Genomic DNA, 115,343 nt, shown 5'->3' on the forward strand with positions numbered 1-115,343 from the left:
TAATTGTTTTTGATAGCGATTTCATCTTGTTTTTTATTAGAATTTTTTCAATAAATAAAAAAGACTCAAAACTATTTTGAGTCCTCTTCTTCTTTTTTTTCAGGCTCTGCCCAATTACGACGGAGACTAAAATGTTCTGGAACTAAATCATAGCCTGGTTGGCAAAAAGGGTGACAACGTAAAATCCGTGCTGTTCCCATCGCCAATCCTTTGGCTGGTCCATGTTTTTCTATTGCCTGAATCATGTAATTGGAACAGGTAGGATAATAGCGACAGGCTGGGGGCAAGGCTGGAGAAATCCAACGTTGATAGCCATGTACTGCTTTCACTAATACTTTTTTCATCTATTTCACTTTATTATTAAGAAAGAATCTATACTCATTCTCCTTAATTTTACTGACAGACTTAGTCAGTAATTTATTTTTTACTGACAGAAATGATTGGGACTTTGTCAGTAAAAGTTTTTATTTTAAAAGGCTCAGAATATCAGCAACCATCAATTCAGGGGTAAGGTGGTAGCGGTCATAAAGTTCAGCAACAGGAACAGAATCATTAAATTCACGTTTCGCTCCAAAATTTAAAACTTTCACATCATATTTCCCGAGGAATGAGGCTACTTTTTGACCAAATCCTCCGTCAAGAATTCCATCTTCGATAGTGGCAATCACTTGATGATTTTCAACTAAGTTTTCAAGGAAAGCTTGGTCCAAATCATTGATGAAAATTGGATTAACAAGTGTAGGATTAACTCCATTTTCAGCTAAAATCTTAGCGACTTTTTCACCATGTGAATAAAGTCCACCAAGAGCCAAAATGGCAACTTTTTCACCAGCTTTTGTCATTTGATATGAACTCGTCGAAAAATCTGTTAGAACTGTTGGACGTGATTCTAATCCATGTTCTGGCATTTGAATAACGACTGGTTCTTCATGTTGGTCAAGTGCCCAATCGAGAATTGAAATGAATTCTTCTTCAGATGTTGGAGCAAGATATTTGATATTTGGAATGTTTGAAATCCAAGTCATGGCTGATGAGCCTTGGTGCGTTTCATCTGAACCTGAAATAACCCCACCTTTAACAATGACAATCGCTGGTTCTTCATTAATTGCTAAATCATGCCAAAATTGGTCATAAGCTCGTTGCACAAAGGTAGAATTGTGGAAAATGATTGGACGAGCACCAGCTGCAGCCATTGCCCCACCAAATGTTATGGTAAATTGTTCGGCAATTCCAGCGTCAATATAACGGTCTGGATATTTAGCTGCAAATTGTTTCAAGCCAAAAATTCCAGGGATTGCTGCATTGATAGCTACAAGTGGCAAACCTTCTGAAACTTTTTTGTCCATGTAATCTAACATGATAGAGCTATAAGATTTGCCAGAATCAGTCACTTTCGATTGACCTGTTTCAAGATCAAAGGGCATATGCCAGTGGAAAGCTTCCTTATTTTCAAGGGCTGGTTGGTAACCACGACCTTTTTCAGTATGGATATGAAGAACGATTGGATGATCAATATCTTTTACTTCTTCAAATAAGTTGATAAGTGATTCAATATCATTTCCATTTTCTAAATATTTATAATCTAAACCAAATGTTTTAAAGAAGTTATTTTCAGCTTGACCATTTGTCGCCCGAAGTTCGGCTAGATTACGGTAAAGTCCCCCATGGTTTTCAGCAATTGACATTTGATTATCATTGAATAAAATGATCAGGTTTCCTTGGAAATCTCCAGCGTTATTGAGAGCTTCCATAGCAAGTCCACCTGAAATTGAACCATCGCCAATTACCGCAATAATATTTCCTTTATCCTTTGTCAAATCACGCGCTTTGGCATAACCTAAGGCATTAGCAATGGATGTTGAGGTATGTCCAACGGTGAAAAAGTCGTGCTCAGACTCTCTTTGACTGGTATAAGGAGTAATGTCATGGAAATGTCCATCAGTAAATCCATTTTTACGTCCAGTCAAAATTTTGTGTGGATAAGTTTGGTGGGAAACATCCCAAATAAACTTATCAACTGGTGAATCGAAAACTTTGTGAAGGGCAATCGTTAATTCAGTCACGCCCAAATTTGGACCAACGTGACCACCGACATTTGATACTTTGTGAAGGACTGCTGCTCGAATTTCTGAAGCTAATTCTTCTAATTCTTTATTTGAAATCTTTTTTAAATCTGCTGGGCTGTCTATTTTTTCTAAAACTGACATTTTTGATTTTTCTCCTTTATAGATTTACTTAGTTTTTACTGACAGTATTCGCCTTTAAAAAACTAGTAAATTGACTGACAAAATTGTCATAATTTGGATGATACTATTATCTTATCATAATTTGTCAGTAATTTTTTTCTCTCATATTTTACAACTTTTGGAAAATTTTTGCAGGATTTGAAATTGTGCTGTCCACACGAATCTTGACAATGAATTTTGTTCCTTTAGGTTTATTATCTTCAACTGTTATTTTCCCATTATAGGCTTCAACAATTTGTTTGGCCAAAGAAAGTCCCAAACCTAAGCCACCTTTTTGGCGAGTTCGTGCTTTATCTACTCGGAAAAATCGGTCAAAGATTTTTTTCTTATCTTCATCAGAAATTCCTTCACCATTATCAGCAACTGCAAAAGTTAGGAAGCCGCCATTTTTTATCACGTCCACCGAAATTTCACCTTCACTGTCAGTATATTTCAAGGCGTTATCAAATAATATCGTCAGCAACTGCTTAATGAGCGCTTGGTCCAAATTAACTGTGCCTTCTAATTTCAAGTTTCCTGAAAACTTTTTGCCTGCATTTTCGGTAAGCATTTCATAACTATTGAAAATATTTTCAAAGTAGGTTGCCGTTGTGGGCTCTGGTTCAATCTTTATTCCAGAATCACGTCTTGCCAAGTTCAACAGATTTGAGGTCAACAATCGCATATTACGAACTTCGGATAAACTTTCGGAGATATTTTCAGATTCGTCTATAATTGTTGCCGTTGGTTTTTGGAAAAGTAATTCTAGGCGATTTTGCAAGATTGCTAAAGGCGTTCTCAATTCATGTGACGCATTTTCAACAAACTCTTTTTGTTTTTCATAAGCCGCTAAAATTGGTTTTAAGGTCCAATTTGCAAGATATAAACTGATAATTACTGACAGAATCCAGAAAGTAATCATTGTGGTCACGATGACCCACATCGCCCGACTCATTGCATCTTGAATTTGATCCACATTTGAAAATATCTGCACGTAAACTGGCGTGACTGTCCCATCAGAATTTGTAATAATAAATTGCGAAGTGGTCAAATAACGATAATGCCAGTTATCACCATAGGGATTTTTTACTGAAACAGTCTGAATGGTATTAATTTGTTTTTCATTAAATTTCATAGCCTTTTGCAAACGACTCATCACAAAGTTGGTACTGATTCGTCCGTTTGATTCTGATGAGGGCATGAAACTCTTTCCTTCTGAGTCATAAAAAATAACACTATTATTTGGCCCATAAAATCCACTATCTTGTGAATCACTCGTACCAAATTGATTATTGGCAGCTTCTTCCAAAAACACTCGATTTTGAGCTAAATTATGTAAATTTTGGTCAGTCGCCCTGTACATTCCCAATTGCATGACTTGAATAATAATCACGGCTAGGGCGACAAAGATCACTGTAAAAGCTAGAAAAAAATGAAGGAAATTTTTCCCATCATTTTTTACGATAGCTGAAGATTTAACTTTTTTAATTATATTCTTCAAAGAGGTCTCATTTCTAGATAGATTTACTGACAGTTCTTTTAGCTAGCGATTTATTGACTCCTTTCAGCATTGGGGCCATCTCGTTAGCACTGACTTATTGGACAAGCTGAGTTCATATCTACGTTAAGCTTGTTTCTTGGCACAATAAACTGACCGAAGTCACAGTTTTAGTTTATAGATAAGTTTTTATAAATCCATAAGCTGTCAGTAAAATTTTATCTCAAGATATAGCCAACATTTCGCAAAGTTGAAAGATTATTGACAAATTCTGTATCTTTCAATTTTTTCCGGATTTTACTCATATAAACCTCAACAACCGTCACAGTTGTGTCACTATCATAACCCCAAATCCGGTCAAAAATCTGCTCTTTTGGCAAAATAACATTTTGGTTTTGCATTAAATAAACGACTAAATCAAACTCTTTACCAATTAAATCAACAGGTTGGTCATCAACTAAAGTTGATTTATTTGATAAATTCAAACGAATATTTCCATAAGACAAACCATTGGAATCTTCCAATTTCCCTGTCCGTTTTAAAAGTGCTTGAATTCGTGCTTTAAGTTCATCTAAATAGAAAGGTTTTGTTAAATAATCATCTGCCCCAATATCAAAACCATGCATTTTATCATCCAAAGATTCTTTGGCAGTCATAATTAAGACAGGTGTATCCACATTTTGTTCACGGAGTTCTTTTAAGACTTCAAAACCATTTTTTTCTGGAAGCATCAAATCAAGCAAAATCAAATCATAAATTCCCAATTCTGCTTCGTAGAGTCCTTCAACTCCATCATAAACTTGTTTCACTTGTGCAAAAGATTTTAAGAAATCGTAAACAGATTTAGAGAGTGATAAATCGTCCTCCACTAATAAAATTTTAATCATTGAATCCATCCCTTTTCACATTTTTTAAGGCAAATAATTTATAAATTATTTTTGGTTAAATTGGCTGAAAAGTCAATAAAACCGCGCCCATTCCTTTCTATTATTTTACACTATTATCATATTTTTGTCTTGTACTAGGCTTAACCCTATCTTAAACAAAACTAAAAAAGCTAGAACTCAAATTCTAGCTTTTGTTGATTCCCGAACAATTAATTCAAAAGGAATGATTGTTTTTTCTGGTAAGTTTTCTTTATTATCTCGTAAATCTAAAATTTTCTTGATGGCACTTGCCCCCAATTGTTCAATATGAATATCAAAGGTTGTGAGATAAGGGTGAATCATTGCCCCAAAAATGGAATTGTTGTAAGTAATGAGACTTACATCTTCTGGAACATTTAGTCCTTGACTTCGTAAACGCTCCACCACTTTTAAAGATAGGACATCATCCATAACCACTAATGCTGTTTCATTTCTTAGTGAAAAATTACTATCCATGAATAATAAATCGTGGCTGAGACCTAATCTTTCAGCTTCATCTTTAAAGCCTTGATAACGCTCTTCAAAAACTTCTGTTTCTTTCGTATCTGTTACAAATGAGATATTCTGATGATTTAATTGGGCTAAAAGTCGAACAGCTTCACGCCCAAGGAGCATATTATCATTATCCACATGTGTAATTTCATTTTTACCTTCTGTTGGCGTTCCTACTAGAACAAAAGGAACCTTATTTTCTAAAAGATAATCTCGAACTTCATCACTTTTTCCAGCATAAAGCACAATGAATCCATCAACCCGTTTTTCGGAAAATTGAAGTTCAACTTGCTTCTTTAATTCTCCGACCGAATGTCCCGTCGCGATAGCAATCGACACATCATAATCCCGAGCGGTTTCATTGATTGAGGTCAAAATTTTCATAAAGAAAGGTTGACTTGCTTTGTCGGCGACTGGGGGAAAGACAACTCCAATGGTATTTGTTTTTCCGGAAGCCAGAATCTGAGCCGCTGCATTACGACGATAACCCAATTCATGCATAGCTTTGCGAACTTTTACTTTCGTTTTATCCGAAATTTCTGAACTGTCTTTAATGACTCGACTTACCGTGGAAGCATTGACTCCAGCTTTTTTTGCAACATCTTTAATTGTAACTGCCATATTTTCACTTGAAACTAGCCGAAGCTAGCTCAACTCAGCGCTCCTTTCTCTATTCTTTTTTGAATCTTTCAAATTTTATTTTGCCAAATTTTAGACTAATTTTCAACTATTTTTTAGATTTTTGATAAAAAAGTCATCTAAAGCAATCAAATTACCTTGTTTTTGTAATATAAGAATCACTCAATTCTACAGTTTCACCATAAATCTTAAGACTTAAAGCTTGTCCACGCAATAATTCAATTTTTACTTCTTGACCGACTGAAATTTTCAATAAGCGTCCACGATAGTTAATGTGGAAGGCATATCCTGTCCATGCTTGTGGTAAAAATGGTGCAAAACTCAATTGAGCCTCCCAAGTTTTCATTTGAGCAAATCCATGAACAATCGCCAACCAGGAACCTGTCATTGAAGTGATATGAAGTCCATCTTCTGTATCATTGTTATAATTATCCAAATCAAGACGAGCTGTCCGTTCATACATTTCAACTGCCTTATCTTCCATGCCAAGCTCTGCCGCCAAAATCGCATGAATTGAAGGAGAAAGTGAACTTTCATGAACAGTCAAAGGTTCATAAAAATCAAAATTGCGTTGTTTTTCAGCCATTGAAAATTGATTGCCAAAGAAATAAATTCCTTGAAGAACATCTGCTTGTTTAATATATGGACTACGTAATACTTTATCCCAAGACCAGTTTTGGTTCAATGGAAGATTTTTAGGGTCAAGTTGGGCCACTGGCGTTAAATCTTTATCTAAATAACCATCATGTTGGACAAAAATTCCTAATTCTTTATCTTCTGGATAATACATTTTATCCACAATTTCGCCCCAATGAGCAACTTCTTCGCTTGAAATCAAATCCGTACGAGGATATTTTTCCAAACTTTCAGCAGTATAAGTCAAAACCCAAGCTGCCAATTTATTAGTGTACCAGTTATTATTGATATTATTTTCATATTCATTTGGTCCTGTGACTCCATGAATCATATATTTATCATTTCGTTGGCTATAATGCACACGGTCTGCCCAGAAACGAGCAATTTCAACTAGAACTTCTAAACCTTCTTGAGCTAGATAAGTTTCATCTCCTGTATAGTTAGTGTAGTTGTAAATCGCATATGCCATGGCTCCATTACGGTGGATTTCTTCAAAAGTAATTTCCCATTCGTTGTGACATTCGACACCTGTAAATGTAACCATTGGATACAAGGCACCTTTAAGGCCTTGTTGGCGGGCATTATGTTGTGCTTGTGGAAGTTGATTGTGACGATATTTCAAAAGATTTTTTGCTACTTTTTCATCAGAAAGTGCCAAGTATAAAGGAACAGCATAGGCTTCCGTATCCCAATAAGTTGCTCCACCGTATTTTTCTCCAGTAAATCCTTTAGGACCGATGTTTAAGCGTTCATCTTCGCCGTAATAGGTTGAGAAAAGTTGGAATAGATTAAATCGAATTCCTTGTTGAGCTTCTGCTGAACCATCAATTTGTACGTCTGCAATTTCCCAACGTTTAGCCCAAGCTTCTTCTTGTTCTTTATAAAACTCATTATAAGTTTTCTTTGAAATTTCAAGCGTTAAATTTGAGAGAACTTTTGTTAAATTTGACGGTTTAATATCGCGACTCGTGACAACTAAAACATTTTTGATAAAAGTAAGTGGGGCATTTTCTACTAATTTTGCTTCATAAACATCTAAAACTGAAGATTCTCTCGTTTCTTGCTTTACTCGAGCAAAATCACCTGCAAAGCTTTGTTTAGCTGCTACAGTAAATTGTTCAACGCCAAAAGGATTTGGGATAGTTTCAGTTACGATAAATGACCCTGTTGCTGTATTATCAAGATTCTTCACTGTCCAAAATTTTTCATCATAGTTAGAATCTTCATTACGAACATTTGCATCAATGACGGAGGCTGTCCGGATTTGATGTATTTCACCATCTAGACTTTCAAACATAAAAGCAAAAACTGCAAGTTCTTGTTGAGCAATTGAGAAAAAGCGTTCGGCAGTGACGCGCACCCCGTAAGCTACATAAGTATAAGTGAGTACACCTTTTTGCATATCAAGCGACAGATTAAAATCAGTCACGTGACTTGCTGCTAAATCCACTTCTTTGTCATCTATAAAAACTCTAACAGAAGCAAAATTCAATGCATTGATGGCTTTTCCAAAATACTCAGGGTAGCCATTTTTCCACCAACCTACACGCGTTTTGTCTGGAAACCAAACTCCTGCAATGTAAGTTCCTTGGTGACTATCCCCACTATAAGTTTCACTGAAATTTCCACGCATTCCCATGTAGCCGTTACCGATGGAAGTGAGTGATTCTTGCAACCGTCGGTCTTCTTTTTCAATCTGATTTGATGTGATTTTCCAAGGGTCAATGCCCATAATTCTTTTGATTTGTTTCATAATCTTTTTTTGTTCTCACCTTCTATTTTTTATAAACCCGATATTCCCAGGCTAACAGAACCATCTTTTCTTGAAATGGACTATTTGAGCTGCCCAGAACTTGTTGATAATTAATAGTTTCCCCATCAGCAAAATTGGCAATCTTTGAGAAATCCAAATGTGCTTTTTTATCAGCCAAATTGACAATAATTAAAAATTCATCTCGCTCGTAAACCAAAACTTGCGGGTGCCGTTTGAAATGAAAATGGATAGGGCCATCCGAGATTGCAGTTTCTTTATGCCGTAATTCAATTAAGTTTTTATAAAGTTCAATCAGTTCTTGGTTGGTTTGACGATTAATTTCAGAAAAGTTAGGATTTATTTCCATCCAAGGATGTCCCGTCGTAAATCCGGCATTTTCGGAATCATTCCACTGCAGAGGCGTCCGAGAATGTTCACGACTGTTTTTACTGACCTCTTCTAAAGCCTTTTTTTCTGATAATTTTGTCAATAATTGGTCATATTGTTTAATTATCTCATCAGACCTCAATTGCTTACTGTCAGTAAATGGGAAATTGCTCATGCCGAATTCCTGCCCTTGATAAATGAAAGGCGTCCCACGTAAAAGCATGTAAGATACCGCTAGTGCCTTGGCTGATTCTATTGAGCCATTGCCAAAAGTATCAATACTTCGCGGTTGGTCATGATTTTCGATATACAAAGCATTCCATCCTCGTGAAAGCAAATCTTCTTGCCAACGCATGATGACTTTTTTGTAGCCATAGGTATCTCCTTGACTCTGGTCATTGGCTTTTCTGACGTTATGCTCTAATTCAAAAATCATATTGATATAGCCAGATTCATCAGTCCAGTCTGGCGCTTCTGTGGATTGTACACCCGAAGCCTCACCAACTGTCAAAGCCCCATATTCATCAAATATCGCTTTTAACTCAGCCATGTAAGTTTCAATTCCAGCAACATTCATAAAAGGAATCCATGGACCATTACCCTTCCAAGATTTAATTTTATAAGACCAAGGCATCTTTTGAATATGAGAAATGGCGTCTAACCTAAATCCATCTATTCCCAAATCCAACCACCAACAAATCATTTTGTAAATTTCCTGACGAACTTTAGGATTTTTCCAGTTCAAATCAGGCTGCTCCTTGGCAAATACATGAAAATAGGCTTGTTTTGTTTTTTCATCATAAGCCCAAGTTGAGCCGCCAAAAAAGGAAATCCACTCATTTGGCATCTGATTAGGACTCGCATCTTCCCACAAATAGTAATCACGATAAGGATTATCTTTTGATTTTTGACTTTCTATGAACCAAGGATGCTGGTCTGAGGTGTGGTTAACCACCAAGTCCAACATTATTTTCAGGTCTAAATCATGCGCTTCTTTTAACAATGTTTGGAAATCATCAAGCGTTCCAAACATTTCATCAATGGCATAAAAATCAGAAATATCGTAGCCCCCATCAATTTGTGGACTCTTATAAATGGGATTAATCCAGAGAAAATCAACACCCAGTTCTCGCAAATAAGGTAATTTTTCAATTATTCCCTTAATATCTCCCAGCCCATCGCCATTGCTATCTTTGAAAGATTTTGGATAAATCTGATAACCGACCATCTTGTGAAAATCATTTGTTTTTGTTTTTTTCATAGTTTTACATTTTCATTTTTAAAGTCCCTAAACTGAACTTATTTATTTTTTCAAAATAACTGTACTGTAAGCTGGAATTGTCAATTTTCCATCAGTCAATGTCGCTTGGACTCCACCACCAGAAAGTTGGTCAGTAATTTTTTTGCCGACAACTCCTTTCGGGAGTTTCACTGTCATACTTTCTTTATCTGAAAAATTATTGACAATGGTCAAATCCTTTCCATAATTAATGACAGACAAGCTATCTTTACTGACAGAAATATTTTTCAGCCTGGCAGTCGCAATCTCAGGATATTTTGCTTTGACTCGCAAGATTTTTTTGTACCAATTAAGTAGCGAATTTGGATTGGCTTCTTGCTGAGCCACCGAACCTCCGTCAGTTGTGGCAGTTTCAGTCGCACCAGGAACCGCAACATTTGCCTTAGGCGAATTTGCTCCATCAGCCGACCATTGCATTGGCAAACGTTTGTTTTGGTCAATACCAGAACCTGTCAGCCCCAATTCTTCGCCGTAGTAAATAAATGGATTTCCCGGCATCAAAAGGTAAGTTTGAGCAGCCATTTTTTGCATGGCTAAAGAGCTTAAAAGCGTAGCTGACCGATCTGTGTCATGATTACTCAAAAAAGGAGCGTCAATGGCTTTCGGGTTGTCAGCATGAATTTCTTGGTCCCAAGCTTCGATTTGCTGACCAAATAAAGAACCCTCACCTAAGACTAAAGCCGAATTAATTGGACTTGAACTTGATTGCAAAGCATTTGGAAAGTCAAATAAAGAATCAATACCTGACTGATAAATATCATCAATTGCCGAAGCCGTTGAAAAAACTTCACCCACTAAATAAGCTTTTGGATTTTGCTTTTTGACCGTATCTGTCAGCCATTTGGTAAAGGCCGTCGTTTTTTTATCATCATTTGAGAAATAAAAACCGACAGCGTCCAAACGAAAACCAGAAACACCTTTGTCTAACCAAAATTTCGTAATTTTTACAATTTCTTTTTTGACCTCAGGATTGGCAAGATTGAGGTCTGGCATTGATTTATCAAACTCTGACTCATAGTATTTTCCATTGCTAGCTAGACTGTAACCCTCTTTTGCTGTGTCCGACCAATTATAATAAGCCATATATTTCTTGTCGCCAGCTAGTGCTTTTTGAAACCAGACATTGTCAGTTGCCGTGTGGTTAAATGGCATGTCCAAAATCACAGCAATTCCTCTTTTTTTAGCTTGAGCAATCAGATTTTCAAAATCAGTCATTGTGCCAAACTTAGGATTAATTTCTTCGTAATTGCTGACATCATAGCCATGATAGCTTGGACTAGCAAAGATTGGGGTCATCCAAAGTCCTTGCACTTTCAAATCTGTTGTAGAATTTTTATTCCCCGTATTGAGATAATCTAAATGTTGCGTGACCCCATTTAAATCACCTTCGCCATCATGATTTGAATCGGCAAATGAACTCGTAAATATTTCATAAAAATTACGATACAAACTCGTATCAACCTTTTGGCTGACAGCCGCTTTTTTTACTGATGAATCTTTTGAATTTGCTTTTTGACAAGCACTTAAAGCACACGTCGCCAGTAAAGTTACTGACAGAAGTAAAAGCTTATTTTTCATAATATTCGTTCTCTTTTTTTTCCCAGTAAAGTCGGTCAGAATCAGTAATTTCGCGGAGAATTCGTGCTGGATTACCTACTGCAATCACATTTGCTGGCAAATTTTTTGTCACTACCGTTCCCGAGCCCACAATTGTATTTTCGCCAATCGTAACGCCCGGATTAACAATCACTCCTGCACCGAGCCAAACTCGGTCGCCAATCGTTATTGCTTTTCCATATTCTAGTCCACGCTGTCGAACTCCGGCATCAATTGGATGAGAAGCCGTAATCAGACTGACACGAGGTCCAAACATCACATCATCGCCAATCGTAATCGGAGCAACATCCAGAAAGATACAGTCCATATTGGCATAAAAGCGTTGACCAATTCTTGTATTTTTCCCATAGTCGATGTAAAGCGGCGGATTTACAAATATCTCATCGCCAGTTTGACCAAAAAGTTCTTTTTCAAGTGCCACAATTTTTTCTATATCAAGCAGATTGAGTTGATTAATTTTTTGATTTAATGCTCGATTTTTATCAGGTTTATATTCTGGTTCAACTTTACTTGCTTTGTAGAGTTTGCCAGCAACCATTTTCTTAAATTCGCTCATTTTCACCTCACCCTTCTGGGCTTTAACTATTCAACTTCACAAGCAAATGCTTCCCAAGCTTTTAATTTAATTTGAGAAATTTCAGGCAGGAAATTTTCATTGTGAATCAATAAGTCACGACAGACAAATCCTGTTTTAAATTGATTTTCTTCATCAGATAAATTGGCAACGACCAAGTATTTTTTCCCCTGATAAGTCCGCAAATAAGTAAAAACATCATCCTCAGAATCAATCAACTTGAAGTCCCCATAAATAACCCAATCATGTTGTTTACGAAGTTCAATCAACTTTTGATAAGTATAAAAAATAGAATCAGGATCACTCATGGCTTGGTCAGCATTAATTTCTTCATGATTAGGATTGACAGCCAGCCAAGGTTTCCCATCAGTAAAACCTGCATTTTCTCCAGCCGTCCATTGCATCGGTGTTCTTGCATTATCACGGCCAACACGACGAATTGAATCCATGATTTCATTTTCAGAATGACCAGCAGCTAAGCGTTCAGCAAACATATTCCGTGACTCAATATCATTGACTTCTTCAATTGATTCAAAAGGATAATTCGTCATACCAAGTTCTTCACCTTGATAAATATAAGGCGTTCCTTTCATCAAATGCAATAAAATCGCAAAAGCTTTGGCTGATTTCAAACGATATTTTCCATCATTTCCCCAATTTGAGACAATCCGTGGTAAATCATGATTATTCCAAAAAAGTGAATTCCAACCTTTTTCTAAAGCTTGCCATTTGGCTAAAATTTCTTTAAGTTTTGAAACTGAAAATTCCTTTTTATCCCATTTTTCACCCTCATCAAGATAAGCATTTGTGATGTGTTCAAATTGGAAAACCATTGATAACTCTTGACGTTTAGGGTCAGAATAAAGTTCCGCAATCTCTGGTGTTGCTCCCCAAGTTTCACCCACAGTCAACAAATTTTTCTGACCAAAAGTTGCCTGATTCATTTCATGCAAATACTCATGTAATTTAGGCCCATTTCCTGTGATTTCTTGGTCAATTTCTTTCCCAATCAAATCAATCACATCCATGCGAAAACCGCCGATTCCCTTATCAATCCAGAAATTCATCATGTCATAAACTTCTTGATGAACCTGAGGATTTTCCCAGTTTAAATCTGGCTGACGCTTGCTAAAAAGATGAAGGAAATATTGACCTGTCTCCTCGTCAAATTCCCAAGCAGAACCAGAAAAGGTAGATTGCAAACCATTGGGTTCATCAGCCCAAATATAATAATCACGATAATCATTATCTTTTGATTTTCTAGCTTCCACAAACCACTTATGTTCATCGGAAGTATGATTAACTACCAAATCCATAACAATTTGAATGTTTCGCTTTTTAGCTTCCAAGAGCAATTCATCCATGTCCGCCATCGTTCCAAAAACATCAGCAATTGCTTGATAATCAGAAATATCATAACCATTATCATCCATTGGCGATTGATAAACTGGACTCAACCAAATGGCACCAATTCCAAGTTTTTCAAGATAATCTAATTTAGAGATAATTCCTTGCAAATCACCAACACCATCACCATTAGCATCCATAAAAGAACGAGGATAAATCTGATAAACGACTGTTTTTTGCCACCAATTTTTTTTCATATTTCACTACTCCATTAAGATGTGAGTCCGACTGTTCATATCCGTAGAAAATAAGGAAATCACGTAAAGAAACGAAGTTCCTTGGAGAGATTTATCTATTTTCCTAGGATATAGGAGGACGAACTCAATTAAATTTTACTGACAACTTTATCAGTTGATAACCGTCAGTAAAATACTCACTAAACCAACGATTCTGTCAGCAATTTTCACTGACAAAACTATCAGCAAAGCCGATAGTTTCTTTATTCACCGATTCAATGACTCCCCTCGGTTGCATTGAACTGACAGAACTCATTTTCTATTTATAGATTACAAAACCATATTGTAAAATATTATTTTGATCAACCAAATTAGAGAAAACCACTTCATCAGCCGAAAAATAAGCCGGTTTTTCACCAATATTGAAAATAGCTTTCAAAGTTCCACGTTCAAATTTCACAATGCCATTTTCTGAATCTACGATTTTCCATTCTACTTCTGAATCACTTAAAATTTCTTGATATTGCTTGCGCAACTCAATCAGATTTTTAAAGAATTCAAACATCTCTAAATCTTGATTTTTTTCATCCCAAGGCATACACTTGCGACACTCAGGATCCATTCCACCAGTCACTGCATACTCATCTCCATAATAAATACAAGGCACACCTGGTTGCATGAAGGTGAACGTTTCCACCAATTTCATCAGGTTTTTATTATTTTTAGCAACAGTCAAAATTCTTGGGGTATCATGAGAATCTAAAACATTAAACATCATTTGATTGACTTGCTTACGATATAATGTAAGTTGCGTATTAATATTAGAGACCATTTGTTCTAAAGAAATTTTCTTAGTAATCAAACCATCTTTAATCGCATCGGTATAGGCATAATTCATAACAGCAGAGAATTCGTCGCCAACTAACCAAGGTTGAGCAGAGTGCCAAACTTCCCCTAAAATATAAAAATCATCTTTTGCCGCGTCACAAGTTGTGCGGAATTTTTTCCAGAAAGTATGGTCTACTTCATCCGCCACATCCAAACGCCAAGCATCAATATCAAACTCAGAAATCCAATAATCAGCTACTTTTAAAAGATATGCTTCAACTTCAGGATTAGCAGTATTGAGTTTTGGCATGTGTGGAGTAAAGGCAAAAGTATCATAAGTTGCATTTTCCGCATTTTCAAAATCATCAGTTGGTGTGTAAGTTGCTGGCCAGCTATTAACATGGAACCAATCCGCAAATTTTGATTTTTCTTGATTTTTCAAAACATCTTGCCATTGAGCAGAAGTGTCACCAATATGGTTAAAGACTGCATCTAACATGACTTTAATACCACGCGCATGTGCTTCTTTCACCAAAGTTTTAAACAATTCCTTATCCCCAAATTGCTTGTCAATTTCCATATAATCTTCTGTATCATATTTATGATTAGAAAAAGCTTGGAAAATAGGGGTAAAGTAAATACCATTCACACCAAGTTCAGTCAAATGTTCCAGATGATCAATCACCCCTTGCAAATCTCCCCCATAAAAATCTTGACGGTCGGGAACATCTTGGGGATTCCAAGCTTTCGTTCCTTCAGGGTCATTGCTTGTATCGCCATTGGCAAAGCGTTCAGGGAAAATTTGATACCAAACTGTTTCTTTGACCCATTCAGGTGCTTTAAATCGGTCACTTTCATGGAAATATGGCAAACGAAAAGCTCCATATTTTTGAGTTACCAAGGCTTCATCATAATCAAACATTCCTTGGTCAGTATAAACTACTTTTTCTCCATCCAAACCAGTGATGACGAATAAGTAATCCACACGTTTTGTTGCAACAGTAATTTCGGCCTCAAAATAATCGCTAATATTAGTAGAAAGATACTTTTTCATCTCTACTTTTTGACTAGCCCAGTACTGTGTATCAGGCTTATCTTGGCCTTCCCACGAATAAGGGTCTCCATAAAATAATTCGACTTTTTCCACATCAGACTTTTGTGTTTGAAGACGAACATGCATCAGATTTTTTGCATAAAGATAAGCAAACTCTGATTCAGGACGATGATAAATTGCGGCTTTGTTCATAATAGAACCTCCAAATTTTTTTGATGGCTGTACTGTCTCAAACTATTCTCAATTAATCTCACGGACAGTGAAAAGTCAGTCCATTTATACTCACTTTTCGATAGTGTCATTTCCACCACATCTGGAGAAGATAAATCTCACATTAACCATATTTTATCATAACGCTTTCATTGACGCAACCGTTTGCGAATGTTTTTGCATTTTATTTTTTAAAGGGCTCTATTTACCCGTCTAAAGAATACGCTCAACAGTCGGTATAAACCAATTTTCAAGTAATCAAAATGTAATATTTTTTTCCTTGACAAAAAGCAAACGGTTGCGTAAAATGAGGAGTGTATAAAATAAACCGTTTTCATTAGGAGGAAACACAAAATGAAATCATGGAAAAAAGTTGCTCTTGGTGGAGCATCCGTACTCGCCCTCGCAACCCTCGCAGCTTGCGGTTCATCAGCAAGTTCTAACAAATCATCATCCTCTTCTAGCTCAGACAGCATTAAAGGAACAGTTCGTGTCTATGTAGATACACAACAAAAAGCAACATACACAGACGTTGCTAAAGGATTAACTTCAAAATATCCAGACCTTAAAGTTCAAATTATTGCCAATGCTTCTGGTTCAGCAAATGCTAAAACTGACATCGCAAAAGATCCATCTAAATATGCTGACGTCTTCGCTGTACCAAATGATCAACTTGGTGATATGGCAGATAAAGGATTTATCAGCCCAGTTGCAACTAAATTTGCTGACGAAATCAAAAATGATAACTCTAAAATTACTGTTGCTGGTGTAACTTATAAAGATAAAGTTTATGCTTTCCCTAAATCAACTGAAGCACAAGTTCTTTTCTATAACAAATCAAAATTATCAGCTGATGACGTAAAATCTTGGGATACAATGACATCAAAAGCTGTATTTGCAACTGACTTTACTAATGCCTATAACTTCTATCCTGTCTTCTTCTCTGCTGGAACACAACTCTTTGGTGCTTCTGGTGAAGATGTAACTGGTACAAACGTTGCTTCTGATAAAGGTGTGACTGCAATGAAATGGTTTGCTGACCAAAAAGCAAATAAAAATGTCATGCAAACTTCAAATGCTTTGAACCAACTTCAATCTGGAAAAGCTGATGCAATTATAGACGGACCTTGGGATACTGCAAATATCAAAAAGATTTTAGGCGATAATTTTGCAGTTGCTCCTTACCCTACAATTACACTCAACGGAGAACAAAAACAATTAGAAGCCTTCCAAGGAATCAAAGGTTTTGCAGTAAATTCAGCAACTAAAGACCAAGCTGCTTCTCAAACTGTTGCTCAATATTTGACGACTAAAGCAGCTCAATTGAAACTCTTCAATTCTCAAGGAGATGTTCCAACTAATCTTGATGCACAAAAAGACGACGCTGTTAAAAGTTCTGATGCCACTAAAGCTGTAATTACAATGGCAAAAGAAGGAAATTCTGTTGTAATGCCTAAACTTCCACAAATGGCAACTTTCTGGAACAATGCTGCTCCACTTATCAATGGTGCTTACACTGGTTCAATCAAAGCAACTGACTATCAAGCTCAATTACAAAAATTCCAAGATTCTATCTCAAAATAAGAGCTAATCTAATGGTTATATGTGAATAAGAGGTTGGGCTCCTTCAGCCTGACCTCTTAATTTATAAAAGGAAATATTATGACTAAAAAGAAAAAAAGAAAACAAACCGAAAGTAATGTTTCTCCTGAAGAAAAATCTATTAAACTACGTGAAGTTTTCCAAAAAGGTAATACCATTACAAAATTAACTTTCTTCGTGATGGGCCTGAATCAAATAAAAAACAAACAGTGGGTAAAAGGATTTACTTTCTTAATTCTTGAAATTGCATTTATTGGTTGGCTTCTTTTCTCTGGACTTAGTGCGTTTTCTCTTTTGAGCAGCTTAGGTCCAAATAAAACACTTAAAGAAACAACAGACGCCAATGGCTTTCCAGTTATTATTCAACCTGATCACTCTGTTTTGATTTTACTTTGGGGACTCATTGCTTGTCTTGTCGTTGTTCTCTTTATTTTACTTTACTGGTTCAACTATCGTTCAAACAAACATCTCTACTATTTAGAGCGGGAAGGCAAACATATTCCTACGAATAGAGAAGAACTTGCATCCCTACTTGATGAAAAACTCTATGCGACATTAATGGCTGTTCCTTTAATTGGAGTTCTAGCTTTCACTGTTTTGCCTACTGTTTACATGATTTCGATGGCTTTCACAAATTATGATCGTCTACATGCTACTGCTTTCTCATGGACCGGTTTTCAAGCCTTTGGTAATGTCTTAACCGGGGATTTAGCGGGAACATTCTTCCCCGTTCTTGGTTGGACATTAGTATGGGCAATTGTAGCAACAGCAACAACATTTCTCGGTGGTGTTTTACTTGCCTTACTCATTGAGTCAACTGGAATTAAATTTAAAGGATTCTGGAGAACAGTTTTTGTTATCGTCTTTGCCGTTCCACAATTTGTAACCCTATTAATGATGGCACAATTTTTGGACCAACAAGGAGCTTTTAATGGAATTTTGATGAATCTTCATCTAATTTCTAATCCAATCAACTTTATTGGTGCGGCTTCTGACCCAATGGTTGCAAGAATCACTGTTATATTTGTTAATATGTGGATTGGTATCCCTGTTTCAATGCTTGTATCTACAGCAATTATCCAAAACCTTCCCCAAGACCAAATCGAAGCTGCACGTATTGATGGAGCAAATAGTTTAAATATCTTCCGTTCTATCACTTTTCCTCAGATTCTCTTTGTTATGACTCCTGCATTGATTCAACAATTTATTGGTAACATCAATAACTTCAATGTTATTTATCTACTAACGCAAGGTTGGCCAATGAATCCAAACTACCAAGGAGCAGGTTCAACCGACCTTCTTGTTACTTGGCTCTACAACCTCGTCTTTGGTCAAACTCAACGTTACAACGCTGCCGCTGTTCTTGGTATCTTGATTTTCATTGTTAATGCATCTATTTCATTAGTAGCATACCGTCGTACCAATGCATTTAAGGAGGGCTAATTGAAATGAAATCTTATAAAACGCAACGCCGTATCTCGCTAACATTGAGATATATTCTACTCGCTCTCTTAGCTATTGTATGGATTTTCCCAATTATTTGGATTGTCTTAGCCAGTCTGACACAAAATAATACAGGTTTTGTCTCAACAATCATTCCAAAAACATTTACCTTTGAGAATTACATTCAACTTTTCCAAAATAAAAGTGGTAGTTTCCCATTCGTTTCATGGATTATTAACACCTTTATCGTAGCGGTTATCTCTGCTACACTTTCTACCTTTATTACGATTATCATGTCGTACACGCTATCTCGTTTACGTTTTGCTTTCCGTAAACCATTCTTGCAAATCGCCCTCGTTCTTGGAATGTTTCCAGGGTTCATGTCAATGATTGCTCTTTACTATATTTTAAAAGCAATGAACATGTTAAATCTCGGTGGTTTGATACTGGTTTATGTAGGTGGAGCTGGCTTAGGTTTCTATATTGCTAAAGGTTTCTTTGATACCATTCCACGTTCAATTGACGAGGCTGCAACAATTGATGGGGCAAACAAATGGCAAGTTTTCACGCACATCACCCTGCCACTTTCACGTCCAATCATTGTTTATACCGCTTTAATGGCATTCATTGCTCCATGGACAGACTTCATCTTTTCTGGAATCATTTTAGGAAATAACCAAGCTCATCCAGAAACCTTTACAATTGCCTATGGTTTGTATAGCATGGTTCACTCTCAAAAAGGAGCTGCCACAGCCTTCTTCACACAATTTATCGCAGGCTGTGTCATCATCGCCATCCCGATCACAATCCTATTTGTCATCATGCAAAAATTCTATGTCAATGGAATCACAGCTGGTGCGGATAAAGGATAAATATTGACCTCTTCATAGAATCTATAATTAAAAAAAAGCAGACTATTAATAGTCTGCTTTTTTTTCACCGTCGTAATTATGATTTGTATCAGTATTTCAAATATTATCTAACATCCGTTTTTGCTCTTCAAAAATTTCCGTTAATTTATCACTAAACTTTCCTTTAATTGCTTCTTTAAGTTCTGCTGAATTTTTAGAAATAGAATTTTTAGCTGTTTCTGATTCTAATTTTGCACTTTTTTGTCGCTTTTCTCGTTGTTTATAGCTACTGACAGTTCCTGTCTTTCCTAAAGTTTGAATTTGAATTTTTTGTAATTCTTTTTGTGCTTTTTTAATCAACTGATCTACAATATCCATTCTTACCTCTTTTCTTGTAACTGTCTAAATTGTCGGTTATACTCCAGTTCAGATTGTTCAATTTTATTTTGAACCGTTCTTTTTTCAGTTTCAAACGCTTCTGCCATTTCTTGTGAGAATTGATTCAATCGATAACGAGAAAAATCATAAGCTTCAGAAACGTCACCATCTACTTCTTGCAGCATACGATCAATTTCATTCGTTGCTTGCTCAATCAAAGTGTTAACTGACCGTTCTCCCCCTCTTAGTTCATCTTCCTGCTCTTCCAACTGCGCTCTTTGATAACGATAATCACTTAATAATTCTTCCTCAGTAAGCAAAATTTATTCCCCTTATCCTTTGAGTTGCTGAGCTAATTCACTATCTCGAGCAACTAATTCTGATATTTTACCTTTAATTTCACCCTCAATATTTTTAAATTTATCACTCATTTTTCTCACTTTATCAATTTTATTCTGATACTGCCCAGTCGGAAAACCAACAATATTCTCATGAGTAAATCCAACCATTTCAAGTGCTTCATGAATCTCCAAATTTTCAAGAAGATTTCCCATACTTCGAGCCTTATTTACCGTCTTATTCCACAATTTTTCTGATTCTTTAATTCCATCTTGATAGTTTTTCATGACATTACTCATTGCCAGCTCAAATTCAGAACTAGCCGTTGAAACAATGGCAAGAGCCTGTGCATCATTTAAATAAATTTTTTCACTAGATGAAAGACCACCTCCACTAGCTGTAAATCGTGTACGCAGGTCACTTAGCAACGACATTTGAACTTCAAACTGTTTCCCCATTCCTTCAATACTTTTTTCAACATCAACATTTTTAGGAAGTTTATAAACATGTCCCTTTTCATCAATAAGATTTCCCTTACTATCAAAATTCCACGAAGATAAATCATGACTACTTCCATCAATCCATACAATTGTCCCTAAATCATCCCCAACCATATTAGCATCTAAATATCTAACCGTATCATCATTAGTATGACGGAAGTTAACGAACATTTCGCGGTGCGATTCTATATAGTCTCGTTCTGCTTTAGTTAAATCTGCATATCTAAACCAGCCGTTAAAAACGGTTGTTGGAATATGAGCTTCAGCCCCAACTTTTAGCATATAGCCTCCTTGACTATAGCCTGTTAATTGAGTAACAGTATACTTTTCTTGAACTCGTTTCAAAAAAGCTTGAGCAGATGACAATTGGTCCGATTGAAAACCGACCCATTCATCAAAAGCACTCGCAAGATTTTTCCAGTCTTTAGGATTTGTCCCAGCAGACACAATAATCACCTGATTAGGGTCACCTTCAGGAAAGTCTTTTGTAATAGGGGCAACCGCCATTCCACGATAGCTACCTCCAAATAATGAATTATCGCAATCTGTGGCTACAACTTGATATTGATTAAATTTCCCATTTACTTTAGCAGTAACAACATTCTCTTCTCCTGGCTTTGGATTATGAGATACTACGGTTTTACCAGGATAATTAGGGTCGACATTATAAACTTTATTATTAAATTGAACCAATTCTTTATTTGTTGTCATATTAAATTTCCTCATCCTTTCCATCTGTAAACCATGTTATAATTAAATCTTTTGTTTCACCTAATTGCCCACCTTTGCCCAAAAAACCATCCAAAGTACTATCAATATTTTTATTTTTTTCTGGAAAATCAACTTCTATGCTAAATTCATCGTTCGCAGTCAGAATACTAGCAGAAACGCTAGTATATCCCGTCATCTCATTTTTATATATTGTATTTTTATCAAATTTAATTGATCGTATATCTGCAAATGTATTTTTCATTTGTTTAGCTAATATTCTTTCTTGCGCAATACTGTAATCTGAAGTTTGTAACTCTACTTTTTCTTTTTCAGCTTTCTCGTTCATATAATATTTTCCTCCTGTAATTCCTACTCCAACCAGACCGACAACTAATAATGCTAAAATTAGCATTTTTCGTTTTTTCATTTCATTTTCCCTTACTAAAAAATTGACCTTTAAGGTTATTTCTCTTTAGAAACCAAAGCTTTGAAGCATCTTGTGCGTCAAGTTCCACAATGGTATTCGCATAATTATTAAGTTGTTGATTAATGCTCTCCAGTAATTCTATAAAATTACGAACGTTTTCTTCCAATTGATTGTATTGTCCAAAATAAGCTTGAAAAGCTTGCCTTGCCCTTGCTCCACAACCGTACTATTCATTGAGTTAACACGTTGAATAGCTTATTAAATTTGCTCTCTAGACTGACTTGTTGTTTTAGTTCTTCGGGTGTTACATAAAAATGTAACATTTTGTTATTTTTCTTTCGTTTTCGTGCTTTTATTTTACTGCTTTTTTACAAAAACATCAAATCATGTCTTGCGGAACTCCTATATTTCTCATTTCTTTTTATACATTAAATGTGTATAAATAATGGTAACTATTTTTCTTCTTACATCTTATTTGTAGAATTAGGATAAGATTTTTTAACTTTTTTTCCATATGATCATCGTTTATCAAAAATAACAGGAAAAGCAGCGATATCATTCATAGAGTTAAAGAATTGATTAAAGTCCTTATAACTGATATCGAGTCGTTCAAATGATAATTTATTCTTTTCCACTATGTTCTTTTTATCTCCATCTGTACGTGACGAAATTTTGGGTTGTTCTAAAAATTCAACGACTACTTTATTAGTTCCATTCCCCCACCATAAGACATGAATATCTTTCACTTCTTTTAAGAAGATTTGATAACTAATAGTGTTATTAGTTAAAGGATAATAAATTAACTCATCATTCTCCACTTGCATAATGAATGGAGCCTTCTTTTTAGAATTTCTGCTTATTCTTTTAATCAAAAAAGAAACCAAAAGAGAAAAAATATATAAAATTGATATTGCCAGTGCCGTATAAGTCACCAATTTATTTTTCCCCATTTGATAAACTCCAAGACCTCCATAGCCCACGATAAAAATAAAAAGAATAAGGCTATTTATCTTTTTTATGCTACTTTTGTCTTTCTTTAATGTAAGTATATTTTCCACATTTTGTTCCATTTAAAAAACCTCTATTTTTCTTATATTTAAGTATGAAAATTTTATTAGTAATAGTACTCCAAAAATTAATTCACCAACCTCCTGAAGCTCCTCCTCCATCAGATGAACCGCCACCACCAGAGAATCCACCTCCATAATCACTACTATAGTTTGAATAAGCATGATAGGAATCTCCGCTATATTTTTTAGTCCCTTTAAAATTATTACTATAAAAATGACCCGTAGAAGCTGGAGCTAGTATTTGTGAAGAGCTTTGAGAAACAAACATTGTTAAATCCCGGATAAGATAAGAAGAATCTGAATAAATTCTATGATTATTATTTTGCAGTTTTAATAAGTACTTAGTTATTAGTTCTTCTGAATTTTTCTCTAAAACAGTGTTTCTGACACCTTCCAAGCAGTTCAAGTTAATTGAAATCCTAGTAAAATATGGAATCATATAGTCAAGGTCTAAAGTCGCTTGTTCATCATATCTAAAGGCCCAAGCAATCTCCTGTCTACTAAGCTTGCCTTCTATTTTCTTCAATGAGGGCAAAGAGATTTCATTTTTAGTAATAAAATCCATTACCTCATCGACACTATATTTAGGTTTAAAAGCAGTAACTTTATTAAAGATAATTATTGATAGGAAAACAAATCCTCCAATTATTAAAACAGGTATTGAAAACAATAAGAAAGCATCTCCTGCATCTCCATTTGATGTATAGTTAAAGCTACTTGAATAATACTCACCCGACTCTTCCACCAACATCGTGTCCCGATTCCAACTTAAGGTATTCTCCGCTAAGTTCAGTGTTCGATTTATCATTAAACAAACTGCCTCATCATAATCAAAAGCACTAAAGTCGTCATTAACATCGGATTTATAAACTTGCTCTTTGATATTCTCTTCATTTAAAAATGCATTTCCATTCCAACCTTTGCCTAATTGAGTACGATATTTATGATCATTTACCGCAATAACAAGTAGAATCCCTAAATTATTTTTCTTATCACCAATCCCTTTAGAATTAAAATAATTCTTAGAAAATTTTTCTATTGATTCTCCTTCCAAACTATCTATCGTAAGGACCGCATATTGCGGATTTGCCATTTCTCCATTTATTGTGGCATTTGTAAACTCATTTAATGATGAATTAATCTTATCTTTAGTTTCTATGGACAGAATATTTGCCTGGTCATCCACAAAGTTCTGACTATCAGCGCTCACTTTTATCATGCTTGTGCAAATCAGAACACAAACTATCGTAACAAAAAACAACAACTTTCTTTTCATAAATTACTCCAAAAATCATTTTATTTCAAATATTTTACCATAACATTATACCATAATTTAAAACGTAATCCTTTTTACTTATTAATTCTAAATTGACTTGCCTTAATGTTGCTTTTATCCAAATACCTGACCTACAATCTTGCTTATATTTATCCACTTATATGCTATAATAAAACCGTAATACAACCAAAATTGGAGTATATAGATTTATGAAAAAATTTTTTATTATCATCTTTGCTGTTTTTACTGTTGGAATTTTAAGCAGCTGTAAAAATTCAAGTAAAGATAGCGTTGATACTATCCCTAACGCTCAGCAGGCTATTCAAGGAGAATGGATTTCATATACTGAAAGTAAAATCACTCTTCCGAAAACGTCTAGTGCTGCCGACGCGCATAAACTGTTAGACTTAACCACGTCTACCAGTGAAAAAATCAAATTTGATAAGAACAAAGTCACACTGTCTACTAATGAATATGATTATAAACTAGGACGACAAATTATTATTGGTTCATACAGTTATGATTATAAGTTAGAACAAGGTCAGGACATATTAAAATTTGATACAACAAGTTCAGATATAAGTGGAAGCCTTTATTATCGAGTAGGAAGTAAACTTGAAAAAGAAAAGACCAAAGAAATTAAGAACAAAGAAGAAAAAGAGAAAAAATCAGTGACTCATTTAAATGACGTTTGGAACTCTAAAACAGACATCATTGAAAAATCACTCAAGGAAGCAATGATTGGAACATGGTCAGGGCACTTCAAATCAGTAGCAACTACTGGTCAAGGTGTGGCTTGGGCACCAGGAATGCAAACATTAACTTTTGATGGTGGAACTAATCTTTCATTTCACGCTTCTTCTGATTCGTTAACAAATTTTGATCAAAAAGTAATTCACAATGCCTATGCCTCTTATCAACCTAATGGAATATTAGGATTAGAACCTTCGGACCATATTCCAGAAAATCCTAAAAAACTTTTGAACATCATTAAAGACCTCACAGCTGAACAAATGTTTAAACGTATTAAATATATTGCCTTTTCTTATGATGTAACAACTGATACTGGCACAATTTCTCAAAGCTTTTCCCCTTCCGAACTTTCATATAAAAACGGAAAATTATCATTTGATAATGCCTTACTCATCACACAATGTGGTGATGAAGGGGTTCAAATTTCTGGAGCTGTTTCTAAAACGGAGTAAAAAAATTGAAAAATAAAATCATCGTAGTAGCTATACTAATAACAACTTTTCTCTCTCTTTCAGCATGTAGCAAACTAACGAAGTCAGAAAGTACACTAATAAAAGGTCAGTGGGAACTTTTACAAGAACCCACACAAGTGACAAGTAATCTCAAACTATTAGATTTTCCAGATAGCAGTACTTCTACCCTTAATTTTACTAAAGTAAAAGACTACAATTTCAATGAAAAAAAACACGAACTAAGTTATCTCAAACGCTATAAATATCAAGTTGCCTTCGATAATTCAGGAAATATCTTAACACTGAGCACTAAAAAACAAAAAATAACCTACTATCGGAAAGATTCAGTTCAATATAAAAAAGCAATAACTCCGATTAAAAATCGGATGGATTCGGTTAATGAGGTTTGGAAAACGCAAAACCAATCTTTTTTGAAAGAATATGAAGAAGCTATTGCTGGAAACTGGTCAAATGCCAAAGGAAATGCTCAAGTTAATTTAAACCATGATTCGCCAGACCCTGATGCAACCTTATCCATTTCTAACCCTAAATTCCTCTTCTTTGATGTTTCCTTCACTGGAGGAGCTCGCGATAAAACGATGTCTGTCAGCTTTAAAAATAAAAACATTTCTGATGCGATTATAAAACTATCATATTCCGACTTTGACACTCTTTTGGGTCATGGATGGAGTAGCTCTGAAAATCTAATCGCAACAAAAGAAAAATTAAAAGCCCTAACTTTCAGAGATTTATTCATGAAACTAGGAGAAGTGACCTTAACTTATAGTGTTCCCGAATCAAAATTAAGTCAAGATATTAATGTTTCTGCTTATAAAGCTACTGTTGCATCAAATCTCACTCGATTTGATGAATGCACTATCACAACAAGAGATCGCTCAACTGATAATGAATTCAAGGCTTATCTCACACCCGTAGAAACCACAAATTAATATGACTTCAACTCCATTTTACTTGAAATTACTTGTAGCTCTTTTTCTCATTGTGTTACCAATAATCTTTTTGCAAATTGAAAAAATAAGCTCCAAAAAATATAAGACCACTAAAAATATTTCTGAAGAAATTATTAAGATTAATGAGATTGAAAATCTTGTTTTAGCTGTCCTCGACTCCTGGAATCAAGCAAAGCTTTATCAAAATAGCCAATTTTACAGTAAAAATTTACTGAAAAAACATGATAAACATATCACTCGTAATGAGATGTATGGCAAGAAAGAATCCTTTTTTGATATTCATGTTGAAGGAATAAATAATTTACACCAATATAAGCATAAAATTACTGTAGAAGTATCACTTAAGGCAAAATACTCCCTCTCATATGATGAGAACGGGAGCCTATTATATCTTGTAACTTCAAGATCAATGCCTCGATTTAATCAAATGTTAAAACAACCTTTGCCTGAAAAACAACCGCTTCAAAAAGATGTACAAAAATGGGAACTTATTATTGAAGAAGGTCATTTAAAAGTGAATAAGTTTTCTTTAAATCTGAAATAATAAAGTTAATATATAAAAAAACAGAAAGGTGATATAAATGGACCAAAAAACCAAAATTATAAATTTTACCGCTCGTACTTTTCGTATTTTAGTAGCAATCGTTTTTGGCTATACTATCTATGATTTGTTTTTCAGAGATATATTAACTCGTAAAATTCATATTTTTATCTACATCGTCACTTGGCTAATATTGTCCTATCTTATTATCCCCAATGTCACAAAAATCATTACGAAAATCTACCTTCCAGAATACTTTATCGGTAGGTCACGAACCTCTGACGGTGTATTAGGAGACTCCGTCAATTTATTAATTGATGGCTCAAAAGAGGAAATCGAAGCCGCTTTTTTAGCAATGGGTTGGAAAAAATCAGATAAAATTACTTTGCGGTCTTCTCTCAAAATTATAAAATCAAGCTTATTGCATCAAAGTTATCCAACTGCCCCAATCAGCTCTCTCTTTTTATTTTCTAAAAAACAAGACCTTTCTTTTGAAAAAGAAATTGCCGGAAGTCCTAAACAAAGACATCATATTAGACTTTGGGAGACTCCCAAAGATTATTACCTTCCGGGCGGAGTAAAGTCCGATTGGGTCTGTGCCGCTTCTTTAGATATTGGAATTCGCTTTTCTTTATTTACAGGGCAAATCACCCATCGAATTGATGAAAATATAGATGGAGAAAGAAATCTCATCGCAAACCAGCTCATTGAACACAATCTAGTTGAAGAAAAAAAGATATACACTCATTTTACCAATCCTTATCGAAGCAGAAATGGTGGCGGAGATAAAATCTCTACGGATGGTTCTTTAGTTTATTTGAAACTTAAATAAACTTTATATGATACCATTGCTTAAATGTAAAAAAAAAGGAAGAATCTAATTTCGTATTCTTCTTTTTTATCCAATCTACAGCTCTTACAACGACTAAAGTACTTTGGAATTTATTAAAAATTCGCACAAAAATCTAAATTTCTTATTTTAAGAAACGTTTTAGTTGACTGACTGTAATCAATAAGCTACTCTAAAGGTAACAATAACAAGAAGGAGTTAGCCCATATGAATAAGAAATCCCTTATCTCGTCACTACTACTCGCCCTTGCTTTTCTATTTTTTAATGTACAAAAGGTTAGTGCAGCTATTGACTATAATCTATTTAATTATGAATATCCAGTAAGCGCCTACTATCCTAAAAGTTCTGATAAAGCCAATGTCATGGGAAGAATAATTAAAATAAACAATGTGAGAAATGATTATTCTATTTCCATTCCAATGGATTTCAATCAGAACTCAGAAGGAAAGCTCAACTATTTTGGGCTGACCACTTCTACAAATGCTTATTTTACTCATGACTCAGGGAATTCAATCACTAATGCAGGTTCAATTACTGGTCCTGACACTTTGGTTGGGCCTGGACTTCAAAATCCTGTCAAATTACCTATTCCTAACAAAACCTTGACTGTTGATGGACAAACTTACTTTTTTAATTATTATGTGGTTCAAGTGGTCACTGCAAAAGTGGTCAGTCCAATCAATGAGATTCCTGGAAATAATTATGCACTGCAACCTTTAGATACTTTACCAGCTAACGCTAATTTTGCTTGGGCTTATTATTCTGATAGCCCTGGTGCTGTCATCCATTATAAAACGGAAGATGGTACAGAATTATTAACCTCTCCAACTATTATTGGTGAATCTGGAGATTCTATTCCCTCAGAAGCAAGAGACTTCACAGGCTATACTTTAGTATCAATTCCAGAAGCAGATACTTTTAAAAAAGCTCAATTAACAAACTTAAATTATATTTATAAGAAAAGTCCAGTAGCTGGGGCTACAGTAACAGTTAAATATGTTGATACTAATGGGTTCCCTATTTCAGATCCTATCTCACTTTCAGGTAATATCGATCAAGAATATACAACCGAACAAAAAAATATTGCCGGATATACTTTTAAAGAGGTTCAAGGAAATAAAAATGGACAATTTACAACAGAGCCTCAGGCTGTTACTTATGTCTACACAAAAAATCCTATAGCAACTGGAACCGTAACTATCAAGTATGTGGACACCAACGGAAAATCAATTTCTGATGAAATAATAAAATCTGGAAATGTGGCCAGTCCTTTTAGCACCGAACAAAAAAATATTGCCGGATATACTTTTAAAGAAGTCCAAGGAAATATAAATGGACAATTTACGACAGAGCCTCAGACTGTTACTTATGTCTACTCAAAAAATCCTATAGCAACTGGAACTGTAACTATTAAGTATGTGGACACCAACGGAAAATCAATTTCTGACGAAATAATAAAATCTGGAAATATAGGTAATTCATATACTAGCGAACAAAAGAAAATTTCAGGATACAATTTCAAGGAAGTTCAAGGAATCACAGAAGGGCAATTTACAAATGACCCCCAAACTGTTATCTATATTTATACAAAAAATCCAACTCCTCAAGTAATTAAAACTTCTAAAATTCCATCTAAAACTTTAGCAGTAAAGACTCTACCAAAAGAAGCTTTACCTGAAACTGGCGATACATTCTCTCCTTTCGCTTTACTTACAGGGAGTCTCTTAATCCTTACTAGTGCTACACTTTATCTTTTAAAGACTAAAAAGCATGAGTAATTTAAAAAGAAGTTATTAATAACTTCTTTTTATTTTTGATTAAAATAATCTTTTATATTGACATATCGCTTTTTTTCGATATAATGGATTTATGGAAAATGTTGAAACTTTTAAAACTCTATCAAATGAATATCGCTTAAAGATTCTCACTCTACTTAAAGAACCCAAGGAACATTTTTCTAATGAAACTAAAATTGATGAAGTTGAAACCGGGGTTTGTGTTGGTGAAATTCAAAAGTTATTGAATTTAACTCAATCAACTACTTCTCATTATCTTTCCATGTTAGAAAAAGATAATTTATTGATTGCTACTAGGATTGGTAAATGGACTTACTATCGCCGAAATGAAGAGATGATTTCCGATTTTAAAAATTTTATTTTAAAGGAATTGTAGATAAGCTTCTAGTTTTCTTTTTAAAAGTTTATATCGATATTTCTCGATTTATAGTTTTAACTTTCTCATTTTCTAAATATAATAATAACAGGATAAAACTATGCCAAATCAACTTACTGATCATGTTACCTTGCGTCATGGGGCAACTTTAAATACTCGAATTGTAATGTCACCTATGCAAACTCATTCTGGTTTAAAAGGTGGTTTTGTTTCTGATGATACTATTCATTACTATTCTGCGCGCTCACAAGCGGCAGGCATGTTAATTACTGAATTCCATTATGTTAGTGAGAATGGTGGACCAGCTTATGTCCCAGGATATCCTGAACAATTAGGGGCTTACTCTGATGCTCATCTGGAAGGACTTCGTAAAACTGCACAAGCCTTAAAAAAAGATGGAAATAAGGCAATTCTTCAAATTCACCATGCGGGTCGTGCTGCTGTAGGACGTCATGTAAATGGATTAGATGTTGTCGCACCTAGTGCTATTGATTTTTCTTTCCTTGATTATCCTGTTCGCGAACTTACATTAGCCGAAATTGATGAAATTATTCTTGACTTTGGAAGAGCTACTAAACGAGCAATTGATGCTGGATTTGATGGTGTAGAAATTCACGGAGCAAATCATTATTTGCTTCAACAATTCTTCTCAAAACTTTCTAATCTTCGTACAGATAAGTGGGGTGGGACTCTTGATAAACGGATGGCCTTTCCCCTAGCTGTAGTCAAAGAAGTTAAAGCAATTGTTGATGAATATGCTCCTAAAGACTTTATTATTGGTTACCGTATTTCTCCTGAAGAACTTCACGGAAAAAACGTTGGTTATGACTACAAAGAAGCTTTGACCCTAATTTCCGAAGTCATTAAATATAAACTTGACTATATTCATCTTTCATTATGGGCTGGATATAATTCTAAGCCTGAAAATAGTGAAAAATCTTATGCCCAATTATTTAAAGAAATTTTAGATACTGAAACTAAATTACTAATTGTTGGGGGAATTTTTGAAGAAGATAAGGCCGCGGATGCGATTGAAAACTATGCTGACCTAATTGCCGTAGCTCGTGGAACCTTGCTTGATCCTAACTTTGCTAAAAAGATTACTTCAGGAAAAGGGGATACAATCATCCATAAGATTAGTCCTGAAACAGTGGAGTATTCTCAATTGACTCCTGGACTTCTAGAAGCTTTCAGCCGTGAAGATTCTCTTGGCCTACCTCCTTTACCTGGTGGTGAAACTATCCGTAATTTACATACAGGAAAGTATGATATTTAATTTTAAAAATTTTGTGGATAAGAAAAACATTCGAAAAGCCTAAAATCTACTCAAGTTTTTAAGATTAATATAGTCCTCACTATTATAAAAAAGTTACCAGAAATATTTCTAGTAACTTTTTTATTAACTTTATTTAGCTGTACTAAATTTATAAATTACCCTCTCAATCTGGTACAATGCGTGTTCCAGCACCTGTTTTTACAAAATTTTCAACATTTTCTAGTGAAGTAATTGTTGCGTGCTTTCCTGTATTTTCTACAAAGGCAACAGCAGCAGCAACTTTTGGTTTCATAGAACCAGCGGCAAAATATCCTTCTTCCAGATACTGACGCATTTCACTGACGGGAACAACCCCAAGTGCTTTTTGATTAGGTTTCCCGAAATTTAGAAAGACATCACCCACTGAGGTAAAAATAACTAATTCGTCAGCATCTACAAGCTCTGCCAATTTTGCCGCAGAAAAATCTTTATCGATTACTGCTTCAACTCCTTGATAGCCCTGATTACTTTCAATGACTGGAATCCCTCCACCACCAGATACAGTGACTAATGCCGCTGCTTCTAACAAGGGTTTAATCGCATTGGCTTCGACAATTTTAAGAGGCAAAGGTGATGGAACAACCCGACGATATCCCCGTCCAGAGTCCTCAATCATTTTCCAATCTGGATATTTTTCTTGAATCCCTTTGGCCTCATCTTTACTGTAAAAAGGTCCAATAGGTTTTGTCGGATTTTTGAAAGCTTCATCTTTAGGGTCGACGACCGTTCTTGTTACTACTGAAACAAATGGAACTTCGGACATTCCATTATTAGCAAGGGCTTGTGTAAAAGCCTGAGCCATCCAATAACCAATTTGTCCTTGAGTCATCGCAACTGCTGTATCGAGAGGCATAGCTGGATTTTTAGGAGAATCGTTTTCAAGTTGTTGCAAAAGTAAATTACCAACTTGTGGACCATTTCCGTGAGTGACGACCATTTCAACATCGTTGTCTTTTATTAAAGGCATTAATTGTTCGGCGGTTTTATTAAGTGCCTTAGCTTGCGCTTGTGCTGTAGGGTCACTGCTTAAAATAGCATTCCCTCCTAGAGCTACTACAATACGTTTTGCCATTTTATTTTATGTCCTCTCTATTACTATTTGGCTTTCGGTTGTTGTTGTGTAATACAGTGAATATTTCCACCGCCATAGACTACTTCAACTGTATTTACTCCAACAATTTCACGGTCTGGGAACATTTCTTGAACTTGTTTTAAAGCCAGAGCATCATTTTCATCACCATATTGAGGGACAATAACTCCTTTGTTAGTAATTAAAAAGTTCATATATGAAGCAATACAGATATCCCCATCCTCACGAGGCAAAGTTCCTTCAACTGTATCAATCTTAAATTCTTTTTTAATCGTGACATTATTTACTGGACAGGTCAATTTATGAACTTTAAGTTGACGACCTTTAGCGTCTGTCATTTGACTTAATCGTTTATAAGCATCTTGGGCTGCTTCATAAAATGGTGATTTTTTATCATCAGTATAAATACAAGCAACCTCACCAGGAGCTACAAAACAAGCAACATCATCCACGTGCCCATTTGTTTCGTCTGGGTCAATTCCATCACCTAACCAAAGTACTTTTTCAACATTCAAATGAGCTTTAAGTTTATTTTCAATGTCTTCTTTACTCATATGAGGGTTACGTCCTTCGGATAAAAGACACATTTCTGTAGTTAAAACAGTCCCTTCACCGTCAACATGGAATGAACCACCTTCGAGCACAAAATCATCGGTCCGATAGGAATCAACATGTTCTAACTCGCAAACCTTTTGGGCAACTAAATCATCTTGGTCCCAAGGAAAATAAAGTCCATCAACCAAACCACCCCAAGCATTAAAAGTCCAGTCATTAGCACGAAGTTCGCCCTTATCATTTATCACAAAGCTTGGCCCACAATCACGTACCCAAGAGTCGTTATTTGAAACTTCAAGCACGCGCACATGTTCAGGAAGTTGATAACGAGCATTTTGATATTGTGCCTGTGAAACGAGCATGGTAACGGGTGTAAATTTGCTGATGGCTTTTGCCACATTGGTAAAAGCAATTTGAACTGGTTTAGCTCCATCCCGCCAATTATCTGGACGTTCAGGCCAAATCATAAATATTTGATCTTGAGCTTCAAATTCACCGGGCATTCTAAATCCATCTTCTTTAGGTGTTGTACCAATAATACGTTTAGACATTTTTTCTCTCCTATTTTTGTATTTTTTTAACTTTAATAATCAGTTCTCCAATAATGATAAAGATAATCGCTCCAATTGTAATTGGCAATTGTTCTGTCAAGGAAGCTTTATCATATTGCAAAGGTACTGCTGTGAATATCAATGAAATAATAATGATAATCATTGGCAAAACCATATAGACTTTCAGCATACTAGAACTCCCACTCACTTTAAACGGACGTGGTTGATCAGGATCAATCTTGCGCAACTTATAGAATGCTGGAAAGACTGGAATATAGCTCAATAAAAATAGAACTAGATTCAATGAGAAGAAAGACCAGAATAAATCTTGATTTGGTAGCAAAGGTGCAATAACAACAATAAATGTCGCTACAATTCCGTTCATCAAAGCTGCTCCCCAAGAAATCCCATTAGAAGCACGTCGTTTTGAAAAGAATTTAGGCATATCCCCATTATCAGCAGCATAACTAGCGATATTATTGACCCCTTGTGACCAAGAAACCATATTCCCAACAAGAGTTAACAAGAACAGAAAGGCTATCAAACTAATAAACCAACCAGTTGGTGTTCCTAACATTACTTGAAAACTATCTACTAAACCGGAACTTGTTGAAAGTTTATCCGTTGGAATGGCAACTCCAATCCCAAAAGCAGAAAACATGTATATTGCTGCAATGACAATTCCACCAATAATGATTGATTGAGGAATTTGTTTTTTGGGATTTTCCATGCTGTCTGCAAATGTACAAATGACCTCAAAACCTAGTAAATTAAAGATGATAACTGAGATAAATGATAAACTATGCAAATCAAAACTTGGGAGTAATGATGCCAAAGTATAATGATTGGCTACTCCTTTGGTTAGGGCTGAATAAACTCCCAAACCTCCCAGTGCTAATGCTAAGAAAACCTTTATTACCGCACCACCATTAAGAATCCAGACACTATCACTTACTGGGTATAGACTAATCAAAACAATAACCCAGATGAAAATTAATTCAATTAACAGCGAGATACCAGTATTTAACTGAAAACCAAACATTGTGTGCAACAAATCGGGACAAAGTACCGCGAGTGATGCCATCCATAAGGGAAAATTTACCCAATAAAACCAAGAGGCCCGTGAACCCCAGCGATGTCCAAATGCTTTTGTAATCCAATCATAAAGACCACCTTCCCCAGTATATGTTGTCCCAAGTTCAGATGTAATTAAACCATAAGGTAAGAGAAAGGCAACGATGAGAATAATCCACCAAAAGAACTGTGAGTTACCAATGGCAGCAACGGGTGCTGCTGCCTCGGCAACAAAAACAACACAAATGACAGAAAGAATAGCACTAAATAGACTAAATTTTTTCTTTCCATTTTCCATAAATGATACACTTTCCTATTTTTCTAAGTAGGCTTCTAAATCGGACTTAGCTTTGGCTTGTGCTTTCAAATCATAAGGATTTTTTTCAGCATAGTCAGACATCAACCAAACAAGAAGAGCACGGATAGAGGTCAAACGATTTTCTGCTTCATCAAAACAAATTGAATCTGAACCATCGATAACCGCATCAACAACTTCTTCACCTCTGGATGCTGGTAAGCAATGCATGAATTTTGTATGAGCCCCTGCTTTCGCCATCATTTCTGGAGTGACTTGGTATTTAGGAAAGAAAATAGCTAAACGTTCTTCTTCTGATAATTCTGCATCATACAAACCATACCAAACATCTGTGTAAAGGAAATCTGCCCCAACAATTGATTCCTCGTCATCTGTGACTTCAAAAGTCCCTCCAGAAACTTCACAGTTTGCAGCTAGTTTTGCTTGATGTCCTTCATTTAGTTGGTAACCCTTTGGTCCAAAATGTACAAAATGCATTCCCATTTTAGTAGCGATTAGTCCTAACGAGAAGCAGACTTGAGTCGCATCTCCAACAAAAACAACTTTACAATCTTCCAATTTTTTACCTGCTGGTAAATGTTCAATCATTGTTGTCAAGTCACCAATTTCTTGTGTTGGGTGATTATAGTCAGACATCCCGTTAAGAACTGGAATTGTTGTGTGTTTTGCTAGGTTATTCACAGATTCATGACGGTCAACACGTGCCATTATGATATCGAGTAGACGAGAGAGAACTGTACTCGTATCTTCTATTGTTTCATGTCCACCAAGTTGAATTTGACCAGGAGCGAGATATTCTGCATGTCCTCCTAATTGAGTCATCGCTGTTTCAAATGAAACACGAGTACGAGTTGAGGTTTGTTGGAAAATCATTCCCAATGATTTGTTTTTCAAAAGTGGTGGATAGTAGCCATTTTTAATTGCTGCTTTAATTTTTAGACCGAGTGTCACAATATCAAGAATTTCTTCTTTAGTGTAGTCTTCTGTTGTGATGAAATCACGTTTGTTAGTTGTTACCATTTTGTTTATTCCTCCTGAATAAAATAGTTATTTGACTTCCCACTTGGGAACGATTTCAGTATAGCAAGGTTGATTTCTTAAAACAATCAACTCTAGGATTTAATCTTTTCAAAAAGCAAAAAAACCTTTGCTACCAAGGGGTTGAGTTAAAAGGTTTAGGAGGGTTTAGTGCTTTTTTAAACGCTTTCTTTTTATAAATAAAACTCCATTCAAAAAATGGAGTTTTTTAATTATTGACTAAGTTCTGATTTTTCATATGCTTCCCAGACTTCGCAAACTTCCGAACGTCGTTCGACTTGAAGCTTTATAAAAATATTATGAGTATGAGTTTTGACTGTTCCTAATGAAAGATATAACTGATTGGCTATTTCTTGATTGTGTTTACGTTGTAGGAGAAGTTGAAGAATTTCTCCTTCTCTTTGGGTAATTCCATATTTATCCATAAATCTATCGAAATAATATTGTTCTTCCTCATAAACGTCTGTCGAATCATGAACAGCACTTATTAGGTTTGCCTTATCTGCAAGTGGAACTTCTTCATTTTCAGTTTGATAATTAGATAAAAAATATTTGATAGCTATAATACACAAAGAGATATGGAAAAGATCTTCTGATACATTTCGGTTATGAATTTTAAGCATGTTGGTATGATAAATATCTCTAAAATAAATAATAAATGTATCTTCCACCACTATGGATAGTCCAAAGATGATGGCCATTATGCCAATCAGCCTCGTGTATTTCCCTAAAAAACTGCTTTGCTTAACCTGTCGATAGTGACTTAATAAATAAATGCCTAGATAAACTGTCAAGAGCTGACTTGGTAAATAATACAACCAAACTTTTAAAGCCGAGTTGCTCATGAATGGAACGGCTATTAACCATAGGGCAAAACCGATATAAAGTCCGTATTGGTAAGCTTTAACTTTTTCTTCAAATAAATCAGTCACTAATTTTAAGGCGATACCAAAAGTTGCCAGATAGTAAATCGTTTCAATAATTGGATTGACCATAAATTGTCGATTATAGTCATTTGCAAATATTTGAAAAGTTTCGGACATGGTCACAATTAAACCATTTAAAATAAGTAATAAAAAATAAAGACTTATCAGTAAATAATTCCTTTTGCGTTCTTTAAGATATAAACTGAGCGAAAGTGACATCACAAGTGTGTATAAAATTGTTAAAAAAGTAGTATAAATATAATTTAACATCATCGGATTAGACCTACTTATCATATTATCATACTCATATCATATCATAAAAATACAAATTTAGAATATTTTTTATAAACTATTAACTGACAATTAAAGAGGCAAAATAATCATTATTTTTCATAATCTAATGATTCTGGACTAAAAAATGTACAGAAATTATTTCTGCACATTTATATTTGTATAGTATATCTATATTATTTAAATTATTCGAGTTTTAAGAAGAATCCGCTTTTTTGCATTATTTTGATGAAATCAGGGACGCTGTCTGTTCGATTCCAATCACGTTGAAACTCACAAGCAATCTGAGCCAAACTTGTCATTTTTGCTCCTGCTTGTTCTACACGTCGCAGGGCCATTTCATGCGCTGTTTTGCTTGTTCCACCAACAGCATCTACAGGAACAAAGACTTCAAAGCCTTCTTTCAAAGCATCTAAGGTAGGAAAAGTTAGACAGGCCTCTGTCCAAAGCCCACATATAATAATGTTTTTTCGGCCAATTTTCTTAACTGCTTCGTTAACTTCCTTATCTTCCCAAGAATTAATTGAAGTTCGATCATAACTTACTACATCACTTAATAATTCTTTAAGTTGGGGGATTGTTTCTTTATTGCGACCAGTTGCTACATTAACTGTAGACAATACGATTGGGACATCAAAGGTTTTCATCAGCTCTGTTAAATTAGTAACATTTCTAATTAAGTCTTGTTTGTTCATTGAATTAATAGAATTAACCTGAGTTGGTTGGTAATCAATCAACAGAAACATACTGTTCTCCGGTGAAAGTAACTCATCTGTTTCTGGGTTTCTAGGTTCTAAACTTGTCATGTGAATCCTCCTTTATGCCTAAACTATATCATTATTTTTCTTTTAAAGCAACCCTCCTGTAATTAAATTTAAACTAAAAAGAATTCATATCTTTAAATTAAGATACATTGTAACCAATTAGTTACAACACAAGAATTTAATCCTCTTTTACTACCGGATTTGTCTATATTTACTTACTCCATATCTATTAGATTAGTCATAAAAAAAGTTACTGACAAGAAACTGTCAGTAACTTTTTATTATTGGCCAAGGAGTTCTTGAGCTTTCGCTTTGTATTTTGTCATATCAATTGAAAGTCCTAAACCTCCATACATGTCATAAGCGTTTTCCCAGTCATTATCTGCCGGGATAGTTGTTGAGTTAATTCCATTTTTCATATCAAACAAGGTTGTAATTCCCTTTGTTAAGAAGAAAGAATTAGGAATATTGGTCATTGTGACGGCTCTTGTCGTTCCAAGAGCACTTGATGCAGTGAATAAAGCAAGTGGATTTTTCATTTTAGACATTACTGTTTCTAAAACTTGTTGTTGACGCTTAACACGCCCATAATCTCCCTCATCATCATGACGGAAACGAGCATAGTTTAACAACATGCGACCATCCATCTTTTGAGTTCCCGGTTTAATCATCATAAATGTACCACCACCATCAGGATAACCCAATTCGGCAGCCTCTTCAGCAGTCAAGTCTTTATCACTTGAAGTTTTCCCTTCCGTTGCAGCAAGGTCATCGGGTACAGGTACAGCTGATAGCGTTTCACCATTTACCGTTGAGAATTTTGCATCAATTTTTAGGCCTGTCGGGAATAAAGAATCAATAATTGTCGCAAAGCTTGAGAAATCTACTACCGCGTAATATTGGCAATTAATACCAAAATTTTTCTTCAATGTCTCGCTCATCAGGTTTACACCTTGTTTGTTATATTGTTCTCCAATTGTGAAGGCAGAGTTAATTTTTGAATCTGGACTATCACTTGAACCTACATCAGGAATATTGACAAGGGTGTCACGCATAAAGCTGACAATTTGTATCTTATGGTCTTTACCATTAACATGTAAAACCATAATACTATCCGTATGAGCAACACCAGAAGATTGCCAGGGCCTTTGGTCAGCCCCAAGTAACAAAATATTTACTGAACCATCTGAGTTTTTCAAACTTGTAAATTTTTCTTGTTTTGCAGGACTTCCTTCATGCTTGACTCCACGTTGATAGCCGTACACAAAGAAACCAACCATAAGCACAATAATCAAAATAATAATTCCAAATATTGTTCTCAACCAATGTCGCTTCTTTTTCTTACCAGATTTCGCCTTTTTGGAACCTTTGTTGCCTGTAGAAATTTTATTTCTATTTTTTTCTGGGCTTGGGCTACTTTCTCGTGTATTTCTTCTATTAGTATTGTAGTTATTAGAGGGTGATTCCAAATCTCTTTGTTGAAAATTTTCTGATTCATAATCGGAATATTCTGGTTCTGTATATTCTTCAAATTCTTCAGATTCAGAATAATTTCCTTCTTTTTTCAGTTCATTGAGTAACTCATAGTACTCTTGACGCTCTCTAATTGTGAGATAATCGATATTATGTCTCAAATATTCTAAGCGTTTATACTTTTTTTCATTCATTGTCATATTATTATATCAAAGTTTGATAATTCCTGCAAAAACTTGCAAAGGATTTATAATACAGAAAAATATAAAAAAACTCATTTTACATGAGTTTTTTTGGCTTTTTCTTCAATAAATTGAACAATTTCTTTAATAGTTTTTCCTGTACTATCAAGCAAAATTGCATCCTCTGCTTGTTTTAATGGAGAAACTGCTCGTGTACTATCTTTACGATCACGTTCAGCAATTTCAACTTTTAATCGGTCAAGATCTGTCGGAATTCCTTTAGATAAATTTTCCTTATAACGTCGCTCAGCTCGTTCATCAACTGAAGCAACTAGGAATATTTTCAAATTTGCCTGAGGTAAAACAACGGTTCCGATATCACGACCATCCATAATGATTCCACCCTTTTGAGCAATTCGTTGTTGTTCAGCAACCATAAACTCACGAATTTCCATCATTGCTGAAATTTTAGAAACAGCATTCGTTACTTCGTTTGTTCGAATAACTTCAGTCACATTATCCAAACCAACCAGCACTTCTTGACCATTTTTCCCATTTACAAAAGAAATTGGATGATTTTCAATAAATTGGATGATTTTTGAAGCATCTTCTGTTTTTTCTTGCAAAGCAACCAAAGTAGCCACTCGATACATGGCTCCTGTGTCTAAATAAATGAGTCCAAGATTTCGAGCAATTATTTTTGCAACAGTTGATTTTCCACTTGACGCAGGACCGTCAATCGCAATTTGAATCTTTTTCATAGAACCTTTATCGTTACCTTATTTCTTATTTTCTCTTTTAGGCCAAATTTTACTGACAGAATTAAAAGAAAGATTTTCTTCTATAATATATGCTTATTTAACTTTCTGTCAGTGAAATTTTATTTCAATTTTAAAACTTGCCCAGCATGAATAGCTGACCCATCAGCATTATATCCGTCAGCAGTAATTCCATTTAGGCTGGCAATTGTCGCCCAAGGAATACCTGTCTTAGCCGCAATTGTACTTGGGTAATCCCCTGTTGCAATTGTATAGGTATCGGCAGCTTCTGAGCTACTGCTTGATGATGAAGCAGCCGTACTACTACTAGCTGGTGTACTAGCTTCTGTTGATGAAGAGGCCGGGACTTGACTTGATGCTTGTTCTGACTTAGATGCTGATGATTGATGAAAGCTTTTAGCAATACTAGCTGTATTTCTTACTTGATTATTCCATAAAATAAAACCAATAGCAAATCCAACAAGAATGAACATGAGGACAACAAGAAAAGTTAAAAAGCGTGTCGTCAAAGGACGTTTGCTTTCTTCTTTTCCTCTATCATGTCTTTTCATTTCAGTCGATTCTTCTTTCATCGCACGATAAATTTCATTATTCCAGGGTTCTTTTGTTGACACGACCTTTTCCTTTCAATTTTACTATTTTTTTATTATCATTTCTTATATGAAGATAAAAATAATTCCCGATAAATGTATCGCATGTGGTTTATGTAATCTCCATGCGCCAGAAACTTTTGACTACTATGATAATGGTATCGTAAAATTTTACGATACGGATGAAGTTCAAAAAGAACTTTCAGAAACTTCCTCACTTCTTCTCGCTGTCAAATCATGTCCTACCGGAGCCCTCAAAATTTCAAGGGATTAGTGTATTATTTTATCAACTACTATTCTACCATAAGTTTTTCGATTCCTGTCATTTTTCAAAAAGATTTATCTTACTTTGATAATCTTTTTTTATTTTGGACATAAAAAAACGCGGTTTAAAGCTATCTATACAAATTAATTATAAAGGGTTTCCATTCCTTAAAGAACAACTGTAATATTTTTATGAAAACATTTGCAAATATCGATTTGAAGTAGTATAATAACTAAGTAATAATTTTTATTATAATCTTATATAGGAGGTTACTCACATTGAGTATCGGAATTGTTATTGCGAGCCATGGTGAATTCGCTGCAGGCATCAAACAATCTGGTTCTATGATTTTCGGAGAGCAAGAAAAAGTACAAGTTGTTACTTTTATGCCTAGCGAAGGACCAACTGATTTGCATGCTAAAATTGAAGCTGCCATCGCAACATTTGATGCTGAAGATGAAGTACTTGTCCTTGCTGACTTATGGAGCGGTTCTCCATTTAACCAAGCAAGTGCAGTGATGGGTGAAAATCCAGAGCGCAAGATCGCTATCATCACAGGCCTCAACCTGCCTATGCTTATCCAAGCCTACACAGAACGCATGATGGACGCGTCTGCTGGAGTGGATAAAGTCGTAGCAAATATTATGAAAGAAGCCAAAGGCGGTATTAAAGTACTTCCTGAAGAACTTCAACCTGCTGAAGAAACTGCTGTTGCAGCTGCTCCGGCTGCTGTTCAAGGTGCAATCCCAGAAGGAACAGTCATCGGTGATGGTAAAATTAAAATTAACCTCGCTCGTATTGACTCACGTTTGCTTCACGGACAAGTTGCAACTGCTTGGACTCCAGACTCAAGAGCAAACCGCATCATCGTTGTTTCTGACACCGTTTCTAAAGATGAACTTCGTAAGAAACTCATCGAACAAGCGGCCCCAACTGGTGTAAAAGCTAACGTTATACCAATCAAGAAAATGATCGAAGTTGCTAAAGACCCCCGCTTTGGTGACACTAAAGCACTTCTTCTTTTCGAAACTCCACAAGATGCTCTTGCAACAATCGAAGGTGGTGTACCAATTGATACATTGAACGTTGGTTCTATGGCTCACTCAACTGGTAAAACAATGCTCAACAAAGTTCTTTCTATGGACAAAGATGACGTTGCTACTTTTGAAAAATTGCGTGACCTCGGAGTTAAATTCGACGTACGTAAAGTTCCGGCTGATTCTAAATCAGACCTCTTTGGTTTGATTAAAAAAGCTAACGTACAATAATCAGAATATGCTCGTCTGATATTCTGATTAATAAAATTGAATATTAGGCAGCTAATTAATTAAGGAGATATAAAAAACATGGAATACGGTGTTTTATCTGTAATCTTGGTCATTCTCGTTGCCTTCCTTGCTGGTCTTGAAGGTATCCTTGACCAATGGCAATTCCACCAACCAATTATCGCCTGCTCGCTCATCGGTATTGTTACTGGTCACGCATCTGCAGGGATTATCCTCGGTGGTTCGCTTCAATTGATCGCTCTTGGTTGGGCTAACGTTGGTGCCGCTGTCGCGCCCGATGCTGCCCTTGCCTCAATCGCCTCATCTATTTTGATGGTTCAATCAAACAACTTTGATTTGACTCACATCATGGGTACTATCGTTCCTGCTGCTATCTTGCTTGCAACTGCTGGTCTTGTATTGACTACTCTTGTACGTATGCTTTCAGTTGTGCTCGTTCACCAAGCTGACCGTGCTGCGGAAAATGGTTCTTACTCAGGTGTTGAAATGTGGCACTTCATCGCGCTTATCTGTCAAGGTTTGCGTATCGCTATCCCTGCTGGACTTCTTTTGGTTATCTCACCTGAAGCTATCCAAAACGCACTTGCTGCTATTCCTCCAGTTATCTCTGGTGGTCTTGCTGTCGGTGGTGGGATGGTTGTTGCCGTTGGTTATGCAATGGTTATCAACCTTATGGCTACTCGTGAAGTATGGCCTTTCTTCTTCCTTGGTTTCGCTCTCGCACCAATCTCTGAATTAACATTGATTGCAACTGGTGTCCTCGGTGTTGTTATCGCTATCGTTTACCTTAACCTTCAATCTTCTGGTGGTTCTGGAAATGGTACTGCATCATCATCAGGTGACCCAATTGGCGACATCTTGAACGACTACTAAGAAAGGAGGATCTAAAAAATGTCTGATAAAAAAGTAACTCTTGATAAGAAAATCCGTCGTAGCGTTATGTGGCGTTCAATGTTCCTCCAAGGTTCTTGGAACTACGAACGTATGCAAAATGGTGGTTGGGCTTACTCGCTCATTCCAGCATTGAAAAAACTCTACCCTTCTGGCGAAGAAGCTAAAGAAGCTTTGAAACGTCACTTGGAATTCTTTAATACTCACCCATACGTTGCCGCTCCTATCATCGGTGTAACTCTTGCCCTTGAAGAAGAACGTGCTAACGGTGCTGATATCGATGATGCCGCTATTCAAGGGGTAAAAGTTGGTATGATGGGTCCTCTTGCCGGTATCGGTGACCCAGTCTTCTGGTTTACAGTTCGCCCTATCGTTGGTGCTATCGCAGCTTCATTGGCTGTTGGTGGTTCAATCATCGCTCCACTCTTCTTCTTCATCGTGTGGAATGCAATCCGTATCGCTTTCTTGTGGTACACTCAAGAATTTGGTTATAAATCAGGTTCTGCAATCACTAAAGACCTTGGTGGAGGACTTCTCCAAACTGTTACTAAAGGTGCATCTATCCTTGGTATGTTCGTCCTTGGTGTATTGATTCAACGTTGGGTAACAATCAACTTCAACGGTGCTAACGCTGTTGTTTCAAAAATTCCTTTACAAAAAGGTGCTTACGTAGAATTCCCTAAAGGTTCTGTATCTGGTACACAACTTCATGAGATTCTTGGTCAAGTAGGTAACAAACTTTCTCTTGATCCTACAAAAGTAACTTATCTTCAAGATAACTTGAATCAATTGATTCCTGGTCTTGCTGGTTTGCTTATCACATTCCTTTGTATGTGGTTGCTTAAGAAAAAAGTTTCTCCAATCGTTATTATCTTTGGCCTCTTCATCGTGGGTATCCTCGGTCGTTGGGCTCAAATCATGTAATCAATGGATTAACAAAAACCAATCTTCGGATTGGTTTTTTTATTATAATTTATCACTTGAACTTTAGAATATTTAGAGCAAGTAAAGCGTTTTTATGGTATAATGGTTTTTAGATTATTAATCTATGAAATGGAGAGAATCTGTGGCTCAATCACTAAATACTAAAGCTGATTATTCAACAGAAGGAATTGTTTATTTGGGTTTTGCTGAATATGGTAAAATTCTAATTGGCGATGTTGCTTTTGAATTTTATAATGATCGCAATGTTGAAAAAAATATGACTTTTCCTTGGACTTCAGTTGCTCGTGTCGAGGGTGACGTCTCTAAAACACTCAAGGGTGAAGTTAAAGTCGGTCGTCAGTTTTCAATCGTTCTACAAAACGGTTCTAAAGTTCGTTTTTCTTCGAAAAACTCAGGAACAGTTTTAAAATGGATTCGTCATTATCTAGGAAACGAAAAAGTGGTTAAATCGCCAAGTTTCCTTGGAACTTTTAAAAATGCTTTTAAAAGAAAGAAAAAAAATAAAATCCCTGTTTGGGGATTTTTTTATTAGTTGGGACATGAGCAGTCACTTGTCGCGCAAGTGCAACTTCTTTCTCTTTTTCTTAGTCCAAATCTTTCAAGAACTTGCTGACGATAAGAAGGACGTCCAATGAATCGTGTCACTTTACTAAAAATAAAACAAGATAGGAGTGTCACAAAAAAGTTTGGAAGGGCCAGATAAGTTACAAGTGCTAATAACATCACAACAATATCAATCCCAAATAATGTCTTATCAATAGATATTTTCCATTTGTTTTCAAAAAGTCGAGCTAAGAGAATAGAGCCACCAAATGTCCCCTGTGATAAGACAACTAAGCCTGCTCCAATCCCTGAAAGAATTCCATCAATCACCCCTACAGCAATTAATGAGTCCATTTGAAAGCCTGTAATTCCAATAGCCTCATATATCATCATCCAACCGCTCATAGCTAATGCTCCTGGGATGGTCAGTAATAATTCTCTTTGTTCAAGTAATTTCCAACTGACAAGAAACAATGGAATATTGACCGCAAAAAAGGTCAAGGCTGGATTGAGACCAAAAACAAAATGAATAAAGACTGAAAATCCTGCAATTCCATTGCTTGCCATAGCATTAGGAACAACAAATAGTTGAATGGATAAAATATAAAGTCCTACACCAATGAGTAGTATGAATAAGTCTCTGAGAAATAGTCGATCAATTTTTACTCCGATTAAAGTCATCTTACCTCCTTTATTAGTTTTTTCTTATAATCTAATGATAACATTTTTATAATTAATCTATAAACCATATCCCTCTTTGGAATCAAAATTTATTATCTACTCCTTTGTAGATATGTTATAATACAAGTATCAATGGAAATGAGGGCGATTTTGGAAGCTAATAATTCAGAAATTTTTTTGGAGACAAAGGGAACGGCTTATTTAGGTGTCGTTGAAAATGGAAAAATTATTTTAGGAAATGCTGGAATTGAATTTCAATATAAAAATCCTCACCGTGGGAAAAATATTTTCTTTTCTTGGAAAAGTATAAAAAGTGCCGAAGTCGATGTTTCAATCAGCGGAAAACTTGGTCAGCAATTTTCTCTAATTTTGGACACTCAGGCAAAAGTTCGCTTTTCTTCTAAAGATTCTGGTCCCATTTTAAAGAGAGTGGCTGAATATGTGGGCAAGGAAAACATTGTCAGAGCCCCAAGTTTACTTGATCCTTTCCGTCGAGCTTTCAAAAGATAGAAAATGTTTAATCCAGCAGCAATCACTTTTAAAATTTTTGACAAAGTAATTCACAAAATGGTAAAATAATTTTAGAAAAGGGTCTTGTGAACTTTTTTAGAGAGCTTGCGTTTGGTGAAAGCAAGTAAAATTAAGCAACGACTTTCTACTTCTTTTAAATTTCTCATGAAAATGAGAACGTTCTGTTTACGTTACAAACATGAGAGTTCTATTTTTACTGACAGATTTTTCAGTAAATCAATAGATAATTTAGGTGGAACCGTGCGATTATCGCGCCCTAATTCATTTCGAATTTGGGCGCTTTTTTTCTACTGACAAAAGATTTTTTGCTTACTTGTAGCGTTTAAATTTTCGTCAGTAGATTGATTATAAAATTAACAAAAAATAAAGGAGAGCTTATGCTTGATATTAAAAAAATTCGTGCTGATTTTGATGGCGTTGCTGCAAAATTAGCTACTCGTGGTGTTGAAAAAGAAAAACTTGAAAAACTTCATGACTTAGACATTAAACGTCGTGAACTTATTGTAAAATCTGAGGCTTTGAAAGCTGAACGCAATAGTGTTTCTGATGAAATTTCTCAAGTAAAACGTGCTAAGGGTGATGCTAGCGCACAAATTGCAGCGATGCAAAAAGTTTCTGCTGAAATCAAAGCCATTGACGCTGAACTTGCTGAAATCGAAGAAAACTTGAATGAAATCATCATCATGTTGCCAAACCTTCCTCATGAAAGTACGCCAATTGGTGCTGATGAAGATGATAATGTTGAGGTTCGTCGTGTTGGTCAAACTCCAACTTTCAATTTTGAACCTAAAGCTCATTGGGATTTGGGTGAAGATTTAGGAATTTTGGACTGGGAACGTGGTGGTAAAGTCACTGGTTCACGTTTCCTTTTCTACAAAGGTGCTGGCGCAAGACTTGAACGTGCCCTTTATAACTTCATGCTTGATGAGCATGGTAAAGAAGGCTATACAGAAATGATTACCCCTTATATGGTTAATCAAGAGTCAATGTTTGGAACTGGTCAATATCCTAAATTTAAAGAAGACACTTTTGAATTGAAAGATGATCGTGGTTTTGTCTTAATTCCAACTGCTGAAGTTCCTTTGACTAACTACTACCGTGGTGAAATTTTGGACGGTAGCGAATTACCAATCAAATTTACAGCGATGAGCCCTTCTTTCCGTTCTGAAGCTGGTTCTGCTGGTCGCGATACTCGTGGTTTGATTCGTTTGCACCAATTCCACAAGGTTGAAATGGTTAAATTTGCAAAGCCTGACCAATCTTATGACGAACTTGAAAAAATGACAGCAAATGCTGAAAATATTCTGCAAAAATTGGGTCTTGCTTACCGTGTTGTAGCTTTATCAACTGGTGACATGGGATTCTCTGCTGCTAAAACTTATGATTTAGAAGTTTGGATTCCTGCACAAAATACTTACCGTGAAATTTCTTCATGTTCAAACTGTGAAGATTTCCAAGCCCGTCGTGCCCAAATTCGTTATCGTGACGAAGATGGTAAAGTTCAACTCCTTCACACTTTGAATGGTTCTGGACTTGCTGTTGGACGTACTGTGGCTGCTATTCTTGAAAATTATCAAAATGAAGATGGCTCAATCACTGTTCCTGAAATCCTTCGTCCTTATATGGGTGGACTTGAAGTAATTAAATAATAAAAAAATCTACTGACAGAAATTTTTATAACTTGTCAGTAGATTTTTTTATTGTTCTTACCGATAGAGACTCACTCAAATCTTTTTTATTATCATTGTCAATATCGTGAATTGATTCCATTCTTTTTCGCCCGACTATAAACATAAGTAAAAGTAACTGTCCCAATAATCATGTAAATAATCATTTGTAGAATAAGAAGCAGAAAAGTCGTTAAATTAAAAGGATTTTGGCTCACTTTCAGTCCGAGATTAATCGGTAAAATTTTCGTCAAAATGACCAAAATAATTGGCATCTTATCTAAAGAAATTAATGTTCCTGACGCAAATAGTAAGAGGTACTGGATAATTCCGACAAAAGAGGCGATTTTAGTAAACTTCAAGGTCAGTCCCGAGAATATCATGGAAAATCCAACGATTGCAAAAAAATTGATGACTAAAGCGGCTAAAGAAACCCAGCTCAACTTTATATGAATCTGATAGAAAAAACAGACAATAACCGTTGCAATCATTATTCTAATAAAATTAAGAATTCCCCAAACAATTGATTTAATCAACAAGATATGAATCAATCGGATTGGTTTTAGAATCAATTGTTCAAAAGTTCCCACTTGTTTTTCATAAGAAATTGATTCTGAAGCAACAGTCAAAACACCGCTGAGCAAAAACCAAAAAGCATAACCAATATAGCTTGAACTTGTAAAATGCTGTCCTAGAATCATAAATACAGATAAAAGAATAACCATCATCACTAAACTTGAGATGAAATCTGGATAAAAGGCCAAATTTTCTCTTAGTTCTCTTTTAAATTCAGCTTTAAACATTCCGTTCTCCTTTGTAATAATCAATTAAAATTTCTTCAATTGATCGGTCATGTTTTTCATAAGAAAGGATTTTTTCGCCTTGCTCTATCAAATTTTTTAATTTTTCTTCTGCCAACTTTTCGTCTGTAAGCTGATAGCTGTCAGTATTTGTTCTAATAAGATAATAAGCAAGAGAATTTTCTTGAATAAAAGATTCATATTCTCCTAAAAATGATACTTCTCCTTTGTTTAATAACAGAACTCTATCAGCAAGGACTTTGATGACATCGGTTTGATGTGTAGTTAGGATAATTGTTTTGTTATGTTCTTTTGACATTTTCTTGACCATGTCCAGTAAATCACGATTGGCTTTAAAATCTAATCCCAAAGTCGGCTCATCTAAAAACAAAATTTTTGCGTCATTAAGTAAACCACAAATAATAGAAAGTTTTTGTTTCATTCCTCTCGAAAAGTTGAAAACACGTTTATTAGCTGCATCCGCCAAATCAAATTGTTCTAAAAGTTGTAAGATTTCCTGTTTTTTGATTTTTCGTTTGTAAAGTGCAGCAAAATATTCGATATTTTCAAGGGCTGTTAGATAACCATAAGTATTTTCTGAATTTTCTAAGACAGCCGATGTCATTTCATAGAGTTTTTGACCGTAAGTGTCAATAGATTTCCCATAGTAGTCAATCTCTCCAGAATCTTGAACAAGAATGCGAAGCAACATCTTAATCAATGTCGTTTTTCCTGCGCCATTTTTTCCTAAGATAATAAAAACTTCTCCTTCATTGACAGAAAAAGAGATGTTTTTTATAATCGTATTATCTTCAAATGATTTTGAGAGATGAGTAACTTTTATAACTTCTTTCATGATTTCACCTCAAAAATTTCTTTTATTATCATTAAACTATCATTTTCAAAGCTACTTTTTGGACAGACAAAGTCGTCATGACTTCTTTTATAGTAGCAGCCTCCATCACAATTTGGGAGAAACTCGCAGCTATCACAAGTATCATAAGCATATTTTATGTTCTGAGCTTGGGAACGAATAATCTCAAACATTGCAGAACTGTAATCATTAACGTGAGCTTGTCTAAATTCATTCATGCCCACAGCTTCTATACAAGAAAAGAGAAAACCATCAGCACCTATAATATAACAATTCGTCTGTTTCATCATACAAGCTAAATTTATTTCTCGACCATAAGGTTTGAAATCATAACCTCTGTGGATGGCTTGTTTATGAGCTTGATACCAAAAAGAGTCATTATCTTCAATCGTTTTATCAAATTTCCCATTTGCTGTACTTATAACTTTACTAAAAAGCAATGGATATTTTATTTCTTTCTCTTCTAAAACATCTAATAGTTCTGTCACATGGTCTTTATTGTCATCATTCAAATTCGAATTTAATTTAATGTTAATTTCTGGAAATTTTTCTTGAATTCTTTTTAAATTTCTAATGATAGTTGAAAATGAACCTTTTCCACTTTCATAAACTCTATATTTATCATGGTCTTTTCGGGCGCCATCAAGAGTAATAAAATAATCATTCAATCCTAAGTGTAATAATTCCTCGATTTTTTTCATGTTCCCAAAGGTTCCATTAGACACTACACTAAAATAAAATGAATTATTTATTTTATTACAGGCTTGCATTATTCTAATCATTTTATCGGTATGCAATGTCGGTTCTCCGCCGATAAAATTCAAATAAATATACTCTGGGTTTTTATCAAGAACTATTTTTCTAATGAACTCTATAACATCTTTCTCCGTTTTATCGTTCATGACAACTTTTTCTGTTATCACATTTTGGTAGCAATAGCTACATTTTAAATTACAATCATAATTTAAATGCACAATAATATCTAAGTTAGCTGTTGAATAAGTAAACATATTTCTTACAGGAGTTAATAATTGAAGTTTTTCATCATAATCATCTGCAACTATAAAGTATTTCTGAATTAATTCTTTTTTTAAGTGAGTCGGTAAAGAATTTTCAGCAACTGCTTTGTAAAATACTTTCTTTGAGAGAGTGTCGAAAATAATATACTGTTTTGTAACTTGGTGGTACAACAAAAGCGATAAATCATTTAACTCTATCAAATTCACATATTTATTAACTTTCATCTATTTTTCTCCACTATATTTTATATAATCGAATAAAATCGAATATCAAATTGTTCCTCTGCATCATAATAAGCTTTAACCTTATTGTCCATTAGTGATTTCCAATTTCTCTCTTCAAGTTTATAATTCATAAAGCAATAATCTGGTAAAAATAAAACTGCACTAATACTTCTCAGTTCATTTTGACTTATTACCAAATTATTATTTAATTCTATCAACTTGTTATCTCTATTTATATAAATTAATTCTCCGACTTTTACCAAGATGATTTGTTCAGTTATTTTTGGGATTATTAGTTTATAATCTTGAGTATTATTAAGAGACAATACTAGCGAGAGAGTTTTAGGAAATAGAATAATATTATCAATAGCATCATCAAGTTCTTCACTCTTAATTGCCAAAAATAACCTATTCCCATAGAGTGAGGACAAAAATAGATATTTTAAATAAATTTTTTCATCTATTATTTCGTCTAATTTTATTCCATTAACATATAATTGATATTCCTCAGTTTTAAGAACAACTTTATGAGTTAATAAATTGATATATTCCTCTTCTTTTTCGTAGGCTAAAAGTGATAATTTTCCCATGTTATTTTCCTTAACTCGAAAACATGGGGTCATGATTAACGTGACCCCATTAAATCAGGCTACTTCTTCTGTACGTACAAGGCTATCTCCTGGAGTTGGAGTATCCCTATTATTTTGAGTTTTCGCACAACAAGTAACATTGAATTTGACAGTATCTATAAGTGATTCCTCAGCAGAACTGCTCTTGATAGAAAATATTTTTCCTTCCATAATCCTTTTACCTCTCAAAATTATTATATTTATCAATTAAAGATTATTATTTCAACTGACACCACCATTATAGCACTCTGAAAATTTTTTGGAAAAATTTTGGAATATATGCCAAAAGTGATTATTTTGCTGGAAAGCCTTGGATTATAACATCTTCTTAGTTTTTTATTTTCTTATATTATCGTCAGTTCTTACATAGTATCTTTAGTTACCGACTTTAAAAAAATATATTTATTTTTCTTTTGTCATATATTCCAAAAGTTAGTCGAACATAAAAAAATACTGACAGAATTTCTGTCATAGGATAGACGTTTGTACTTTAGTACATTACGAATATACTAGCAGTTCCATCAGTAACTTTCAAAATAGAATCCTAAATTAAAATCTTTAAATATTTTTGATGACAATACTGTCAGTAAATGCTATAATTAGTTCAATTTACTGACGGAGGGCTTTGATGAATGACTAAAATATTTCCTAAAAAATTACAAAAGGGCGATGAAATCCGCGTGATTTCACCTAGTTCTTCTTTGACTCGGACCGGAAAATTTGAAGATAAATTAAAAGCAAAAGTTCGTCTTGAAGCACTTGGTTATCAGGTTACTTTTGGTCAGCATATTTTAGAAAATGATTTGCTTGAATCAAGTTCGATTAATTCACGACTTGCCGATTTCCATGCAGCATTTTTAGACCCTAATGTCAGAGCCATTTTATGTACCCTTGGTGGCTTTAACTCTAATGAACTTCTCCCTTATATTGATTGGAACATTGTAAAAAATAATCCTAAAATTTTCTGTGGCTTTTCTGATATCACTGTTCTTCATCAAGCAATCTTCGCTAAAACTGGCTTAGTCACTTACTATGGCCCAGGTTACATCGCCTTTTTAATGGATGAATTGCAAGACTTTCAAACTAATTCTTGGCAAAATGCAGTAGCTGGTCAGTCAAGTTATTCTTTAAATGCCTGCGCTTTCTACACGAGTGATGCTTGGTACGACCCCACTCAAGCTCGTCATCTCCTGCCTGCTGCCTGGAAAATATATAACCATGGCAAAGCGTCAGGGGAGATTATTGGCGGAAATCTCAATACCCTGATGCTTGTGACAGGAACTAGTGCTCAGGTCAAATCCAATCAACCAATTGCTTTTTTAGAAAATGCTGAAGGTGAAGATTTTTATGATTGGGACCGAGAATTAGCTCATTTTTTACAAGTTTATCCTAAAATTTCTGCCTTAGTCATTGGTCGTTTTCCAAAGGAGGAGGGGATGACTGAAGAAATTTTACATTTTATTTTAGATAAATACCCTCATTTAAAAACAATTCCAGTTGTTTATGATGTCGATTTTGGACATACTCAACCGATTTTTACTTTTCCTCTGGGAGGGCAAGTGGAAATTTCAACCCAACCTTTAAAAATTGAAATTTTGGAAGGTTAGAACATCAAAAAGGAGAGGCACATGACTGAAATTTATTTTATTCGACATTCTCTTAGAGATAATGCAGCCTATGACGATATGGATGTTCCGCTGACTGCCGAGGGTGAAAAACGCGCACTTATCTTAGCTGATGCTTTTGCAAATGTATCAATCGAGCAAATTTTTTCCAGTCCATTTCAACGTTCTGTTCGTACCCTGAATCCTCTTGCTCACTCTAAAAATCTTGAAATTCAACTCATTTCTGATTTGAGAGAAAGAAATGTTGGCCATGAAATAGCTGATTTTTGGCCTTTTGCAAAGCGACAATGGAATGATTTTGATTATAAACTTGCTGACGGAGAATCCTTACGTGAAGTTCAAAATCGTAATATTTCAGCCCTTGAACAGATTTTAGCAACTTCTAAAAATCAAAAAGTTGCAATCGGAACTCATGGTACTTCTCTTTCTACCATTTTAAATTTTTATCAACCAGACTTTCAGTTTCAAGATTTTCAATCTTTAGCTGGCAAAATGCCCTATGTCATCAAAATGGACTTTGCTGAAAATAATTATCTGACCCACCAAGTCATTGAAATTGATTATGACAATAAAAAAAATTACTGATAGCAATTCCATCAGTAACTTTTTATTTTAAAGTTCAATAATATTTCCAGAATTCAAGTAAACAATCCACTCACAGAGATTGACCGCGTAACCGGTAATTCGTTCTAAGTAAACCAATGTCAACAGGTATTCTTTACCTGTTGTTACTGTTTCAGAGTTTTCTTTCATTCCGTCAAGAATTTTTTCTTGAATTTCGTGACTCATGCTTTTGATGACATATTGTTGTTCAGCAATTTCATGAGCACGTTTGTCATTTCCTTGAATATAAGCATTGAGCGAAGCATCAACGATAGATTTAACTTTTTCACCGAGTAAGCTGATATCTTCTTCAACCACATGAATTCGTTCTTCACCTTTAAGTGAAATGGTTGCCTTAGCGATAGATGCAACGTGGTCACCCATTCGCTCAAGGTCAGATGACGCTTTAAGGACTGTGATGATTGTTCGCAAATCGCTAGAAACAGGTTGTTGAAGTGCAATCATTTCTAATGATTGGTTTTCAAGACTTTTTTCTTGGTCATTAATGGCATGGTCGCCTTCAATAACTTGTTCAGCCAAATCTCGATCATGGCTAACAAAGGCACGAACGGCCTTATTCAATTGAGCAGAAACTTGCGTGCCCATTGAGTAAAATTGATTGTGAAGTTTATTAAGGTCTTCTTCAAATTGTGTACGCAACATAATTACCCCTCTTTATTTTTATAGTAATGTTATTATGAGACATTCATTAAATCGATGATATTCCGCTTTAATGAATGCTAATGTAATATCTAGGAAGAACGCCATAACTGAAAGCGACTGAAAAGGGAGCTTTCAGTTTGGAGATTAGAAAAGCATCGCTTTTCCCTTTCCTGTTTGACCGTTGACGCTTTAGCGTTTTACGGCCATTGATATTTTTAGCACCAAAGTGCTAGCAATGAAATTTATCCAAATTTACCAGAAATATAATCAGATGTTTCTTGTTTTTCTGGATTCAAGAAAATACTTTTTGTATCATTATACTCAATCAGATTCCCGTCTAACATAAAAGCGGTACGATCTGAAATACGTGATGCTTGTTGCATACTATGCGTCACGATAGCGATTGTATAATCTTTTTTAAGTTCAAGCATGGTTTCTTCGACACGAGCCGCTGAAATTGGGTCAAGGGCTGATGTTGGTTCATCCATTAAGATAATTTCTGGATTGACCGCAAGGACACGAGCGATACAAACCCGTTGTTGTTGTCCACCTGAAAGTCCAAGAGCTGAACTGTGCAAAATATCCTTCACTTCATCCCAAATATTTGCTGCTTTAAGTGAGTTTTCCACAACTTCATCAAGAAGTGCTTTATCTTTGACACCTTTTAAGCGCAGTCCATAAACCACATTTTCATAAATTGAAAATGGGAAGGGATTCGGTTGTTGGAAAACCATACCGATTTCTTTTCGTAAATCAACGGTATCAACTTTTGGACTATAAATATTTTTACCTTTGTAATCAATCGCTCCAGTGATAGTCACTGTTGGAATCAAATCATTCATACGATTGATTGAGCGCAATAGTGTTGATTTTCCACATCCAGACGGACCAATGAGCGCTGTAATTTCATTCTTGTAGAATGTCATATTTATCGTATTCAACGCTTTTTTCTTGCTGTAATAAAGCGACAAGTCGCTGACGGTTAAAACTGCTTCTTTTTCCATATCTTACCTTTTTATAAGTTACTGATAGAACTACCAGCACATTCGTAATGTACCAAAGTACAATTGACTGTCCTATGACAAAAAATTTTTGACTTTCTATCAGTATGTTTTACTGACAGAAAATATTTTAGCAACTTTGTAGCTTTGTCAGTAATTTTTATCAAATTTTGACAACAAAATTGAATAAATGTGTGATGTTTTTATTTCTTAACCAAAGTGACCAGAAACATAGTCCTCTGTTGATTGTAAACTAGGCTGAGTGAAAATAGTGCTTGTCTTATCATACTCAATCAAATCTCCAGAGTAGAAAAATGCTGTATTATCAGAAGCTCGAGAAGCTTGAGCCATATTGTGAGTCACGATAATGATCGTATAATTTTCTTTAAGTTCCATCATTGTTTCTTCAATTTGCATGGTTGAAATTGGGTCAAGGGCAGAAGCCGGTTCATCCATCAAGATAATTTCTGGTTTTACTGACAAGGCACGTGCAATACACAAACGCTGCGCTTGTCCACCAGACATAGCCAAAGCCGATTGATTAAGATTATCTTTGACTTGCTCCCACAAAGCAGCTTGCTTCAGTGAGGTTTCAACAATCTCGTCCAATTTTTTCTTATCTCTCACCCCATCACGGCGATGAATGAAGGCAATATTTTCATAAATTGATTTAGGAAATGGATTAGGTCTTTGAAAAACCATCCCAATTTGCTTACGAACTTCAAAGACATTTACTTTGTTGTCGTTAATATTGACCCCTTCATAATTGATTTCACCAGTTACGCGCGCTCCATCAATCGTATCATTCATTCGATTTAATGCACGCAGATAAGTCGATTTACCAGAACCAGAAGGGCCAATAAGTGCAGTTATTTCATTTTTGGGAAATGACATTGTCACACCATGAATTGCTTCTTTTGTTCCATTATAGAAAACACGCAAATCATTGGTTGATAATGCTATTTCTTCTTTCTCAGGCACCATAATTTTGCGCTGAGTCCAGTCATATGTTGTTGCCATAATTATTCTTTCTGTTAAACTTATAAGTTTTCTTAATTTGAAGAGGTTAATTTCTTGTGAATTCGATTCCCAATGAAACGAGCACCCAGGTTAAAGAGGAGGACAAAGATAATCAATACCGCTGAGGCTCCTGCAGAAATTTGTTGCGCCGTTGAAATTGTTCCCTCAGTATTAAGTGCCCAGATATGAACAGCCAAGGTTTCAGCTGGTCTGAAAAGTGACAGCGGTGAAGTCAAGCTCATCGGATTCCAGTTTGCCCAGTTAATCGGCAAGTTTGTTTGTCCAGCAGTATAAATCAAAGCCGCTGCCTCACCAAAGACACGTCCTGATGAAAGAATCACCCCTGTGATAATTCCAGGAACTGCCGCTGGTAAAATAACTTGTGTTGCTGTTTCCCAGCGAGACATTCCAAGGGCCAAACCGCCTTCACGTTGTGAAGTTGGAATTGCTCGAAGTGATTCTTCAACATTACGGGTCATCAACGGTAAGTTGAAAACGGTCAATGCCAAGGCACCTGATAAAACTGAGAAGCCGAGACCAAATTGTAAAACGAAAATTAACATCCCGAAAAGCCCAACAACGATTGAAGGAAGTGAAGACAATACTTCAATGGCTGAGCGAACAACACCAGTTAACCAATGTTTCTGATTTGCATACTCAGACAGATAAATCCCAGCACCTAGCGATAGGGGAACAGAGATAATCAGCGTTACAATCAATAGATAAACAGAATTAAATAGTTGGACGGCAATCCCACCACCTGTCAACGGATTTGACGCGGTGATGATAAATTTAGGGTCTTTAAAGATAACTGGCAAACCTTTAACTAAAATATATGCCAGTAAAAAAGCGAGGATAAGCACAATGATGCCAGAAAGGACGTAAAGGACACCAGTGGCAATCTTGTCAGAGCGTTTAGCGTTCATTATTTAAGACTTCCTTTCTTAGCAATAGCACGCATTGCGAGGTTGAAAAAGAGTGACATAATCAAAAGGAGTAAGGCAAGTGACCAAAGTGCATTCAATTGAATACCAGGTGTTGCATTAGGAATTCCTGAAGTCAAGATTGATGTCAAGGTTGAAGCTGGTGAAATCAAATCTTTTGGCATCATGACCGCATTACCAACGACCATTTGAATAGCCAAAGCTTCACCAAAGGCACGCGCCATTCCAAAGATAACCGCAGTCAAAATTCCTGGTGTAGCCGCACGTAAGAGAACACGCCAAATCGTTTGCCAGCGAGTGGCGCCAAGTCCGAGTGATGCTTCTTTATAATAAGAAGGGACAGCTTTCATAGCGTCCACGGTCATTGAAGTTACAGTTGGCAAAATCATGACAAAGAGCACAAACACACCTGACAAAAGTCCCAAACCTGTTCCGCCAAAAACGTTACGAATGGCAGGCACGACAACGGTCAAACCAATGAAACCATAAACTACTGACGGAATCCCTACAAGGAGTTCAATGACAGGTTGCAAGATTTTTTTACCATATTTTGGTGAGATTTCTGTCATGTAAATTCCTGCACCAATCGCAAAAGGTGTGGCAACAAGTGCAGAAAGTACCGTAACAATCAATGAACCCGCAAACATTGGCAAAGCCCCAACTGCAGGTTTACCATCTGGTCCAAGATTACCTGGTGACCAGTTGGTTCCAAAGAGGAAGCGGAAAGGATTTACGCCATCTGAATAAAAAGTTGACAGACCTTTTTGAGCAACAAAGACGAGGATTGCGCCTACAACGAAGACAATGAGGGCAATACATAAGAACGTCAAACTCTTACCAAATTTTTCAAGCCTTGAATTTTTATTGCTTGAAAGCAATTTTTCTTTGATTTTTGAATTTTCCATAAGGACCTAACTATTTTTTGTTGATTTATATTTTATTTGATAATGCAAATTTTTTTCACTTAAAACTTTATTTTTAAAGTATATTAAAGCTGACTATTGTCAGTTCTAATTTACTTTTATCACAAACTTTAAAGGTGATTACTTGATTTTTTCAACATTTCCTTTTGCGTCTCGGTCAACTTTCATCTCAGAGACACGGATATAGCCTAATTGTTCAAGTGTTTTTTTATCATTTTGAACGTATTCGATAAATTTATTTTCAATCGTATTTTTACGAGATTTATTGGTGTACATGTGCTCGTATGACCAGATTTTCCATGCATTAGTCTTCACATTGTCATAAGTCGGAGCGACACCGTCAACATTGACTGCTTTTACTCCCGGTTTATCAGTGTAACTAAAAGCAACATAAGAAATAGCCCCTGGCGTTTGCCCTACTAATTGAACAACAGAACCTGAAGCATCTTGAGTTGGACCATTCACTTCTGTTGCGCCATTCAACGCGTATTTATCAAAATTCACACGCGTTCCTGAACCAGCAGTTCTACCAATAACTGTAATTTTTTGATCTTGGCCACCAACTTCTTTCCAATTAGTGATTTTCCCAGTGAAAATATCAATAAGTTCTTGTTGAGACAAGTTTTTTACTTTTAACTTTTTGTTGATAATTGGTGCAAAACCAATAACAGCAACTTTATGGTCAATAATTTTATCAACCGCTATTCCTGACTTTTCTTCGGCAAAAATATCAGAATTACCAATTTGAAAAGAACCAGCAGCAACTTGAGCCAAGCCGACACCAGAACCGCCCCCTTGAACCATGATAATTTCATCAGGATTTTGCTTCATATATGACATAGAAGCATGTTCAACCATTGGCTGCAAAGCAGTTGAGCCACCAGCCGTGACCTGTTTATTTCCAGAACCACAAGCTGCCAATGCAAATAAACTTACACTGGCCATCAAAGCAATAAAAATTTTCTTCTTCATAGCTTAATTATAACATAATGCCCCCTCAAAGGTCGCTTGATGACAGCGTTCTTATGTAAATGTTTTGTAAATAATACGGGAAAATGCTCAATTCTTAGAGAATGAGCAGCTTCCTGTCTTTAGGGAAAGAATATGAAGATATATTTAAAGTCCAATGCTCAGTAAACCCTGTTTAAATTCACTGAACATTGATTTTATAAAAAAGTAGCTGAGCATAAAATTTTAATTTATGAAGAAGAAAATTTTTATTGCTTTGAATGATGCGATTAACCACTACTTCTTATACATAATTATTTTACTGACAAACTGATTTCTGTCGAAATTGAATCAGCCTTCGTCTTATTTTTTAGTAATATTTCCGTCAGCATCACGTTCAACTTTCATGTCGCTAATTGGAATATATCCTAATTTTTTAATGTCTTTGTTGTTTTCAGAAACATATTTGATGAAGGCTTTATCCGCCGCTGTTTCTTTTTTAGTATTCGTGTACATATGTTCGTAAGACCAAACTTTATAGTCATTAGTTACAACATTTGCTTCAGTTGGCTCAACACCATCAATCGAAATATCTTTGATGTCTTTACTTGTATCAACATAAGAAAGTGCAACATATGAGATGGCTCCTGGTGTTTGACCTACCATTTGAACAACTGAACCAGACGCATCTTGTGTTGGTCCTTTAACTTCTGTTGCCCCACCCAGTGCAAACTTATCGAAATTCACGCGTGTTCCAGACCCTTCAGTTCGACCGATAACAGTAATCTTTTGATCTGAACCACCCACTTCTTTCCAGTTTGTCACTTTACCAGTAAAGACGTCTTGCAATTGTTGTGAAGTTAAATTTTTCACATCAGTTTTAGCGTTAATAATTGGGGCAAAACCAACAACTGCTACTTTATGGTCAGTAATTGCTGAAGCATCAATTCCGGATTTTTCCTCAGCAAAAATGTCAGAGTTTCCAATTTGGAAAGAACCAGCAGCCACTTGGGTCAAGCCGACACCAGACCCACCACCTTGCACAGTTACTTGAACAGAAGGATTTTTAGCCATAAATTCTGTTGACGATTGTTGTGCTAATGGTTGAAGAGCTGTTGAACCTCCAGCGATAATTTTTCCTGACAAAGCTTTGTCAGAAGAACTAGAGCTGCTAGATGATGAACCATTTGATGAACCACAGGCCGCCAAAGTCAACAATGCACCAGCAGTAATAATACCAACAAGAATTTTCTTTTTCATGAGAAGTTTCTCCAATTAATTTCTAAATAAGTTGTTAAGCTTTTTGCTTACAAAACTATTTTATCATCGAAAGACAGAATCGCTTGTAAACACTTAGTAAATACAAGGTAAATGGAACGTAAATACTTTTTTCTTTAGAATTCTTTTTTATAATTACTGACAAACTAGTAAAAAAATACTGACAGTCGCTCTGTCAGTATTTTTAATCATAGTTAACGATTGTAAGCTTTAAGCTGTCTTGCAATATCGCGATTTTGCTCTTTGCGTTTAAGGCTTTCTCGCTTATCATAATCTTTTTTACCTCGAGCAAGTCCCATCAGCACTTTGGCAAAGCCATTTTTCAAATAAACTTTTAAAGGAATAAAAGTAATTCCTGTTCCTGATAATTCCTTATCAATCTTAGCAATTTCTTTTTTATTGAGCAATAATTTTCTCGTGCGCAACTCCTCAACATTAAAAATATTTCCTTGCTCAAATGGCGCAATATGAACATTTGATAGCCAAACTTCGCCATTGCGAACTCTGGCAAATCCATCTTTGAGCTGAATTTTTGCCTGACGAACCGACTTAATCTCCGTTCCTGTCAGCACAATTCCCGCCTCAAAAGTCTCATAAATTTCATAATCATGTCGTGCTTTTTTATTCTGAGCTAGCGGCTTATCTTCTGTATTTTTTACCATATTTATCATTCTCCAAGAATCTCTTAATTTAATTTTACCATAAGACCACAAAAATGTTAGGCAATTACAGATTTTCTCGCCCCCAAAGATCTAGTTGCTGCATAAAAGGTACTAAATCTTCTCCTTTTTTGGTCAAATAATATTCAACATGTGGTGGAATGGTCTGAAAATCTTTTCGGATAACCAAATCGTGTTCCATCAAAAGCTCTAAAGACCTCGTCAACATCACATTAGTAATTCCGTTAACCTCTCTTCGCAATTGATTAAAACGAATTCCTTCATGATTACATATTATCCAAAGAATTTTTAATTTCCATTTTCCCCCAAAAATATCCATGACTTTACTCACACCACATTCTTGATCCATTTGTGCTCCTTAACATTTTTACAGTAACAAAAAAGTGCGTACTATCTTTTTATATTCTATTATATTATAATAACTCCATCAATAAATCAAGGAGAACAAGAATGACACAATTAGACTTTTTAGATGGACGCAAATCCGTCAGAACTTTTGATCCCACAGCACAAATCAGCAACCAAGAAATTATGGATATTCTTAGCCATGCGGCTAATGCCCCTTCAGGAAATAATTTCCAACCTTGGAAAGTCTTCGTTGTCAAAAATAAGGAGAAACAAGAAATCTTGAAAGATATTTCTTTCAAGCAACAACAAATTGCCGATGCCTCCGCAGTATTTCTAATTTTTGGCGACAAAAGTAACTACGATATTCAAAAAATTATGAAATTCAATTTAGAAAATCACATCATTTCAGAAAATCAGCTGACAGAAAAAACTAGTCGAGTACATACTTATCTAAAACTTCATCCCGAGGATATCAGTAACGAAGGGCTCAGATTTGATAACGGACTTTTTGCCATGAATCTGATGCATACAATCAGAGCATTTGGCTACGAGTCTAATCCTATGCGCGGTACTGATTTCCAAAAAATAATGGAATTTTTAAATATTCCTCAAAAGCTTGAACCTATCCTAATGCTCCCTCTTGGTAAACCCTTAAAAGCAGGTTATCCCCATCGGCGTTACCCTACCAATGATTTTGTAAAAATTATTGAATAAAATTTTTTATCACAGTCAAAATTTCCTCAACCAAAAGCCGGTAAGCTTCTAAAGTAAAATGTAAACCATCAGCTCTTAACAAGGCTTTTGGGTTTTCTTGTTCCAACATGAGCTGGTAAATATCAATCAACTTGAGCGATTTTTCTTTTGCCAAATCAATTGTTGCCTGTCTAAAAAGTTCAACCTCAGACAGCCGACTATAATGCGTCGGTTCGTCATCATTATAAAAAGGAGGAGTAATTAGAACTGTTCTTTTTGCATCCAGCTGTGCAATCATTTGCTCTAAATTATCCTTAAATTCTTTTGGCCGAATCAAATGATGAGGTGAAGCATCATTTGCCCCAAAGAAAATGAAATTTAAATCAGCTTTTTCCTCAACAACATATTTTAGTCGAAGAAGTCCTCCGTAAGTATCATCTCCATTGATTCCATGAAGCAAAACTTTAACATCTGGCTCTTTTTTCTCAATTAATCTTGGCAGAATATTTGATGCTCCTCCTTCGTCCATACCAAATCCATTTGTGATTGAATCCCCAAAAATCGCTATCTTCATTTTAGACTTCTCTTTCAAGTATTTTTCTCATTTTACCACAAATACTTGCTGACCAAAAAAGAAAAAATATCGTAGATGATCTACGATATTCTTGTCTTATCCTAATTTTTCAGCAACAGCTGTCAAAAGTTCAGGAATTCCTGCTGCATTTGAACCACCGGCCATAGCCATATCTGGTTTTCCACCACCACGACCATCAACAAATGGTGCTAATTCTTTAACTAAATTACCCGCTTTTACATCTAATGATTTAGAAGCCACTAAAAGACTTACTTTTTCACCAATTGTAGCGACTAAAACGAGGACATCTGACAATTCTTTTTGTTTCCAAATATCTGCCAAATTACGTAAGCCATTGGCATCAGGAACAGTTACTTGACTCGCAATAAAGCTTACAGAACCAGCTCTTTGTACATTTTTGAAGATTTCATCTGATTGGCTCGCTGCAAGTTTGCCAGCTAAAGCATCATTTTCTTTTTGAGCTGCTTTAAGTTCATCTTGTAAGTTAGAAACTTTTGCGACGATTTGTGAAGCTTGTGGTGCTTTAACCAATCCAGCCACTTCGCTCAAAGTATTTTCAGCATCTTTGAAGGCTTCATAAGCTTTTTGACCTGTCACAGCAATAATCCGGCGCACACCAGAACCAATTCCTTCTTCTTTAATAATCTTGAAAAGACCAATTTCAGAAGTTGTTTGCGTATGTGTTCCTCCACAAAGTTCGATTGAATAATCTCCAATTTTTACAACACGAACATTTTTACCATATTTTTCACCGAAAAGAGCCATTGCACCCATTTCTTTTGCTGTAGCAATATCGGTTTCAATCGTTTCAACTTTCAATGATTGCCAAATCACTTCATTAACTTGACGCTCAATTTCAGCCAACTCTTCTTTGGTTACTTGAGCAAAGTGAGTGAAGTCAAAACGTAAGAATTCTACCTCATTAAGTGAACCAGCTTGTAGTGCGTGATTCCCAACAATATTATGCAAAGCAGCATGAAGTAAGTGAGTCGCTGTATGGTTTTTTACAACAGCAGAACGACGTTCTTCATCAATTTCTAAAGTATAAGTTTCCCCAACTTTAAGTGGTGAGATAGTTTCCACAGAATGAAGATTTTGTCCATGTGGTGCGTGTTGAACATCTAATACAGTTGCCACCACTTGACCATCAGCATTTTTAATGACTCCATGGTCAGCCACTTGACCACCCATTTCAGCATAGAAAGGCGTCATGTCAAATACTAATTGAGCTTTGCCAGTAACTTCATCAACAAGCTCATCATCTTTTATAGCCACGAGTAATTTTGCTTGGGCTTTTTTATCTTCATAAAGGAATTTTGAGTCCACTTCGATAGAAGACAAAGTTTCATTTTGAGCACCCATTGAGCCACCCTTAACCACAGCCGCACGCGCACGGTCTTGTTGAGCTTTCATAGCTACTTTGAATCCTTCATGGTCAATTTTGAATCCTTCATCTTCTGCCAATTCTTCGGTTAATTCGACAGGGAATCCATATGTATCGTAGAGGCGGAAAATATCAGCCCCTTCAATTCTATCTTTACCTTCAGCCTTAAGATTTACCAAAAGCTCATCAATCAATTTTTGACCTGCATCAATCGTCCGATTGAAAGTTTCTTCTTCACGGTCAATAATTTGCATAATGAAATCTTCTTTTTCGAGAACTTCTGGATAATAAGATTGCATGATTTTACCAACAGTTGGCACGAGTGAAGCTAAAAATTTACCTTGAATTCCCAATTTTTTACCGTGCATAACCGCGCGACGAAGTAAACGACGCAGAACATAACCACGCCCTTCATTTCCTGGCAAAGCACCATCACCAATAGCAAATGAAAGCGAGCGAATATGGTCAGCAATCACTTTGAAACTCATATTTTCACTGTCTGGACTGTAAGTTTTTCCAGAGAGTTTCTCAATTTCGCGAATAATTGGCAAGAATAGGTCTGTATCAAAGTTTGTTTTACCACCTTGAATAATGCAGACCATCCGTTCAAGCCCCATTCCCGTATCAATATTTTTCTGTGGTAATTCAGGATATTCCGAACGTGGAATCGCTGGATTCGCATTAAATTGTGACAAAACAATATTCCAAATCTCGATATAACGGTCATTTTCAATATCTTCAGCCAATAATTTCAAACCAACATGTTCTGGGTCGTAAATCTCCCCACGGTCAAAGAATATTTCTGTATCTGGACCTGAAGGACCAGCACCAATTTCCCAGAAATTATCTTCAATTGGGACAAGATGTGTTGGATCAACTCCAACTTCAACCCAGCGATTATAGGTATCTTTATCAGCTGGATAATAAGTGATATAAAGTTTTTCTGCTGGAAACTCAAACCATTCAGAACTTGTCAATAATTCCCAAGCAAAAGCAATCGCTTCATTACGGAAATAATCACCAATTGAAAAATTTCCAAGCATTTCAAACATGGTGTGATGACGGGCAGTTTTTCCGACATTTTCAATATCATTTGTTCGAATCGCTTTTTGAGCATTAGTCAATCGTGGATTTTCAGGAACGACTGAGCCATCAAAATATTTTTTTAGTGTTGCTACTCCTGAATTAATCCAAAGCAAAGTTGGGTCATTTACAGGAACAAGACTTTGCGAAGGTTCAACAGTATGACCTTTTGATTTGAAAAAGTCGAGGAACATTTGGCGAACTTCTGCGGAAGTCATGGTTTTCATTATTTTCTCCTTTTATAAAAAGTTTATAGCTTAGCAATAAACTTACCTTGTACACTTTGTTAATATTTTCACAATAAAACAATAAAATTCTACCGTAAACAAAGGGGCGCATACAGTTATACCGCGGTACCACCCTTATTCACGATAGAATTTCTATCATCTTACTTTGGTTGTTAGAGCAGTTCTCTCTGCTGTAAGCACTTTTATCAACTTGCTCATTCTCACCTTTTTGAGCTCTCTTTAAAGTTGATTTTTATTAAATTATTTAGATGAAGATGTACTTGATGTTTGGGTGAATTGTGAGAAGATTGATGCAAAAGCAGATTCTTTCACAGTGACATTATTCTTTTTAAGGTACTTAGCAATAACTCCGCTGACAAAGGTTGTATCTTGTTCTTTTTCAGCTTTAATGACATTTTTAAGTTCTTTTTTATACTTGTTCATGTCACTACCTTTTTCAGAAGATTTAACCATCTCAACAATGTAGTAAGAAGTAGCACCAGTTGATGCACTAGTAGATTCAATTACGCTTGAAAATTCACCATTTTTCAACTTAAATGCTGCAGTTTGAACCTCAGTTGGCACAGTTGTTGATGTTGAATTAAAAGTGACTTTACTTGCAGCATTTGTTTTCTCAAAGCTTGCTTTACCAGCATCATCTTTTTTAGCAGCATCTAAAGCTTTAGTCGCTGCATCTTTTGAAGTTTCAGAAACAACATAAGCTGTTACATCTGGATGATAAGATTCCCAAGCTTTTTTGAGATTGGCATCGGTATATTGCGTTGCTTCGATTTCGTGGTCAATTGCTGCTTGCTCAAGCATTTGTGTACGCATGTATGGTGTGAAACTTGCTTCTGTCAAACCTTGTTGTTGCAAAGCTGAGGCAAATTGGCTTCCATACTGATCTTTGAGAGATTTAACTTTTTTGTTGACATCTTTATCAGTAACTTCTTTTCCAAAATCTTTAGTAAAAATTTTATCAAAGGTTAAATTTTGAAGCAAAGTATTTGTCGGTTGTGACGGGAATTGTTTAGCTTCCTTGTATAAATCAGAAACGCGAATGGTATCACCTTTCATTGTGATGATATCCTTGCTTGCTGAATCACTGCTTGAGCAACCAGACAAGGTTACCAATGCGGCTCCGGCAAAGACTGTAGCCATAACTAATCCGAGTTTTTTGAATTTCAAGATATTCTCCTTCGCATCATTCGATGTTTGTAGCTTTTTGTACTAAAAACACACTTTTATTTTTAAGTTGTTGTAATTATATCATAAAAAATTAAAGAAAGCTTTATTTATGCAAAAAAACTTTCTAAAATTACTAAGACTTTTATCAGCAATTTTTATGCTTTTTTTATCATTAATAATCCATCACCTAGCGGAAGAACGCTGGTCATATATTTAGGATTATCAAAAACTTCATCAAAAAGTTTTCTTAAGCCTCGTTCCAAAGCTCGTTGATTTCTTTTAACCTCCATGATTGGCAACAATATTTCACCAGCTTGAAAAACATCATCCATTAGGATAAGTCCATTTTCTGAAAGCAATTCAAGTGATTTAGGTAAGAATTCAACATATTTCGACTTGGCTGAATCCATGAAAACAAGATCAAATGGACCTTTTAATTCTTGCAAAACATCTGCAGCATCTCCTTCTTTAAGCTGAATTTGATTGCGGTGATCGTATTTAGTTAAATTTTTCTTGGCTAGCTCAATCATTTCAGGATTACGATCAATGGTCACAATCTCAGCTTCTGGAACTTCTTGTGCCATTACTAAGGCTGAAAAACCAATAGCTGTCCCAATTTCCAGAATTCTTTTAGGCTTGAGCAGACTCAATAGCATTTGAAAATAGAGAACTGTTTCATGTGGAATAACAGGAATGTTATTTTCTTTAGCAAAGTTTAGGACTTCTGCAAGTTCTCCAGTCACTTGTGTTTGACTTGAACGCATCCATTCGACTAACTCGGCTTTGACAACTGGTCGATTCATCATGGGGTTACTTGTGCTCTTATATGTTTCAACCATTTTTAAAGATGGACTCCTTTTTCAACTAATTTTTCTAATTCATTCAAACGTTTTTCAAAAAGCTTAAAAGCAGACTCTAAGTAATCTGTAGATTCCATATTGACTCCAGCTTTTGCAATCACGTCTAGTGGGTAGGCTGACGAACCAGCTTTTAAATAATCAAGATAATTTTGACGGTCAGTAACCGAACCATGCACCACTTTTTCAGCTAGAAATGAGGCTGCGGCAAAGCCAGTTGCATATTGAAAAACGTAAAAATTATAATAGAAATGAGGAATTCTTGCCCATTCAAACTGAATTTCAGGATTTTCTTTGGCAGATAAGCCATAATATTTTTCATTAAGTTCGCCATAAAGAGAATTCAAAAATTCGCTCGTCAACACTTCACCTTCAGCATCGACTTCGTGAATTTTTTGTTCAAATTCAGCAAATTGACTTTGACGAAATACGGTTCCTCGAAAACTATCTAACCAATGGTTTAAAAGAGCAAAACGTTCCTTTTCATCATTACTTTCTTTGAGCAAAGTCTCAGTTAAAATATTTTCATTGGTAGTTGAAGCAATCTCTGCTAAGAAAATCGGGTAATCGCCATAAACATAAGGTTGATTTTCCCTCGTAAAAGTGCTGTGAATAGAATGCCCCATCTCATGAACCAATGTAAAAAGATCGTCCAAAGTCCCTTGCCAATTGAGTAACATAAATGCCTTGGTATCATAAGAACCACCTGAGTATGCCCCTGACCGTTTCCCGACATTTTCTTCAACATCAATCCAACGTTCATCAAAAGCCGCTTTAACTTTCTGACTATACTCTTCACCAAAAATTGCAAGCACTTCTTGCGCTTTCTTAACTCCTTCAGTGTAATTGAATTTATAATCTAAATTAGATAATGGAGTATAGATATCATACATCTTGAAATCAGAAATTCCTAAGATTTTTTTACGTAATTCAATATAGCGATGTAAAAGTGGTAAGTGTTGATGAATGCCTTCTATCAAGACGTCATAAACTTTTTCTGGAACAAAATTACTCATCAAAGCTGCCTGACGTGCTGAGTCATATGCGCGTATTTGGGCATTGAAATTATGAACTTTTACATTGGTCTGCAAAGTTTTTGCATAGGTATGTTGATATTGTTCATAATTGCTGTAAAGTGCTTCATAAGCCGCTTTTCTTACTTCCCTGTTTTTACTTTCCATAAGAGAGCTATAATTTCCATGTGTCAACTGAATCTTTTCACCCAATTCATTTTTAACAAAAGGAAATTTAACATCTGCATTATCGAAAATTTCAAAAGTCTCCGAAGGACTTTCAAAGATTTCACCCGCTGCCGCCAATATTTTTTCTTCTTTTTGACTAAGGATATGTTCTTTTTTAGCAAATAAACGTTCAAACATGTGATCGTAATTTTTCAATTCCTGAAGGATTTCTAACCATTGTTCGTAGGTTTCTTTTGTAATTTTTAAAAACTCAGGTTCATAAAAGGCATAGCTTTCCCCAAAATTAACATAGAGGGCCGTTGCTTTTGATTGATATTCTTGATACTTTGCTTCTCTTGTATCTTGATCATTTTTCATTGAAGCATAAACATAAAGCTTTTCAACTTTTTGAGAAATTGATAGCATATTTTTAGTAATTGTCAGTAAAGCTTCTGCTGAATCAAGTAAATGACCTTTATTATTTGTCTCAACAAGTGAAAGCTCTTTTTTTACGTTCTCTAATTCTGTTTCCCATTTTTGATCTGTTGAAAAAATTGTTGTCAAATCCCAAGTCAAGGCTTCAGGGATTTCATTTCTATTTTTTACCATAATTGGTACTCCTTTTTAGCTTAAAACTCTTATTTCTTATTAATAATGAGAATAAAATAAAATAATAAAATCCTATTATTTTTCCTTCTTCTGCTTTCCCATTATAGCATAGGAACGGGGAGGATAGAGCATTTCAAGGCTATTTCTTTGGAAATTTATTAAAAAATTTTCATAGTAAAGCTTAACATTTTGATCAATCTGAGTAAAAGTTGTGATTGTCATTTCGTCAGTAAAATTCTCTAGTAAATTTAAACCTAGTGGAGCAATGTATGGACCCTCAAATTTTTTCGTCAGTAAATTTTCTCCTTTTTGATAATATTTTTCTTGAATTTTCATCCATTTTGGTGATTGATAGTATAATTGCTGACGAATAAAACTAGAAAGTTTAGAATCTTTAAAAGTAGGAATTTTCACCAGTTTTTGAGCCAAATAAGGTAAGCGTAGATGCGCAATAAGTCGTCCTTTTCCAAAAGGAATTTCCTCTTGTAAGCAAATGATTCTGCCACGTAAATCCTCATGAATAAGAGATTTTAATCTTAATTTTTTCCTCTGAAAATCTAACTCCCAATAAAAGAATCCTCTATTTTCCGAGAAATAAACTAAATTTTTTTGAAGTTCTGTCACCTGTTCAGCCAGCCATAAATCCTTTCCCATCAACCAAAGCACTTTAAAGCCATGCGTCTTATAATTTTCTGTACGTTCTTTGAGACGCTTAATAGATAAATGAGAGCATTGTATCTCAATAGCGATTTTGTCATTTACTAATAAATCTGGTCTTTGGTTAAGTTCGGGCAAATAGCGTTCAATTTCGACTTTGTCAGTTCTTTTAAACCACTGATATAATATTTTTTTCAAACCTAAATGCTGTTCTGACTCATTTTCCAACCATAAATTGCAGCTCTTTAGAGATTTATGGGCAAAATGAAGAACTTTTATCTGCCCATTTTTAATAAGTAGCTCTGAATGACAAGAAGGACAATAAAATTTTCCGGTCAATTCTTTGCGGTCTAATTCCAGTAAGTTTATTATTTTATTATTTTCATCAATTGCTGTCCGCATACTATTTTATACGAAAAAAATATAATTTTGTCACAAAAAAAGTTACTAACTAGTCTGTCAGTAACTTTTTACTATTATCTATTATTCCAAAGATAACCGATTTGCGAAAAGATAGCAATAACAAGGAAAAAAGCAACAATGATTCCCACCCATTTAATATGTTTTCTCTTTTCATAATTCATAACTGCAATAAATTCACGAATAAAGGCGGGAACACGATAATACATCGCTGTTTTTCCTCCTTTTCCTCCTTGAGCATCAATTTTTAAAGTTGCTGCAAAGAGTGCCGCCCGAAACACATGATAATCGGAAGTGAAAAACATAAATTTTTCTTTAATTAGGCGAGAAGAAAAAACCAAGTTTTCATATGTCGTTCTAGATTGGTCTTCAAGCATAGTTCGCTCAATCGGAAAGCCGAGCACTTCTACTGCATATTTTTGCATGGCTCTCGCTTCTGAAATTTTTTCATCTGGACCTTGTCCGCCTGAAAAAACCAAAATAGTTTCATTATCTCGCACGGCTTTGACTGCTGCTAAAATTCGATTTCCTAATAATTTTCCAACATGCTCTCCTTGAATAAGACCTGCCCCTAAGACAACATGATAGGCTGCTCTTTGTTTTCGGACGCGTCGTCCATAAACCCAACTTGATAAAAAGAAAATACCAAACTGCCAAGCCAAATAAATTGATAGGACTGGATAAACAATTCCTAAAATCTTCAACCAAATCCAACTATCTGGTAGTCTTCCCATCGACAGATAAACCCAGTCAATTAGTAAAAATGCCAAAACAACAATAGGCAATAAAAGATTACCAATGGATTTTGACTCTCTTCGCCACATTTTAATCGTTAAAACAACAATACTAATGGGAACAACAATTCCTATTGTCATTGGTATCAATAATAATATTATAAAAGCTTCGGCAAAAAGTAGCCAAAGTAGTACTTTTTGTTGTAATTCTGTCAAGGCTAATCCAGAACCAATAATTCCATTTATCGTCACCCACAAAAAAAGTAGGGCAAAAAAGGATAAGCGCCCCAATCGTAAGGTCCGTAAATCTTTCAACTTTCTGATTTTCCACCAGAAAATAGTAGTCAGTCCTGCAAAAAATATTGTCAGAACTGTTCCAAAAATAAATATTCCATTTTTCAAATCCATAATTTAATTATACCGTTACTTAAAGCCAACTGTCAATACATCAGGCTCTATGATTTAAATGAAGTATTTTGCTGACTAGCTGTCATTTTATAGTAAATACATTATAAAAAAATTGTCCCCAAATAGAGACAATTTATCATTTTTAAATAAAGCTTATTCATAAAAGAAGGTTTTGACATAGCCAATTGCTTTTTGATTGCTTGGCATTTCCGTATGCTCGGTGTTTGTTCCTTCTATTAGATAATGAGTAGCAGAGTTTCCATTTTTTATCAGCAAAGGATAAATTGAGAAGCCGTCAGCCCAAGGAACTGTACCGTCGGTTTCTTTCTTAGTATCATAAGCTCCTTCTAGTAGCACTACTTGGATATTTTTATCCACACGTTCATAATTTTTCAACCAAAAATCATAATATTTTGTTTTAATTTTGGGTCCGTCAGCAAGAACTTGCGCAAGCGTTTGGTCAGGTTGTGCCGTACAAGCATTGTACTGACCATCAAGAGAAACAAACTTTTTAATCGGCGGAAGGCTTCGGTCATAACCATGGTCAATCAAATAATGGTAAACACCACCGCCACCAGCTGAATAGCCCAAAACGTTGGCATAAGCAACGTTATAATGCTTACCGAGATAAGACATGATAGCCATTAATGAGGCTTCATATTTATCGGAATTATTCGTTCCTTTGACCATTCCGACCTCAATTGTCGGATAGGCATTACGTTTGTCAATTGTTCCAGTCACTTTGAGTGAATAATTGTGTTCTGTATCAACAACAATTGTCAGCCCTTTTTTAGCACGGGTATCTTTGTCCGCAGTAACACTATTAATCATTGTATCCATCGTTGACGCATAGCCACTTGAGCCAGTAATATAAATCGTCGGATAGATAGGACGGTCTTTTGCTGCTACAAGTGGGTGTGGCGGAAGAATAGAGTGACCAATGAAGATACCGATAACAAAGACTGCAATAAAACTCACGATAAGAGAAATGATTTTTTTCATGATTTGATTTTACCACAATTTATTAAATATTCCCAATTTATTACTTTTGTTTTTAACATCCTATTTATCTTTCTTAAAACTTGAATTTTACCACATTCAAATAACTAATAAATTTGTTTTATTTAAAATAATACTCACACTTCTAATATTGTAATCTACAAATTTTAATAAGAAAACTCATCAAATATTTTTGATGAGTTTTTATTGTTTATAAGACAGCCAATACTGCAAAGTTAATTAAGAACAAGAGAGCAACGACCCAAATTACAGGTTTAATTTCTTTCACTTTTCCGGTGAATAATTTGACAAGGATGTAAGTGATAAATCCAGCTGCAATCCCGTAAGAGATTGAATAAGCAAGTCCCATGAATACTGAGGCGAAGAATGCAGGAATCGCTTCTGTTAAATCACCCCACTTAATTTCTTTAAATGAACCAAGCATCATCATCCCAACGATAATCAAAATTGGTGCTGTTGCTTGTGTTGGAACAATCGCAAGAAGTGGTAAGAACAAGCTTGAGATAGCAAACATAATTGCTGTTACAACTGATGCAAGACCAGTACGTCCTCCTGCACCGATTCCGGCAGCAGACTCAACATAAACGGTTGTATTTGATGTTCCGAAAATTGCTCCGATTGGAGTAGCAATCATGTCAGCAAACAAAGCTTTGTCCATTTTTGATGAGAAACCATGGCTTGTTTCCATATCTTTCAAATCTTCATCAGTAAAGATTCCTGTCGCACGACCAGTTCCGATGAAAGTCCCGATTGGGTCAAAGATTGAAGTCAATGAGAAAGCAAGAACTGTCATTAATACTTCAATATAACGTGATGAATCAGAGAATAAAGAACCAAATCCTTTTGGACCAAATGCTGCACCAAAGGTTGTTCCCATTTGATTGATTGCAGTCCCCAAATTATTTTCAGCAAATAAAGTATTCACATCAACTTTAACCACGCCAGTCAAAAGAGCCAAGATAGTTGTTACTAAGATTGAAAGCAAAATCCCTGCCCGCCATTTACGAATAACAAAGAACATTGTCACGACAATCCCAACAAGTGCTACCAACACTCCTGGGTTATTAAAAGTTACAAGTTCTGGAACAATTGATGAATTTGCTGTAATTGTTCCGTGATTGTTCACATAAGTTCCTGGGTCAGCGATGAAGCGCAAAATTCCAGCGTTTTTAATCCCGATGTAGGCAATGAAAATCCCAATCCCACCACCAATGGCATGTTGCAAGCTTTCTGGAATTCCAAGAATGATTGCTTTACGAATTGAAGTAAAAGTGATGATAATATTGATGATCCCACAAATGAAGACCATTGCCAAGGCCTCTTGCCAAGTGTAACCAAGTGACAATACAACCGTGTAAGCAAAGAAAGCATTTAAGCCCATTCCGGGAGCCAGAGCGTAAGGAACATTAGCGATTAAAGCAATTGCAAGTGTCCCAACAATAGAAGCTAAAATAGTTGCTAAGAAAACTGCTTGGACAGGCATCCCTGTTGTCCCCAAAACTTGTGGGTTAACAAAGAGGATATAACTCATGGCAAAGAATGTAGTCAATCCAGCCATTATTTCACGGCCAACTGTTGTGCCGTTTTCTTCAAGTTTAAAGAACTTGTTCACGAATAATTTCTCCTTTTAGGGTCTAAGATTAAAATTTCAACCCTTTGATAAAAAGTTGTCTTTGCTTAAAAAGCAAACACGTCATAAAATAAAAAACATTATATTATTATTCTAATCAGTTTTGATTAAGGAAACAAGATTTTTAGTAGAAAAATTACTTCAAATCCTTAAATCGTTCGGTAATGACGAACGAATTTTTTGAAAAGCCCTTTCTTGTTCGTAGAACTTGGGTAATTCCTTTCCAGCTTATATCTATGTTATAATGAATAAATTGATAACTAAATTTTAGACTAAGGGGAGTTTGAATGGAGAACTACAAAGAACGTAAACTTATTGCAATTGATTTAGATGGTACTACTTTGCAGTCCGATGGACGTTCAATCAGCCGTTATACCAAATATATTTTTAAACAGGTAGAATCACTTGGACATATTATTTGCATCACAACTGGACGTCCTTTTAGAATGTCTTTGGATGTTTATCGTGAGCTTGAGTTGACTAGCCCGGTCATCAATTTTAATGGTGCTTTGATTTCAATGCCAAATGATAAAAACTGGGAACACACTAAGTCTTATTATATTGACCGTTCTTTTATTTTTGACCTTCTGCGTCATCAGCAAAACTTTAATCTACATTTTTTTGCTGTTGAATATCGTAGAAAGTTCTTTCTAAACACTTTCCGTAACGTTGAACCTAAACTTTTTGGTGTAGAAAAATTCCAACCTTATAACCGTCTCCGAGCAGACCGAGTTACCGAAAATCCCCACGCGGTACTTCTTTCGACTCGTCAAAAAGATAAATTAGCCTTAGCTGAGGAAATGAAACGTCATTATAATGGCAAGATAGATGTGGGCGTTTGGGGTGGTCCAAATGGAATTTTAGAAGTCGTCCCTAAAGGAATCTCTAAAGCTTCAGGCCTTAATCACCTTCTTAAAGTTCTTGATATCTCGCTAGAAAATCTTATTGCTTTTGGTGATGAACATAATGATATTGAGATGTTTAAACTTGCACCTCAAGCCTATGCTATGAAAAATGCTTCTGCTAGGCTAACTCCTTACGCCAGTGAAATTCTTCCTTGGACAAATGATGAGGATGGGGTGGCTAGACAACTCGAAAAACTCTTTTTAACTCCCGATAAATAATGCTCATACCAGTCTCTGACTGGTATTTTTTTAATCTATCCCAATAAACAACAGTCTGTCAAATTCTTTTGACAGCTCCATTTTTTGAAAATGTAAATGAATCGGCTTATAATGAAAGAGCATACATCTCTAGAAGATGTCCAATATTTAACAAAGATTTCAAAATACTAAGGAGCACTTATGAAAGTTTCAATATTCTCCACTTGTGTGATGGACCTAATGTTTCCACAAGTTGGAATTGCAATGGTTGAAGTCCTTGAACGTTTAGGGATTGAAACAGATTTACCAGAAGGACAAATTTGCTGTGGACAGCCCACTTATAATTCTGGCTTAGTCAAAGAATCTATGCCAACAATCAAAAATCAGATTGATGCCTTTGAATCTTCTGATTATGTTGTTGGTATTGCTGGTTCTTGCTCAGGGATGTTTACAGAATATCCTCATATGTTTGATGAAGGTGACCCTTATAAGCAAAAAGCCATTGATTTGGCCAATAAATCTTATGAATTTACCCAATTTCTTTACCGTGTCTTAGGTCTTGAGGACCTTGGCGCAACTTTTAAGGGTGAAAAGGCCACTTATCATCGTTCTTGCCACATGACAAGAATCTTAGGCGAACGAGAAGCGCCATTTATCTTATTAGATAAAGTGAAAGGTCTTGAAGTTCTACCTCTTCCTCATTTAGAAAATTGTTGTGGTTTTGGTGGAACTTTCTCAGTTAAATCTCCTGAAATTTCGGAAATGATGGTCACTGAAAAAACAAATGATATCTTATCAACAGGTGCTGAAATTTTAATCTCTGCCGACCTTGGTTGTTTGATGAATATTGCTGGAAAACTAAATCGTGAAGGCAAAAAAATAAGAGTGATGCATATCGCCGAAATTTTAAACACAAATGTTGATTTGGAACGAATCGATACTGTGAAAAATCCAGAATTCATAAGAGCATAGGGGGAGAAAATGGGACTTTCAACAAGTACAAAAACTTTCGCTGAACGTTTAGAAGAAAGTAAAAAAGACCAATTTGCCAAGGCTGCGGTGGCTAAAGCACAAGATGCCCAATGGGACAAGAGAGAATCAGCACGTGATGAACTAGGCAATTGGCAGGAATGGCGCAATATCGCAGAATCAATTCGTCAACATACTTTGAAATATTTACCCCATTATCTGACAGAATTTTCAGATAATGTGGCAGCTCGTGGTGGTCACGTCTTCTTTGCTGCTGATGCTAAAGAAGCCAATGACTATGTTAAACGCATTGTTCTTGAAAAAAATGCCAAAAAGATTGTCAAATCAAAATCAATGGTGACTACCGAAGTGGATATTGATCCAATGTTGGTCTCACTGGCTGACGATATGGATATTTTAGAAACCGACCTTGCCGAATTTATTTTGCAAGTGGCCGACTGGGATGAGCCTTCACATATTGTTTTTCCAGCTTTGCACAAAAACCGCGACCAAATCCGCGAAATTTTTGCTAAAAAATTAGGCTATGAAGGCGACAATAATCCTGTCAATCTGGCACGTTGTGCGCGTGATACCATGCGTAAACTTTTCTTGAAATCTGAAGTAGGGATTACCGGTTGTAATTTTGCCATTGCCAATACGGGCGATATTAATCTATCAACGAACGAAGGAAATGCTGATTTGACGATTTCAATTCCTAAGACACAGATTGTACTGATGGGAATGGAACGGATTGTGCCTTCTATCAAAGAAGCTGAAATTTTAGATAATATGCTGGCTCGCTCGGCTGTTGGCCAAAAACTGACAACTTATGTTACTTTTGCGGGTCAGCAGGCTGACGATGAATCTGATGGTCCTGAGGATTTCCATGTTGTAATTGTCGATAATGGACGCTCTAATGCGATTGGAACTGCTTTTGAAGCTGTTTTACAATGTATCCGCTGCGGGGCTTGTCTGAATGTTTGCCCAGTCTATCGTCAAATTGGTGGACATGCTTATGGTTCGATTTATCCGGGTCCAATCGGTTCTGTCTTATCGCCTGTTTTAGGTGGTTATGAGCAATATGGCGATTTACCTTACGCCTCAACGCTTTGTGGGGCTTGTACCGAAACTTGTCCTGTCAAAATTCCTTTGCATGAACTTTTGATTGAACATCGTAAGGTCATGGAAGATGATCTCAATATGCATCATGACGGCTCTTTTGTTAATTTTGAAATGAATACGATTGGGAAAGGAACGAGCAGTCCAGCTTTGTTTGGCATGGCTATCAATATGGCGCATACGGGTCTGAATGTCTTACCTAAAGCTAAAGAAGTCACTGTTGAAGGTTCAATTTTTGAATATGGTGCGGTCAGAAAAGCGCCAGCATTAGCCAAAGGTTGGACGGATGTGCGCGATTTACCAATTGCCCCTCCGCACAAAGAGCAATTCCGTCAGTGGTATAAAAAACATAAGGCAGGTAAATAAAAATGACTGGAACTATTGAAAATCGTACAAAATTCTTGGAAACTTTGTTTGAAAAACGTGGTGGTGTGGAACTTCCCTTTGAGCCTTATGTGCCAATTTCAGATTTGCCTGAGACTCATTTAGCTGATTTGACTTCTGATGAATTGTTAGAAATTGCCAAGGTTCAATCCGAACGAGTCTCCGCAAATTTAGTTGAAACAACTTCTTCTGAAATGAATGAAGTCATTCGTCAATTAATTGAAAAATCTGGTGGTGGACAAGTCATGATTCCTACAACAGATGAATTTAAAAATTTAGGGGTAAATGTTAACTCTGAAAACTTGGTAAAATGGAAAATCGGCAAAGAATTTCGTGATGAAAATATCACAGCCGCTCAAAATTCTAATGTTGTTGTAGCTGTTCCCAAATTTTTCCTTGCTGAATCGGCAACCATTGTGGTCGAGTCTGAAGCCGGTCAGGGGCGGTCATTGCATTTTCTACCTACGCATTATATTTCTGTGATTCCATTAAGTCGGATGCTGCCTCGTTCTACTCAAGCTGCTGACTGGTTTGATAAAAACAAGAAGCCTGGTTCCACTATTCACTTTATTTCTGGTCCTTCAAATTCTGGGGATATTGAAATGCAACTTGTAGTCGGTCTTCACGGTCCTCTAGAAATTAACTATGTGATTGTTAAGGATTTATAAAATAAAAAAGCTCTGCTGATAGCAGAGCTTTTATTATTATTTTTACTGACAGAATTTTTGTCAGTAATTTTTATTTTTAATCGCGATTTCCACCTGCGATACCGAAAAGACGGAGCAGGAAGAGGAACATATTGATAAAATCAAGGTAAAGTGAAAGTGCCATTGAAATTGCCCATCCATCACTCACTTGTCCATTATGTGCATTATAAACTTGTGTAATTTTTTGATTATCCCAAGCAATCAAACCTGAGAAAATCACAACACCTACTAGGCTAATAAGGATTGTAAGTCCAGTACTAGCAAAGAAGAGATTAAGCAACATTGCGACAATCAAGCCCCAAACTGCTACGCCCAAAGCTTTACCCATACCAGATAAATTACGTTTAGTAAATCGTCCATAAACAGATAAACCAAAGAACATTGCTGATGCTGTAATAAAAGCTAAGGTAATATCAGTTGCGGTATACATCAAAAGAGTGAAGCTAATCAAGAATCCCATAAATGCTGCGTATCCGATAAAAATCGGTAATGCCATTTTTGAGTTTTTCATTGCTAAACCTTGAAGTGATACCACCATCACTAATGGAATAATCCAGAGTACAAGGAAGAATAAACTTCCACTTTGGAGAATTGCTGTCATGTTATCTAAGAAAAATGTAATCATGATCCAAGAAACTAATGCAGAAACTAAGACTCCTGCTCCCATCAATGCATAAATCTTACTAAAAAATGCATTCAATCCGTCGCTTCGTTGGTCAAAGATAACATCATTGTCATTCATATTTTTCATTATATTTGGCCTCCCTTTTTAATTTAATTCTAAGACTATTTTATCAAAATTTGGTCTTTTTGTCATCAGTCTTAGGTCTGATTTTTTATTTGTATTATTTACTGACCGAACGCTTATTCCTTTTTAGGAACGAGGGTTGTCAGGGCTTTTCGATAAACTTTAATATCTAATGGAAGCGGGTCACTTTTATCCCCATCAATTCTTGAATAAGGATTGTCTTTCTTTTTCTTTGAATGTGTGAGAATTTCTAAATGATCCGTGTCAAAATGAGTCATTTCCATAAAGTCTTCAAATTTACCTCTACGAAGTTTATTCAAATGAAAGAGGATATTGAACAAATTAATCTCTTTCAGTGAATAAACGCGGATAAGTCCATCGTCCACTTTGGCTTTTGGTGCTAAAGCTTGCATTCCTCCTATCGTATCCGTCATTGTAATCAATAATAGTTTTGTTCTTAATGATTTCGTTTTTCCATTATACTTAACTTTGATGCGATACGTTTTATTATAGCGAATCACCTTGTAGGCGTCCTTAAGATAAGCTAAAGGGCCAAATTTTTTCTTCTCAGAACCGCTCACATTTTGAGCAATATCTGCCAAAATTCCCATGGTCAGACTAGAAGTCATATAATCATTATTGACTTTAGCAATATCAAATTTTTGAATTTCTCCATGATTTAAATTATCAAGTGCTTCTTCTAAATCTTGTGGAATATGAAGTGATTTTGACAAATTATTGACCGTTCCATTTGGTACAATTCCTAAAATCGGTTTGGCTCCACCTTCAAACACACCGCCACAAATTTTATTGATTGTGCCATCACCTCCAAGAGCAATCACTAAATCGGTTTGCTCCTGACTTACTTTTTTGGCCAAACGAATGGCGTCCTCAGGACTTTCTGGATTAATAAAATCAACTTGGGAGTCTGAGTTTTCTGGTCTCGCAAAAAAATCCTTAATCTTTTTTAAAACTTTGTCTTCATCATTATTTCCCGAATTTTCATTATAAAATACCTTTACTTTTTTCATAGACTCACCTCCTTATTTTATTGATACGGAATCTATATCTTACATTATAATTCTAACATAGTCTGAAGAATCTCTGATGAGACTTGTTTCTTTTTACTGACAAGCTTCCTAGAAAAATTTCACAAAACTGTCAGTAAATTAAAAAAGCCCATCAATTGATAGGCTTTTATTTTCTTTTTTTAGTCAATACTGAAATAAGGTAAACGTTTAAAATGCTTACGACGATTCCATTTGTATTTAAGGTTAACTGACCCTTCAAGGGTAGCTACATATTTATCAACAGCAGTAACAATCCAACTTTCTTTATAGCGTGGCGGATTGATTGTCGCACCGAACATATGTTTTATGATGATATCTTTCTCAAGGTCTGACAGAGTAGTCAGCTTGCGCGCATTACGGTAAGCAATATGCGGATGCACATAGGCATGGCTTTTAGCAAATTTTGTATTGCGCCAATCATAATAGAAAAGGTCATGCAAAAGTCCAGCTCTAGCTGTTGCTTTGGCATTGAGGCCATGTTTTTTCGCAATGAGATAAGAGACATAACTTACCCGCAAGCAGTGTTGCAAGCGTGTTGAAGTATAGTGATGTGTAATCCCATCAAGCTTTTTTAGCTCATCCATTTCTAACAGATGACCGACATAACTCATATATTCTGCGTCGTTAAACCACGGCTTTTCATCTAAATTCATGACTTGATTATAACACGTTAATTCTCTTTGTCAATACAATATCCTCTCTTTTTAGATTAAATTTTTCTTTTTAAATGCTTAGAAATTTATTTTTAATGCTTGTAAAATTTTGAAAATTCGCTTCTTTATCTTATTTCAGCTTTTATTTATTTATTATTTTTCAAAAGTATTTTTCGACTTTTTTCAAAAAAAATAAAGGTCAAGAGTTTACAAAAATTCAAAATTCCTGTATAATTGATAGGTATTAGAAAAATCTTGGAGGGTGTAGTGTGCCCACCTGGGACATACATCAACCGCTTTTCTATGAAAAGTAATAAAAGGAGACTAAAATGGCAAACATTAAATCTGCAATCAAACGTGCTGAATTGAATAAAATCGCGAACGAACGCAATGCACAACAAAAATCTGCAATGCGTACTCTTATCAAAAAATTTGAAGCTGCACCTTCAGAAGAACTTTACAGAGCTGCTTCTTCAACAATTGATAAAGCTGCATCTAAAGGCCTTATCCACGCTAACAAAGCTTCACGCGATAAAGCACGTCTTGCTGCTAAACTTGGCTAAGAAAAAATTTCTGTCTCTTTGACAGATTTTTTTATATCCAAAATTACTGACGAAGATAAAAAGACTGACAGAAATTTCTGTCAGTCTTTTTATTTATTTATTAAAAATCGCAAAATCTTGCTCAGTCAATCCAATTAAGGGATCAAAATTGCCAGATAAAATTAGCGCTTCTGTTAGAATTCCATTCCCCAAACTTTCAGTTTCTTCATCAAATAATGAAATTTCCTCAACTTTTGGTGCTGTTTTTTTTCTGCCAGAAAAATTTTCTAAGTCTAAGTCTGCTGCTGATCCAGAATTTTTCTCTTTGTTAGATATTTCCTTCTTGTCAGTAACTTTTTTAGTTAAGGAATCTACTGACAGATTTTCTGCGGCAGGCTTATCATCCTTAAAACGCTCAACGAGAAAAGTTTTTCGATTGGCTCCTTCACGCGCCACAGCCTGAGCAAAGGCACGCTCTTCACCCAATAAAATTAAGCTTTGCTTTGCCCGCGTGATTGCTGTATAGAGTAAATTTCGCTCTAACATCCGTGAATAAGAAGAGACCATCGGGACGATGACCGTTGAAAATTCCGAACCTTGAGATTTATGGATAGACATAGCATAAGCAAGCGTAATTTTATACCATTCAGCTCTGGGATAGGTCAATTCTTGACCATCAAAATCCATCACAATCTCATCTTGTTTACTGTCAGTATATTTTGCTGCAATCAATTCAACAATTTGTCCTAAATCTCCATTGAATACATTGGCCTCAGCGTCATTGACTAAATGTAATACTTTATCTCCTTCACGAAATTTCATATCACCCAAAGCAAATTCAAGTCGGTCATTAAGCGGATTAAAGAGATTTTGCAAGAGAATATTCATTGCATTAATCCCAGCGGCCCCTTTATACATGGGCGCTAAAATTTGTAATTCAAAAGGATTATTTCCTCTTTTTTGCCAAGCACTAGCAATTTGCTCCACCATTTGTGGTACAAAATTAGCACTCACTTCAAAATAAGAACGGTCAGGTTTTTTCACCGTAAAATCTGCAGGTAATTGTCCATCTTTGATATGATGAGCCAAATCGGTAATCGTTGAATCATCTCCCTGACGAAAAATCTTATCCAATTTTACTGACGGAATTTCTGGAATTTTTAATAAATCTGCAAAAATTTGTCCAGGGCCCACAGAAGGAAGTTGGTCAGCATCGCCAACGAGAAGGACTTTCATTGAACCAGGAATGGCTTGAAAAAGTTTGTTGGCTAGCCAAGTATCAACCATTGAAAATTCATCGACAATCAAAAGTGAACCTGACAACTCATTACCAAGCGCATCTTCTGCCTCATCTTGCCCTAAGCCTAAGTGCCGATGAATTGTTGCTGCTGGAAGTCCAGTCAACTCATTCATCCGTCTTGAAGCGCGACCAGTCGGTGCTGCCAGTAAAATAGGAAAAACGTCATCATTATAATGGTCAGGGTCTAAATCTAACTGATAAAGACGGGCATAAGTTTCAATGAAACCATTAATAATCGTTGTTTTCCCCGTTCCTGGTCCCCCAGTCAAAATGAAAAATTGCTGATTCATCGCTCCAATGATGGCCTGTTTCTGAAGTTCATCATAAGTAATCTCTAAATCTTTTTCTACCTCTTCCAAAACTGTCAGTAACTTTTCGTCAGCAAAATCTTTTCCCGAACGATTAGTTAAGGCTGTCAGTGATTTTCGGATACCGTCTTCAGCAAAAAACAAGGAATTTTCAAATATTTTCGTTCCTTCTTGCTGTACTTTTCCATCAATAATTAAACCGTTGATTTCCGCAGCAACTTCAGCTGGATTGACCTCAATATTTCTGGCTTCTTCAAGTAAATCAATCGTCAATTCCAACAAGTTTTTAGCTTCAATATAAGTGTCACCCGTTGCTTGCGAATGCGTATTGACCTCGTGCATCAAAGCCGCTCGAAAACGATTTGGACTATCCGCTTCAATCCCTAGTTCACTCGCAATTTTATCGGCAGTTTTAAAGCCCACCCCTTTAACTTCTTCCACAAGTTGATAAGGATTTTCCTCAATTTTTTCAATCGTTTCCTCTTTGTACAACTCATAGATTTGAAAAGTGAGTTTACTTGGCAAGCCATACTCTGCAAGCTTGGTCAGCACTTTTTCCATACCATGATTTTCACGCAAACGTTTGATAAATGAATTTTTTCTGGCTAGAGTTAATAAACCATCCAATTTCTCAGGCGCTTCTAAAATAGAATCTACCGTATTTTCAGGAAAAGTTTCAACAATTTTCTCTGCCGTTTTTTTACCAATCCCTGGAAATTTATCTGATGAAAAATACTTGACCAAACCAGCACCAGACGTTGGCACAGCTTTTTCATATTGACTGACTTGCAATTGTTCCCCATACTTTGGATGCTGGGTTAATTGCCCATAAAAAGTATAAGAATCCCCTTCGACCACATCGCCAATTGTCCCATTGACCACAATTTCAAAATCATCATATTCAGCATTTGTTTCATCAATCTCAATTAATAAAACTTTATAAAAATTGCTTGGATTAGAGAAAAAAATAGCTTCAATTGAGCCTGTAACATAAGTTTTATCCGTCATAGCTGTTTATCCCAAATTTTCAAATCAAAATGACTACCATTTGATTCCAAAACTGTAACTGTATTATTCGCTAGACCACCAACAGAACGTAATTCAGCGATTGGAAATCCAGCCAAATGTCGCATTCCAGCCGTCCCAGAAGCTCCGTGACCAACTAAAAGTACATTGTCCATTTTAGAATTCAATAAGTCCTCAGCCAAAGAATCAAAGCGTGCCAAAACTGAAGTAACTGATTCAGCCCCAAAAGCACTTCCATCAAATTGATCTAATTCAAAGCGAGAATCATGCATTTCCTTAGGGTACTTAGCGATTGCATCACGAATGAACCAACCCTCTAATTCACCAAAATTCCATTCTGATAATCTCTTGTCAGTACTTACAGACTGATTGGTCAGTAAATCTGCCGTTGTCAAAGCTCTTTTTTGAGGGCTTGATAAAACCTTGTCAAATTCAATCGGTTCTAAAAACTTATGAACGCGTTTAATTGCCTCATAAGATTCTGGCAATAAAGGTGAGTCTCCCTTTTGTCCCTGCAAACGCCGTGCCAAATTCCACTCCGTTTTACCATGTCGTACAAAATAAATTCTCACCTTTACACCTCACCTAATGAATATACTGAATAATTTCCTAACAATCGAACATTTACTCCCAAACCTGCCAATTCTTCAAGAGCATAAGGAATCTTTAACCTGTTCGTTGCATTATTTTCTAAATCAATAATAAAAAAGTACTGTCCCAAACGTGTCCTTAAAGGACGTGACTCAATTTTAGTCATGTCAATATCACGCCAAGCAAAAACAGAAATTGCTTTGTGCAATGCTCCTGGCAAATTGTCAGGTAGCGTCAAAGCCAAAGTCACCTTATCCTTTGTTTGATTTAAATCAAAGGATTGCTTTTCTTTTCCTAGTAACCAAAAACGAGTCGAATTCCCCGCCAAATCTTGAATATTTTCAGCAATGAATTCCAAATCATACATTTTAGCTGCAAAAGAATTTGCCACCGCTGCTGCAGGCAAGTCCGGATTATTTTTCACAAACTCAGCCGCTGCCGAAGTGGACTCAGTAATTTCCACCTGCGCCTGAGGATAAAATTTTCTCAAATAAACTCTCGTTTGAGCCAAAGCTTGAGGATGAGAGTAAATATGCTCAATTTTTTGTTCTTTAGAAACTGCCAATAAATTTTGAGAAATTGGAAGAACAAACTCGGCCACAACCTTGGCATTTGAATCATGAAAAATTTTATCAATGCTCATATTGACCGTTCCTTCAGTTGAATTTTCAATAGGAACTAGTGCAAAATCACATTCGCCTTCATTATAGGCTTCAATGACATCCAAAATAGTTGCATAAGAGTACAACTCCTCAGATTTAAAAGCTGCTTCGGCTACGACTGAGCAAAAAGAACCTCGTGGACCTAAATATGCAATTTTCATCCTACTCTATCTCCCACTTTTCTCTAATCAGCTCTGCAATCTGCTCTGGACTTTTATCGGTCACATCAATTGTTAAATCCGCAACCAATGAATAGTCTTTCATTCTTTTTTCAAATAAAAGTTGAGCAGCTTCTTTGTCTTGAGCTAAAGGTCGAACATTCTGCCAATCCATGGAAATTCTCTTCCATAAAGTATCAAAATCAGCAGTCAAAAATACAACTCGTGATGCTCTATCAAGAACATTTAAATTCTTTGGATTTTCTATGATTCCTCCACCAGTTGCGATAATAATATCTTTTTGAACAGCAAGCTCAAAAACCTCATTTTCAATTTTACGAAAATCAGCTTCTCCAAATAATTCAAAAAAAGTGGCAATTGGCATTTCAATCTCTTCTTCAATCAACTTATCTAAATCAGTAAATTCTTCTGCTAAAAGTTTTGCCACCGTTGATTTTCCGGCACCCATAAATCCAATTAAAATGATACTCATTTTTTACTTCCTATCATTTAATTTCAAAGATTTTCTGACAATTTTTCTAAATCATCAAAGAAACTTGGATAGCTCGTTTGAATGGCCTCAGCTCGTTCAAGTTCAATTTCACCATTTTCAACTAAAAGTGCAGCAATTGCAACCATCATCCCAATTCTGTGATCACCTAAAGTATTAATTGCATTTTCTGGAGCATGTAATTTTGTTCCACCTTGAATAATCATTCCATCATCTGTTGGTTCAATATTTGCCCCCATACTATTGAGTGCATCAGCCACAACAGCAATCCGGTCGGTTTCTTTAACTTTAAGTTCAGCCGCATCGCGAATAATTGTTTTACCTTCGGCTTGTGTAGCCAAAAGCGCAATAATTGGTAATTCATCAATTAATCTTGGAATTAAATCACCCGATATTTCAGTTCCCTTAAGTTGACTCGCTTTTACTTTTAGAGTCGCGGCTTTTGCCACCTCATCTTGCTCTAAAATTTCCAACTGGCCACCCATTGCCTGAATGACTTCTAAAATACCCGTTCTTGTTTCATTAATTCCAACATTTTCCAAGATAAGTTCTGAATTTTCAACAACTAAGCCAGCTACAAGCCAAAAGGCTGCTGAACTAATGTCACCAGGAACTGTCACCTCTTGCCCCATAAGTTTTTGCCCGCCAGGAACAAGAATGGTTTTATCAGAAACTTTAATTTCTCCGCCAAATTGAACTAACATTTCTTCTGTATGTGAGCGTGTTTTTTCCTTCTCAACAACTTTTGTCAGTCCTTCTGCTTGTAAAGCAGCAAAAATTACCGCCGATTTTACTTGGGCCGAAGCGACTGGAAGGACATAATCGATTGCTTTTAGATGGGCACTTCCTTTGATTGTCATCGGTAATTTAACCTTATCAGTTTGTCCAACTATTTCGGCCCCCATCATTTGAAGCGGAGTAGCGACACGGTCCATTGGTCTTTTGGATAAACTATCATCCCCAAACAAAGTTGTTTCAAAAGGAAGCCCTGCTAAAATCCCCGACAACAGGCGGGTTGAAGTTCCAGAATTTCCCATATCAAGTGCTTTTTCTGGCTCCTTAAGTTTTGAAATCCCCTGACCATGGACAGTAATAACTTGACCATCGTCCTCAATCTCAACTCCTAAAGCTCGAAAGGCTTCAATGGTCGATAAAACATCTTCGCCACGCAAAATATCATGAATGATTGTTTTTCCTTTGGCAATTGAGCCAAACATAATGCTTCGATGTGAAATTGATTTATCTCCTGGAACCTTTAAATGCCCTTTTAACCCTTGTGAATTTATTTTTAATTTCATTTTATTTTCCTAAACATTTTTTAGTATTTATTATAGCATAAAAGGGCGCTCAAGGCCCTCTTATTTTTATCATTTCTTCCTAAGATTTTAAGACTAAGAATGTCAGTTCTTTAACCTTTATCAAACAACTGTAAAATCAGTTGCTTTTTCAATAATTTCACGCGCCTCTTGCAAATCTTCTGCTCGTTTAAAAGAGATTTGCAGTTGACCATGAATATCTTCACGATTTTCTTCATTAATTTTGATATTTGTAATCGAAAAATCCTGTAAGAGTGCTAAAACTCGTAAAACAACTCCTTTTTCATCGGGAACCGAGATGAACAAATCATAAAAGTTTGGCAGTGCCCCTTTATGAATTTCCATTGCTTGTCGAATCTTTTTACCTTCTTCAAAAAAGTGTTCAATAGCTTGGGAATCTCTTTTTGTAATTTTTAAAGCAATTTTATCTAAGTGTTTTTTAAAATTCTCAATTCTCTCTAATGTAATTTCCGGATTAGAAAGTAAGATACTAGTCCACATTAAGCTGTCAGCCTCAGCGATTCTCGTTAAATCACGAAAACCTCCAGCAGCTAAATGTTTGACTAAAGGATGCTCTTTAGCATAATCGTCTGATTGCCAGACCAGAGTTGAAGCCAAAATATGTGGAAAATGAGACACTTGCCCCGTTACTTTATCATGTTCCTTGGCATCTAAAATAATAAATTTAGCATGAAGTCCCTTAAGTAATTCTCTTAATTCTTGACTTTCTTCTGTCAAAACATAATAAGCATTTTCAAATAAATTAATATCTGCTGCCATTACTCCTGATTTATGAGAGCCAGCCATCGGATGTCCTCCGATAAATTTTACTTTTGTCCCAGAAAAAAGTTGATTAGCTAGCTCGACAATCTCACTCTTGGTTGAACCAGCATCAGTAATCAAAAGTCCATCTTTTAAATCAAACGTTGCAATTTGCTTTAAAAGCTCCAGAGTCACTGAGATTGGCACAGCTAAAATAATAATATCTGCTTCTTGGGCTCCTTTAACTAATTCGACCTTAGAATCAATAATTCCACGTTTTTGAGCAATATTTTCAACTTCTTCACGGTCCGAACCAAGAATTTCAAACTCAGGATGGGCTTTTTTTATGCCTAGGGCTATAGAACTTCCAATCAGTCCGAGACCTATAATTAATATCTTTTTCATTCTTTACTCTTTCTTGATCATCACACAAGTTCCCTCACCAATTTCAGAACTTATTGCAATTTGAAATTCTAGTTTATCCAAAATAAGTTTTGCTAGATAGAGTCCAAGACCTGTTGATTTTTGCTGAATCCGACCATTATAACCTGTAAATCCATGTTCAAAAAGACGTGGAACATCTTCTTTTAAGATGCCAATCCCTGTATCCTGAATTCTGATTTCACCTGGTTTGATTTGAATTAAAATTCCACCTTCTTTAGTGTATTTTACAGCATTATTAAGCAGCTGTTCTATAGCTAAACTTAACCAGCGTTGATCGCTATTTACCAACCATTCCCCTTCGATTTGAATGGAAAGATTTTTTTGGATAAAAAAGCTACTATATTTTTTTACTAATTCTTTTGCTAGTGAGGACATGCTCACCTTTTCAAATCTAAAATCGGTAGCCAAATTATTAATTCTTTGATACTCAAGAAGAATTTTTAGATAGTTTTCTAAAGAAAAAACCTGATTTTTCAATTCTTTAGGATCAATTTGTGTTTGTGTCATTAAATCAATGGCGGCTAATGGAACTTTCATCTGATGCGACCAGACTCTAATAATATCTTCCATCTCCCGTTCGGCAAGATTTTGTTGGTCCAATTTTTTTTGTAGAGCCTGATTATCTTTCATCACTCGCTCTACCGCTTCTCGCATTGCTTTCCAGCGGAAATATGAAGAAATTAAATAAATTACAAAAATAATTAAGGCAAATAAAGTACTATTAAAAAAAGCCATCATTGGTAAATGCCAAAGCCAAAAAGTCACAATATATATGGCTGACATAAGTAAAAAAACACCGATTTGTGGGATTTTAGACTTAAAATATTTAAACCAAAGCATAGCCACTTCCTCTTTTTGTCATTATATGTTTATCAAATTCAACTTCTCCAAGCTTTTTACGCAAACGAGTCATTTTTACATTCAAAGTATTAGCATCGATAAACTCATCTGTTTGCCACAATTCTTGTAAAATTTTCTCCTTAGTGACTACCTCGCCATTAGCACGGAACAATAGGGTTAAAATTTTATTTTCAGAACTGGTCAGTTCAACTTCTTGTCTTTCAGAATTTTGGGTTAAGCTCAAAGTATTTTCAGACAAAACAAATCCTGCAAACTCTAATTTTTCAATTCCAGAAAAAGAATAACTTCTGCGTAAGAGTGCTTTGATTTTAGCGCTTAAAATTTCCAGAGAGAAAGGTTTTGTCACAAAATCATCTGCCCCTTGATTCATAGCTGTTACTTGATTCATGTCATCTGAAGCAGATGATATAAAGATAATGGGAATTTGGGAAAGTTTTCTTAATTCGTTGGTCCAATAAAATCCGCTATAAAAAGGTAGTCCGATATCCATCAGCACTAAATCTGCTTCAAACTCCATAATTTCTTGTTTAACTGCTCGAAAATTAGAGACACTTCTTACTTGAAACTCTTTTTCCAAGGCAATCTTAATTGCTTTTACAATAATTTCATCATCTTCTACTATAAATATTTTAGTCATATTTATTCCTTTCCTGTTTTCAATTTTGCTACGATTTGAGTATCGCTCACTCTTTCATACCAGAGTTTTCTTGTTTTCGAGAGAAAAGCAATTAAGACATCCAGTAATGGCAAAAGACTTAATCCTAAAAAGAGTAAGATAAGTAAAAAGTTTTGAGCCAGTTGGTCCTCAGCTATCGTTCCTGAACGTTGTAGAAAGAATCCTGAAGCGATAATCAAAGCGAAATTCCCAAAGGATAAAAACTGACGTAAGGCAATTCTAAAACGATTTTTGGCTTTTATTTCGATTCTCAATAATAATTGCCCTGGCGTTGCCTTAAGAGCTATCGGAACAATTCCTAAAATTAGTAATTCTGAATAATAGCCAGTCGGAAGAAATAGACTTCCAATTATAAAGACAAGAACCAGATCAACTAAAAATGCAATAAAACGTCTTGAAAGACTGACTCTTGAACTTTCAACCTTAGTTGCATCCAAATCTGGTAAAAATCGACTAAAAATGACCGCAATTCCAAACCCAATTAAACTTCCAAGCGTATTAATCATTAGATCATCAACATCAAACAAACGATAAGGACGAGGATAGAGTCCAAAAAGTGCTGAACGTTGAATAAGTTCAAAAGATAAAGTCAATAAAAAACTTAATATAAAAGTTTGTTTAAACGAGCGTTTAAAGAGATATTTCAAATAAAATCCAAAAGGTAATGTCAAAAGCAAATTAAAGAAGGGTTGAATGAATGTTGAATCTTTGAGAGCTAAAATCCAAGTTGATGGTTCATTTATCCTAAAAGGACTGTATAAAATAAACTGGTGAATAAATTCAAAAGGAACTAAATTTTGTTTTGGACCTGTCATTTGAGCAACTTCGTTAACAGGAGGAAGAGGGAAAATTGTCATCGCATAGGCACAAATCAAATAAAGAATAAAAGAAAAGTTAACAAAAAAGCGCCAGAAATTAATTCTACCATAACGGCGATACTGAACAATCAAATATGGAATTAAAGATAAAAATAAGAAAATGAAAAAGAGTAAAACTCCAATTTGAATCGAGTGCAGATAAGTCCTCATGGTTTCCCTTCGTTAAAAATGACTTCTTAGGTGTTAGTCAAAAAGTCATTGATTATATATTTATTTTATTATATCAAAAGTAGCCCTCTTTTGTAGCTATTTCCTTCTCTTTCTTTTTTCCCTTCTAAAAATTTTTTTATTAAAAAAAAATAAAAAAGAGACATTTAAAATGTCTCCTTTAATATTTTATCTTTCAACAATCTTATAATAAACACGACTTGTCGCTTTATAAATAAGATAATAAATCAAAGCAAGAATCGCAATGGTTCCTAATGAAATTGTCAGAATAGCCGAACGGTCATTAATATCGAACAACATGATTATTTTCTCAACCATTAGATAAGCACCTGCAAAGTGGCAGATTGTAATCACTAATGGAAGAAAGAAAATCATACGAACTTGTGATTTGATTGTTTTTTGTACTTCTTCTTTTGAGAGTCCAACTTCTTGTAAAATCTTGAATGAGCGTTTGTCTTGTGCACCCTCAGAAAGTTGTTTGTAGTAAATGATGAGAGCCGCCCCAAGAATAAAGCTAATTCCTAGAACAAATCCAACAAAGACTAAACCTCCAACTTGAGCACGTTGGTCTTGCAAAGCTTCACTACGATAAGAGATTGTTAAATCTTTATTATCATTAAACTCCTCTTTGAAAGCCTTAGTAAATCTTTTTTCATCTACGGGTTTAATATCAAAAATAATTGATGTTGAAGCAAGATTTGAAAATCCTTGCCCGGCACTAATTACTTTATTATAATTAGCAAGCGCTTTGTCAAAGGCTTGGTCATTAGCAAAAACAATCATCATCACTTTAGATGAAAGAGTTGTAACGCTACTTGCAGGAAAGTCTTTAACTGTTTTAAGGGTATCTTTAACTTGGTAATTATCACCATACCATTGAAGTGACTGCAATTGGTTTTCTGAGGTTTTATTTTTATTATTTTTAGCTAAATTTACAACTAAAACTTGGTCATCTTTTAAAGTAGGAATATCTTTATTTCCTAAAGATTTTAGGGTTTGAGCAGTGGTTAAAGTTGCATAGTAAGTACTCTTGTCAAACATAACCCCTTGTTTAGTTGATGTAGCAAATTTATCATTAGATGTTTCTTGTCTGTCTACTGCTAAATCTTGGACAAAATATAGATCAGAAATATTTTTTATATCTATCTTTTTACTGTCTGCAGCGCTCTTAATCCGTTCAATATCCTCTTGCCTGTTTTCATTTGGTGCAACAGTGAAGACTTGAGCTTCTCTTGTATAAAATGTTTTAACTACATTTTCTGTTCCAAGGAAAACTCCCAAACTGATAACGACTGTTACAATAGTCATCGATAACAAGATAGTGATATTCCCAAGCCCAACAGCATTGGCTTTCATTCGGTAAAGCATTGAGCTCGTTGTGATGAAATTATTTGGTTTATAATAACTTGCGCGTTTTTTCTTTAATTTCAGGTACCACACAGTGAAACTGATGTAGAAAAGGTAAGTTCCAAAGATTACAAGTAAAACGGCAATGAAGAATTTCATTAGGGCTGAAATAGGGTTATCGACAGTTAAGGCAATGTAATAACCAGCAGCCAAAAGAATTACCGCAGCTATTGCAAAAAATAGATTTGATTTTGGTTCTTTTTCCCCTTTAGATTCTTCTCTTAAAAGGTCTAAACTTGAAGAGCGCCAGATAATCCAAACACCAATCATCATTAAGACTAAAAAGAAAATAAGAAAGAGAAAAGCAAGTAAGATAATCGCCGTAGGACTAATGACTAGATTAAAATAATTTCCACCAATCATATTTACAAAAATCAAAAATAAAAATTTTGAAAATGCAATCCCACAAACTGTTCCAGCAATTAAAGTAATGATATAACTTAAAATCAATTCTAAAAAGGCTACACCAACAATTCTCGTTTTACCAAAACCAAGAATATCATAGAGCCCAAATTCTCGTGAACGTTGAGTTTGAAGGAAACGATAGCTATAGATTAGAATAAGTACTGCAAAAATAGATAAAACAATTAAGGCAAAGCCCATAATTTGCGAAAGGGCTTCTCCTCCTTTCAACTTATGAATTGAAGGAGATAAAGCGATGGATGCAGTAACGAAAATCATGACAAACATCGTGATTGAGGCCATTAAAAATGGAGCAAAGCTTTTAAAACCTTTTTTAATATTATTGGCCGCAAGCTTTAAACTAAGCATTTAATGATCCCTCCTCTTCTTCTGAGGTCCCTAGGAATGCAGTCATTGAAAGTGTGATTTCTTTGGCAAACTCAGTAGAGGTTTTTTCACCACGATAGAGCTGATGATAGAGAACACCATCTTTGATAAAAAGAACACGTTTAGCATGACTCGCAGCTAAGCTTGAGTGAGTTACCATGATAATGGTTTGACCACTGTCATTAATTTCCTCAAAAAGATTGAGCAAATCTTCTGAGTTTTTGAAGTCCAAAGCCGCTGTAGGTTCATCGGCAAGTACTAAATCAGGTTGACTTATCAATGCACGAGCCACAGCTACACGTTGTTTTTGACCACCTGAAAGCTCAAAAGGTTGTTTTTCTAAGAGATTTTCAATATTAAGTTTTGGTGCGAGAACTTTTAGTCTACTTTTCATCAATTCTATGCTTGATTTAGACAAAACAAGTGGGAGATAAATATTATCTCTTACATTAAGAGTGTCTAATAGGTTAAAATCTTGGAATACAAAACCTAGATGGTCACGTCTGAATGCGGAAATTTCTTTATCTTTAATGGCTGTAATGTCTTCTTTATTTAAAAGAACTTGTCCAGAAGTTGGTTTTTCTAGAGTTGATAAGATATTCAGCAAGGTCGTTTTACCTGAACCAGATTCTCCCATTATCGCGATATATTCGCCTTCTTCTACTCCAAAATCAATATCAACTAGAGCAGTTGTTTCTTCTTTTGAAAATCTTGTTTTAAAAACTTTTTTGAGATGTTTTACTTCGAGTAACATATTTTCTCCTATACTTATCTTTCTGTTTGATTATTTTCGTTTAATTTAGCTAGACGTGCTCTCATAGTCTTCATCGTATAAAGTAAGCAAGAGCCCATTAACGTGGCAAGTATTACTGTAATTGTCATTAGCGCAAGGTTGATTTGTAAAAATGTCATGGTTCTTTCTCCTACTTTCTTTTTGAATCTTAGGTTTATGAGTTGCTATTAATTTTCTTGAGTGCTTCCTTAGGAACTTCTGCTTTTTTTACTTCTTCCCATGAAGTGACACCTTTAACGGAATTAACTGTTAATTCCAAATAAGCTTCTTTACGAAGATTATGGTCTGCCGTAAATTCAACTTTCTTTTCTTTACCGTCTTTTTTATAAGAATTCATTTGATATGAATATCTTGTATATTTTTGACCATTTGCTGTATCCTGTTGTTCTTTTCCGTCTTTGGTAATTTGTACATAATAAGTTCCACCGCCGTAGCTGACTTTATACCAAGCAAATCCTGCTCCACCGACTACTAAGATGAGTGCGATTATTCCAAAAAGTATTTTTTTCATTGTGTTCTCCTTATGTTTTCTTGATAAATTCATTGTAACAAGAAATTTCGGTCTGAAAACTTACAAATTCGTAAGTTACTTTTTTTTGAATACAAAAAAAGCCTTAATCGGCTTTTTAATTTTTAGTATTCTGATAAACGTTTTTTGTAGTCAACCAGTGCTTTTTTCAACTCATTGATGGTATCAGAATTGAACTTGTCACAAATTTCTTGAGCTACGACCGTTGCAACGACATTTTCCATTACCACACCTGCAGCAGGAAGTGCGGTTGGATCAGAACGCTCGACACTAGCTTTGTAAGGTTCGTGGCTTTCAGTATCAATAGACATCAGTGGTTTGTAGAGCGTCGGGATAGGTTTCATCACTCCACGAATAATGAGCTGTTCGCCATTTGTCATTCCACCTTCAAATCCACCTAATTGATTGCTTGAACGAGTATAGCCTTTGTTTTCAGACCAGATAATTTCATCCATTACTTGACTTCCTGGACGTTTTCCTGCTTCAAATCCAAGTCCAAATTCAACCCCTTTAAAGGCATTAATGGAAACGACTGCACCCGCAATTTTGGCATCGAGTTTTCGGTCATATTGTACGTAAGAACCAAGTCCAGCAGGAACTCCTTCGACTCTGGTCTCAATGATTCCACCAATTGTATCGCCAGCTTTTTTGATTTGGTCAATGTAAATCCGTAAGTCTTCAGCCTGACTTTCATCAAAGATAGATAAATCACTGCGGCCAGCAGTTTCGCGAATTTCTTGAACACTTAAGTGTTCTGGACTTGAAATTTCTCTTCCACCAAAGTTGACCACATGGTTGGCTACTTCGATTTCTAATTCATGAAGAAGTTTTTTAGCTACAGCTCCAACCGCAACACGCATTGTTGTTTCACGCGCAGATGAGCGTTCTAAAACATTTCGTAAGTCTTCAAATTCATATTTCATTCCACCAACTAAATCAGCATGTCCAGGACGTGGTTTAGTCAAACGGCGTTGTTTTTTGATCTTATCTTCAACATCTTGGGCTGCCATAATTTGTTCCCAATTTTTAAAATCACGGTTTGTCACGTTGAGCGTAATCGGGCTACCAATTGTTTTTCCATGACGAACTCCAGAGGTAATTTCAACTTGGTCAGACTCAATTTTCATACGTCCACCACGTCCATATCCTCCTTGGCGACGTTTTAGTTCAATATTAATATCTTCCGCTGACAAAGAAAGTCCGGCTGGTACTCCTTCAATAATTGCTGTAAGTCTTGGTCCGTGGGATTCTCCCGCTGTAAAGTAACGCATATTATACCTCCAATTATAGTAATTTATCTTTTATTTTCTTTCAAAAATTTTAATAATGTCTGTCAAATTTTTTATTTCTTGTGAATTTGCTGACGAAAGAAAATTGATCGAGCCAAGACCGCTATTATGCGCGGCTTCAATATCCAATTTTCGGTCACCGATATAGTAGGTTTCATCAGTCTTTAAATTATATTTTTTAACTAAGTAATTGATTGCCTCAGGATTTGGTTTTCTTTTAAAATTATTTTCAGAGGTAACTACTTCCAAAAAATAGGACGAAATTCCAAGTTGTTTGAGTAAATCAAAGGCATTTTTGCCTTTGTGAGTATAAATGAAGTTTTGAATGTTTTCTTTTTGAGTCCAATCCAAAACTTCTTTAGCACCTACCATTAATTTTATTTTGTCATTTTTAGATATCGAATTTTTTGTGAAATCTTCTTTGATTTTTTCAAAAGAAACAGCTTGTTTTTCGAGTAATGAATTAACTGATTCTTCCTTTATAAAATTATATACTGTTTGCCGGTCAAATGGTAGCTTAAAGTTTGCAAATGACTCTGACAAAGCTTCTAAAAAAACATCATAACTATCAATTAGTGTTCCGTCTAAATCCCAAATAAATGTCGTCATTAGATTAGACCTCCATTAACTTTTGATAAATCGGCAAAAGTTGGTCAATTGTTTCTAACATTTCTGCTAAGATTTTGGAATCTTCTTTGCCATCAAATCGTTCTTTAGGCCAAAGACGTCCAATTTCTAATTCTGATTTTTTTACTTTCCCTAAACGCTCAGCTGCTTCTGAAAATGCTGACAGAGGGGAAACTTCTGCTTTTGTATGGTCTTTTGAGATGATAAAATCTTCTGTCAACATTTTTTCTACTGACAGATTTGTCAGTAATTCAGCGTATTCTTTTTGCTTTTTAGGTTGGTCAATCATTGATAAATAAATAAAAACATAATCTTCCCAGATTCCTAATTGGAAATGGGCTTCCATTTTATAACCACGGGCTTTAGTTGAAATTGCTGACCAAGTACTTTCTGGAGCATTCGCTGTTCTTCTACGATGTTGAGCAATATGAAAGTAAAATTCTTGATTTGAAATTTTTGCTGACAGTTCTGTCAGTAACTTTTGCCCAATTTCCGAAAAAACAGGCTGAATTTCCGAACGAATTTCGGCCATTCTAGCTTCCAAGCCATCTATACTAAAAATTTCAAATGATTTTTGAGTAAACATTTTTTATTGATTATCCCCAATTTTTTCTAAGTTCTTTTATAAGTATCACTGCTTATATCACGCTAGCTATGCTGTCCACACCAGAGGTATCCATGCTCACTAAGTGACTAAAGTCACAAGTCGCAATGGTTCTCGCTAAGTCGCTAAAGCGACAAGTCGAGTCGCAAGCGTGAAGGATCAGCACGGAAGTCGTTATGGCGAACTTCCTAGAAACCTTATTACTCACTCAGCGGAAAATTATCGTTTCTAGGTGGAGCAACTAGCATATCTGTAAGCCAGTAAACTGGCAACAGCTATCCTACGCTTCATTCGGTCATAATAGGAGTAGGAAGTTAGTGAGCGTGAAGCCCTGTTCCATATTACTAGCTACATTATAAAAATTTAATAAATACAATTCCTGCTAACATGACCAAAATTCCAATCACTTGCCAGACTTGAATTTGATATTTATTTGAACGCCACCAGCCAAATTGTTGAACAAGCATACTGCCGAGAATTTGTCCGATTAAGCCCATCATAATTGTTAAACCGGCTCCGATTTGTGGAACAGCAACTACTGTTGCAAAGACAAATGAAGCCCCTAAAAACCCACCAATTCCATTCCATGGTTTTGCTTTTTTCAAATCTGAAATTTTCGGCAATCGGCGGTCTACAAAAAGTGACACAATGAAAATGGCTAAAAATCCGATAAGAAAAGAAACAAAAGCTGCCTGTGCGGTATTTCCAAGCAAGACTCCTAGTCTGCCATTAATGGCTTGTTGTGCAGCTGACATTGCTCCGACGATGACTGCCCAAATTCGCCAACCCAGCAAATTACCTTTAGGCTTTTCGGCTTCTTTTTCTTTTAAATTTGGTAGAACAACCGCAATAATGACCCCAATTAAAGTAATGACAATTCCCATAAAACGCATCAATGTCATTGGAAGTTGCATCGCGTGAAACCAACCAAAAGAATCAATGAGTGTCCCCATCAATATTTGGCCCAAGATTGGCAAAATTACGGTTTGAACAGCCCCTAATCTAGGAAATAATAAGACATTGGAAGTCAGAAATATTCCTCCAAAAATCCCTCCAATCCAGAGCCAAGCTGGGTGACTGCTGACAAAATGAAAACTTGGAAAAAGTTCTTGTGTCGTGACTAAAGTAATGATTCCTAAAAAAATTGAACCCACAAAATTGGAAATGCCCGAAGCTAAAAATGGTGAGCCCACAATTTTGCGTAAATCCGCATTGATTGGATTTTGATTAGCAAGTAAAAATCCACCAACTAAAGCAAAAGCTAGGTAAATATACATCGTTTCTCCTTATAATTAAGTGTTTTAACAGCTTTTTTATCTAAGCTGGGAGTTTTTCAATGCTACCACATTTTGTATTTTTTAGAAAGATTTTCTCTTTCAATCGAATCAACTTATTTTTTGAGATATTCTTTCATTTCTTCAAAAGTCACTTCATTGATTTTGGCAGTGCCAATTTCAGGGACAATAACTGTTTTGATGATTGTTCCACGCGCTTTTTTATCGTGAGTGAGCGCTTTAAACAAAAGCGCCTCGTCCCAAGGTTGATAGTCATCAGGCAAACCATATTTTTTGACCATCTTTCGGATTTCATCAGTAATTCCGAGAGGCATGAGACCTTTTTCCTCAGCAATTTTACTGATTTGTACCATCCCAATGGCAACGGCTTCGCCGTGCATGACTTTTCCATAACCCGCCGTATTTTCGACAGCATGCCCAATCGTATGTCCAAAATTTAGATAAAGCCGCACGCCATTATCAAGCTCATCATCAACAACTACTTTTCGTTTTACTTCACAAGACCGATAAATAATTTCTTCAATTTTTACAAAATTTTCCAGTAAATCTTTGGCTGACAGGTCTGTCAGTAAATTCCACAGGTCTTTATCAGCAATTAGGGCACATTTAATGACTTCTCCCAAGCCTTCACAAAACTCTCTTTGACCTAATGTTTTCAGGACTTCTGGGTCAATCAGCACCCCATCTGGTTGTGTAAATGTACCAATCATATTTTTAGCCATTTTAGAGTTAATCCCTGTTTTCCCGCCAATAGAACTATCAACTTGCGCGGTTAAACTGGTTGGAATTTGTAAGAAATGAATGCCACGCATATAAGTAGAAGCTACAAAACCAGCTAAATCACCTGTCACTCCACCACCGAGTGCAATAATTCCGTCAGAACGTGTCAGTCCAAACTCAGCACAAAAATTCCAAGCTTTTTCGGCTGTCAGTAAATTTTTACTGGCTTCACCCTCTGGAAATTCAAAAGTTTCTACTTCAAAACCTGATTTTTCAAGTTGGTCAACAACTTTCTGACCATAAAGCCCATTGACATGATTATCCGAAATCAAGACAATTTTTTGCTTTTTCCACAATGATGAAACCCAATTTCCTATATTAGTCAAGGCCCCATTTTCAATGATGACATCATAGGGATGGTCTGGTAGATTTACATTTAATTTCATGCTTCTCTCTCCATTTCTAATGTAATTTTGTCCACAGGCATTTCTTTGCCTGTCCATAAATAAAAGCTTTCCGCCGCCTGTCCAATGAGCATACCGAGCCCATTTTCAGTTTGAGCTCCTTGCTCTTTGGCCCAGCGTAAAAATGGTGTTTCTCTTACTTTATAAATAGCATCCACTACCAAGAGTTTGTCAGGAAGAAGCAAGCTTTTTTCTAGAGGAAAAGACGCTCCGTCCATTCCGACAGAAGTTGCATTCACTAATAAATCTGTCTGATTTAACTCTTTTTGTAATCTATCAGCTCCAGATAAGTCTGTCAGTAAAATTTCTACTCCTGTTTTTGCTGACAGCTTTGCCAGTTTTTCATTTAAAGGGTCATAAGAAGCAGATTTTCTCGCCGCCACTACTATTTTTTTAGCTCCTGATAAAGCTGCTTGAGCAATAAGGGCAATCGCTGCTCCACCGCCGCCAAGAACAAGCATTTGTTTATTTTTTATCTTAAAATCATATTTTTTTAAACTGTTGAAAAATCCGATTCCATCAGTATTATGTCCGATTAATTTTCCTGAATGATTAACTACCGTATTGACCGCTCCGATTAGTTCGGCCGCCGGGCTCAATTCATCCATAAATTTAATAATTTCACCTTTATAAGGCATAGAGATATTCAGACCATACATGTCCAAATTACGAACATTTTCAACAATAGCCGCTAATTTTTTAGACTCAACTTCCCAAGCTAAATAAACGCCATTTTCATCAGTTAAATCAAAGGCCAAATTATGAATAAAAGGAGATAAGCTGTGTTTAATAGGGTTTGCCACCACAGCAGCCATCCGCGTGTAACCGTCAATTTTCATAAAGATTCTCCAAAATTACTGACAAACATTTTGGTCATGTCCTAAGCTCCCGCTCAAAGAACTTGATTGTTCTTCCAGCAGTTGCTGATGGTTTTGTCAGTAACTTCTCTTGTTTTTGAATCGTCAATTCAATAAAAAAAGGACTGACAATTTTGTAAGTCCTATTTTATCATAAAGTTAAGCTTCCTTGCGACTTCTAAGAACGCGCTTTAAAACTCCAATTATCGCTGGCAATAATGAAACAAAAACAATCGCTATCATAATGATTTCAAAATGTTTTTTAACGAATGGAATCCCGCCAAATAGATAACCTGCCCCCAAAGCGACAATAACCCAAGCAAATCCACCGATAAAGTTAAAAAAGATAAACTTTTTATGCGGCATTTTCCCAGCACCAGCCGTAAAAGGAACAACCGTCCGTATGATTGGCATGAATCGTCCTAAGAAGATTGCCCAAGAACCCCATTTTTCAAAAAATTGATGAGCTTCTTCCATATATTCTGGTTTTAAAAAGCGAGAAAGCCATTTATGTTTTGGAATCACATCGCCAAAACGTCGTCCAATTTCGTAATTTAGTAGATTAGCAACGAAGGCAATAATCCCCATCACTAAAATAAGTAAACCGATTGATAATTTTCCGTTTGACATCGCCGCCAATGAACCAACGAAAAACAAAATTGAATCCCCAGGTAAAAAGGGGAAAATTACTAAACCTGTTTCAATAAAGATAATCGCTCCTAAAACAACATAAATCCAAATGTGACCATTAGGCATCTGGGCAAAATTCGCCATCCACTCATTAAAGAAACCAAAAATCGAAAGTTGTACAAACATAATATTCCTTTTCAAAAGTTAAAAATTCTTACAGTAGTTCTGTCTACTTAAATAGAATACATAAATATCTCTATCAAGCACTCGTTCAATTTTACAACAAAAAGGACTTTTTGACAATAACAACTTTCTTATATTTTATCAGAGAACTCTCAAATTTCACAAATTCAAAATGTTAGAAAACCTAACATCAACTTGATTCTAGACAATTTTTGTGATATAATTTTCCCAGAATAAAATAAACTGAGCTTGTCTCCTAAATATAGGAAACTAAAAGAATGTTATTCCGATTTTTATTCAGAAGAACATTTTTTTAATTTCATTTTTTTATATTAAGGGATAAGCTCAAATCTCATATTCAAGGAGACAAAATGAAGAAATTATTTTTCGCTCTGGCACTCATGTTTGCCACTGTTACAGCTTTCCTAGTAGCGCCTTCGGTCAAGGCCGAGACGACTGTCAAAATCGCGTCTGATAGCTCTTATGCACCATTTGAATTTCAAAATGGTCAGAAAAAATGGGTAGGCATCGACGTTGATATTATGCAAGAAGTTGCAAAAATCAATGATTGGAAATTAGAAATGTCTTACCCAGGTTTTGATGCTGCACTTCAAAATCTCAAAGCTGGACAAGTAGACGGTGTAATTGCTGGAATGACAATCACCGATGAACGTAAAGACACTTTTGATTTTTCTAATCCTTACTATACATCTGCACTAACTATTGCGACTACCAAAGATTCTAAGCTTACTGATTATAGTGAACTTAAAGGGAAAGCAGTTGGAGCAAAAAACGGAACTGCCGCTCAAACTTGGCTTCAAGAAAATCAAAAGAAATATGGCTATAACATCAAAACCTATTCTGATGGTGTTCATATGTTTGCCGCACTTAGTTCAGGAAACATCGTAGGAGCAATGGATGAAGTTCCAGTTATCTCTTATGCTATGAAACAAGGTCAAGATTTAGCTACAAACTTCCCTTCTATCTCTCTTTCAGGAGGTTATGGTTTTGCTGTGATGAAAGGCAAAAACCAAACGCTCGTGGATGGTTTCAATAAAGCATTGACTGAAATGAAATCAAATGGAGATTATGATAAAATCCTGAAAAAATATGGAATAACAACTTCTAAAAAAGCAACACCAAAAAAAGATGTTTATACCATTGCCTCAGATAATAGCTTTGCCCCTTTTGAATTTCAAAATGACAACAAACAATTCACTGGTATTGACGTTGACTTACTAAATGCCATCGCCAAGAACCAAGGATTCAAACTCAAATGGAATTTCATTGGTTTCCAAGCAGCTGTTGACTCTGTTCAATCTGGTCATGCTGACGGAATGATGTCAGGGATGTCAATTACCGATGCCCGTAAACAAGTTTTTGATTATGGTAATCCTTACTATTCATCTAACTTAACCATTGCTACATCAAGTACCGATGATTCTATCAAATCATGGAAAGACCTAAAAGGTAAAACACTTGGTGCTAAAAACGGTACTGCCTCTTTCGATTATCTTAATGATCACGCAAAAGAATACGGTTATACTGTAAAAACATTTACTGATGCAACAACCATGTATTCATCACTAAATAACGGCTCTATCAATGCTTTAATGGACGACGAACCTGTCATCAAATACGCCATTAAACAAGGACAAAAATTTACTACACCAATTAAACCAATCCCTGACGGTCAATATGGATTTGCCGTTAAAAAAGGAAGCAATCCTGAACTGATTGAAATGTTTAATAATGGTTTAGCTAATCTCCGTGCAAATGGTGAATATGATAAAATCATTGATAAATATTTAGCTAGTGATGCTAAAACCATTCAATCAAGTGCAAAGGAAAATACTTTCTTTGGTATTTTGCAAAACAACTGGGAACAAATCGGACGCGGGTTGCTCGTTACACTTGAACTTGCTGTTCTCTCATTTATCCTAGCAATGATTGTCGGAATTATCTTTGGACTCTTCTCTGTAGCTCCAAGCAAGATTCTTCGTACAATTGCACGAATTTATGTCGACCTTAACCGTTCAATTCCGCTTTTAGTGTTAACAATCTTTATCTTCTACGGAATTCCTAACCTTCTACAAATCATTACTGGTCATCAATCTCCACTCAATGAATTTACGGCCGGTGTTATTGCCCTTACCTTAAACTCTTCTGCTTATATCGCAGAAATCGTTCGTTCTGGTGTCCAAGCAGTACCTTCTGGACAAATGGAAGCCAGCCGTTCACTTGGTGTGACATACCTAACTTCAATGCGTAAGGTTATCTTGCCTCAAGCCATTAAAATCACAATTCCTAGCTTGATTAACCAATTCATCATCACTTTGAAAGATACAACATTGGTTTCAGTTATCGGACTTGTTGAATTACTCCAAACAGGTCAAATCATCGTGGCCCGTAACTTCCAAGCCTTCCGCGTTTATGGATTAATTGGTTTAGTTTACATGATTGTTCTTCTCTTCTTGATGTGGGTTGGACGTCGTGTAGAAAAAAGAATGAAATAATAAATAAGGAGAACATACTAACATGGGAATCAATACTCAAATTGAAGTCACTGATCTTCACAAATCTTTTGGAAAAAATGAAGTTCTAAAAGGAATTACTACAAAATTTGAAAAAGGGGATGTCGTATGTATTATCGGTCCCTCAGGTTCTGGAAAATCGACTTTTCTTAGAGCTTTGAATGGTCTTGAAACAGCCACTTCTGGTGATATCATTATCGACGGATTTAATCTGACTGATAAAAATACAAATCTCAATCTCGTTCGTCAAAACGTTGGAATGGTCTTTCAACATTTCAATCTTTTTCCAAACATGACTGTTTTACAAAATATTACTTATGCCCCAATTGAGTTGAAAAAGTTATCTAAAGATGATGCAAATGAAAAAGCCATGCAGCTTCTCGAAACAGTTGGCTTGGTAGATAAAAAAGACGCGATGCCAGAAATGCTTTCTGGAGGACAAAAACAACGTGTTGCGATTGCTCGTGCCCTCGCAATGAATCCTGATGTTATGCTCTTTGATGAGCCAACCTCAGCGCTTGACCCTGAAATGGTCGGAGATGTCCTCGCGGTTATGCAAAAACTTGCTGAAGAAGGAATGACAATGTTAATTGTCACTCACGAAATGGGCTTTGCTCGTAAAGTTGCCAATCGCGTGATTTTCACTGATGGTGGAGTAATCCTAGAAGATGGTACCCCTGAAGAACTTTTTGACAATCCTAAACATCCACGTTTACAAGACTTTTTATCAAAAGTTTTAAATGCCTAATAAAAAAAACACCTTACGGTGTTTTTTTATTGAAATAAATAAGAGATGACTTACTCTTATTTAATTAAATTGCTTAATTTTCCAAAATGTTGCAACATCATTTTTAAGGCACGTAAGATTCCATAAGCCGATGCTGTCCCAGCCGCTAAACCAGCTGCTCCAGCAATTCTTAATTTAAGAATATGTGCTTTTTGATTCACTTCACTAGCAATAGAACGATTAGCTATTGCTTTTTGCGTTGTTGAAAATGATGGCGTAGGAGGAGCTAACGGAGCTTTTATCTGATTTTCAGGCGATTGACTTGGTCGTTCACTTTTTTGAATAGGTGCAGTTTTTTTAGGCTCTTCTACGTTTTTTTCTTTGACTTTCTCTTTATCATGACTTTGTTCTGGTTGACTAGTAGTGCTAGTTATAGGAGCTGGAACTTTCTGCTTATCAGGTTCATTCTGTTTCGAACTTTCTATGCTTTTGGCAGGAGTTGATGGTGAGCTATCATCTCCTTCGTCTTTAGAAGGAAGTGGAGGAATAGCAGCTTTTTCTTTATAAGACACACTGATAGAAGTCGTCTGACTATCATATTTTCCGACCAATAAATTTCCCTTCAATAATGAAGCAATTTCCTCTGGGTCCTCAATTATCGTTGTAGTGATTCCATTTTTCCAATCAACTTTTTGAATTTTAACAATGGCACGATATGTTTTTCCATTAGTAGTTAAAATCTCATCAATTGGAATTTGGTAAGTTTCCCCATAAAGTCCAGAAAATTCTTTTGTAGATTCGCCACCTACTGGTTTATTAACTGTGAGCTTTAAGTTACTTTCTTTTGCAGAAACAATAATTTTAAATGATTTTGGACTAGTATCCTCCTGCTGACTAATCGCCACTTCAGGATCAGTATAAGACTTTCCATTGTTATCTATCACTTCTGAAATGAAATAGCCCTCAGGAAGATTAGACATTATTACATCATCTTTTTTAGCAACAAAAGAGTCCGGTAAAGGAGAAGATTGATTAGGTGTTCCTTTATCGTATTCGTACTCAAAAGAGTACTCAGTATCATAATAAAGCTTAACTATATTACTTCCTGCATCTTTGCTTACTTTAATCGGAGTTCCATGATTGAAAGAGTATCCACCAATCTTAGGTACAAAATACCAGTAGACTCCAAATTTCATCTGCTCAGAATTCACTCCGAGAGAGACAATCCAAATATAATCTCCAACATTAGCCGTAATCGTATCATTTGCACGAATAGACTTTCCTTTTGTATCAAGGAATTCAACCGTTACCTGACTTTTATCACGCTTGTAATAGAGATTAATCACATTAGTCGCTGAATCATTGGTAACTAATAAAGGAGTATCCGAGTCACTATTTTGATAAGAATAGTTCAAAATCGTCGGAATTTGATACATGTGATAAACACTTTTAGTCGATTGACTTGTCATTGCACCATAATTTATTGGCCAGACGTATTCCCCGACATTCACTGTCATTGTTTCAGACTTCTGAACTTTAAGTCCTGTATTATCTGAGTCCAAGAAATTAATCGTAACTTGACTCTTTTCTCTTTTATAATAAAGATTAATCACATTAGATGCCGAATCATTAGTAACCAGTAAAGGAGAATCTTGGTCGCTACCTTGATAAGAACAGTTCAAAATCGTCGGAATCTGATAGATATGATATACATTTTTGGCAGACTGATTAGTCATTCCCCCAAAAGATACGGCCCATATATACTCTCCGACATTCACTGTCATTGTTTCGGAATCACGAACTTTAAGTTCATGATTTTCTGCATCAAGGAAGTTTATGGTCACTGTTTCTTCTGTAATATTTTGCGGAATGACGGATTTTGTACTACTCGTTGGAGGCACAGTGTCAGCCAGTACTTCATTTTTGAAAGCGATTCTATCCGGATTTGAAGAAGAAAGGTTAAAAGTGAGATTAGGAAAAATTCCAACAATAAAAATACTAAAAAATAGTCCTAAAATTATTTTTTTATTTTTTATTTTTAACTTTAATTTTTTCATTTATCTCCTTTCTTCTTCATCATTTTTTATTAATAATAAGGCCCGACTAATTGTATTATTTTCTGTCTTAATCAGATAATGGACATGAGAATCTCGTGATTCTAATTCTAATAGATTTGTTGCTTCTTTTAGATTACTAACTTCTCCTGCTTCCAAACAGCCAATGATATAGTTTATACTCTTTGTATTCATATAGTCATTAGGAAGCTCAGCATTAACAATTATTTCGCTCTTTAAGATTTCTTGAATTTGCTCAATAATTTCTTTTTGTTTCTTTAAATATTTCTTTTTATAAAAACGTGCAATATGTTTTCTTCCACCTGGTAAATAATTATGTTGCCAAAGCCAAGTTAAGCCCAAACGTGATCCGTAACCCAAAAGTAAAGAAAGGAAAGTAATCGCAGACATTCTAAAAAACAGGTCAACAGGTCCTGTTCCTGGTACAAGATTACTAAAAAATACTGTCTTATCTGGCATGAAATAAACAATCATTCCAATTGAAACCAAAATATCTAAAATTGAAGCTTGACGCGCAATTTGGGCTGATATTTTTTTACGATAGTCTTCTCTTAAGTCTTCTGAACCCTTTAAAAGTCCTTCTAGATTCTCTAATGTATCAAACAGTTCTCGACAATAATCAAGAATCACATTCTCCCTCACTTATTTCTTAGATCCTTAAATCATTACTGACTATAATTTTAACATTAATGTCTTGATTTTGCAACATTTTAATCTTACATAAAAAAACACCCGTAGGTGCTTTTTAATTATGAGACGAAACATTCAAACGGTTGAGAGCGCGGTGTAATGCAACTTCTACGCGTTTTATTTCATCAGATTTTTTCTCAGCTTTAGCAACTTCAAGTGCTTTTTCAGCTCGAATTTTTGCACGTTCGGCACGTGAAACATCAATATCACGATTACGTTCGGCAGAATCTGCAACAATTGTTACGAGACTATCTTTAATTTCGATAATTCCACCATTAACAGCAATGTAATCTACATGTGTCTCATCATCTGGACGACGAACTTTAAGTTCATCAATTTCAAGTCCAGCAATTGTCGAAATCATGTTTGGCAAAATACCAATTTCACCATTTGTAGTCCGAGCAGTAATATAGTTTGCATGGTGATCATAAACCACACCAGCAGGGGTAATCACTTGAAGTGTCATGACGTTTTCAGACATTCGATCCTCCAATTTTTTCTATGAAAATTTAAATTATAAAGCGTAAAAATACTTTAAAAAACAAAATTACAAGAGTTAATCAAACTTTAAAAAAGTTGAAGCAACTTTTACTGACAGAATTATTGTCAGTAAATTTTGCGATTCAATAATGTATTTTCACTTTGTCATTTCATAAGAAATCGAATTAATAACCCATTGATTTTGCTTTTGCAAGTACGTCTTCAATTGGACCTACTCCACGGAAAGCATCTTCAGGGACTTCGTCATATTTACCTTCCAAAATTTCCTTGAAGTCATGAACTGTTTTGTCAATTGGTACATATGAACCAGGTTGACCAGTAAACTGTTCAGCAACGTGGAAGTTTTGTGAAAGGAAGAATTGGATACGACGTGCACGTCCAACGAGAATTTTTTCATCATCTGACAATTCATCCATACCAAGAATGGCAATGATATCTTGCAATTCTTTGTAGCGTTGAAGGACACGTTGAACTTCCATTGCAACTTCATAGTGTTCTTCACCAACAATTTCAGGTGTAAGCGCACGTGATGATGAAGCAAGTGGGTCAACGGCTGGATAGATACCCATTTGTGTCAAACGACGTTCCAAGTTAGTTGTTGCGTCCAAGTGAGCGAAGGCTGTAGCTGGCGCTGGGTCAGTATAGTCATCGGCAGGGACATAAATCGCTTGGATAGATGTAACAGAACCCTTCTTAGTAGAAGTGATACGTTCTTGTAATTGACCCATTTCAGTTGCAAGAGTTGGTTGGTAACCAACGGCAGAAGGCATACGTCCCAAAAGGGCAGAAACTTCTGAACCGGCTTGAGTGAAACGGAAGATGTTATCGATGAAAAGCAATACGTCTTGACCTTGAACATCACGGAAATATTCCGCAATTGTTAAACCAGTAAGGGCAACACGCATACGTGCTCCTGGTGGTTCATTCATTTGACCAAAGACCATGGCTGTTTTCTCAATAACGCCTGATTCTTTCATTTCCCAGTAAAGGTCATTCCCTTCACGAGTACGTTCCCCAACACCTGTAAATACAGAAATACCACCGTGTTCTTGGGCAATGTTGTGAATCAATTCTTGGATAAGGACGGTTTTACCAACACCGGCACCACCGAAGAGTCCGACTTTCCCACCTTTAAGATAAGGGGCAAGTAAATCGACAACTTTAATCCCTGTTACAAGAACTTCATTTGCAGTTGACAATTCGTCAAAAGTTGGAGCTTTCTTGTGGATAGGATTACGTTCTGCATCAGCAGGGAAATCTTCTCCACCATCAATAACGTCACCAAGGACATTAAAAACACGACCAAGAGTAGATTCACCAACAGGAACGCTGACCGCTTTACCTGTATCAAGGACTTCAAGTCCACGAGTCAATCCATCAGTAGATTCCATAGCGATCGTACGAACTGCACCATCACCAAGTTCCAAAGCAACTTCAAGAGTAATTTTTGTTTTTAAACCATTGACATCTTTGTAGACAATCAAGGCATTGTTAATCTCAGGCAGTTTGGCATCAGAACCAAATTCCACGTCAACGACGGGACCGATAACCTGAGTAATTTTACCAGAACTCAATGTTTTTCCTCCTGTTTTTATTTTCTGTCTAACAACAGAATTTCTATTCATTTTTAAGCTCATCAGTAAAAATTTACTGACAAACGTATTTAAAATTCAAAGCCTTTACTGACAGAACATTTTTTCCTCAAGTTGATAAATCGTAACATTGAGAATAATGTTTGACAGTAATTATAGCGCTGAAGCACCAGCAACAATTTCCGTAATTTCTTGCGTAATTGAAGCTTGACGAGCACGGTTATATTGAATGGTTAAATCATTAATGACAGAATGTGCATTATCTGTTGCAGTACGCATTGCGGTCATACCTGCAGCATGTTCTGCTGTTTTTGCATCAACAATTGAGCCATAAATCATACTTTCAGCATATTGCGGCAACAACTGATTTAAGATTGTTTCACGATCTGGTTCTAATTCAAATGTTACAAGAGATGCTTTTTCGTCACCTTTTTCATCAAAAGAAATAGGTAACATTTTTTCCATCCGTGCCTCACTTACCAATGAGTTCACGTGGTGGTTGTAACAAACATAGAGTTCATCGAATTCTTCTGCTTGATATTCTTCCACGGCTTCTGTAACAATTGCCCGAACCTCTTCAAAGGTCGGTTGATCTGAAAGTCCGCGAAGAACATAAGAAACTTTGACGTTACGGGCTTTAAAAAAGTCCGCTCCCGTACCACCAAGAGCAAGGATTGTATACTCGCTCTCATTTGTGTGGCGTTTACGTATATTACTTATAACAGACTTCAAAATATTTGAATTATAACCGCCAACAAGCCCACGATCTGATGTGATAACGAGATAGCCAGTTTTTTTGACTTCACGTTTAATCATCATCGGATTTTTGGCCGGCTCATTATCGCTTGAAACTAAGTCAGTCGTAATCTTACGTACTTTTTCAGCATAAGTCTGAAAAGCTTTAGCGTGAGATTCTGCTTTTTGAAGTTTAGCAGCAGAAACCATTTGCATGGCACCTGTGATTTGACTTGTTTTCTTTGTTGACGCAATCTTAGTTTTTATTTCGTTAAGTGAAGCTCCCATTAGTTAGCCTCCTTATTAATAATTCGTTGTATTTTTGAATGCTTTAATTGCTTCGTCAAGTTTTGCTTCTTCTGGCAAATCTTTAGTGTCAGTAATTACGTTCAAGAGATCTGCATAATTTGCATCGAAGAAATCGAACATTTTAGTTTCAAAATCAAGAACATCATCAACTGGAACATCATCAAGATGACCATGAGTCAATGCATAGAGAATCAAAACTTGTTTTTCAACAGCCAATGGTTTGTGCAATGGTTGTTTCAAAACTTCAACGGTACGACGACCACGATTCAATTTTGCTTGAGTCGCTTCATCAAGGTCAGAACCAAATTGTGTAAAGGCTTCAAGTTCACGGAATGACGCAAGGTCAAGACGCAAAGTACCAGCTACTTTCTTCATGGCTTTGATTTGTGCGGCACCACCAACACGTGATACTGATGAACCAGCATCAATGGCAGGACGTACACCTGAATAGAACAAGTCATTTTCAAGGAAAATTTGACCGTCGGTAATAGAGATAACGTTTGTTGCAATATAAGCTGAGATATCACCTGCTTGTGTTTCAATGAATGGCAAAGCCGTCATTGATCCACCACCAAGATCATCAGACAATTTAGCAGCACGTTCCAAAAGACGTGAGTGCAAGTAGAAAACGTCACCTGGGTATGCTTCACGACCTGGTGGACGACGGAGCAAGAGAGAAAGTTCACGGTAAGCGACCGCTTGTTTAGATAAATCATCATAAACAACCAAGACATGTTTACCGTTATACATAAATTCTTCACCCATTGCAGCTCCAGCATAAGGAGCGATGTAAAGGAGTGGAGAAGGTTGAGAAGCTGACGCAGTTACGACGATAGTATAATCCATCGCACCGAGTTTACGGAGCGTTTCAACTTGTGTACGAACTGTTGACTCTTTTTGTCCAATCGCAACATAGATACAAATCATATCTTGACCTTTTTGGTTCAAGATTGCATCAATAGCGACTGAAGTTTTACCAGTTTGACGGTCTCCGATAATTAATTCACGTTGTCCACGTCCAATTGGAACGAGGGCATCAATCGCTTTAAGACCAGTTTGTAATGGCTCAGAGACTGATTTACGTTGCATAACACCAGGAGCTTTTGCTTCAACTGGACGAGTTTTACCTGTATTAAGTTCTCCAAGTCCATCAACGGGTTGTCCAAGTGGGTTTACAACACGTCCGATGAGTTCTTCACCAACTTGGATTTCCATGATTTTACCTGTACGTTTAACAGTGTCACCTTCACGAATTGAGAGGAAATCACCAAGTACGATAATACCAACGTCTGTAGCATCCAAGTTTTGCGCCATACCAAGTACACCATTTGAAAACTCAACAAGCTCACCGCTCATCGCATTTTCAAGGCCATAGGCACGCGCGATACCATCACCAACATAGGTAACGACACCAGTTTCAGCAACTTCAAAATCTGGTGTGAAATTTTCAATTTGTTTTTTAATCAGTGAGCTGATTTCATTAGCTTTAATTGCCAAAAATATGCTCCCTTCTAGAAATTTTTTACTAGTTCAAGGCTATTTAGCTTTAAACTGCAGTTATACTTTTTGAGCATGGATAGACAAGTTTTAAAACTGCCTTTGCATGTTTTCAAAAGTTTAACAGTTTGTGTTTGAAAAATTCTCCACTAAGTTTTTAACAAAGGAAGAAAATTTTTCTATCCTGATTAGAGGATTTCAGCGGCGATTTTAGCCAATTGTGTTTTTAATGAGGCATCAATAATTTTTCCACGAGAGTTCACAATGAATCCTCCGAGAATTTTTTCATTGACTGTATTAATTACTGTTACTTCGTTTAAATCAAATTTTGCTTTAGCCATTGCTTTAAATTTTTCAATTTGAGCTTCTGACAATGCAATACTTGAAACAACTTCAACGTCAGCAATTTTGAACATGTCATCTGCTGCATTTTTAGTTTCTTCAAGTATTTCTCCGAGGTCAGCTAGACGTCCATTAGAACGAATAGTATTCAGGAAATTTGACATCACTTCTGATGAAGTTTGAAGCAAAGTATCAATCAATTCAGATTTAGCAGAGAATGAATAAACTTCATTTGCTAAAAAAGCACCTAAGTTATTTTCTTTGAAAAGCTGAATCATTTCGCTAACTTCAGTAAGAATTGCTTCAAGTTGTCCTTTTTCTTGGGCGACCTCAAGTAAAGCTTTACTGTATTTTTGTGAATTTACTTTTGTCATCTTATTCTCCTAACTTAGCGAGATAAGAGTCGATTAATTCCTGTTGTGCAGAAGCATCTAATGATTGTCCAATGAGCTTTTCAGCAATTTGAACTGAGATGTCCGCAACATCGCCTTTAACTGTGTTAAGAGCTTCTTTGCGTTCTTGCTCGATATCTTCTTGCGCACGTTTCTTCAAGCTAGTTGCTTCTTCATTTGCTGTTGCAAGTACTTTCGCACGGTTTTGTGAGGCAGTATCATTTGCAACTTGAATGATGTTAGCAGCTTCTTCTTTAGAACCTGCAAGCTCTGCTTGACGTTGTTTAACCAAGTCAGCGGCTTGTTTGTTGTTCGCTTCTGCTGCATCGATATCATCAGATATTTTTTTCGCACGACTTGCAAAAACACTTGTAATTGCATTCCATGCAAAGAGGCGCAACAATACCAATAAGATAATAAATGCACCAGATACAACGATGATGTTACCGAGAACGGTATTCGGAGCAGCTTCTAATAATAATGTTGACAATTTCTACTCCTTTCTTAATGTTCTGCTATGATTTTGTGGCTAATGTACAAGTTTGTCAAAAGGACAAAGACATAAGCTTGGAGGGCTGAAATGAAAAGTGAAAAGCCAATCCATGCAACTTCTAGAATCCACGCAACTGGAAGCATCCACATGGTTGATTGAATCATACCGGCAATAAGACCAAGCATGATTTCACCCGCGAAGATATTCCCATAAAGCCGTAAACCAAGTGAAAGTGCATTTGTAAATTCTTCCAAAATGTTCATTGGAAGAAGACCTTTCGGATCTTTCCAGAAGGCAACCTTAAGGTAACCTTTAAAACCGAATTTTTGTACACCCAGTGTATTTGACATTACAACAACAAGAAGTGCAAGTGTCAAATCGACTGTTGGATTTGCAGTTGGTGATTTCCAAAGAGAAACATCACCTGGCGTACTAATTTTAGTTACTAGCCCAATGCAGTTGGCAATAAGAAGGAAAGAAAAGAGGGTAAAGTTCATGAGCGCAAAGCGTGGTGCTTCATGAGGGCCGACGTTATCTTTGGAAACTCCATTGACAAAATCAACAACCCACTCAAGAACATTTTGTTTACCTTTGGGCTTGAGCTGCATATTGCGGCTCGCCCAGAATACCAGACCGAAAACAATGAGGACAGTCACAAAAGTCATTACTGTGATTGTTCCATCAAATGGAATTGGCCCAATATTAAAGGTCCATGTTGATTCCATACCTGTTCTTCCTTTCTGTTTTTAAAATTTTTTGTTGAGAAAAATTTTAACGGAAAAGGAATGCCATAGCAAGGGCGATGAAGAATGTACCTTCGACGAAGGCGATACCCATGAACATTGAACCACGAAGTTTTCCTTCAAGTTCAGGTTGGCGTGCAACGGCTTGGAGGAAGTTTGAAACGATAAGTCCATCACCGATAGCGGCTCCGAGTGCTGCAAGACCGATAGCAATTGCTCCAAGAGCGGCAAGTGTAATTGTCATTATAGACCTCTTTCTATATTGCGATTTCGCAAATTTATTTTACTAAGAAATTCTACTACTATTCGTAGTTTTTGTCAAAGACAAGCATGAGAATTTCATCATTTCTTTTGTTTTTGTCTTTGTAAGCGTTTGATAGACAAACTTTTTAGTTTTTGTCTTGAATAAAATGGGAGTTTTTAATATTAACTCAATCGTTCTTCTTGCTTATAATTTATAGGGAGCCACTGTAAGACAGACTCTATTTTTTTAGTCCAATAATACCATTCATGAACACCATCTGAACTCTCATAAGTAACATCAAATCCCTTTTTCTTCAACTCTGCTGTTGCGTACTCATTTCCTGGGAAAAGAAAATCTTGTTTTCCACACCAAGCGTAAAGTTTTGGTCGTTCCTCATTCTTACGATCAGCTAAGGCCAAAATTTCATTATCTGAACCCTTAAAAGTCTCCCAATTTCCAAAAATCCCGCCCCAATAAGCTGGGTTTTCTTTGAAATTTTCTTCCATACCATCGAATGTCAGAACTCCTGACAAACTTGCGGCATAGCTAAAGTGATCTGTACCTAGAGCAAGACGGTAAGCACCATATCCACCCATAGATAAACCAGCAATAAAGTTCTTTTCTTTTTTTGTAGATAAATTTGGGAAAAAATTGTGAATTACTTTTGGAAGTTCCAAGGCAATCGCATCAAAATAATTCATACCATAAGTGGTATTCACGTAAAAACCTAAATCTGTCGAGGGCATTACAATCGCCAAATTTGTGTGTCGAATTAATCTTTCAATTCCAGAACGAATCATCCATGAATTTTCGTTTCCACTCATTCCGTGCAAAAGGTAAAGAACGGGTATCTCTGTGTTTGAAAAATCTTCCACCTTACTTGACTCAGGGTAAATAACATTGACTTTTCGATTCATCCCAAGAACTTCTGAGTAGTATTCGATATTGATTACTGCCATAAAAAGTCTCCTTAATAAATTTTATGTTGTTAGCAAATGTTGTTAACTTTCTACCTATTATAAGTTCAATTTCTTGAATTCTGTTAAATTAAAAATTCCTTTCTTTTTAAATCTGACCTTCGTTTTCTTTTTTCAAAGTGTGCACTGTGACTTTTCCTTCCATTTTGTTTTTAATAATAAAAAAACGAAATTAAAGAAGTACTTTTTTAGTTTCCACAGGCACTCAACGTCTTCTTTATTGTAACATTTTATAGATGTCTTTTGCTCTCTTTTTTCCTTTCATTTATCT

Annotated in this window: 111 protein-coding genes and 1 pseudogene (1 of these 112 only partly in view); 27 read left to right on the forward strand and 85 right to left on the reverse strand. The window is 35.7% G+C overall.

The features are described from left to right. Positions 1-71: 71 nt before the first annotated feature. The 11 genes from yidD to KW2_RS08215 form a co-directional block, all read right to left on the reverse strand. Complete coding sequence (gene yidD, locus KW2_RS08165) at positions 72-344, reverse strand: membrane protein insertion efficiency factor YidD (RefSeq protein ID WP_021037613.1); 273 nt, start codon at positions 342-344, stop codon at positions 72-74. A gap of 120 nt (positions 345-464) precedes the next feature. Next, on the reverse strand, positions 465-2,207 hold the full coding sequence (locus tag KW2_RS08170) for a 1-deoxy-D-xylulose-5-phosphate synthase (protein ID WP_021037614.1): 1,743 nt from the start codon (positions 2,205-2,207) through the stop codon (positions 465-467). Positions 2,208-2,355: 148 nt separating this feature from the next. Further along, entirely contained in the window at positions 2,356-3,726 is a 1,371-nt protein-coding gene (locus tag KW2_RS08175) for a sensor histidine kinase (RefSeq protein WP_011676680.1), read from the reverse strand. Between the two features lie 215 nt (positions 3,727-3,941). Then, positions 3,942-4,610 (reverse strand): response regulator transcription factor, encoded by a 669-nt coding sequence (locus KW2_RS08180; RefSeq protein WP_011834734.1) that lies wholly within the window; start codon positions 4,608-4,610, stop codon positions 3,942-3,944. A gap of 177 nt (positions 4,611-4,787) precedes the next feature. Beyond that, positions 4,788-5,762, reverse strand: a complete 975-nt coding sequence (locus KW2_RS08185) for a LacI family DNA-binding transcriptional regulator (RefSeq protein ID WP_011834733.1) — start codon at positions 5,760-5,762, stop codon at positions 4,788-4,790. Positions 5,763-5,913: 151 nt separating this feature from the next. Further along, a complete protein-coding gene (locus KW2_RS08190; protein ID WP_021037615.1) occupies positions 5,914-8,169 on the reverse strand; it encodes a glycoside hydrolase family 65 protein in 2,256 nt (751 codons plus the stop codon). A gap of 22 nt (positions 8,170-8,191) precedes the next feature. Then, positions 8,192-9,817, reverse strand: coding sequence for an alpha-glucosidase (locus KW2_RS08195; RefSeq protein ID WP_021037616.1), 1,626 nt, complete (start codon positions 9,815-9,817; stop codon positions 8,192-8,194). 42 nt (positions 9,818-9,859) lie between these two features. Beyond that, entirely contained in the window at positions 9,860-11,434 is a 1,575-nt protein-coding gene (locus tag KW2_RS08200) for an alpha-amylase family glycosyl hydrolase (RefSeq protein WP_021037617.1), read from the reverse strand. Then, entirely contained in the window at positions 11,424-12,029 is a 606-nt protein-coding gene (locus KW2_RS08205) for a sugar O-acetyltransferase (RefSeq protein WP_021037618.1), read from the reverse strand. Before KW2_RS08205 ends, KW2_RS08200 begins: the two co-directional genes overlap by 11 nt. Before the next feature lie 26 nt (positions 12,030-12,055). Beyond that, the gene (locus KW2_RS08210) at positions 12,056-13,651 is read right to left on the reverse strand and encodes a glycoside hydrolase family 13 protein (RefSeq protein WP_021037619.1); all 1,596 of its coding nucleotides are present in this window, start codon (positions 13,649-13,651) and stop codon (positions 12,056-12,058) included. Between the two features lie 298 nt (positions 13,652-13,949). After that, positions 13,950-15,704 carry a glycoside hydrolase family 13 protein gene (locus KW2_RS08215; RefSeq protein WP_021037620.1) on the reverse strand — a complete coding sequence of 585 codons (1,755 nt, stop codon included), beginning with the start codon at positions 15,702-15,704 and terminating at the stop codon, positions 13,950-13,952. A 372-nt stretch (positions 15,705-16,076) separates the two neighbouring features. On the opposite strand from KW2_RS08215, the gene KW2_RS08220 reads away from it, so the two are divergent. The 3 genes from KW2_RS08220 to KW2_RS08230 all read left to right on the forward strand — a co-directional run bounded on the left by KW2_RS08220 (position 16,077) and on the right by KW2_RS08230 (position 19,639). Further along, the gene (locus KW2_RS08220) at positions 16,077-17,306 is read left to right on the forward strand and encodes an extracellular solute-binding protein (RefSeq protein ID WP_011834726.1); all 1,230 of its coding nucleotides are present in this window, start codon (positions 16,077-16,079) and stop codon (positions 17,304-17,306) included. Positions 17,307-17,384: 78 nt separating this feature from the next. After that, positions 17,385-18,767: a carbohydrate ABC transporter permease gene (locus KW2_RS08225; RefSeq protein ID WP_021037621.1), complete on the forward strand. Its 1,383-nt coding sequence runs from the start codon at positions 17,385-17,387 to the stop codon at positions 18,765-18,767. A gap of 5 nt (positions 18,768-18,772) precedes the next feature. Beyond that, the gene (locus KW2_RS08230; RefSeq protein WP_011834724.1) at positions 18,773-19,639 is read left to right on the forward strand and encodes a sugar ABC transporter permease; all 867 of its coding nucleotides are present in this window, start codon (positions 18,773-18,775) and stop codon (positions 19,637-19,639) included. Positions 19,640-19,735: 96 nt separating this feature from the next. Here KW2_RS08230 and KW2_RS08235 read toward each other — a convergent pair whose 3' ends face one another. The 7 genes and pseudogenes from KW2_RS08235 to KW2_RS08265 form a co-directional block, all read right to left on the reverse strand. After that, positions 19,736-19,996 carry a hypothetical protein gene (locus KW2_RS08235; protein WP_021037622.1) on the reverse strand — a complete coding sequence of 87 codons (261 nt, stop codon included), beginning with the start codon at positions 19,994-19,996 and terminating at the stop codon, positions 19,736-19,738. A gap of 2 nt (positions 19,997-19,998) precedes the next feature. Then, positions 19,999-20,316, reverse strand: a complete 318-nt coding sequence (locus tag KW2_RS08240) for a hypothetical protein (protein WP_021037623.1) — start codon at positions 20,314-20,316, stop codon at positions 19,999-20,001. 12 nt (positions 20,317-20,328) lie between these two features. Continuing rightward, the gene (locus KW2_RS08245) at positions 20,329-21,546 is read right to left on the reverse strand and encodes a hypothetical protein (protein WP_021037624.1); all 1,218 of its coding nucleotides are present in this window, start codon (positions 21,544-21,546) and stop codon (positions 20,329-20,331) included. 1 nt (position 21,547) lies between these two features. After that, on the reverse strand, positions 21,548-21,973 hold the full coding sequence (locus KW2_RS08250) for a hypothetical protein (RefSeq protein ID WP_021037625.1): 426 nt from the start codon (positions 21,971-21,973) through the stop codon (positions 21,548-21,550). Between the two features lies 1 nt (position 21,974). Then, positions 21,975-22,296 (reverse strand): annotated as a pseudogene (locus KW2_RS12365) (WXG100 family type VII secretion target). A 195-nt stretch (positions 22,297-22,491) separates the two neighbouring features. Next, positions 22,492-23,043 (reverse strand): hypothetical protein, encoded by a 552-nt coding sequence (locus KW2_RS08260; RefSeq protein ID WP_021037626.1) that lies wholly within the window; start codon positions 23,041-23,043, stop codon positions 22,492-22,494. Between the two features lie 70 nt (positions 23,044-23,113). After that, a complete protein-coding gene (locus KW2_RS08265; protein WP_021037627.1) occupies positions 23,114-24,319 on the reverse strand; it encodes a TPM domain-containing protein in 1,206 nt (401 codons plus the stop codon). Between the two features lie 209 nt (positions 24,320-24,528). Here KW2_RS08265 and KW2_RS08270 point away from each other — a divergent pair, with 209 nt between their 5' ends. The 7 genes from KW2_RS08270 to KW2_RS08305 all read left to right on the forward strand — a co-directional run bounded on the left by KW2_RS08270 (position 24,529) and on the right by KW2_RS08305 (position 31,335). Continuing rightward, positions 24,529-25,524, forward strand: coding sequence for a hypothetical protein (locus tag KW2_RS08270; RefSeq protein WP_021037628.1), 996 nt, complete (start codon positions 24,529-24,531; stop codon positions 25,522-25,524). A 5-nt stretch (positions 25,525-25,529) separates the two neighbouring features. Then, on the forward strand, positions 25,530-26,474 hold the full coding sequence (locus KW2_RS08275; protein WP_021037629.1) for a hypothetical protein: 945 nt from the start codon (positions 25,530-25,532) through the stop codon (positions 26,472-26,474). Between the two features lie 70 nt (positions 26,475-26,544). Further along, positions 26,545-27,039, forward strand: coding sequence for a hypothetical protein (locus KW2_RS08280; RefSeq protein ID WP_244878732.1), 495 nt, complete (start codon positions 26,545-26,547; stop codon positions 27,037-27,039). Positions 27,040-27,076: 37 nt separating this feature from the next. After that, complete coding sequence (locus KW2_RS08285) at positions 27,077-27,868, forward strand: LssY C-terminal domain-containing protein (protein WP_021037631.1); 792 nt, start codon at positions 27,077-27,079, stop codon at positions 27,866-27,868. 225 nt (positions 27,869-28,093) lie between these two features. Next, the gene (locus KW2_RS11950; protein WP_021037632.1) at positions 28,094-29,665 is read left to right on the forward strand and encodes a MucBP domain-containing protein; all 1,572 of its coding nucleotides are present in this window, start codon (positions 28,094-28,096) and stop codon (positions 29,663-29,665) included. 91 nt (positions 29,666-29,756) lie between these two features. Next, positions 29,757-30,059 (forward strand): ArsR/SmtB family transcription factor, encoded by a 303-nt coding sequence (locus tag KW2_RS08300; RefSeq protein ID WP_021037633.1) that lies wholly within the window; start codon positions 29,757-29,759, stop codon positions 30,057-30,059. Between the two features lie 100 nt (positions 30,060-30,159). Then, positions 30,160-31,335, forward strand: a complete 1,176-nt coding sequence (locus KW2_RS08305) for an NADH-dependent flavin oxidoreductase (protein ID WP_021037634.1) — start codon at positions 30,160-30,162, stop codon at positions 31,333-31,335. 163 nt (positions 31,336-31,498) lie between these two features. On the opposite strand, the gene arcC is transcribed toward KW2_RS08305, so the two are convergent. The 9 genes from arcC to KW2_RS08350 form a co-directional block, all read right to left on the reverse strand. Then, the gene (gene arcC, locus KW2_RS08310) at positions 31,499-32,446 is read right to left on the reverse strand and encodes a carbamate kinase (protein WP_021037635.1); all 948 of its coding nucleotides are present in this window, start codon (positions 32,444-32,446) and stop codon (positions 31,499-31,501) included. A 23-nt stretch (positions 32,447-32,469) separates the two neighbouring features. Then, entirely contained in the window at positions 32,470-33,570 is a 1,101-nt protein-coding gene (gene aguA, locus KW2_RS08315; RefSeq protein ID WP_021037636.1) for an agmatine deiminase, read from the reverse strand. Positions 33,571-33,580: 10 nt separating this feature from the next. Continuing rightward, the gene (locus KW2_RS08320) at positions 33,581-34,942 is read right to left on the reverse strand and encodes an APC family permease (protein WP_021037637.1); all 1,362 of its coding nucleotides are present in this window, start codon (positions 34,940-34,942) and stop codon (positions 33,581-33,583) included. Positions 34,943-34,957: 15 nt separating this feature from the next. Further along, positions 34,958-35,980: a putrescine carbamoyltransferase gene (gene ptcA, locus KW2_RS08325; RefSeq protein WP_021037638.1), complete on the reverse strand. Its 1,023-nt coding sequence runs from the start codon at positions 35,978-35,980 to the stop codon at positions 34,958-34,960. Between the two features lie 230 nt (positions 35,981-36,210). Then, a complete protein-coding gene (locus KW2_RS08330; RefSeq protein ID WP_231099375.1) occupies positions 36,211-37,143 on the reverse strand; it encodes a response regulator transcription factor in 933 nt (310 codons plus the stop codon). A gap of 257 nt (positions 37,144-37,400) precedes the next feature. Beyond that, complete coding sequence (locus tag KW2_RS08335; RefSeq protein WP_011834722.1) at positions 37,401-38,021, reverse strand: hydrolase; 621 nt, start codon at positions 38,019-38,021, stop codon at positions 37,401-37,403. Between the two features lie 239 nt (positions 38,022-38,260). Next, the gene (locus KW2_RS08340) at positions 38,261-39,652 is read right to left on the reverse strand and encodes an LCP family protein (protein ID WP_021037640.1); all 1,392 of its coding nucleotides are present in this window, start codon (positions 39,650-39,652) and stop codon (positions 38,261-38,263) included. Positions 39,653-39,726: 74 nt separating this feature from the next. Further along, positions 39,727-40,395 (reverse strand): (d)CMP kinase, encoded by a 669-nt coding sequence (cmk, locus tag KW2_RS08345; protein WP_021037641.1) that lies wholly within the window; start codon positions 40,393-40,395, stop codon positions 39,727-39,729. Between the two features lie 119 nt (positions 40,396-40,514). Next, positions 40,515-41,027, reverse strand: coding sequence for an SAG1386/EF1546 family surface-associated protein (locus KW2_RS08350; protein WP_021037642.1), 513 nt, complete (start codon positions 41,025-41,027; stop codon positions 40,515-40,517). A gap of 46 nt (positions 41,028-41,073) precedes the next feature. On the opposite strand from KW2_RS08350, the gene KW2_RS08355 reads away from it, so the two are divergent. The 5 genes from KW2_RS08355 to KW2_RS08375 all read left to right on the forward strand — a co-directional run bounded on the left by KW2_RS08355 (position 41,074) and on the right by KW2_RS08375 (position 44,922). Then, positions 41,074-41,277: a ferredoxin gene (locus tag KW2_RS08355; RefSeq protein ID WP_011676698.1), complete on the forward strand. Its 204-nt coding sequence runs from the start codon at positions 41,074-41,076 to the stop codon at positions 41,275-41,277. 269 nt (positions 41,278-41,546) lie between these two features. Further along, positions 41,547-42,536: a PTS sugar transporter subunit IIB gene (locus tag KW2_RS08360; protein WP_011834718.1), complete on the forward strand. Its 990-nt coding sequence runs from the start codon at positions 41,547-41,549 to the stop codon at positions 42,534-42,536. Positions 42,537-42,614: 78 nt separating this feature from the next. Continuing rightward, positions 42,615-43,427, forward strand: coding sequence for a PTS mannose/fructose/sorbose transporter subunit IIC (locus KW2_RS08365; RefSeq protein WP_011834717.1), 813 nt, complete (start codon positions 42,615-42,617; stop codon positions 43,425-43,427). 18 nt (positions 43,428-43,445) lie between these two features. Further along, positions 43,446-44,369 (forward strand): PTS system mannose/fructose/sorbose family transporter subunit IID, encoded by a 924-nt coding sequence (locus tag KW2_RS08370; RefSeq protein WP_021037643.1) that lies wholly within the window; start codon positions 43,446-43,448, stop codon positions 44,367-44,369. Between the two features lie 142 nt (positions 44,370-44,511). Then, positions 44,512-44,922, forward strand: coding sequence for a DUF956 family protein (locus KW2_RS08375; RefSeq protein WP_021037644.1), 411 nt, complete (start codon positions 44,512-44,514; stop codon positions 44,920-44,922). On the opposite strand, the gene KW2_RS08380 is transcribed toward KW2_RS08375, so the two are convergent. Beyond that, positions 44,919-45,614, reverse strand: coding sequence for a YitT family protein (locus KW2_RS08380; protein WP_014572250.1), 696 nt, complete (start codon positions 45,612-45,614; stop codon positions 44,919-44,921). The genes KW2_RS08375 and KW2_RS08380 overlap by 4 nt on opposite strands. A 150-nt stretch (positions 45,615-45,764) precedes the next feature. Here KW2_RS08380 and KW2_RS08385 point away from each other — a divergent pair, with 150 nt between their 5' ends. Together KW2_RS08385 and serS are read left to right on the forward strand one after the other, a co-directional pair. Continuing rightward, positions 45,765-46,124 carry a DUF956 family protein gene (locus tag KW2_RS08385; RefSeq protein WP_021037645.1) on the forward strand — a complete coding sequence of 120 codons (360 nt, stop codon included), beginning with the start codon at positions 45,765-45,767 and terminating at the stop codon, positions 46,122-46,124. Positions 46,125-46,522: 398 nt separating this feature from the next. Next, positions 46,523-47,794 (forward strand): serine--tRNA ligase, encoded by a 1,272-nt coding sequence (serS, locus tag KW2_RS08390; protein ID WP_021037646.1) that lies wholly within the window; start codon positions 46,523-46,525, stop codon positions 47,792-47,794. A gap of 98 nt (positions 47,795-47,892) precedes the next feature. Here the strand turns inward: serS and KW2_RS08395 are convergent, their stop codons facing one another. From KW2_RS08395 to KW2_RS08410, 4 genes are read right to left on the reverse strand one after another with little or no spacing between them, the layout of a single operon-like run. Beyond that, positions 47,893-48,615, reverse strand: a complete 723-nt coding sequence (locus KW2_RS08395) for an ABC transporter permease (RefSeq protein ID WP_021037647.1) — start codon at positions 48,613-48,615, stop codon at positions 47,893-47,895. Then, positions 48,608-49,468, reverse strand: a complete 861-nt coding sequence (locus KW2_RS08400) for an ABC transporter ATP-binding protein (RefSeq protein ID WP_021037648.1) — start codon at positions 49,466-49,468, stop codon at positions 48,608-48,610. The genes KW2_RS08395 and KW2_RS08400 overlap by 8 nt, the downstream gene beginning before the upstream one ends. After that, positions 49,465-50,730, reverse strand: coding sequence for a radical SAM/SPASM domain-containing protein (locus tag KW2_RS08405; RefSeq protein ID WP_021037649.1), 1,266 nt, complete (start codon positions 50,728-50,730; stop codon positions 49,465-49,467). The genes KW2_RS08400 and KW2_RS08405 overlap by 4 nt, the downstream gene beginning before the upstream one ends. Before the next feature lie 20 nt (positions 50,731-50,750). Further along, positions 50,751-51,320 (reverse strand): hypothetical protein, encoded by a 570-nt coding sequence (locus tag KW2_RS08410; protein ID WP_021037650.1) that lies wholly within the window; start codon positions 51,318-51,320, stop codon positions 50,751-50,753. 671 nt (positions 51,321-51,991) lie between these two features. Here KW2_RS08410 and KW2_RS08415 point away from each other — a divergent pair. Together KW2_RS08415 and KW2_RS08420 are read left to right on the forward strand one after the other, a co-directional pair. Next, positions 51,992-52,966 carry a S66 family peptidase gene (locus tag KW2_RS08415; protein WP_021037652.1) on the forward strand — a complete coding sequence of 325 codons (975 nt, stop codon included), beginning with the start codon at positions 51,992-51,994 and terminating at the stop codon, positions 52,964-52,966. A gap of 21 nt (positions 52,967-52,987) precedes the next feature. Further along, a complete protein-coding gene (locus tag KW2_RS08420) occupies positions 52,988-53,569 on the forward strand; it encodes a histidine phosphatase family protein (protein ID WP_021037653.1) in 582 nt (193 codons plus the stop codon). A gap of 27 nt (positions 53,570-53,596) precedes the next feature. On the opposite strand, the gene phoU is transcribed toward KW2_RS08420, so the two are convergent. From phoU to KW2_RS08465, 9 genes are all read right to left on the reverse strand, one after another. After that, complete coding sequence (phoU, locus tag KW2_RS08425; protein WP_003130887.1) at positions 53,597-54,250, reverse strand: phosphate signaling complex protein PhoU; 654 nt, start codon at positions 54,248-54,250, stop codon at positions 53,597-53,599. 242 nt (positions 54,251-54,492) lie between these two features. Further along, entirely contained in the window at positions 54,493-55,254 is a 762-nt protein-coding gene (pstB, locus tag KW2_RS08430; RefSeq protein ID WP_003130886.1) for a phosphate ABC transporter ATP-binding protein PstB, read from the reverse strand. A 207-nt stretch (positions 55,255-55,461) separates the two neighbouring features. Beyond that, complete coding sequence (gene pstB, locus KW2_RS08435; protein WP_011676712.1) at positions 55,462-56,271, reverse strand: phosphate ABC transporter ATP-binding protein PstB; 810 nt, start codon at positions 56,269-56,271, stop codon at positions 55,462-55,464. A 32-nt stretch (positions 56,272-56,303) separates the two neighbouring features. After that, positions 56,304-57,197, reverse strand: coding sequence for a phosphate ABC transporter permease PstA (pstA, locus tag KW2_RS08440; RefSeq protein ID WP_011676713.1), 894 nt, complete (start codon positions 57,195-57,197; stop codon positions 56,304-56,306). Continuing rightward, on the reverse strand, positions 57,197-58,120 hold the full coding sequence (gene pstC, locus KW2_RS08445) for a phosphate ABC transporter permease subunit PstC (protein WP_011835652.1): 924 nt from the start codon (positions 58,118-58,120) through the stop codon (positions 57,197-57,199). Before pstC ends, pstA begins: the two co-directional genes overlap by 1 nt. 138 nt (positions 58,121-58,258) lie before the next feature. Further along, complete coding sequence (locus tag KW2_RS08450) at positions 58,259-59,110, reverse strand: phosphate ABC transporter substrate-binding protein (protein WP_011676715.1); 852 nt, start codon at positions 59,108-59,110, stop codon at positions 58,259-58,261. Between the two features lie 339 nt (positions 59,111-59,449). Next, positions 59,450-60,346, reverse strand: coding sequence for a phosphate ABC transporter substrate-binding protein (locus KW2_RS08455; protein ID WP_021037654.1), 897 nt, complete (start codon positions 60,344-60,346; stop codon positions 59,450-59,452). Between the two features lie 212 nt (positions 60,347-60,558). Beyond that, positions 60,559-61,026, reverse strand: a complete 468-nt coding sequence (gene smpB, locus KW2_RS08460) for an SsrA-binding protein SmpB (protein ID WP_011676717.1) — start codon at positions 61,024-61,026, stop codon at positions 60,559-60,561. Between the two features lie 64 nt (positions 61,027-61,090). Further along, on the reverse strand, positions 61,091-61,393 hold the full coding sequence (locus KW2_RS08465; protein ID WP_011676718.1) for a winged helix-turn-helix transcriptional regulator: 303 nt from the start codon (positions 61,391-61,393) through the stop codon (positions 61,091-61,093). Positions 61,394-61,494: 101 nt separating this feature from the next. Here KW2_RS08465 and KW2_RS08470 point away from each other — a divergent pair, with 101 nt between their 5' ends. Next, complete coding sequence (locus KW2_RS08470; protein ID WP_021037655.1) at positions 61,495-62,106, forward strand: nitroreductase family protein; 612 nt, start codon at positions 61,495-61,497, stop codon at positions 62,104-62,106. Here the strand turns inward: KW2_RS08470 and KW2_RS08475 are convergent. The 9 genes from KW2_RS08475 to KW2_RS08515 all read right to left on the reverse strand — a co-directional run bounded on the left by KW2_RS08475 (position 62,096) and on the right by KW2_RS08515 (position 74,060). Continuing rightward, entirely contained in the window at positions 62,096-62,659 is a 564-nt protein-coding gene (locus KW2_RS08475) for a GDSL-type esterase/lipase family protein (RefSeq protein ID WP_021037656.1), read from the reverse strand. The genes KW2_RS08470 and KW2_RS08475 overlap by 11 nt on opposite strands. A 96-nt stretch (positions 62,660-62,755) precedes the next feature. Further along, the gene (gene alaS / locus KW2_RS08480) at positions 62,756-65,374 is read right to left on the reverse strand and encodes an alanine--tRNA ligase (protein ID WP_021037657.1); all 2,619 of its coding nucleotides are present in this window, start codon (positions 65,372-65,374) and stop codon (positions 62,756-62,758) included. Between the two features lie 261 nt (positions 65,375-65,635). Then, entirely contained in the window at positions 65,636-66,562 is a 927-nt protein-coding gene (locus KW2_RS08485) for a peptidylprolyl isomerase PrsA (protein WP_014572243.1), read from the reverse strand. A 155-nt stretch (positions 66,563-66,717) separates the two neighbouring features. Continuing rightward, on the reverse strand, positions 66,718-67,401 hold the full coding sequence (locus KW2_RS08490; protein ID WP_021037658.1) for an O-methyltransferase: 684 nt from the start codon (positions 67,399-67,401) through the stop codon (positions 66,718-66,720). A 2-nt stretch (positions 67,402-67,403) separates the two neighbouring features. Then, a complete protein-coding gene (pepF, locus tag KW2_RS08495) occupies positions 67,404-69,209 on the reverse strand; it encodes an oligoendopeptidase F (RefSeq protein ID WP_021037659.1) in 1,806 nt (601 codons plus the stop codon). 75 nt (positions 69,210-69,284) lie between these two features. Further along, positions 69,285-70,268, reverse strand: a complete 984-nt coding sequence (locus KW2_RS08500) for a competence protein CoiA (protein ID WP_021037660.1) — start codon at positions 70,266-70,268, stop codon at positions 69,285-69,287. Between the two features lie 74 nt (positions 70,269-70,342). Continuing rightward, a complete protein-coding gene (locus KW2_RS08505; RefSeq protein WP_014735114.1) occupies positions 70,343-71,428 on the reverse strand; it encodes a YdcF family protein in 1,086 nt (361 codons plus the stop codon). Positions 71,429-71,581: 153 nt separating this feature from the next. After that, entirely contained in the window at positions 71,582-72,430 is an 849-nt protein-coding gene (locus KW2_RS08510; RefSeq protein WP_021037661.1) for an alpha/beta hydrolase, read from the reverse strand. Positions 72,431-72,638: 208 nt separating this feature from the next. Continuing rightward, complete coding sequence (locus KW2_RS08515) at positions 72,639-74,060, reverse strand: NCS2 family permease (protein WP_011676727.1); 1,422 nt, start codon at positions 74,058-74,060, stop codon at positions 72,639-72,641. Positions 74,061-74,365: 305 nt separating this feature from the next. Between KW2_RS08515 and KW2_RS08520 the strand changes: the two genes are divergently transcribed. From KW2_RS08520 to KW2_RS08535, 4 genes are all read left to right on the forward strand, one after another. Then, positions 74,366-75,202 (forward strand): Cof-type HAD-IIB family hydrolase, encoded by an 837-nt coding sequence (locus KW2_RS08520; RefSeq protein ID WP_021037662.1) that lies wholly within the window; start codon positions 74,366-74,368, stop codon positions 75,200-75,202. A 180-nt stretch (positions 75,203-75,382) separates the two neighbouring features. Further along, the gene (locus KW2_RS08525) at positions 75,383-76,153 is read left to right on the forward strand and encodes a (Fe-S)-binding protein (protein WP_011835664.1); all 771 of its coding nucleotides are present in this window, start codon (positions 75,383-75,385) and stop codon (positions 76,151-76,153) included. A 9-nt stretch (positions 76,154-76,162) separates the two neighbouring features. Beyond that, positions 76,163-77,635 (forward strand): LutB/LldF family L-lactate oxidation iron-sulfur protein, encoded by a 1,473-nt coding sequence (locus tag KW2_RS08530; protein WP_021037663.1) that lies wholly within the window; start codon positions 76,163-76,165, stop codon positions 77,633-77,635. Between the two features lie 2 nt (positions 77,636-77,637). Continuing rightward, complete coding sequence (locus tag KW2_RS08535) at positions 77,638-78,321, forward strand: LutC/YkgG family protein (RefSeq protein WP_021037664.1); 684 nt, start codon at positions 77,638-77,640, stop codon at positions 78,319-78,321. Between the two features lie 76 nt (positions 78,322-78,397). Here KW2_RS08535 and KW2_RS08540 read toward each other — a convergent pair whose 3' ends face one another. From KW2_RS08540 to KW2_RS08550, 3 genes are all read right to left on the reverse strand, one after another. After that, the gene (locus KW2_RS08540; protein WP_021037665.1) at positions 78,398-79,111 is read right to left on the reverse strand and encodes a Bax inhibitor-1/YccA family protein; all 714 of its coding nucleotides are present in this window, start codon (positions 79,109-79,111) and stop codon (positions 78,398-78,400) included. 113 nt (positions 79,112-79,224) lie between these two features. Continuing rightward, a complete protein-coding gene (locus tag KW2_RS08545) occupies positions 79,225-80,139 on the reverse strand; it encodes a diacylglycerol/lipid kinase family protein (RefSeq protein ID WP_021037666.1) in 915 nt (304 codons plus the stop codon). Positions 80,140-80,318: 179 nt separating this feature from the next. Continuing rightward, on the reverse strand, positions 80,319-80,831 hold the full coding sequence (locus KW2_RS08550; protein WP_021037667.1) for an HD domain-containing protein: 513 nt from the start codon (positions 80,829-80,831) through the stop codon (positions 80,319-80,321). A gap of 329 nt (positions 80,832-81,160) precedes the next feature. Here KW2_RS08550 and rpsT point away from each other — a divergent pair, with 329 nt between their 5' ends. Further along, on the forward strand, positions 81,161-81,394 hold the full coding sequence (rpsT, locus tag KW2_RS08555) for a 30S ribosomal protein S20 (RefSeq protein WP_011676734.1): 234 nt from the start codon (positions 81,161-81,163) through the stop codon (positions 81,392-81,394). A gap of 93 nt (positions 81,395-81,487) precedes the next feature. Here rpsT and recD2 read toward each other — a convergent pair whose 3' ends face one another. The 20 genes from recD2 to KW2_RS08650 all read right to left on the reverse strand — a co-directional run bounded on the left by recD2 (position 81,488) and on the right by KW2_RS08650 (position 101,224). Continuing rightward, the gene (gene recD2 / locus KW2_RS08560) at positions 81,488-83,989 is read right to left on the reverse strand and encodes an SF1B family DNA helicase RecD2 (RefSeq protein WP_021037668.1); all 2,502 of its coding nucleotides are present in this window, start codon (positions 83,987-83,989) and stop codon (positions 81,488-81,490) included. Continuing rightward, positions 83,986-84,579: a histidine phosphatase family protein gene (locus KW2_RS08565; RefSeq protein ID WP_021037669.1), complete on the reverse strand. Its 594-nt coding sequence runs from the start codon at positions 84,577-84,579 to the stop codon at positions 83,986-83,988. Before KW2_RS08565 ends, recD2 begins: the two co-directional genes overlap by 4 nt. Before the next feature lie 2 nt (positions 84,580-84,581). After that, a complete protein-coding gene (gene pheA, locus KW2_RS08570; RefSeq protein ID WP_021037670.1) occupies positions 84,582-85,421 on the reverse strand; it encodes a prephenate dehydratase in 840 nt (279 codons plus the stop codon). Position 85,422: 1 nt separating this feature from the next. Then, on the reverse strand, positions 85,423-85,911 hold the full coding sequence (locus KW2_RS08575) for a shikimate kinase (protein ID WP_011676738.1): 489 nt from the start codon (positions 85,909-85,911) through the stop codon (positions 85,423-85,425). Between the two features lie 23 nt (positions 85,912-85,934). Next, positions 85,935-87,227, reverse strand: coding sequence for a 3-phosphoshikimate 1-carboxyvinyltransferase (gene aroA / locus KW2_RS08580; RefSeq protein ID WP_021037671.1), 1,293 nt, complete (start codon positions 87,225-87,227; stop codon positions 85,935-85,937). Between the two features lie 120 nt (positions 87,228-87,347). Next, positions 87,348-88,412 carry a prephenate dehydrogenase gene (locus tag KW2_RS08585; RefSeq protein ID WP_021037672.1) on the reverse strand — a complete coding sequence of 355 codons (1,065 nt, stop codon included), beginning with the start codon at positions 88,410-88,412 and terminating at the stop codon, positions 87,348-87,350. Positions 88,413-88,415: 3 nt separating this feature from the next. Next, positions 88,416-89,291, reverse strand: coding sequence for a sensor histidine kinase (locus KW2_RS08590; RefSeq protein WP_021037673.1), 876 nt, complete (start codon positions 89,289-89,291; stop codon positions 88,416-88,418). After that, positions 89,278-89,949: a response regulator transcription factor gene (locus KW2_RS08595; protein ID WP_011835677.1), complete on the reverse strand. Its 672-nt coding sequence runs from the start codon at positions 89,947-89,949 to the stop codon at positions 89,278-89,280. The genes KW2_RS08590 and KW2_RS08595 overlap by 14 nt, the downstream gene beginning before the upstream one ends. A 2-nt stretch (positions 89,950-89,951) precedes the next feature. Continuing rightward, positions 89,952-91,016, reverse strand: coding sequence for a VanZ family protein (locus tag KW2_RS08600; protein ID WP_021037674.1), 1,065 nt, complete (start codon positions 91,014-91,016; stop codon positions 89,952-89,954). Positions 91,017-91,202: 186 nt separating this feature from the next. Beyond that, the gene (locus KW2_RS08605; RefSeq protein ID WP_021037675.1) at positions 91,203-93,212 is read right to left on the reverse strand and encodes an ABC transporter permease; all 2,010 of its coding nucleotides are present in this window, start codon (positions 93,210-93,212) and stop codon (positions 91,203-91,205) included. Continuing rightward, on the reverse strand, positions 93,205-93,984 hold the full coding sequence (locus KW2_RS08610; protein ID WP_021037676.1) for an ABC transporter ATP-binding protein: 780 nt from the start codon (positions 93,982-93,984) through the stop codon (positions 93,205-93,207). Before KW2_RS08610 ends, KW2_RS08605 begins: the two co-directional genes overlap by 8 nt. Positions 93,985-93,998: 14 nt before the next feature. Further along, positions 93,999-94,142 carry a hypothetical protein gene (locus KW2_RS12150; protein ID WP_021037677.1) on the reverse strand — a complete coding sequence of 48 codons (144 nt, stop codon included), beginning with the start codon at positions 94,140-94,142 and terminating at the stop codon, positions 93,999-94,001. Between the two features lie 35 nt (positions 94,143-94,177). Continuing rightward, on the reverse strand, positions 94,178-94,534 hold the full coding sequence (locus KW2_RS08615; RefSeq protein WP_011676747.1) for a YxeA family protein: 357 nt from the start codon (positions 94,532-94,534) through the stop codon (positions 94,178-94,180). A gap of 122 nt (positions 94,535-94,656) precedes the next feature. Next, a complete protein-coding gene (gene aroC, locus KW2_RS08620) occupies positions 94,657-95,823 on the reverse strand; it encodes a chorismate synthase (protein WP_021037678.1) in 1,167 nt (388 codons plus the stop codon). A 30-nt stretch (positions 95,824-95,853) separates the two neighbouring features. Next, entirely contained in the window at positions 95,854-96,450 is a 597-nt protein-coding gene (locus tag KW2_RS08625) for an HAD family hydrolase (RefSeq protein WP_021037679.1), read from the reverse strand. Positions 96,451-96,454: 4 nt separating this feature from the next. After that, positions 96,455-97,054: a DUF1054 domain-containing protein gene (locus KW2_RS08630; RefSeq protein WP_021037680.1), complete on the reverse strand. Its 600-nt coding sequence runs from the start codon at positions 97,052-97,054 to the stop codon at positions 96,455-96,457. Between the two features lie 371 nt (positions 97,055-97,425). Beyond that, on the reverse strand, positions 97,426-98,349 hold the full coding sequence (locus KW2_RS08635; protein WP_021037681.1) for a DMT family transporter: 924 nt from the start codon (positions 98,347-98,349) through the stop codon (positions 97,426-97,428). A gap of 113 nt (positions 98,350-98,462) precedes the next feature. Beyond that, a complete protein-coding gene (gene aroB / locus KW2_RS08640; protein ID WP_021037682.1) occupies positions 98,463-99,533 on the reverse strand; it encodes a 3-dehydroquinate synthase in 1,071 nt (356 codons plus the stop codon). Then, a complete protein-coding gene (locus tag KW2_RS08645; protein WP_021037683.1) occupies positions 99,530-100,390 on the reverse strand; it encodes a shikimate dehydrogenase in 861 nt (286 codons plus the stop codon). Before KW2_RS08645 ends, aroB begins: the two co-directional genes overlap by 4 nt. Positions 100,391-100,567: 177 nt before the next feature. Next, a complete protein-coding gene (locus tag KW2_RS08650) occupies positions 100,568-101,224 on the reverse strand; it encodes a VTT domain-containing protein (RefSeq protein WP_014735117.1) in 657 nt (218 codons plus the stop codon). Positions 101,225-101,592: 368 nt separating this feature from the next. Here KW2_RS08650 and KW2_RS08655 point away from each other — a divergent pair, with 368 nt between their 5' ends. Together KW2_RS08655 and KW2_RS08660 are read left to right on the forward strand one after the other, a co-directional pair. After that, positions 101,593-103,737, forward strand: coding sequence for an amino acid ABC transporter substrate-binding protein/permease (locus KW2_RS08655; protein WP_021037684.1), 2,145 nt, complete (start codon positions 101,593-101,595; stop codon positions 103,735-103,737). Positions 103,738-103,759: 22 nt separating this feature from the next. Continuing rightward, positions 103,760-104,503 (forward strand): amino acid ABC transporter ATP-binding protein, encoded by a 744-nt coding sequence (locus KW2_RS08660; RefSeq protein WP_011676756.1) that lies wholly within the window; start codon positions 103,760-103,762, stop codon positions 104,501-104,503. Positions 104,504-104,559: 56 nt separating this feature from the next. Here KW2_RS08660 and KW2_RS12155 read toward each other — a convergent pair whose 3' ends face one another. The 12 genes from KW2_RS12155 to KW2_RS08720 form a co-directional block, all read right to left on the reverse strand. After that, positions 104,560-106,539: a MucBP domain-containing protein gene (locus tag KW2_RS12155; RefSeq protein ID WP_021037685.1), complete on the reverse strand. Its 1,980-nt coding sequence runs from the start codon at positions 106,537-106,539 to the stop codon at positions 104,560-104,562. Next, positions 106,540-107,199 carry a hypothetical protein gene (locus KW2_RS08670; RefSeq protein WP_231099776.1) on the reverse strand — a complete coding sequence of 220 codons (660 nt, stop codon included), beginning with the start codon at positions 107,197-107,199 and terminating at the stop codon, positions 106,540-106,542. A 103-nt stretch (positions 107,200-107,302) separates the two neighbouring features. Further along, entirely contained in the window at positions 107,303-107,728 is a 426-nt protein-coding gene (locus tag KW2_RS08675; RefSeq protein WP_011676764.1) for a F0F1 ATP synthase subunit epsilon, read from the reverse strand. A 184-nt stretch (positions 107,729-107,912) separates the two neighbouring features. Further along, positions 107,913-109,322, reverse strand: a complete 1,410-nt coding sequence (gene atpD, locus KW2_RS08680; protein ID WP_014735119.1) for a F0F1 ATP synthase subunit beta — start codon at positions 109,320-109,322, stop codon at positions 107,913-107,915. A 171-nt stretch (positions 109,323-109,493) separates the two neighbouring features. Next, positions 109,494-110,363: a F0F1 ATP synthase subunit gamma gene (locus KW2_RS08685; RefSeq protein ID WP_011676766.1), complete on the reverse strand. Its 870-nt coding sequence runs from the start codon at positions 110,361-110,363 to the stop codon at positions 109,494-109,496. A gap of 15 nt (positions 110,364-110,378) precedes the next feature. Continuing rightward, positions 110,379-111,881: a F0F1 ATP synthase subunit alpha gene (gene atpA / locus KW2_RS08690; RefSeq protein ID WP_014572214.1), complete on the reverse strand. Its 1,503-nt coding sequence runs from the start codon at positions 111,879-111,881 to the stop codon at positions 110,379-110,381. 188 nt (positions 111,882-112,069) lie between these two features. Continuing rightward, a complete protein-coding gene (locus tag KW2_RS08695) occupies positions 112,070-112,597 on the reverse strand; it encodes a F0F1 ATP synthase subunit delta (RefSeq protein ID WP_014572213.1) in 528 nt (175 codons plus the stop codon). 1 nt (position 112,598) lies between these two features. After that, on the reverse strand, positions 112,599-113,105 hold the full coding sequence (atpF, locus tag KW2_RS08700) for a F0F1 ATP synthase subunit B (protein WP_010906128.1): 507 nt from the start codon (positions 113,103-113,105) through the stop codon (positions 112,599-112,601). A 14-nt stretch (positions 113,106-113,119) separates the two neighbouring features. Beyond that, complete coding sequence (gene atpB, locus KW2_RS08705; RefSeq protein WP_004255255.1) at positions 113,120-113,833, reverse strand: F0F1 ATP synthase subunit A; 714 nt, start codon at positions 113,831-113,833, stop codon at positions 113,120-113,122. 46 nt (positions 113,834-113,879) lie between these two features. Beyond that, positions 113,880-114,095, reverse strand: a complete 216-nt coding sequence (locus KW2_RS08710; protein WP_004255250.1) for a F0F1 ATP synthase subunit C — start codon at positions 114,093-114,095, stop codon at positions 113,880-113,882. Between the two features lie 182 nt (positions 114,096-114,277). Next, positions 114,278-115,054, reverse strand: a complete 777-nt coding sequence (locus tag KW2_RS08715) for an alpha/beta hydrolase (RefSeq protein WP_014572211.1) — start codon at positions 115,052-115,054, stop codon at positions 114,278-114,280. A gap of 283 nt (positions 115,055-115,337) precedes the next feature. Next, positions 115,338-115,343: the final stretch of a DNA internalization-related competence protein ComEC/Rec2 gene (locus KW2_RS08720; protein WP_021037686.1), read on the reverse strand. The gene runs 2,205 nt beyond the window's last position; only the last 6 of its 2,211 coding nucleotides appear in the window; its start codon lies off the right edge, out of view — the gene reads right to left on this strand; it ends in the stop codon at positions 115,338-115,340.

This window comes from Lactococcus cremoris subsp. cremoris KW2, assembly GCF_000468955.1.
Lineage (GTDB): Bacteria > Bacillota > Bacilli > Lactobacillales > Streptococcaceae > Lactococcus > Lactococcus cremoris.

Excerpts from the sequence above, each read along its gene's own strand:
- yidD (WP_021037613.1), bottom strand. The coding sequence starts at position 344 with ATGAAAAAAGTATTAGTGAAAGCAGTACATGGCTATCAACGTTGGATT.
- KW2_RS08170 (WP_021037614.1), bottom strand. The coding sequence starts at position 2,207 with ATGTCAGTTTTAGAAAAAATAGACAGCCCAGCAGATTTAAAAAAGATT.
- KW2_RS08180 (WP_011834734.1), bottom strand. The coding sequence starts at position 4,610 with ATGATTAAAATTTTATTAGTGGAGGACGATTTATCACTCTCTAAATCT.
- KW2_RS08185 (WP_011834733.1), bottom strand. The coding sequence starts at position 5,762 with ATGGCAGTTACAATTAAAGATGTTGCAAAAAAAGCTGGAGTCAATGCT.
- KW2_RS08190 (WP_021037615.1), bottom strand. The coding sequence starts at position 8,169 with ATGAAACAAATCAAAAGAATTATGGGCATTGACCCTTGGAAAATCACA.
- KW2_RS08195 (WP_021037616.1), bottom strand. The coding sequence starts at position 9,817 with ATGAAAAAAACAAAAACAAATGATTTTCACAAGATGGTCGGTTATCAG.
- KW2_RS08200 (WP_021037617.1), bottom strand. The coding sequence starts at position 11,434 with ATGAAAAATAAGCTTTTACTTCTGTCAGTAACTTTACTGGCGACGTGT.
- KW2_RS08205 (WP_021037618.1), bottom strand. The coding sequence starts at position 12,029 with ATGAGCGAATTTAAGAAAATGGTTGCTGGCAAACTCTACAAAGCAAGT.
- KW2_RS08210 (WP_021037619.1), bottom strand. The coding sequence starts at position 13,651 with ATGAAAAAAAATTGGTGGCAAAAAACAGTCGTTTATCAGATTTATCCT.
- KW2_RS08215 (WP_021037620.1), bottom strand. The coding sequence starts at position 15,704 with ATGAACAAAGCCGCAATTTATCATCGTCCTGAATCAGAGTTTGCTTAT.
- KW2_RS08220 (WP_011834726.1), top strand. The coding sequence starts at position 16,077 with ATGAAATCATGGAAAAAAGTTGCTCTTGGTGGAGCATCCGTACTCGCC.
- KW2_RS08225 (WP_021037621.1), top strand. The coding sequence starts at position 17,385 with ATGACTAAAAAGAAAAAAAGAAAACAAACCGAAAGTAATGTTTCTCCT.
- KW2_RS08230 (WP_011834724.1), top strand. The coding sequence starts at position 18,773 with ATGAAATCTTATAAAACGCAACGCCGTATCTCGCTAACATTGAGATAT.
- KW2_RS08235 (WP_021037622.1), bottom strand. The coding sequence starts at position 19,996 with ATGGATATTGTAGATCAGTTGATTAAAAAAGCACAAAAAGAATTACAA.
- KW2_RS08245 (WP_021037624.1), bottom strand. The coding sequence starts at position 21,546 with ATGACAACAAATAAAGAATTGGTTCAATTTAATAATAAAGTTTATAAT.
- KW2_RS08250 (WP_021037625.1), bottom strand. The coding sequence starts at position 21,973 with ATGAAAAAACGAAAAATGCTAATTTTAGCATTATTAGTTGTCGGTCTG.
- KW2_RS08260 (WP_021037626.1), bottom strand. The coding sequence starts at position 23,043 with ATGGAACAAAATGTGGAAAATATACTTACATTAAAGAAAGACAAAAGT.
- KW2_RS08265 (WP_021037627.1), bottom strand. The coding sequence starts at position 24,319 with ATGAAAAGAAAGTTGTTGTTTTTTGTTACGATAGTTTGTGTTCTGATT.
- KW2_RS08270 (WP_021037628.1), top strand. The coding sequence starts at position 24,529 with ATGAAAAAATTTTTTATTATCATCTTTGCTGTTTTTACTGTTGGAATT.
- KW2_RS08285 (WP_021037631.1), top strand. The coding sequence starts at position 27,077 with ATGGACCAAAAAACCAAAATTATAAATTTTACCGCTCGTACTTTTCGT.
- KW2_RS11950 (WP_021037632.1), top strand. The coding sequence starts at position 28,094 with ATGAATAAGAAATCCCTTATCTCGTCACTACTACTCGCCCTTGCTTTT.
- KW2_RS08300 (WP_021037633.1), top strand. The coding sequence starts at position 29,757 with ATGGAAAATGTTGAAACTTTTAAAACTCTATCAAATGAATATCGCTTA.
- KW2_RS08305 (WP_021037634.1), top strand. The coding sequence starts at position 30,160 with ATGCCAAATCAACTTACTGATCATGTTACCTTGCGTCATGGGGCAACT.
- arcC (WP_021037635.1), bottom strand. The coding sequence starts at position 32,446 with ATGGCAAAACGTATTGTAGTAGCTCTAGGAGGGAATGCTATTTTAAGC.
- aguA (WP_021037636.1), bottom strand. The coding sequence starts at position 33,570 with ATGTCTAAACGTATTATTGGTACAACACCTAAAGAAGATGGATTTAGA.
- KW2_RS08320 (WP_021037637.1), bottom strand. The coding sequence starts at position 34,942 with ATGGAAAATGGAAAGAAAAAATTTAGTCTATTTAGTGCTATTCTTTCT.
- ptcA (WP_021037638.1), bottom strand. The coding sequence starts at position 35,980 with ATGGTAACAACTAACAAACGTGATTTCATCACAACAGAAGACTACACT.
- KW2_RS08330 (WP_231099375.1), bottom strand. The coding sequence starts at position 37,143 with ATGTCACTTTCGCTCAGTTTATATCTTAAAGAACGCAAAAGGAATTAT.
- KW2_RS08335 (WP_011834722.1), bottom strand. The coding sequence starts at position 38,021 with ATGACAAGTTTAGAACCTAGAAACCCAGAAACAGATGAGTTACTTTCA.
- KW2_RS08340 (WP_021037640.1), bottom strand. The coding sequence starts at position 39,652 with ATGACAATGAATGAAAAAAAGTATAAACGCTTAGAATATTTGAGACAT.
- cmk (WP_021037641.1), bottom strand. The coding sequence starts at position 40,395 with ATGAAAAAGATTCAAATTGCGATTGACGGTCCTGCGTCAAGTGGAAAA.
- KW2_RS08355 (WP_011676698.1), top strand. The coding sequence starts at position 41,074 with ATGAAGATAAAAATAATTCCCGATAAATGTATCGCATGTGGTTTATGT.
- KW2_RS08365 (WP_011834717.1), top strand. The coding sequence starts at position 42,615 with ATGGAATACGGTGTTTTATCTGTAATCTTGGTCATTCTCGTTGCCTTC.
- KW2_RS08370 (WP_021037643.1), top strand. The coding sequence starts at position 43,446 with ATGTCTGATAAAAAAGTAACTCTTGATAAGAAAATCCGTCGTAGCGTT.
- KW2_RS08380 (WP_014572250.1), bottom strand. The coding sequence starts at position 45,614 with ATGACTTTAATCGGAGTAAAAATTGATCGACTATTTCTCAGAGACTTA.
- serS (WP_021037646.1), top strand. The coding sequence starts at position 46,523 with ATGCTTGATATTAAAAAAATTCGTGCTGATTTTGATGGCGTTGCTGCA.
- KW2_RS08395 (WP_021037647.1), bottom strand. The coding sequence starts at position 48,615 with ATGTTTAAAGCTGAATTTAAAAGAGAACTAAGAGAAAATTTGGCCTTT.
- KW2_RS08400 (WP_021037648.1), bottom strand. The coding sequence starts at position 49,468 with ATGAAAGAAGTTATAAAAGTTACTCATCTCTCAAAATCATTTGAAGAT.
- KW2_RS08405 (WP_021037649.1), bottom strand. The coding sequence starts at position 50,730 with ATGAAAGTTAATAAATATGTGAATTTGATAGAGTTAAATGATTTATCG.
- KW2_RS08410 (WP_021037650.1), bottom strand. The coding sequence starts at position 51,320 with ATGGGAAAATTATCACTTTTAGCCTACGAAAAAGAAGAGGAATATATC.
- KW2_RS08415 (WP_021037652.1), top strand. The coding sequence starts at position 51,992 with ATGACTAAAATATTTCCTAAAAAATTACAAAAGGGCGATGAAATCCGC.
- KW2_RS08420 (WP_021037653.1), top strand. The coding sequence starts at position 52,988 with ATGACTGAAATTTATTTTATTCGACATTCTCTTAGAGATAATGCAGCC.
- phoU (WP_003130887.1), bottom strand. The coding sequence starts at position 54,250 with ATGTTGCGTACACAATTTGAAGAAGACCTTAATAAACTTCACAATCAA.
- pstB (WP_003130886.1), bottom strand. The coding sequence starts at position 55,254 with ATGGAAAAAGAAGCAGTTTTAACCGTCAGCGACTTGTCGCTTTATTAC.
- pstB (WP_011676712.1), bottom strand. The coding sequence starts at position 56,271 with ATGGCAACAACATATGACTGGACTCAGCGCAAAATTATGGTGCCTGAG.
- pstA (WP_011676713.1), bottom strand. The coding sequence starts at position 57,197 with ATGAACGCTAAACGCTCTGACAAGATTGCCACTGGTGTCCTTTACGTC.
- pstC (WP_011835652.1), bottom strand. The coding sequence starts at position 58,120 with ATGGAAAATTCAAAAATCAAAGAAAAATTGCTTTCAAGCAATAAAAAT.
- KW2_RS08450 (WP_011676715.1), bottom strand. The coding sequence starts at position 59,110 with ATGAAGAAGAAAATTTTTATTGCTTTGATGGCCAGTGTAAGTTTATTT.
- KW2_RS08455 (WP_021037654.1), bottom strand. The coding sequence starts at position 60,346 with ATGAAAAAGAAAATTCTTGTTGGTATTATTACTGCTGGTGCATTGTTG.
- smpB (WP_011676717.1), bottom strand. The coding sequence starts at position 61,026 with ATGGTAAAAAATACAGAAGATAAGCCGCTAGCTCAGAATAAAAAAGCA.
- KW2_RS08465 (WP_011676718.1), bottom strand. The coding sequence starts at position 61,393 with ATGGATCAAGAATGTGGTGTGAGTAAAGTCATGGATATTTTTGGGGGA.
- KW2_RS08470 (WP_021037655.1), top strand. The coding sequence starts at position 61,495 with ATGACACAATTAGACTTTTTAGATGGACGCAAATCCGTCAGAACTTTT.
- KW2_RS08475 (WP_021037656.1), bottom strand. The coding sequence starts at position 62,659 with ATGAAGATAGCGATTTTTGGGGATTCAATCACAAATGGATTTGGTATG.
- alaS (WP_021037657.1), bottom strand. The coding sequence starts at position 65,374 with ATGAAAACCATGACTTCCGCAGAAGTTCGCCAAATGTTCCTCGACTTT.
- KW2_RS08490 (WP_021037658.1), bottom strand. The coding sequence starts at position 67,401 with ATGGTTGAAACATATAAGAGCACAAGTAACCCCATGATGAATCGACCA.
- pepF (WP_021037659.1), bottom strand. The coding sequence starts at position 69,209 with ATGGTAAAAAATAGAAATGAAATCCCTGAAGCCTTGACTTGGGATTTG.
- KW2_RS08500 (WP_021037660.1), bottom strand. The coding sequence starts at position 70,268 with ATGCGGACAGCAATTGATGAAAATAATAAAATAATAAACTTACTGGAA.
- KW2_RS08505 (WP_014735114.1), bottom strand. The coding sequence starts at position 71,428 with ATGGATTTGAAAAATGGAATATTTATTTTTGGAACAGTTCTGACAATA.
- KW2_RS08510 (WP_021037661.1), bottom strand. The coding sequence starts at position 72,430 with ATGAAAAAAATCATTTCTCTTATCGTGAGTTTTATTGCAGTCTTTGTT.
- KW2_RS08520 (WP_021037662.1), top strand. The coding sequence starts at position 74,366 with ATGGAGAACTACAAAGAACGTAAACTTATTGCAATTGATTTAGATGGT.
- KW2_RS08525 (WP_011835664.1), top strand. The coding sequence starts at position 75,383 with ATGAAAGTTTCAATATTCTCCACTTGTGTGATGGACCTAATGTTTCCA.
- KW2_RS08530 (WP_021037663.1), top strand. The coding sequence starts at position 76,163 with ATGGGACTTTCAACAAGTACAAAAACTTTCGCTGAACGTTTAGAAGAA.
- KW2_RS08535 (WP_021037664.1), top strand. The coding sequence starts at position 77,638 with ATGACTGGAACTATTGAAAATCGTACAAAATTCTTGGAAACTTTGTTT.
- KW2_RS08540 (WP_021037665.1), bottom strand. The coding sequence starts at position 79,111 with ATGAAAAATATGAATGACAATGATGTTATCTTTGACCAACGAAGCGAC.
- KW2_RS08545 (WP_021037666.1), bottom strand. The coding sequence starts at position 80,139 with ATGAAAAAAGTAAAGGTATTTTATAATGAAAATTCGGGAAATAATGAT.
- KW2_RS08550 (WP_021037667.1), bottom strand. The coding sequence starts at position 80,831 with ATGAATTTAGATGAAAAGCCGTGGTTTAACGACGCAGAATATATGAGT.
- rpsT (WP_011676734.1), top strand. The coding sequence starts at position 81,161 with ATGGCAAACATTAAATCTGCAATCAAACGTGCTGAATTGAATAAAATC.
- recD2 (WP_021037668.1), bottom strand. The coding sequence starts at position 83,989 with ATGACGGATAAAACTTATGTTACAGGCTCAATTGAAGCTATTTTTTTC.
- pheA (WP_021037670.1), bottom strand. The coding sequence starts at position 85,421 with ATGAAAATTGCATATTTAGGTCCACGAGGTTCTTTTTGCTCAGTCGTA.
- KW2_RS08575 (WP_011676738.1), bottom strand. The coding sequence starts at position 85,911 with ATGAGTATCATTTTAATTGGATTTATGGGTGCCGGAAAATCAACGGTG.
- aroA (WP_021037671.1), bottom strand. The coding sequence starts at position 87,227 with ATGAAATTAAAAATAAATTCACAAGGGTTAAAAGGGCATTTAAAGGTT.
- KW2_RS08585 (WP_021037672.1), bottom strand. The coding sequence starts at position 88,412 with ATGAAAAAGATATTAATTATAGGTCTCGGACTGATTGGAAGTTCTATA.
- KW2_RS08590 (WP_021037673.1), bottom strand. The coding sequence starts at position 89,291 with ATGCTTTGGTTTAAATATTTTAAGTCTAAAATCCCACAAATCGGTGTT.
- KW2_RS08595 (WP_011835677.1), bottom strand. The coding sequence starts at position 89,949 with ATGACTAAAATATTTATAGTAGAAGATGATGAAATTATTGTAAAAGCA.
- KW2_RS08600 (WP_021037674.1), bottom strand. The coding sequence starts at position 91,016 with ATGAGGACTTATCTGCACTCGATTCAAATTGGAGTTTTACTCTTTTTC.
- KW2_RS08605 (WP_021037675.1), bottom strand. The coding sequence starts at position 93,212 with ATGCTTAGTTTAAAGCTTGCGGCCAATAATATTAAAAAAGGTTTTAAA.
- KW2_RS08610 (WP_021037676.1), bottom strand. The coding sequence starts at position 93,984 with ATGTTACTCGAAGTAAAACATCTCAAAAAAGTTTTTAAAACAAGATTT.
- KW2_RS12150 (WP_021037677.1), bottom strand. The coding sequence starts at position 94,142 with ATGACATTTTTACAAATCAACCTTGCGCTAATGACAATTACAGTAATA.
- KW2_RS08615 (WP_011676747.1), bottom strand. The coding sequence starts at position 94,534 with ATGAAAAAAATACTTTTTGGAATAATCGCACTCATCTTAGTAGTCGGT.
- aroC (WP_021037678.1), bottom strand. The coding sequence starts at position 95,823 with ATGCGTTACTTTACAGCGGGAGAATCCCACGGACCAAGACTTACAGCA.
- KW2_RS08625 (WP_021037679.1), bottom strand. The coding sequence starts at position 96,450 with ATGACGACATTTATTTGGGATTTAGACGGAACACTAATTGATAGTTAT.
- KW2_RS08630 (WP_021037680.1), bottom strand. The coding sequence starts at position 97,054 with ATGTTTACTCAAAAATCATTTGAAATTTTTAGTATAGATGGCTTGGAA.
- KW2_RS08635 (WP_021037681.1), bottom strand. The coding sequence starts at position 98,349 with ATGTATATTTACCTAGCTTTTGCTTTAGTTGGTGGATTTTTACTTGCT.
- aroB (WP_021037682.1), bottom strand. The coding sequence starts at position 99,533 with ATGAAATTAAATGTAAATCTACCAGACCATCCCTATGATGTCATCATT.
- KW2_RS08645 (WP_021037683.1), bottom strand. The coding sequence starts at position 100,390 with ATGAAAATTGACGGTTACACGCGGATGGCTGCTGTGGTGGCAAACCCT.
- KW2_RS08650 (WP_014735117.1), bottom strand. The coding sequence starts at position 101,224 with ATGTTTGTACAACTTTCGATTTTTGGTTTCTTTAATGAGTGGATGGCG.
- KW2_RS08655 (WP_021037684.1), top strand. The coding sequence starts at position 101,593 with ATGAAGAAATTATTTTTCGCTCTGGCACTCATGTTTGCCACTGTTACA.
- KW2_RS08660 (WP_011676756.1), top strand. The coding sequence starts at position 103,760 with ATGGGAATCAATACTCAAATTGAAGTCACTGATCTTCACAAATCTTTT.
- KW2_RS12155 (WP_021037685.1), bottom strand. The coding sequence starts at position 106,539 with ATGAAAAAATTAAAGTTAAAAATAAAAAATAAAAAAATAATTTTAGGA.
- KW2_RS08675 (WP_011676764.1), bottom strand. The coding sequence starts at position 107,728 with ATGTCTGAAAACGTCATGACACTTCAAGTGATTACCCCTGCTGGTGTG.
- KW2_RS08685 (WP_011676766.1), bottom strand. The coding sequence starts at position 110,363 with ATGGGAGCTTCACTTAACGAAATAAAAACTAAGATTGCGTCAACAAAG.
- KW2_RS08695 (WP_014572213.1), bottom strand. The coding sequence starts at position 112,597 with ATGACAAAAGTAAATTCACAAAAATACAGTAAAGCTTTACTTGAGGTC.
- atpB (WP_004255255.1), bottom strand. The coding sequence starts at position 113,833 with ATGGAATCAACATGGACCTTTAATATTGGGCCAATTCCATTTGATGGA.
- KW2_RS08710 (WP_004255250.1), bottom strand. The coding sequence starts at position 114,095 with ATGACAATTACACTTGCCGCTCTTGGAGCAATTGCTATCGGTCTTGCA.
- KW2_RS08715 (WP_014572211.1), bottom strand. The coding sequence starts at position 115,054 with ATGGCAGTAATCAATATCGAATACTACTCAGAAGTTCTTGGGATGAAT.